At 73.1% G+C, this 111,024-nt stretch carries 107 protein-coding genes (2 of these 107 running past the window's edge); 52 read left to right on the top strand and 55 right to left on the bottom strand.

Annotation, left to right across the window (positions count from 1 at the left end; all coding sequences use genetic code 11):
* On the top strand, positions 1-7 hold the final stretch of the coding sequence (locus QSJ60_RS03495) for a CoA-acylating methylmalonate-semialdehyde dehydrogenase (RefSeq protein ID WP_285462586.1). It extends 1,508 nt beyond the left edge of the window; only the last 7 of its 1,515 coding nucleotides appear in the window; the start codon falls outside the window, past its left edge; it ends in the stop codon at positions 5-7.
* Between the two features lie 268 nt (positions 8-275).
* On the opposite strand, the gene QSJ60_RS03500 is transcribed toward QSJ60_RS03495, so the two are convergent.
* Positions 276-1,247, bottom strand: coding sequence for a helix-turn-helix transcriptional regulator (locus QSJ60_RS03500; RefSeq protein WP_285462587.1), 972 nt, complete (start codon positions 1,245-1,247; stop codon positions 276-278).
* 61 nt (positions 1,248-1,308) lie between these two features.
* Between QSJ60_RS03500 and QSJ60_RS03505 the strand changes: the two genes are divergently transcribed.
* On the top strand, positions 1,309-1,800 hold the full coding sequence (locus QSJ60_RS03505; RefSeq protein ID WP_285462589.1) for a VOC family protein: 492 nt from the start codon (positions 1,309-1,311) through the stop codon (positions 1,798-1,800).
* Complete coding sequence (locus tag QSJ60_RS03510) at positions 1,797-2,393, top strand: YdeI/OmpD-associated family protein (RefSeq protein ID WP_285462590.1); 597 nt, start codon at positions 1,797-1,799, stop codon at positions 2,391-2,393. The genes QSJ60_RS03505 and QSJ60_RS03510 overlap by 4 nt, the downstream gene beginning before the upstream one ends.
* A 217-nt stretch (positions 2,394-2,610) precedes the next feature.
* Here the strand turns inward: QSJ60_RS03510 and QSJ60_RS03515 are convergent, their stop codons facing one another.
* Entirely contained in the window at positions 2,611-4,182 is a 1,572-nt protein-coding gene (locus tag QSJ60_RS03515; protein WP_285462591.1) for an HNH endonuclease signature motif containing protein, read from the bottom strand.
* 187 nt (positions 4,183-4,369) lie between these two features.
* Positions 4,370-5,293 (bottom strand): LysR family transcriptional regulator, encoded by a 924-nt coding sequence (locus tag QSJ60_RS03520; protein ID WP_285462592.1) that lies wholly within the window; start codon positions 5,291-5,293, stop codon positions 4,370-4,372.
* Between the two features lie 121 nt (positions 5,294-5,414).
* On the opposite strand from QSJ60_RS03520, the gene QSJ60_RS03525 reads away from it, so the two are divergent.
* From QSJ60_RS03525 to QSJ60_RS03550, 6 genes are all read left to right on the top strand, one after another.
* Complete coding sequence (locus QSJ60_RS03525) at positions 5,415-5,552, top strand: hypothetical protein (protein ID WP_285462593.1); 138 nt, start codon at positions 5,415-5,417, stop codon at positions 5,550-5,552.
* Positions 5,553-5,825: 273 nt separating this feature from the next.
* Positions 5,826-6,581: a Type 1 glutamine amidotransferase-like domain-containing protein gene (locus tag QSJ60_RS03530; RefSeq protein WP_285462594.1), complete on the top strand. Its 756-nt coding sequence runs from the start codon at positions 5,826-5,828 to the stop codon at positions 6,579-6,581.
* Positions 6,578-7,933, top strand: coding sequence for an anaerobic C4-dicarboxylate transporter family protein (locus QSJ60_RS03535; RefSeq protein WP_189084304.1), 1,356 nt, complete (start codon positions 6,578-6,580; stop codon positions 7,931-7,933). Before QSJ60_RS03530 ends, QSJ60_RS03535 begins: the two co-directional genes overlap by 4 nt.
* Positions 7,933-9,318, top strand: coding sequence for a threonine/serine exporter family protein (locus tag QSJ60_RS03540; RefSeq protein WP_285462596.1), 1,386 nt, complete (start codon positions 7,933-7,935; stop codon positions 9,316-9,318). The genes QSJ60_RS03535 and QSJ60_RS03540 overlap by 1 nt, the downstream gene beginning before the upstream one ends.
* A 35-nt stretch (positions 9,319-9,353) precedes the next feature.
* Positions 9,354-9,914, top strand: a complete 561-nt coding sequence (gene pyrE / locus QSJ60_RS03545) for an orotate phosphoribosyltransferase (RefSeq protein WP_189084306.1) — start codon at positions 9,354-9,356, stop codon at positions 9,912-9,914.
* Positions 9,914-12,511 (top strand): septum formation family protein, encoded by a 2,598-nt coding sequence (locus tag QSJ60_RS03550; RefSeq protein ID WP_285462598.1) that lies wholly within the window; start codon positions 9,914-9,916, stop codon positions 12,509-12,511. The genes pyrE and QSJ60_RS03550 overlap by 1 nt, the downstream gene beginning before the upstream one ends.
* An 89-nt stretch (positions 12,512-12,600) precedes the next feature.
* On the opposite strand, the gene QSJ60_RS03555 is transcribed toward QSJ60_RS03550, so the two are convergent.
* The 5 genes from QSJ60_RS03555 to QSJ60_RS03575 form a co-directional block, all read right to left on the bottom strand.
* Positions 12,601-13,395, bottom strand: coding sequence for an HAD-IIA family hydrolase (locus QSJ60_RS03555; protein ID WP_230768314.1), 795 nt, complete (start codon positions 13,393-13,395; stop codon positions 12,601-12,603).
* A 100-nt stretch (positions 13,396-13,495) separates the two neighbouring features.
* Positions 13,496-14,839, bottom strand: a complete 1,344-nt coding sequence (locus tag QSJ60_RS03560; RefSeq protein WP_285462601.1) for a serine hydrolase domain-containing protein — start codon at positions 14,837-14,839, stop codon at positions 13,496-13,498.
* 12 nt (positions 14,840-14,851) lie between these two features.
* Complete coding sequence (locus tag QSJ60_RS03565; protein ID WP_285462603.1) at positions 14,852-15,523, bottom strand: metal-dependent transcriptional regulator; 672 nt, start codon at positions 15,521-15,523, stop codon at positions 14,852-14,854.
* Positions 15,524-15,629: 106 nt separating this feature from the next.
* Positions 15,630-16,964 carry an ATP-binding protein gene (locus tag QSJ60_RS03570; RefSeq protein ID WP_285462605.1) on the bottom strand — a complete coding sequence of 445 codons (1,335 nt, stop codon included), beginning with the start codon at positions 16,962-16,964 and terminating at the stop codon, positions 15,630-15,632.
* Positions 16,965-17,086: 122 nt separating this feature from the next.
* Positions 17,087-18,451, bottom strand: coding sequence for an Nramp family divalent metal transporter (locus QSJ60_RS03575; protein ID WP_285462606.1), 1,365 nt, complete (start codon positions 18,449-18,451; stop codon positions 17,087-17,089).
* Positions 18,452-18,520: 69 nt separating this feature from the next.
* Here QSJ60_RS03575 and QSJ60_RS03580 point away from each other — a divergent pair, with 69 nt between their 5' ends.
* Positions 18,521-19,273: a TrmH family RNA methyltransferase gene (locus QSJ60_RS03580; RefSeq protein WP_285462608.1), complete on the top strand. Its 753-nt coding sequence runs from the start codon at positions 18,521-18,523 to the stop codon at positions 19,271-19,273.
* 234 nt (positions 19,274-19,507) lie between these two features.
* A complete protein-coding gene (locus QSJ60_RS03585; RefSeq protein ID WP_285462610.1) occupies positions 19,508-20,536 on the top strand; it encodes a magnesium and cobalt transport protein CorA in 1,029 nt (342 codons plus the stop codon).
* A gap of 48 nt (positions 20,537-20,584) precedes the next feature.
* Here QSJ60_RS03585 and QSJ60_RS03590 read toward each other — a convergent pair whose 3' ends face one another.
* Both QSJ60_RS03590 and QSJ60_RS03595 read right to left on the bottom strand, forming a co-directional pair.
* A complete protein-coding gene (locus QSJ60_RS03590; RefSeq protein ID WP_285462611.1) occupies positions 20,585-22,444 on the bottom strand; it encodes a YhgE/Pip domain-containing protein in 1,860 nt (619 codons plus the stop codon).
* On the bottom strand, positions 22,441-23,103 hold the full coding sequence (locus QSJ60_RS03595) for a hypothetical protein (protein WP_285462613.1): 663 nt from the start codon (positions 23,101-23,103) through the stop codon (positions 22,441-22,443). Before QSJ60_RS03595 ends, QSJ60_RS03590 begins: the two co-directional genes overlap by 4 nt.
* A gap of 182 nt (positions 23,104-23,285) precedes the next feature.
* On the opposite strand from QSJ60_RS03595, the gene QSJ60_RS03600 reads away from it, so the two are divergent.
* Positions 23,286-23,621 carry a hypothetical protein gene (locus QSJ60_RS03600; protein WP_285462615.1) on the top strand — a complete coding sequence of 112 codons (336 nt, stop codon included), beginning with the start codon at positions 23,286-23,288 and terminating at the stop codon, positions 23,619-23,621.
* Positions 23,622-23,748: 127 nt separating this feature from the next.
* Here the strand turns inward: QSJ60_RS03600 and argG are convergent, their stop codons facing one another.
* Complete coding sequence (gene argG, locus QSJ60_RS03605) at positions 23,749-25,173, bottom strand: argininosuccinate synthase (protein ID WP_230768330.1); 1,425 nt, start codon at positions 25,171-25,173, stop codon at positions 23,749-23,751.
* A gap of 208 nt (positions 25,174-25,381) precedes the next feature.
* Here argG and QSJ60_RS03610 point away from each other — a divergent pair, with 208 nt between their 5' ends.
* From QSJ60_RS03610 to QSJ60_RS03620, 3 genes are all read left to right on the top strand, one after another.
* On the top strand, positions 25,382-26,836 hold the full coding sequence (locus tag QSJ60_RS03610; RefSeq protein ID WP_230768332.1) for a S8 family peptidase: 1,455 nt from the start codon (positions 25,382-25,384) through the stop codon (positions 26,834-26,836).
* A gap of 114 nt (positions 26,837-26,950) precedes the next feature.
* Positions 26,951-27,427, top strand: coding sequence for a DUF3151 family protein (locus QSJ60_RS03615; RefSeq protein ID WP_230768334.1), 477 nt, complete (start codon positions 26,951-26,953; stop codon positions 27,425-27,427).
* Between the two features lies 1 nt (position 27,428).
* Complete coding sequence (locus QSJ60_RS03620) at positions 27,429-28,715, top strand: adenylosuccinate synthase (RefSeq protein WP_189084320.1); 1,287 nt, start codon at positions 27,429-27,431, stop codon at positions 28,713-28,715.
* A 115-nt stretch (positions 28,716-28,830) separates the two neighbouring features.
* Here QSJ60_RS03620 and QSJ60_RS03625 read toward each other — a convergent pair whose 3' ends face one another.
* On the bottom strand, positions 28,831-29,049 hold the full coding sequence (locus QSJ60_RS03625; RefSeq protein ID WP_189084321.1) for an antitoxin: 219 nt from the start codon (positions 29,047-29,049) through the stop codon (positions 28,831-28,833).
* A 199-nt stretch (positions 29,050-29,248) separates the two neighbouring features.
* Between QSJ60_RS03625 and QSJ60_RS03630 the strand changes: the two genes are divergently transcribed.
* Positions 29,249-29,893: a GNAT family N-acetyltransferase gene (locus QSJ60_RS03630; protein WP_285462616.1), complete on the top strand. Its 645-nt coding sequence runs from the start codon at positions 29,249-29,251 to the stop codon at positions 29,891-29,893.
* Between the two features lie 14 nt (positions 29,894-29,907).
* On the opposite strand, the gene QSJ60_RS03635 is transcribed toward QSJ60_RS03630, so the two are convergent.
* The 5 genes from QSJ60_RS03635 to QSJ60_RS03655 all read right to left on the bottom strand — a co-directional run bounded on the left by QSJ60_RS03635 (position 29,908) and on the right by QSJ60_RS03655 (position 34,766).
* Positions 29,908-30,648: a sulfite exporter TauE/SafE family protein gene (locus QSJ60_RS03635; protein ID WP_285462618.1), complete on the bottom strand. Its 741-nt coding sequence runs from the start codon at positions 30,646-30,648 to the stop codon at positions 29,908-29,910.
* Between the two features lie 65 nt (positions 30,649-30,713).
* The gene (locus tag QSJ60_RS03640; protein WP_285462620.1) at positions 30,714-32,201 is read right to left on the bottom strand and encodes a sodium/solute symporter; all 1,488 of its coding nucleotides are present in this window, start codon (positions 32,199-32,201) and stop codon (positions 30,714-30,716) included.
* Positions 32,198-32,455, bottom strand: coding sequence for a DUF485 domain-containing protein (locus QSJ60_RS03645; protein WP_230768341.1), 258 nt, complete (start codon positions 32,453-32,455; stop codon positions 32,198-32,200). Before QSJ60_RS03645 ends, QSJ60_RS03640 begins: the two co-directional genes overlap by 4 nt.
* Before the next feature lie 359 nt (positions 32,456-32,814).
* Positions 32,815-33,546: a LytR/AlgR family response regulator transcription factor gene (locus QSJ60_RS03650; RefSeq protein WP_285462622.1), complete on the bottom strand. Its 732-nt coding sequence runs from the start codon at positions 33,544-33,546 to the stop codon at positions 32,815-32,817.
* On the bottom strand, positions 33,543-34,766 hold the full coding sequence (locus QSJ60_RS03655) for a sensor histidine kinase (protein ID WP_285462623.1): 1,224 nt from the start codon (positions 34,764-34,766) through the stop codon (positions 33,543-33,545). The genes QSJ60_RS03650 and QSJ60_RS03655 overlap by 4 nt, the downstream gene beginning before the upstream one ends.
* Before the next feature lie 195 nt (positions 34,767-34,961).
* On the opposite strand from QSJ60_RS03655, the gene QSJ60_RS03660 reads away from it, so the two are divergent.
* The 12 genes from QSJ60_RS03660 to QSJ60_RS03715 all read left to right on the top strand — a co-directional run bounded on the left by QSJ60_RS03660 (position 34,962) and on the right by QSJ60_RS03715 (position 45,060).
* Positions 34,962-35,339, top strand: a complete 378-nt coding sequence (locus tag QSJ60_RS03660; RefSeq protein WP_189084328.1) for a DUF485 domain-containing protein — start codon at positions 34,962-34,964, stop codon at positions 35,337-35,339.
* Complete coding sequence (locus tag QSJ60_RS03665; protein WP_285462625.1) at positions 35,336-36,973, top strand: monocarboxylic acid transporter; 1,638 nt, start codon at positions 35,336-35,338, stop codon at positions 36,971-36,973. The genes QSJ60_RS03660 and QSJ60_RS03665 overlap by 4 nt, the downstream gene beginning before the upstream one ends.
* Before the next feature lie 382 nt (positions 36,974-37,355).
* Positions 37,356-38,267 (top strand): DMT family transporter, encoded by a 912-nt coding sequence (locus tag QSJ60_RS03670; RefSeq protein WP_285465249.1) that lies wholly within the window; start codon positions 37,356-37,358, stop codon positions 38,265-38,267.
* 143 nt (positions 38,268-38,410) lie between these two features.
* Positions 38,411-38,770, top strand: coding sequence for a GntR family transcriptional regulator (locus tag QSJ60_RS03675; protein ID WP_230768352.1), 360 nt, complete (start codon positions 38,411-38,413; stop codon positions 38,768-38,770).
* Complete coding sequence (locus tag QSJ60_RS03680) at positions 38,767-39,672, top strand: ABC transporter ATP-binding protein (protein ID WP_189084331.1); 906 nt, start codon at positions 38,767-38,769, stop codon at positions 39,670-39,672. Before QSJ60_RS03675 ends, QSJ60_RS03680 begins: the two co-directional genes overlap by 4 nt.
* Complete coding sequence (locus tag QSJ60_RS03685) at positions 39,669-40,442, top strand: hypothetical protein (RefSeq protein ID WP_230768353.1); 774 nt, start codon at positions 39,669-39,671, stop codon at positions 40,440-40,442. The genes QSJ60_RS03680 and QSJ60_RS03685 overlap by 4 nt, the downstream gene beginning before the upstream one ends.
* 247 nt (positions 40,443-40,689) lie before the next feature.
* Entirely contained in the window at positions 40,690-41,487 is a 798-nt protein-coding gene (locus tag QSJ60_RS03690) for an ABC transporter ATP-binding protein (RefSeq protein WP_285462626.1), read from the top strand.
* The gene (locus QSJ60_RS03695) at positions 41,484-42,809 is read left to right on the top strand and encodes an FtsX-like permease family protein (RefSeq protein ID WP_285462627.1); all 1,326 of its coding nucleotides are present in this window, start codon (positions 41,484-41,486) and stop codon (positions 42,807-42,809) included. Before QSJ60_RS03690 ends, QSJ60_RS03695 begins: the two co-directional genes overlap by 4 nt.
* Positions 42,810-42,976: 167 nt before the next feature.
* Positions 42,977-43,300, top strand: coding sequence for a chorismate mutase (locus QSJ60_RS03700; protein ID WP_189084335.1), 324 nt, complete (start codon positions 42,977-42,979; stop codon positions 43,298-43,300).
* Positions 43,301-43,310: 10 nt separating this feature from the next.
* Positions 43,311-44,294 (top strand): SDR family NAD(P)-dependent oxidoreductase, encoded by a 984-nt coding sequence (locus tag QSJ60_RS03705; protein WP_285462630.1) that lies wholly within the window; start codon positions 43,311-43,313, stop codon positions 44,292-44,294.
* Complete coding sequence (locus QSJ60_RS03710; RefSeq protein ID WP_230768361.1) at positions 44,294-44,482, top strand: hypothetical protein; 189 nt, start codon at positions 44,294-44,296, stop codon at positions 44,480-44,482. Before QSJ60_RS03705 ends, QSJ60_RS03710 begins: the two co-directional genes overlap by 1 nt.
* A gap of 20 nt (positions 44,483-44,502) precedes the next feature.
* Positions 44,503-45,060: a hypothetical protein gene (locus QSJ60_RS03715; protein WP_285462632.1), complete on the top strand. Its 558-nt coding sequence runs from the start codon at positions 44,503-44,505 to the stop codon at positions 45,058-45,060.
* Positions 45,061-45,128: 68 nt separating this feature from the next.
* On the opposite strand, the gene QSJ60_RS03720 is transcribed toward QSJ60_RS03715, so the two are convergent.
* Positions 45,129-45,695 carry an OsmC family protein gene (locus tag QSJ60_RS03720; RefSeq protein ID WP_230768365.1) on the bottom strand — a complete coding sequence of 189 codons (567 nt, stop codon included), beginning with the start codon at positions 45,693-45,695 and terminating at the stop codon, positions 45,129-45,131.
* A gap of 307 nt (positions 45,696-46,002) precedes the next feature.
* Between QSJ60_RS03720 and erm the strand changes: the two genes are divergently transcribed.
* Positions 46,003-46,863 (top strand): 23S ribosomal RNA methyltransferase Erm, encoded by an 861-nt coding sequence (erm, locus tag QSJ60_RS03725; RefSeq protein WP_230768367.1) that lies wholly within the window; start codon positions 46,003-46,005, stop codon positions 46,861-46,863.
* A 74-nt stretch (positions 46,864-46,937) separates the two neighbouring features.
* Here the strand turns inward: erm and QSJ60_RS03730 are convergent, their stop codons facing one another.
* From QSJ60_RS03730 to QSJ60_RS03745, 4 genes are all read right to left on the bottom strand, one after another.
* Entirely contained in the window at positions 46,938-47,198 is a 261-nt protein-coding gene (locus QSJ60_RS03730; RefSeq protein WP_285462633.1) for a hypothetical protein, read from the bottom strand.
* 2 nt (positions 47,199-47,200) lie between these two features.
* Complete coding sequence (locus QSJ60_RS03735) at positions 47,201-47,689, bottom strand: NUDIX hydrolase (protein WP_285462634.1); 489 nt, start codon at positions 47,687-47,689, stop codon at positions 47,201-47,203.
* Between the two features lie 72 nt (positions 47,690-47,761).
* A complete protein-coding gene (gene purL / locus QSJ60_RS03740) occupies positions 47,762-50,080 on the bottom strand; it encodes a phosphoribosylformylglycinamidine synthase subunit PurL (RefSeq protein WP_285462635.1) in 2,319 nt (772 codons plus the stop codon).
* A gap of 221 nt (positions 50,081-50,301) precedes the next feature.
* Entirely contained in the window at positions 50,302-51,117 is an 816-nt protein-coding gene (locus QSJ60_RS03745) for a shikimate 5-dehydrogenase (RefSeq protein WP_285462637.1), read from the bottom strand.
* A 158-nt stretch (positions 51,118-51,275) separates the two neighbouring features.
* Between QSJ60_RS03745 and QSJ60_RS03750 the strand changes: the two genes are divergently transcribed.
* Complete coding sequence (locus tag QSJ60_RS03750; protein WP_230768376.1) at positions 51,276-52,478, top strand: MFS transporter; 1,203 nt, start codon at positions 51,276-51,278, stop codon at positions 52,476-52,478.
* A 49-nt stretch (positions 52,479-52,527) separates the two neighbouring features.
* Here QSJ60_RS03750 and QSJ60_RS03755 read toward each other — a convergent pair whose 3' ends face one another.
* Complete coding sequence (locus QSJ60_RS03755) at positions 52,528-52,998, bottom strand: DUF3817 domain-containing protein (protein WP_189084345.1); 471 nt, start codon at positions 52,996-52,998, stop codon at positions 52,528-52,530.
* 125 nt (positions 52,999-53,123) lie between these two features.
* Between QSJ60_RS03755 and QSJ60_RS03760 the strand changes: the two genes are divergently transcribed.
* Positions 53,124-53,657, top strand: coding sequence for an adenine phosphoribosyltransferase (locus QSJ60_RS03760; RefSeq protein ID WP_285462640.1), 534 nt, complete (start codon positions 53,124-53,126; stop codon positions 53,655-53,657).
* A gap of 25 nt (positions 53,658-53,682) precedes the next feature.
* Here QSJ60_RS03760 and QSJ60_RS03765 read toward each other — a convergent pair whose 3' ends face one another.
* Positions 53,683-54,399 carry a DUF1345 domain-containing protein gene (locus QSJ60_RS03765; protein WP_285462641.1) on the bottom strand — a complete coding sequence of 239 codons (717 nt, stop codon included), beginning with the start codon at positions 54,397-54,399 and terminating at the stop codon, positions 53,683-53,685.
* A gap of 187 nt (positions 54,400-54,586) precedes the next feature.
* On the opposite strand from QSJ60_RS03765, the gene QSJ60_RS03770 reads away from it, so the two are divergent.
* A complete protein-coding gene (locus QSJ60_RS03770; RefSeq protein ID WP_285462643.1) occupies positions 54,587-55,321 on the top strand; it encodes a flavodoxin family protein in 735 nt (244 codons plus the stop codon).
* A gap of 13 nt (positions 55,322-55,334) precedes the next feature.
* Here QSJ60_RS03770 and QSJ60_RS03775 read toward each other — a convergent pair whose 3' ends face one another.
* The 6 genes from QSJ60_RS03775 to QSJ60_RS03800 are packed head-to-tail and all read right to left on the bottom strand — an operon-like array spanning position 55,335 to position 61,988.
* Complete coding sequence (locus QSJ60_RS03775) at positions 55,335-56,462, bottom strand: zinc-binding dehydrogenase (RefSeq protein WP_285462645.1); 1,128 nt, start codon at positions 56,460-56,462, stop codon at positions 55,335-55,337.
* Positions 56,459-57,262: a phosphonatase-like hydrolase gene (locus QSJ60_RS03780; protein ID WP_285462646.1), complete on the bottom strand. Its 804-nt coding sequence runs from the start codon at positions 57,260-57,262 to the stop codon at positions 56,459-56,461. Before QSJ60_RS03780 ends, QSJ60_RS03775 begins: the two co-directional genes overlap by 4 nt.
* A complete protein-coding gene (locus tag QSJ60_RS03785; protein ID WP_285462647.1) occupies positions 57,259-58,500 on the bottom strand; it encodes a TIGR03364 family FAD-dependent oxidoreductase in 1,242 nt (413 codons plus the stop codon). The genes QSJ60_RS03780 and QSJ60_RS03785 overlap by 4 nt, the downstream gene beginning before the upstream one ends.
* The gene (locus QSJ60_RS03790) at positions 58,497-60,164 is read right to left on the bottom strand and encodes a PhnE/PtxC family ABC transporter permease (protein WP_285462648.1); all 1,668 of its coding nucleotides are present in this window, start codon (positions 60,162-60,164) and stop codon (positions 58,497-58,499) included. The genes QSJ60_RS03785 and QSJ60_RS03790 overlap by 4 nt, the downstream gene beginning before the upstream one ends.
* A complete protein-coding gene (phnC, locus tag QSJ60_RS03795) occupies positions 60,161-61,012 on the bottom strand; it encodes a phosphonate ABC transporter ATP-binding protein (protein ID WP_230768392.1) in 852 nt (283 codons plus the stop codon). The genes QSJ60_RS03790 and phnC overlap by 4 nt, the downstream gene beginning before the upstream one ends.
* Before the next feature lie 52 nt (positions 61,013-61,064).
* On the bottom strand, positions 61,065-61,988 hold the full coding sequence (locus tag QSJ60_RS03800) for a phosphate/phosphite/phosphonate ABC transporter substrate-binding protein (RefSeq protein ID WP_285462651.1): 924 nt from the start codon (positions 61,986-61,988) through the stop codon (positions 61,065-61,067).
* Positions 61,989-62,181: 193 nt separating this feature from the next.
* On the opposite strand from QSJ60_RS03800, the gene QSJ60_RS03805 reads away from it, so the two are divergent.
* Positions 62,182-62,925: a GntR family transcriptional regulator gene (locus QSJ60_RS03805; RefSeq protein ID WP_285465250.1), complete on the top strand. Its 744-nt coding sequence runs from the start codon at positions 62,182-62,184 to the stop codon at positions 62,923-62,925.
* Positions 62,926-62,943: 18 nt separating this feature from the next.
* Here QSJ60_RS03805 and QSJ60_RS03810 read toward each other — a convergent pair whose 3' ends face one another.
* The 4 genes from QSJ60_RS03810 to purS form a co-directional block, all read right to left on the bottom strand.
* Complete coding sequence (locus tag QSJ60_RS03810; RefSeq protein WP_285462653.1) at positions 62,944-63,861, bottom strand: EamA family transporter; 918 nt, start codon at positions 63,859-63,861, stop codon at positions 62,944-62,946.
* A 291-nt stretch (positions 63,862-64,152) separates the two neighbouring features.
* On the bottom strand, positions 64,153-64,500 hold the full coding sequence (locus QSJ60_RS03815; protein ID WP_285462654.1) for a hypothetical protein: 348 nt from the start codon (positions 64,498-64,500) through the stop codon (positions 64,153-64,155).
* Between the two features lie 118 nt (positions 64,501-64,618).
* Entirely contained in the window at positions 64,619-65,317 is a 699-nt protein-coding gene (gene purQ, locus QSJ60_RS03820) for a phosphoribosylformylglycinamidine synthase subunit PurQ (protein WP_230768406.1), read from the bottom strand.
* Positions 65,318-65,320: 3 nt separating this feature from the next.
* Positions 65,321-65,602, bottom strand: coding sequence for a phosphoribosylformylglycinamidine synthase subunit PurS (purS, locus tag QSJ60_RS03825; protein WP_189084357.1), 282 nt, complete (start codon positions 65,600-65,602; stop codon positions 65,321-65,323).
* Positions 65,603-65,775: 173 nt separating this feature from the next.
* On the opposite strand from purS, the gene QSJ60_RS03830 reads away from it, so the two are divergent.
* Positions 65,776-66,345, top strand: a complete 570-nt coding sequence (locus QSJ60_RS03830; protein ID WP_285462656.1) for a PadR family transcriptional regulator — start codon at positions 65,776-65,778, stop codon at positions 66,343-66,345.
* A gap of 17 nt (positions 66,346-66,362) precedes the next feature.
* A complete protein-coding gene (locus tag QSJ60_RS03835; RefSeq protein WP_285462658.1) occupies positions 66,363-67,901 on the top strand; it encodes a DHA2 family efflux MFS transporter permease subunit in 1,539 nt (512 codons plus the stop codon).
* A 22-nt stretch (positions 67,902-67,923) separates the two neighbouring features.
* On the opposite strand, the gene QSJ60_RS03840 is transcribed toward QSJ60_RS03835, so the two are convergent.
* From QSJ60_RS03840 to kynA, 3 genes are read right to left on the bottom strand one after another with little or no spacing between them, the layout of a single operon-like run.
* A complete protein-coding gene (locus QSJ60_RS03840) occupies positions 67,924-69,183 on the bottom strand; it encodes a kynureninase (protein WP_285462659.1) in 1,260 nt (419 codons plus the stop codon).
* Positions 69,180-70,199 (bottom strand): amidohydrolase family protein, encoded by a 1,020-nt coding sequence (locus QSJ60_RS03845; protein ID WP_285462661.1) that lies wholly within the window; start codon positions 70,197-70,199, stop codon positions 69,180-69,182. The genes QSJ60_RS03840 and QSJ60_RS03845 overlap by 4 nt, the downstream gene beginning before the upstream one ends.
* A complete protein-coding gene (kynA, locus tag QSJ60_RS03850) occupies positions 70,196-71,089 on the bottom strand; it encodes a tryptophan 2,3-dioxygenase (RefSeq protein ID WP_285462662.1) in 894 nt (297 codons plus the stop codon). Before kynA ends, QSJ60_RS03845 begins: the two co-directional genes overlap by 4 nt.
* 111 nt (positions 71,090-71,200) lie before the next feature.
* On the opposite strand from kynA, the gene QSJ60_RS03855 reads away from it, so the two are divergent.
* A complete protein-coding gene (locus QSJ60_RS03855; protein ID WP_230768417.1) occupies positions 71,201-71,842 on the top strand; it encodes a TetR/AcrR family transcriptional regulator in 642 nt (213 codons plus the stop codon).
* Positions 71,843-71,903: 61 nt separating this feature from the next.
* Here QSJ60_RS03855 and QSJ60_RS03860 read toward each other — a convergent pair whose 3' ends face one another.
* Both QSJ60_RS03860 and QSJ60_RS03865 read right to left on the bottom strand, forming a co-directional pair.
* The gene (locus tag QSJ60_RS03860) at positions 71,904-72,746 is read right to left on the bottom strand and encodes a VOC family protein (RefSeq protein ID WP_285465252.1); all 843 of its coding nucleotides are present in this window, start codon (positions 72,744-72,746) and stop codon (positions 71,904-71,906) included.
* A 154-nt stretch (positions 72,747-72,900) separates the two neighbouring features.
* On the bottom strand, positions 72,901-73,494 hold the full coding sequence (locus tag QSJ60_RS03865) for a TetR/AcrR family transcriptional regulator (protein ID WP_189084363.1): 594 nt from the start codon (positions 73,492-73,494) through the stop codon (positions 72,901-72,903).
* A gap of 149 nt (positions 73,495-73,643) precedes the next feature.
* Between QSJ60_RS03865 and QSJ60_RS03870 the strand changes: the two genes are divergently transcribed.
* Positions 73,644-75,968, top strand: a complete 2,325-nt coding sequence (locus QSJ60_RS03870) for an arylsulfatase (RefSeq protein WP_285462664.1) — start codon at positions 73,644-73,646, stop codon at positions 75,966-75,968.
* 63 nt (positions 75,969-76,031) lie between these two features.
* Positions 76,032-77,555: an ABC transporter substrate-binding protein gene (locus QSJ60_RS03875; RefSeq protein ID WP_285462666.1), complete on the top strand. Its 1,524-nt coding sequence runs from the start codon at positions 76,032-76,034 to the stop codon at positions 77,553-77,555.
* 108 nt (positions 77,556-77,663) lie between these two features.
* Here QSJ60_RS03875 and QSJ60_RS03880 read toward each other — a convergent pair whose 3' ends face one another.
* Genes QSJ60_RS03880 through QSJ60_RS03890 form a run of 3 tightly spaced genes read right to left on the bottom strand, consistent with a single transcriptional unit; the run spans position 77,664 to position 80,964 of the window.
* Entirely contained in the window at positions 77,664-78,536 is an 873-nt protein-coding gene (locus QSJ60_RS03880; protein ID WP_285462667.1) for a sugar phosphate isomerase/epimerase family protein, read from the bottom strand.
* A complete protein-coding gene (locus QSJ60_RS03885; protein ID WP_285462668.1) occupies positions 78,533-79,789 on the bottom strand; it encodes a dihydrodipicolinate synthase family protein in 1,257 nt (418 codons plus the stop codon). The genes QSJ60_RS03880 and QSJ60_RS03885 overlap by 4 nt, the downstream gene beginning before the upstream one ends.
* On the bottom strand, positions 79,786-80,964 hold the full coding sequence (locus QSJ60_RS03890; RefSeq protein ID WP_285465254.1) for a Gfo/Idh/MocA family protein: 1,179 nt from the start codon (positions 80,962-80,964) through the stop codon (positions 79,786-79,788). Before QSJ60_RS03890 ends, QSJ60_RS03885 begins: the two co-directional genes overlap by 4 nt.
* A gap of 182 nt (positions 80,965-81,146) precedes the next feature.
* Here QSJ60_RS03890 and QSJ60_RS03895 point away from each other — a divergent pair, with 182 nt between their 5' ends.
* The gene (locus QSJ60_RS03895) at positions 81,147-82,283 is read left to right on the top strand and encodes a glycerate kinase (protein WP_285462669.1); all 1,137 of its coding nucleotides are present in this window, start codon (positions 81,147-81,149) and stop codon (positions 82,281-82,283) included.
* A 90-nt stretch (positions 82,284-82,373) separates the two neighbouring features.
* Here QSJ60_RS03895 and QSJ60_RS03900 read toward each other — a convergent pair whose 3' ends face one another.
* The 4 genes from QSJ60_RS03900 to QSJ60_RS03915 form a co-directional block, all read right to left on the bottom strand.
* Positions 82,374-84,134: a glycoside hydrolase family 9 protein gene (locus tag QSJ60_RS03900; protein WP_285462671.1), complete on the bottom strand. Its 1,761-nt coding sequence runs from the start codon at positions 84,132-84,134 to the stop codon at positions 82,374-82,376.
* Between the two features lie 2 nt (positions 84,135-84,136).
* A complete protein-coding gene (locus QSJ60_RS03905; RefSeq protein WP_285462673.1) occupies positions 84,137-85,069 on the bottom strand; it encodes a carbohydrate ABC transporter permease in 933 nt (310 codons plus the stop codon).
* A 24-nt stretch (positions 85,070-85,093) separates the two neighbouring features.
* The gene (locus QSJ60_RS03910) at positions 85,094-86,044 is read right to left on the bottom strand and encodes a carbohydrate ABC transporter permease (protein ID WP_230768290.1); all 951 of its coding nucleotides are present in this window, start codon (positions 86,042-86,044) and stop codon (positions 85,094-85,096) included.
* 87 nt (positions 86,045-86,131) lie between these two features.
* The gene (locus QSJ60_RS03915) at positions 86,132-87,418 is read right to left on the bottom strand and encodes an ABC transporter substrate-binding protein (protein ID WP_285462675.1); all 1,287 of its coding nucleotides are present in this window, start codon (positions 87,416-87,418) and stop codon (positions 86,132-86,134) included.
* 225 nt (positions 87,419-87,643) lie between these two features.
* Here QSJ60_RS03915 and QSJ60_RS03920 point away from each other — a divergent pair, with 225 nt between their 5' ends.
* Positions 87,644-88,405 (top strand): GntR family transcriptional regulator, encoded by a 762-nt coding sequence (locus tag QSJ60_RS03920; protein ID WP_285462677.1) that lies wholly within the window; start codon positions 87,644-87,646, stop codon positions 88,403-88,405.
* An 18-nt stretch (positions 88,406-88,423) separates the two neighbouring features.
* Here the strand turns inward: QSJ60_RS03920 and QSJ60_RS03925 are convergent, their stop codons facing one another.
* From QSJ60_RS03925 to QSJ60_RS03945, 5 genes are read right to left on the bottom strand one after another with little or no spacing between them, the layout of a single operon-like run.
* A complete protein-coding gene (locus QSJ60_RS03925) occupies positions 88,424-89,320 on the bottom strand; it encodes an N-acetylglucosamine kinase (RefSeq protein WP_285462678.1) in 897 nt (298 codons plus the stop codon).
* Positions 89,317-90,336: an SIS domain-containing protein gene (locus QSJ60_RS03930; protein WP_285462679.1), complete on the bottom strand. Its 1,020-nt coding sequence runs from the start codon at positions 90,334-90,336 to the stop codon at positions 89,317-89,319. The genes QSJ60_RS03925 and QSJ60_RS03930 overlap by 4 nt, the downstream gene beginning before the upstream one ends.
* Positions 90,337-90,355: 19 nt before the next feature.
* Positions 90,356-92,314, bottom strand: coding sequence for a primary-amine oxidase (locus QSJ60_RS03935; protein ID WP_285462680.1), 1,959 nt, complete (start codon positions 92,312-92,314; stop codon positions 90,356-90,358).
* A gap of 51 nt (positions 92,315-92,365) precedes the next feature.
* The gene (locus QSJ60_RS03940; RefSeq protein WP_285462681.1) at positions 92,366-93,118 is read right to left on the bottom strand and encodes a GntR family transcriptional regulator; all 753 of its coding nucleotides are present in this window, start codon (positions 93,116-93,118) and stop codon (positions 92,366-92,368) included.
* Positions 93,115-94,152, bottom strand: a complete 1,038-nt coding sequence (locus QSJ60_RS03945) for a Gfo/Idh/MocA family protein (protein WP_285462682.1) — start codon at positions 94,150-94,152, stop codon at positions 93,115-93,117. Before QSJ60_RS03945 ends, QSJ60_RS03940 begins: the two co-directional genes overlap by 4 nt.
* A gap of 219 nt (positions 94,153-94,371) precedes the next feature.
* Between QSJ60_RS03945 and QSJ60_RS03950 the strand changes: the two genes are divergently transcribed.
* The 5 genes from QSJ60_RS03950 to QSJ60_RS03970 all read left to right on the top strand — a co-directional run bounded on the left by QSJ60_RS03950 (position 94,372) and on the right by QSJ60_RS03970 (position 99,168).
* The gene (locus QSJ60_RS03950; protein WP_230768277.1) at positions 94,372-95,646 is read left to right on the top strand and encodes an ABC transporter substrate-binding protein; all 1,275 of its coding nucleotides are present in this window, start codon (positions 94,372-94,374) and stop codon (positions 95,644-95,646) included.
* A 139-nt stretch (positions 95,647-95,785) separates the two neighbouring features.
* Positions 95,786-96,670: a carbohydrate ABC transporter permease gene (locus QSJ60_RS03955; RefSeq protein ID WP_285462683.1), complete on the top strand. Its 885-nt coding sequence runs from the start codon at positions 95,786-95,788 to the stop codon at positions 96,668-96,670.
* An 8-nt stretch (positions 96,671-96,678) separates the two neighbouring features.
* Positions 96,679-97,545 (top strand): carbohydrate ABC transporter permease, encoded by an 867-nt coding sequence (locus QSJ60_RS03960; protein WP_285462684.1) that lies wholly within the window; start codon positions 96,679-96,681, stop codon positions 97,543-97,545.
* Positions 97,542-98,072: a hypothetical protein gene (locus QSJ60_RS03965; protein WP_285462685.1), complete on the top strand. Its 531-nt coding sequence runs from the start codon at positions 97,542-97,544 to the stop codon at positions 98,070-98,072. Before QSJ60_RS03960 ends, QSJ60_RS03965 begins: the two co-directional genes overlap by 4 nt.
* 67 nt (positions 98,073-98,139) lie before the next feature.
* Entirely contained in the window at positions 98,140-99,168 is a 1,029-nt protein-coding gene (locus tag QSJ60_RS03970) for a LacI family DNA-binding transcriptional regulator (protein ID WP_285462686.1), read from the top strand.
* Positions 99,169-99,234: 66 nt separating this feature from the next.
* Here QSJ60_RS03970 and QSJ60_RS03975 read toward each other — a convergent pair whose 3' ends face one another.
* On the bottom strand, positions 99,235-99,915 hold the full coding sequence (locus QSJ60_RS03975; protein ID WP_285462687.1) for a GntR family transcriptional regulator: 681 nt from the start codon (positions 99,913-99,915) through the stop codon (positions 99,235-99,237).
* Positions 99,916-100,095: 180 nt separating this feature from the next.
* Between QSJ60_RS03975 and QSJ60_RS03980 the strand changes: the two genes are divergently transcribed.
* The 7 genes from QSJ60_RS03980 to aldh all read left to right on the top strand — a co-directional run bounded on the left by QSJ60_RS03980 (position 100,096) and on the right by aldh (position 108,538).
* Positions 100,096-101,577, top strand: coding sequence for a sugar ABC transporter ATP-binding protein (locus QSJ60_RS03980; RefSeq protein ID WP_285462688.1), 1,482 nt, complete (start codon positions 100,096-100,098; stop codon positions 101,575-101,577).
* Positions 101,574-102,641 carry an ABC transporter permease gene (locus QSJ60_RS03985; RefSeq protein WP_285462689.1) on the top strand — a complete coding sequence of 356 codons (1,068 nt, stop codon included), beginning with the start codon at positions 101,574-101,576 and terminating at the stop codon, positions 102,639-102,641. Before QSJ60_RS03980 ends, QSJ60_RS03985 begins: the two co-directional genes overlap by 4 nt.
* Positions 102,638-103,750, top strand: a complete 1,113-nt coding sequence (locus tag QSJ60_RS03990; protein ID WP_285462690.1) for an ABC transporter permease — start codon at positions 102,638-102,640, stop codon at positions 103,748-103,750. The genes QSJ60_RS03985 and QSJ60_RS03990 overlap by 4 nt, the downstream gene beginning before the upstream one ends.
* Entirely contained in the window at positions 103,750-104,952 is a 1,203-nt protein-coding gene (locus QSJ60_RS03995; RefSeq protein WP_230768265.1) for a substrate-binding domain-containing protein, read from the top strand. The genes QSJ60_RS03990 and QSJ60_RS03995 overlap by 1 nt, the downstream gene beginning before the upstream one ends.
* A gap of 106 nt (positions 104,953-105,058) precedes the next feature.
* Entirely contained in the window at positions 105,059-105,565 is a 507-nt protein-coding gene (locus QSJ60_RS04000; protein WP_285462691.1) for a hypothetical protein, read from the top strand.
* Positions 105,562-107,130: a GMC family oxidoreductase gene (locus QSJ60_RS04005; RefSeq protein WP_285462692.1), complete on the top strand. Its 1,569-nt coding sequence runs from the start codon at positions 105,562-105,564 to the stop codon at positions 107,128-107,130. The genes QSJ60_RS04000 and QSJ60_RS04005 overlap by 4 nt, the downstream gene beginning before the upstream one ends.
* Positions 107,131-107,161: 31 nt before the next feature.
* On the top strand, positions 107,162-108,538 hold the full coding sequence (aldh, locus tag QSJ60_RS04010; RefSeq protein ID WP_285462693.1) for an aldehyde dehydrogenase AldH: 1,377 nt from the start codon (positions 107,162-107,164) through the stop codon (positions 108,536-108,538).
* Positions 108,539-108,648: 110 nt separating this feature from the next.
* On the opposite strand, the gene QSJ60_RS04015 is transcribed toward aldh, so the two are convergent.
* The 3 genes in view from QSJ60_RS04015 to QSJ60_RS04025 are tightly spaced (each overlapping or abutting the next) and all read right to left on the bottom strand, a layout consistent with a single transcriptional unit that may run on beyond the window.
* A complete protein-coding gene (locus QSJ60_RS04015) occupies positions 108,649-109,545 on the bottom strand; it encodes a Gfo/Idh/MocA family protein (protein WP_285462694.1) in 897 nt (298 codons plus the stop codon).
* On the bottom strand, positions 109,542-110,432 hold the full coding sequence (locus QSJ60_RS04020; RefSeq protein ID WP_285462695.1) for a carbohydrate ABC transporter permease: 891 nt from the start codon (positions 110,430-110,432) through the stop codon (positions 109,542-109,544). The genes QSJ60_RS04015 and QSJ60_RS04020 overlap by 4 nt, the downstream gene beginning before the upstream one ends.
* Positions 110,429-111,024, bottom strand: partial view of a carbohydrate ABC transporter permease gene (locus tag QSJ60_RS04025; RefSeq protein ID WP_285462696.1) — the 3' portion only. It continues 316 nt past the right edge of the window; the window shows 596 of its 912 coding nt (coding positions 317-912); its start codon lies beyond the right edge, outside the window; its stop codon occupies positions 110,429-110,431. The genes QSJ60_RS04020 and QSJ60_RS04025 overlap by 4 nt, the downstream gene beginning before the upstream one ends.

Raw genomic sequence — 111,024 nt, forward strand, 5'->3', positions numbered from 1 at the left:
CGACTGATCGGGCTCCGCCCGCCCCTGTCCTGTCCCCGCCCCTCCCCCGGCGCCCCGGGCCCCCGGCCTGCCCCCTGCCCCCGGCCTGCCCCCTGCCCCCGGCCCGCCCCCTGCCCGCCGCCGTCCTGGCAAGACGTCAGTATTTGCGGGTCGCGGGGCGGGCGCACCCGCAAATACTGACGTCTTGCCAGGGGCAGGGGCAGGGGCACCAGGGGGATGAGGAGGGGAACACGCGCGCGGGGCGCGCCGCGCGAGGTGGGGGCGGGCGGGGAGTCTCAGGCGGGGGCGGGGACGGCCGTGCTCGCCGCGGCGAAGCGGCGGGCGAGGCCGGCGATCACGTCGCGGAGCTCGGGCGGCTCGACGACCGCGAAGGGCAGTTCGAGCCGACCGAGGTAGACGGCGAGGTCGTGGAGGGTGTTCGATCCGGTCTCGACGAGACAGTGCTGCGCGTCGAGCGGCGTGACGAGGCCGGCGGGCGGTTCGAGCCGTTGCAGCAGCTCGGCCTGCGAGACGTCGAAGCGGATGCGGGCGCGCACCGGCCAGCTCGCGGAGCCGATGCCGCGGAGCACGTGCGCCGCGGCGCCGCCCTCCGGCGGCTCCCGGGGAACGAAGCGCCGCGCCGTGGGGGCACCCGATTCCACGCGGTCGGCGCGGAAGCTGCGCCAGTCCTCGCGGTCGAGATCCCAGGCGAGCAAATACCAGCGGCGGCCGGTGAAGACGAGTCCGTGCGGCTCGACGAGGCGGTCCGTCGTGGTGCCGTCGGCGGCGCGATAGCCGAAGCGGAGGCGTTCGTGGTCGCGGGCGGCGGCGGCGATCGTCTCGAGCACGCTCGCGTCGACGGTCGGGCCGCCGCCCGCGGCGGAGACGGTCGCGTCGCGGAGGGCGTCGACGCGGTGGCGCAGCCGCGGCGGCAGGGTCTGCTCGAGCTTGGTGAGGGCCCGCAGCGAGGCTTCTTCGATGCCGGTGACGGAGCCCGCGGCGGCGGCCCGGAGTCCGACGGCGACGGCGACCGCCTCCTCGTCGTCGAGGAGCAGCGGCGGCAGGGCGCTGCCGGCTGCGAGCCGGTAGCCGCCGGCGACGCCGGGCGAGGAGTCGACCCGGTAGCCGAGGATGCGGAGCCGTTCGATGTCGTTGCGGATCGTGCGTGTGGTGACGTCGAGGCGGTCGGCCAGTTCGGCACCGGCCCACTCGCGCCGGCTCTGCAGCAGGGCGAGCAGGCGGAGCATCCGGACCGAGCTTTCGAGCATTTCGCCAGTCTGCCAGGAATTGCGGAAAGAAAGGTTCCGCAATGGCGTTTAGCGTGCTGCTATGAGCATCAACGAGCAGTCCGAATCCGTCCGTCCGACCACCGCCGCGCCGCTGCGCGGGCTCAGCACCGTCAACCTCTACGCCGACGACGTCGCCGCCGCCCAGCGCTGGTACACGGAGTTCCTCGGCGTCGAGCCGTACTTCTTCAACCCGCCGCAGCCGGCGCCCCCGATGTACGTCGAGTTCCGCCTGGGCGAGCTCCAGCACGAGCTCGGCATCGTCGACCGTCGCTTCGCGCCGAGCGCGGGGGAGGGCGGCGCAGTCACGGGGGACAGCAGCACCGCGGCCGCTCAGCCGATCACGTACTGGCACGTGGACGACGTCGAGGCAGTGCTCGCCCGGCTGCTCGAGCTCGGCGCGGCGCCGCATCAGCCGGTCATCGAACGCGGGCCAGGCTTCGTGACGGCGTCGGTCGTCGATCCGTTCGGGAACGTGCTCGGCATCATGTTCAACCGGCACTTCCTCGACATGGTCGGCGGGGGCGTCGCATGACCACGGCAACGACGGCCGGCGCCTCCTCGGCCCGACCCGAGCTGCTGCTCTTCGAGGACGCTGCCGAGTGGGAGGCCTGGCTCGATCGGAACGGCGACGCAGGGGAGGCCTGGTTGCGCATCGCGAAGCGGGGCCGGGCCGGGTTGGCGATCTCCGACGCGCTCGACGTCGCGCTCTGCTTCGGCTGGATCGACAGCATCCGCCGGGGCAACGACGCGGCCTCGTTCGCGCAGCGCTACTCGCCGCGGCGGGCCGGCAGTCCGTGGTCGGCGATCAACGTCGAGCGGGCGGAGGCGCTCGAGGCGGCGGGGCGCATGCGTCCGGGCGGACTCGCGCAGCTCGCCTCGGCGCGGGCCGACGGCCGGTGGGATGCCGCGTACGTCCGTCAGCGTGACGCGACCGTGCCCGAGGATCTCGCGGCGGCGCTCGCCGCGGTGCCGCTCGCCGAGCGTCGATTCGAGGCGCTCGGCAAGACGCGGCAGTACGCCCTGGTGCTGCCGCTGCTGAAGGCGCGCACCGCCGAGGGTCGGGCGGCTCGGATCACGAAGCTGGTGGCGGAGCTCGGTGACCTGCGCGGTGCGTCGGCGGGCTGAGCGGGGAGTGTGCGGATGGCCCGGGGGTGAGGGGCCGTGGCGAGGGTGAGGGGCCGGGGCCTGGGTGAGGGGAATCGGGGCCGTGGCCGGGGTGGGGCGTCGGGTCGGGCCCGGGGTGAGAACGGTCGGAGCCGGAGCCGGAGCCGGAGCCGGAGTCGGAGCCGGAGCCGGAGCCTGCGCCTGGGTTCCGGGCGTTCAGCGGCCAGGGCCGGGTGCGCTACGCCGCCGGCAGGCGCAACGCGCCCGGTGCCGGCGAGGCATCCGTCATCTCGTGCGATGCGGCGAGCTGCCGGTCGGTGCGCAGCTCGAAGCGGGCCCTCCCGCCGAGCCTCGGTCGCTGCTCTGGATCGAGGTGCGGGGGCGGCACGAACCAGACCTCGCGCCGGTCGGCTCTGATGCGCCAGCCCTCGCGATGCACTTGATGGTGGCAATGGCTGCAGAGGAGCACCCCATTGTCGAGGTCGCTGGGCCCTCGATGCCGGTGCCACCAGTCGATGTGATGCGCCTCGACATAGGCGATGTTGCGCCCGCAGGAGGCGCATCCGCCGTCGCGCTCGCCGAGGGCGAGGCGCTGCGCGCGGGAGAACAGCCGCCGGGAGCGGCCGAGGTCGAGCGGCAGCGCCTCGCCGCCGAGCACCGCGGGAACGAACTCCGCGTCGACCGCGAGGCGCCGCGCTGCGGCAGCCGAGATCGGCCGGTCGAGGCCGTCGATCGTCGCCTCGCCGACGCCGCTCAGCAGCGCGTCGAGGTCGAGGCGGACGACGACCGTCGCCTTCGCACGCGTCGCAGCGGCCTCGCAGCCGAGGACGTGGCGGGCGAGCTCGCTGAGTGCATCGGCCTGGAGCTGCGGGATCGTGCGCCGGTCCTCGAGCACCGGGCCATCCGGCGCCGGGCCATCCGGTACCGGGCCACCCGGCACCGGGCTTTCGTTGTCGACCGTCGGGGAGGCGCCGGCGAGCTGCGCGTCGGCCGCGTCGACTTCGCAGTCGGGGAAGGCCACGGGCGTCGGTTGCCGATCGCGGCGCCGGTGCAGCGTCTCGGAGACGATCGCCTCGATCGCCGCCTTGACCGGTGCCGCCGTGACCGGGTCGAGCCGTGCCGTGATGCGGACCATGCCCGATGCCTCTTCGACGATCGAGAGCGTGCGCTGCTGATGCATCGCCTCGTCGCGTGGTTCGACGCCATCGGGATCGAGCCGCCCTTCGGCGTGCCTGACCGCGCGCAGCACGAGCCCGTGCGGCGCGGCGCTCGCGAAGCGGACGAGCTCGGCCTCGTAGGCCTCAGCGCGCCGCAGGCTCGTGCGCGGAGCGATGCGCTCGAGCATGGTGCAGATGGCGTCGGCCGCATCGACGGAGAGCGCGCCCTGCTCGAGGGCGTCGGCCACCGCGGGGTGGCGCGCCGGTCGGAGCTGACCGGTGAGCGTCTGGCGTGGGCGCGTGGCCGCTCCGACGCGGAGCAGCTTGGCGGCACCGGCGACCGCGTCGCCCGTGGCGGCGGCGACGAGGCTGGCCGCGTTGCGGTGACCGTGCCGCTTGGCGAGGCCCTCGGCCCCGAATCCCGCATCGGAGCGCGCCGCGACTTCGGCGGCCACGGCCGAGAGCGCGACCTCGGTCGCCCGTCGCAGTCGCGCGGCGGACTGCAGAACGCGCAGGAGGCCCGCATCGCTCATCGCCGTGGGGGCGGTGTCGGCGCCAGTCTCGGAGCCGAGCCCGAACGCCGGGCCCGCTTCGCCCCACGCAGCACGAAGCGACGCCAGGTCGGCTTCGAGTGCGTCGAGCGGGTTCGTCATGCTTCCAGCCTGTCAGCGATCGCTCGCCAACGGTGCTGGAAGTGGCGCTTCATCAGGGGGAACGGCGCTCTGGAAGTGGCGCTATCGCTCGGGGCATCGTGATGGATGCAGGCCACCCGGCTCCGGATCCGCCCGGCCCAACGCCCAGCCCCCGCCTACGCCAGCACCCGCCTACATCAGCCCCCGCCTACGCCCCGGTCCCCGCGCCGCCGGCGCCGAGCTCCGCCGCCTTCGCCACGAGTACGTCGAGCACCGTGCGCACCGCCAGCCGCTCGGCGACGTCGGGCCGCACGAGCGCCACGATCTGCCGGGCCGACGGCACGCCGCGCAGCGGCTTCAGCACGAGCTCGGGCGGGAGGGAGCCCGAGGTGTAGCGAGGGACGAATGCGACGCCGAAGCCGGCCTGGATGAACGCCTCCACGATGCGCATGTCGCTGAAGCGCTGGGCGATCTCGACCCGGCGGCCGCCCTGCTGCTCGATGGCGTGCAGGATGCGCTCGAACGGGAACCCGGGCGGGACGCCGAGCCAGGTCTCCTCGACGAGGTCGCTCGCCGTGAGGTGCGAGCGGCCCGCGAGCCGGTGCGTCGCGGGCAGCCCGATGTCGAGCGGCTCGGTGAGCAGCGGCACGACGCGGAGCCCCCGCCCGCCCCAGGGCAGCACCCCGGGCATGGTGTGGGCGAGCACGATGTCGTAGTCGGCCGTCAGCTCGGCGAACTCGGCGAGCTCCGGGTCGAAGTCGGTCGCGCGCACGACGAGGCCGGGCACCTGCTGGAGCTCGGTCAGCACGGCGGGCAGCATGGTCGCCCCGATGGTCGGGAAGGTCAGCAGGGTCACCTCGCCGCTCGGGTCGTTGCGGAACTTGTCCCAGACGGCGTCCGCCCGGGCGAGTGCGATCGCGACATCCGCCGCGCTCCTCGCCAGCGCCTGTCCCGCGCTGGTGAGCACGATGCCGCGGCCGCTGCGTTCGGTGAGCGGGGCGCCGGCCTCGCGCTCGAGCACCTTCAGCTGCTGCGAGACCGCCGAGGGCGTGCGCCCGGTCGCCTCGGCGACGGCGGTGACGCTGCCCCGTTCCGCGAGTTCTCTGAGCAGGTCGAGACGGCGCACATCCATGTAGCGATGCTACATCGTCAGTGAAGGTGCATCAGATTGTGCTGAACGGTTTTCCGCGCTTCAATTGAACTGTCGAACACGTGCAACGGCGCCTCCGTCGCTCGACGATCCACTGGTCTTCGTGAAAGGAACCACCGTGTTCGCCATCCTGCTCCTCCTCGGCGGCGTCTCGCTCGCCGGCCTCGTCGGCTCCGTCGTCGTCGCCTCGCGCGACGGCTACCGTCGCCTGCCGAAGGAGACCTTCGCGCGCATTGTGTAGCGCGAAGCGGGGCATCGCCCCGGAGTCGAGGGCCGCTGCGCGGGGGAGGGACACCCCGCGGGGCGGCTCTCCTCGTTTCTGCGGACGGATGCCCCAGGGCGGGATGGCTCGGACGGATGCCCCAGGGCGGATGGCTCGGGCGGATGCCTCGGAGGCGGATGCCCCGGGCGGATGCCCCGGCCCGCTGAGCGATCGCGCCAGCAAATGCTCGACTCGGAGCCGCCTCCAGCGCTAGCGTGTGCCGCAACGGGTACATCGAGGTCTGGGGGGACGATGGCGCACGTGGTGGCGACCGGCGCGGGCAAGGCGATGATGGAGCGCCGCAACGACCCGACGCACGAATACATCCTGCAGCTCACCGGCACGGAGCGCCCGCGGGTGCTCTTCGTCGGCACGGCGACGGGCGACGAGCAGGCGTACACGCTGAGCTTCTACAAGACCTACGACTCCGACCGGTGCGCGCCGCACCACCTGACGCTCTTCCACCGCGACCTCGACGACCTCGCGGGCTTCGTGAAGGGCTTCGACGTGATCCACGTGGGCGGTGGCAACACCGCGAACATGCTCGACGTCTGGCGGCGCCAGGGGCTCGACGAGATCATGCGCGAGATGTGGGACGACCCCGCGTCGAACACCGTGTTCACGGGCGGCTCCGCCGGCGGCATCTGCTGGTTCGAGGGCGGCACGACCGACAGCTACGGCCCGACCCTCCAGGTGCTGCCCGAGGGGCTCGGCTTCCTGCACGGCAGCTTCTGCCCGCACTACGACGCGGAGGACCAGCGCCAGCCGCTCTTCCACGACGCGCTGCTGAAGGGCGAGCTCGCCACCGGCTACGCCGTGGGCAACCTGCAGTCGCTGCACTTCGAGCGCGCGGGCGGCGGCGCCCCCGAGTTCGTCACCGCGATCAGCCCCGTCGACCCGCCGCTCGCCCTCCGTGTCGAGGCCGTCGACGGCGAGATCGTCGAGACGCCGCTGCCGGTGCGGGTGCTCGAGGGCACCGGGCCGATCGTGAAGGGGCCGAGCGCATGAACGACAACGTCTGGATCCTGCTCGCCGAGCTCCTGGTCGTCATCCTGGCGATCTTCATGGGCACGCGCACGAGCGGCATCGGCCTCGGCGTGTGGGGCCTCGTCGGCGTCGCGGTGCTCATCTTCGTCTTCGGCGAGGCGCCGGGCAACGCCCCGGTCGACGCGGTCTTCATCGTCATCACGGTGATCACGGCGGCCTCGGTGATGCAGGCGGCGGGCGGCATCGACTGGATGGTCTCGGTCGCGGCGAAGGCGATCAGGAAGCGACCGCGCTCGGTGGTCTTCCTGGCCCCCGCCATGTCGTTCCTCTTCACCGTCGGCGCCGGCACGGGCAACATCTTCTACCCGCTGCTGCCCGTCATCTACGACGTCTCCTACCAGCAGCGGATCCGCCCGGAGCGGGCGCTCTCGGTCTCCGCGGTCGCCTCGCAGGTCGGCATCCTCTGCTCCCCGGTCTCGGCGGCGACCGCCTCGATGGTGGTGCTGCTCGCCCCGCAGGGCTTCGACCTCGGCAAGCTGCTGCTCATCATGTGGCCCGCCTCGATCGTGGGCCTCTTCCTCGCCGCGCTCGTCATGCTCAAGCACGGCAAGGAGCTCGAGGACGACCCCGAGTTCCAGAAGCGGCTCGCCGCCCACCAGGTCGACGCGCCGCAGGAGGACGCCCACGAGCAGAAGCTGCCGAAGACGGCGGTGCTCTCGGCATCCCTCTTCCTCGCCGGCGTCGCCGTCATCGTCTTCTGCGGCCTCTTCTCGAACCTGCTGCCGGTGATCGGCACGAACGACGCGGGCGACCCGATCCATCTCTCGGTGACCACCGTCATCGAGGTCACGATGGGCGTCATCGCGGCCCTCATCTTCGTCTTCTGCAAGGTGAAGGCGGCCGACGTGCCGAAGCAGTCCACCTTCCCCGCCGGCATCGTCGGCGCCATCGCCCTGTTCGGCATCGCGTGGCTCGCGAACACCTTCGTCGCGGCCAACACGCAGCTCATCGTGGACGGGCTCGGCTCGATGGTCTCGGGCTCCTCGGCCTTCGTCGGCGCGCTGTTGTTCGCGCTGGCGCTCTTCGTCGTCGCCATGCTGACGACGAGCCAGTCGAGCGCGACGAACGCGATCGTGCCGATCGGCCTCACCATCGGCCTGCCCGCGCACCTGATCGCCGGACTCTGGCCGAGCGCGATGGGCATGTACACGCTGCCGGCCAACGGCAGCCAGGTCGCGACGGTCGCCTTCGACCGCACGGGCACCACGAAGATGGGCAAGTTCGTCTTCGACCACTCCTTCCAGCTGCCGAACCTCGTCTACGTGTTCAGCGCGATCATCGTGGGCGTGGCGATCTCCTTCCTCCTCGGCTGATGGCGGCCGAGCGAGCCGGGTCCGAGCACGCCACGGCCGACCGCGCGGCGCAGCGCATGAACGACCCCCTGCTCGGCCGCTTCCTGCTGGGGCTCGCGGAGGGCATGAACGCGGCGGCCGAGTCGGTCGATCAGATCCGCACGGACATGACCCGCGTCGCCCGCGCCTACGGTCGCGACGACATCGACTTCGTCGTGCTGCCGACGGTGATCCTCGTCGAGACGGGCACCGGCGAGGCCGGGCGGGTCGCCATCCGCTCGGTGAGCGCGAGCTTCCGCTTCGACCAGATCGCCGCGCTCTACCGGCTCCTCGGCGAGGCCAAGGAAGCGGCGGTCGACCCGGCCGACGGCATCGACCGGCTGAACGAGATCGGCCGGATGCGGCCGAAGCGCGGATGGCTCGTCCGCACCGTCGGCCACGCGGTGCTCACCGCCGGGCTCGCGCTGCTCCTCACCCCGACGTGGGAGGGCGCGCTCGTCGCGTTCGTGCTCGGCGCGCTCATCGGCGTGGCGAAGCTCGTGCCCTCGCCGACCCTGCAGCTCGTGTTCCCGGTGTTCGCGGCGTTCGTCTGCGGCGTCGCGGTGTTCCTGCTGGCGCCGCACTTCCCGCTCGGCGATCCGCTGCGCCTGCTCATCGCCCCGCTCGCGACCTTCCTCCCCGGCGGGGTGCTCACGACCGCCGTGATGGAGCTCGCCGCCGGGCAGATGATCGCCGGTGCGTCGCGCCTCGTGATGGGGATGGTGCAGTTGGGCCTGCTCGCGTTCGGCATCCTCGCCGCCGGCACCGTCGTGGGCGTCGCGGACTCGAGCTATGCGCCGCTCGCCTCTGCGGAGTCGTTGCCGTGGTGGGTGGGCTGGCTCGCGCTGCTGCTCTTCGCGATCGGCAACTACCTGCACTTCTCCGCGCCGGGATCGACGTTCGCCTGGGTGCTGCTCGCGCTCGTCGTGGCGTACCTCGGGCAACTGATCGGCACCGCGCTGCTCGGCGCGACGGTGTCGGGCTTCATCGGGGCGCTCGCGATGACGCCGGTCGTGCTGTGGATCGCCTCGCTGCCGAAGGGCGCGCCCGCGCAGCTCACCTTCCTGCCGGCGTACTGGCTGCTCGTGCCGGGTGCCGCGGGGCTCGTCGCACTCACGGAGGCGGTGGGCGCGAACGAGGGCTTCGACGACTTCGCCCTCGCCCTCGTCTCGATCATGTCGATCGCCCTGGGCGTGCTGATCGGCACGGCCCTCTACCGAGCGGTGCACCACGGGGCCGAGGAGCTCGCCGCCTTCCACATCGAGAAGCCGATCGCGGCGGTCACGGGCGGGGCCGGCAGCATCTGGAGCCGCCTCCGCTCCCGCCTCGGATCCCGATTCCGCTCTCCGCTCCGCCGACGAGGCTGAGGGTCTTCCAGGGAGGCGGGCCGTAGAGTATTCGCGTGACTCAGCACGACTCGGACGCCCGCCGCCAGCTCATCGACCACATCTCGCGTGAGGCGGTCTTCCACGGCGACTTCACCCTGACCAGCGGCAAGAAGGCGAGCTACTACGTCGACCTCCGCAAGGTCAGCCTCGACCACCGGGTCGCACCGCTCATCGGCCAGGTCATGCTCGATCTCATCGCGGACGTGCCCGATGTGGCCGCCGTGGGCGGCATGACGATGGGCGCCGACCCGATCGCGAGCGCCATCCTGCACCAGGGTGCCGCCCGCGGGCTCGCCTACGACGCGTTCGTCGTGCGCAAGGAGCCGAAGGACCACGGCCGCGGCCGCCAGATCGAGGGCCCCGAGCTCGAGGGCAAGCGCGTCATCGTGCTCGAGGACACCTCGACCACCGGCGGGTCGCCGCTGAAGGCCGTCGAGGCGCTGCGCAAGGTCGGCGCCGAGGTCGTCGCCGTCGCCGTCGTCGTCGACCGCAACACCGGTGCACGCGAGGTGATCGAGGCCGAGGGCGTGCCGTACCGCTACGCCATCGGGCTGGACGATCTGGGGCTGGCCTGATGGTCCAGCGAGGCGGCGAGCCCGGAGGCGAGGAGTTCGGCGACGCGGATTGGCTGCTCGGTCAGCTCGGCGACGGCGAGGCGGATGCCGCGGATGCCGCTGACGAGTCGCGCCGGCAGGGCCGCCGTGCGGCGGCCCCCGCGCCGTCCGAGCCCGCCGCCGAACCGGAGTTCGGTGCCCCCGCCGAGCCGCCGGTGACGCCGCCAGCGGCCGGGGCGACCCCCTCGCCGGGATCGCCGGCTGAGCCGGTCGGCTCGGATGCCTCCGCGCCGCGCACCCCGTGGTGGACCAGCCGTTCGCGCGGCCGCCGCGCGGCCGAGCCCGCGACGGACGGGGGCGCGGGCTCGGGAGCGGTCCCGTCGACGCCGGCGTCGCCGCTGCCGACCGCCGACTCCGAGGCCCCGCGCGATGAGCCGAGCGGCCGCCGCCGGGCGGGTTCGCCCGGCGAGGAGTCGCTCGACTGGTTCTCCCTCGCCGCCCAGGCGCCGCAGGCACCCCAGCAGGCGGAGCCGCCCCAGCCGGCGGAGCCGCCGCAGGCTCCGGAGGCCGAAGGCGCCGCCGCTCCGATGACCACGCCCGCCGTGCCCATCAGCGACGAGCCACGCAGCGAGCGCGGCGACACGGGCGTGCTCGACGAGCCCCTGCTCCGCCGCCGCGACCGCGGTCCGGCGGTCCCTCCGGCGGATCCCATTCTCACGGCCGTGGAGCCGCCCGTCGCGCCGCAGCGCGCACCGCAGCCTCCTGCCGCTGCTGGTGCACCGGCGCCCGAGCCGCCCCGCAGCGAGACCCGAGCGGAGCCGTGGGCGCCCGCGACGCCCGCCGTGCCGGCGGAGCCGCAGACGCCGGTCGTGCCCGGACCGGCGACCCCGACGGCGCCGTTCGCCCTCACCTGGGGCGACCCGGCCGCTGCAGCCGGAGCCGTGCCGAACGAGCCGAGCACGCCCGTGCCGGGCGCCGCCGAGCACGAGACCGGGGCGTTCGGTGAGCCGCTCGTCCCGCCGCCGGTCTCCGCGGCCGCAGCCTCCGCCTCGGCCGCCGCGACGACCGACTTCGACGCCGCGCTGTGGTCCGCTCTGCAGGAGGGCGACACGGGCGAAGCTCCGACCCTGTCGCCGGACGCGCACGTCGCGGACGCGCACGTCGCGGACGCGCACGTCACGGATGCACGCGTCACCGACGCCGACACTGCTGCCGCCGCCGGCGCGGTGCCCCCGGCGCGGACCCCGTTCCCCGCCTTCGCCTCGGGCAGCACCGCCCCCGTCGAGCCCGCCGTCGAAGCGCCGGTCGACGATCTGCTCGCCGGCGTCGCCTCCGGCGCCGCGGTGGGCGCCGCAGCCACCCCCTCGGAGACCGCGCAGACGCCGGACATCGAGGCACCGACCGAGCCCGAGCCGTCCACCGACGCGGAGCGCGACCCGCTGGGGCTGGGCTTCGGCGCAGGAGCGGCTTCGGCGTTCGATGCGGCGGCCGCGCAGCGTGAGCCCGACGACCTCGACGACGACGAGGCGGACGCTCCCGAGGAAGCCGCCTTCGTGTGGGGCATCGTGCCCGACCCCGAGGCGGCCGACCCGCGCGCCGAGGACGGCCCGCTCGGCACCGTCGCGCTCGCGGCGGTCGCCGCGGAGGGCGAGACCCCCGCCACCGGGGCGCTCACCGACGAGCAGCCGGAGTCGGCACCGCCCACGGCGGCCGACCCGGCCGAGACGCTCGACCCGGCCGACACGCTCGACCCGGCCGACACGCTCGACCCGTTCGGATTCGGCCCCGAGGCATCCGCGGTCGCCGAGCCCCGCGCCGGCGATGCCGAGCCCTCCGCCGCGACCGCCCTGTTGCCGGTCGCCGGAACCGCGGCTGCGGCCGGCGCAGCGGGCCACGCCGGGGGCGCCGGCCGCACGCCCGCGGGCGATGCGGGCCGGTTCGCGTCCGAGTCGCGCGCGCAGCGCGCCGACGCGCCCGGCCCCGGGTCGCGCGGCGGGTCCGGCGCCGGCTCCGGCGCAGGTGCCGGCGGCGCAGGCGGCGGTTCACGCCGGCGCATCCTGCTCTGGATCGCGGGCGGCCTCGTGGCCGTGCTCGTCCTCGGCGGCCTGTTCCTGCTCGGCACGAAGCTCCCGTTCGGCGCCCAGCCCGCGGCATCCGGTCCGGCGACGAGCGAGTCGGCCGCACCGAGCGACACGCCCGCCCCCGCCCCGACCGCGGCGCAGCCCGCCGGGGTGCATGCCTGGAACACCCTCTTCGGCGGCGAGTGCATCGACCCGTTCACCGACGCGTGGGCCCAGGACTACACGGTCGTCGACTGCGCGGCGCCGCACGCGGCGCAGCTCGTGCTCCGCGGAACGCTGCCCGGCGAGGCCGGGGCGGCGTTCCCGGGCGACGCCGAGCTCGCGGCGCAGCTGGGCACCGCCTGCCAGGCCGACGGCGTGCTCGACGGGAACGCGATCGCGGGCCTCAGCGATCTGCAGCTCGTCTTCTCGTACCCGCTCGCCGAGCAGTGGGACGCCGGCGAGCGCACCTTCTACTGCTTCGCGAACCGCTCGAGCGGGGAACCGCTCACGGGCAGCATCGCCGGGGCGACGCCCTCGCAGGTCGCCGCCGGCTGAGCCGCGCGGCGCTCCCCGCGCCCAGCACACCGAGTTGCCCGACTTCCATGAAAGTCGGGCAACTCGGGATTAAGGCTCGGGGGTCGGGGTCAGAGCTCGGTCTCGGCGGGCTCGCCGACGAGCTCGAAGACGCCCTTCAGCACCTCGTCGGGACGGAACGGGTACTTCTCGATCTCGGCCTGGTCGCTGATGCCGGTGAGCACGAGCACGGTGTGCAGGCCCGCCTCGATACCCGCGACGATGTCGGTGTCCATGCGGTCGCCGATCATCGCCGTGTTCTCGGAGTGCGCCCCGATCTTGTTCAGCGCCGAGCGGAACATCATCGGGTTCGGCTTGCCGACGACGTACGGGTCCTTGCCGGTGGCCTTCGTGATGAGCGCGGCGATCGCGCCCGTCGCGGGCAGCGGGCCCTCGGCGCTCGGGCCGGTCGCGTCGGGGTTCGTGACGATGAAGCGCGCACCGCGGTCGATCAGCCGGATCGCCTTCGTGATCGCCTCGAAGGAGTAGTTGCGGGTCTCGCCGACGACGACGAAGTCGGGATCGGTCTCGGTCATGATGTAGCCGGCGTCGTGCAGCGCGGTCAGGATGCCCGCCTCGCCCACGACGAACGCCGAGCCGCCGGGCACCTGCTGCTTCAGGAAGTCGGCGGTCGCGAGCGCGGAGGTCCAGATGCGCTCCTCGGGCACGTTCAGGCCGGAGGCGCGAAGCCTCGCCGAGAGGTCGCGCGCCGTGAAGATGGAGTTGTTCGTGAGCACCAGGTAGGGGGTGCCCTGGTCCTCCCACTGCTGCAGCAGCTCGGCGGCGCCGGGCAGGGCGTGGTTCTCGTGCACGAGCACGCCGTCCATGTCGGTCAGCCAGCACTCGACTTCGTCGCGTCGTCCCATGCGTCCAGCGTAGGGCTCCGATGTTGCGAACGGATGACGACGGCGGGATGCCCCGGCCGGCCGCGAGCGGCGCGCCGAGGCATCCGCTGGCCTGTGCGGCTCAGCCGAGCGCGGCGATCAGCTCCTCGACGAGCTGCACCTCGCTCGGCTCGTCGTCGGCTTCGGGGGTGAAGCCCATCCGCACGACGACGAGGCCCTCCGACGGCACGACGATGACCTTCTGCCCGTCGTGGCCCGAGGCGTAGTAGGTGTCGGCGGGCAGCCCGGGCCAGCGCGGCGAACCGTCGGTAAGGGTGTTCACCCGCCAGCCCATGCCGTAGCCGGGGTCGTCGGTCTGCTCGACGGGCAGCACCTCGAGGCTCTTGGCCATCCAGTCGGCGGGGAGCAGCTGCTCGCCGTTCCACTCGCCGTTCTGCAGGGCGAACTGGCCGAGCACGGCCCAGTCCCGCGGGGTCATCCACAGGTATGAGGAGCAGACCGGGGTGCCGGCGGCGTCCGGCTCGAAGACCGCGGAGGAGAGTCCGAGCGGGCCGAGCAGCGTCTGCCGCGGCAGGTCGGCGCCGAGGCCGGTGCGCTCGGCGAGCACCGAGCAGAGCAGCGTCGTGGAGCCGCTCGAGTACTCCTGCACGGTGCCCGGGGCGTGCTCGAGCGGGAGCCCCGCGACGTAGCCGCCCATGTCGGCCTCGCCGTAGAGCATCTGCGTGATGGGGGTGCCGAGGTCGTAGGTCTCGTCCCACTCGATGCCGCTCGTCATGCGCAGCAGCTGCTCGATCGTGATGCTCGCGCGCTCGTCCGTCCACTCGGGGCGGAGCTCGGCGTCGTCCAGGGTGACGACGCCCTGCTGCACGAGCACGCCCGTGATGAGGTCGGTCGCGCTCTTTGACATCGACCAGCCGAGCTGCGGCGTCGCGGCGTCGAAGCCGTCGGCGTAGCGCTCGCCGACGAGCTCGCCGTCCTTCAGAACGACGACCGCGCGGGTGCCGAGCGCCGCCGCCTCCTCCGGCGGGGTTCCGTCGCCGAATGCGGCGGCGATGGCCGCGTCGACCGCGGGGTCGGCGGTCGGAGCCGGGGCGCCGGCGAGCGGGTTGCCGGCGTCGTCGATCGGGGTCGCGGTGCCGAGCTCGGGGCGCTCGCCCGCGAGGGTGCAGCCGAAGCCCTCCGTGTACCAGGCACGCTGCTTCGCGAGGACGCCGAGCAGGGAACCGGTGGTCTCGCCGGGCTCGTCGGCGCCGAAGCGCAGGTACGGCACGAGCGGATTCGGCGGCAGGTCGTGCTCGGGGTCGTCGCGCCCGGCGAGCTCGGTGACGGCGCACGCGTTGTGCGCGGCGTAGCCGGTGCCGGTGAGCAGCATGGGACGTTGCCACCAGTACCCCGCGACGCCCGCGGCGATGACGACGGCCACGACGACGGCGAGGGCGATGAGCGTTCGACGGAGAATGCGCACCGCCGGATGCTATCAGGCGCTGAGCCAGATCTCGGCGGCCGCCGTGCCCGGCAGCTCGAGCGCCGGCGCCGGGGCATCCGCCGTTCCCGCCGAGAGTCGCACGCGCTCGCCGTCGCCGAGGCTCACGACCACCTCGACGCCGGGGGCGAGGCCCGCGGCCTCGAGCTCGCGGAGCACGGCGGGGTCGCGGTCGCTGATCCGGAGGATGCAGCCGCGGTGCCCCTGCGGCGCCTCGTCGAGGCGCAGGAACGGCTCGGCCGGGATCGTGCCGTCGGCCGCCGGGATCGCGTCGCCGTGCGGGTCGCGGCTCGGCCGCCCGAGCCGCTCGTCGATCACGTCGAGGAGGCGGTCGGAGACGGCGTGCTCGAGCACCTCGGCCTCGTCGTGCACCTCATCCCAGCCGTAGCCCATCTCCTGCACGAGCCAGGTCTCGATGAGCCGGTGCCGGCGCACGACGGCGAGGGCGCGCTCGCGTCCGGCGTGGGTGAGCCGGAGCGGGCCGTACGGGACGTGCGCGATGAGGCCGGCGGCGGCCATCTTCTTCACCATCTCGGTGACGCTCGACGGGGCGACGCCGAGCTTGCCCGCGAGCACGGACGGCGTGATGGGGTCGGGCTGCCACTCGGTGTGCGCGTACACCGTTTTCAGGTAGTCCTCGATCGCGGGATTCTTGCTGGCCGGCATCGGCCCCAGACTACCGGGCCCGGCGGGCGGGGAGGCTTCGGTCGCCGGCGCACGGCGGGGCGCTGGATGCCTCGTGGGCTCGCCCCCGCGCCACCGCATCGACCGGTTACACGCGAGCCAGGGCCTCGATGTCCTCGAGGAAGGCCTCGGCGGTCTCGGGCGACACCGTGGTGCGGGTCGCGCCGATCGCGTCGAGGTAGTCCTCGGTGCTCGGGCCGGCGGGTCGGCCGGAGGCATCCGCCCGGACCGAGGCATCCGCGCGCGCCGCCGCGTCCGCATCCGCCGCCCCGTTCCGCACCGCCGCCTCGAAGGCGCGCTGCGAGGCGCTGCGCGCGGCGAACTCGATGTCGGCCGGCGAGAAGCCGGCCGTCCGCTCGACGAGGAGCGCCAGATCGACCTCGCGCGCGACCTGCTCCGGCACGTAGCGCTGCCAGATCGCGAGCCGCGCGGCGTCGTCGGGCAGGCCGATCGGGATGACGTAGTCGAACCGTCCGTGCCGGAGGAACGCGCTGTCGAGGGCGCGGATGAAGTTCGTCGCGCACACGAGGAGCCGCCCCGGCTGCTCGCGGAACGCCGGGATGATCTTCAGCAGCTCGTTCGTCACGCCCTGCAGCGGCGACGGCGGCTCGCCCGAGCGCTGCGCCGCGATCTCCTCGACCTCGTCGATGAAGACCACGGCGTGCTCGAGCTCGGCGATCTTCGTGAACGTCTCGCGCAGGGCGCCGGCGAGGCCGCGCGGGTCCGCCGCCAGCCGCGAGGGGAACACCTCGACGAAGGACCACTCCAGCCGCGATGCGATGGCCTTCGCGAAGGTCGTCTTGCCCGTGCCGGGCGGGCCGAACAGCACGACCGCGCGCGGCGGCACCACCCCGTAGCGCTCGGCCAGGTCCGGCTCGGCGAGGGGCAGCACGAGCCGCTGCTCGAGGATCTCCTTCTCCCGCCGCATGCCCGCGACCGACTCCCAGAGCGTGCGCGGCAGCAGCCGGCCGCCGAGCTCGGCGAGCGAGGTCAGCTCCTGCCGCTGCACCGGGATGCGCCGCTCGAAGTAGCGCAGCTGGTGCTTCGGCTCGAAGCCCTGGTTGGCGAAGGCGTCGACCCGGCTCTCGTGCTCGGGGATCAGCGCCGAGAGCTTCGTGAGCCCGTGCGGGGCCATCCGCTTCTCGAGGGCCGCGAGCATCGCCGAGCCGATGCCGCGACCGCGCCAGTCCTCGGCGATGCCGAAGAAGACGATCCAGCCCTGGTCGTGCGCCGCCCGCCCGACGACCGCGCCGACGAGCTCCTCGCCGTGCACCGCGACGACGGCGTGGTCCTTCTGACAGGAGGCGACGACCTCGCTGAGGTCGTAGACGGGCTCGTGCGCCGAGCGCCGCTGGGCCTCCCACAGGTGCAGGATGCCGTCGAGATCGTCGTTGTGGAACTCGCGCACGCGCCAGCCGGTCATGGGGTCCTCCTCCGTGGGTTCCCGCAGCGTAGGCGACGAGCGGGCCGGGCGCGGGCTCTGTGACGGACCGCGCGGATGAAACTCTGCCCACTGTTGCCGTGGCCGAAACTTCTGCGGCAGTTCTACGCCCCGGTGAACACCAGCCAGAGCAGCAGCGCGTTGAGCGCGATGAGGAAGACGGATGCCGCGACGCCCGCCGTCGTCGTCGCCCAGTGGTTGCGCCAGCGGCCGAGCACGCCCGCCTTCGCCGTGAGCGACACGAGCGGCACGAGTGCGAAGGGGATGCCGAACCACAGCACGACCTGGCTGATCACGAGCGACAGCGTCGGGTCGAGCCCGAGCCCGAGGATCACGAGCGCGGGCAGCAGCGACACCAGCCGGCGCACGAGGAGCGGCACGCGCACGTGCAGCAGTCCGTGCATGATCTCGGCCCCGGCGTACGCGCCGACTGAGGTCGAGGCGAGGCCGGAGGCGAGCAGCCCGATCGCGAAGAGCGTCGCGATGACGGGGCCGAGCGCTGCCCCGAGCGCGGCGTACGCGCCCTCGAGGCTGTCGGTTCCCTCGACGCCGGCGAGGTTCACGGCGGCGAGCAGCAGGATGCAGAGGTTCACGGTTCCGGCGATCGCCATCGCGACGGTGACGTCGATGCGCGTGGCGCGCAGCAGCACGCCGGCCGGCAGCTCGGTCGCCTCGCCGGGCGCGGCGGTGCGGCTCGACCCGGGCGTCGCGAAGCGGTCGCGGCTGAGCGCCGAGTGCGCGTAGATCGCGTGCGGCATGATCGTCGCGCCGAGGATCGAGGCGGCGAGCAGCACCGATCCGGTGTCCGCGAAGCGGGGCACGAGGCCGGCGAAGAGGCCGCCGGGGTCGGGCGGGGCGATCAGCACGCCGACGCTGAAGCCGATCGTGATGATGAGCAGCAGCCCGATGATGACGAACTCGAAGGTGCGCGGGCCGCGGCGCGACTGGATCATCAGCAGCCCGATCGACACCGCCCCCGTGATCACGCCGCCCCAGATCAGCGGGATGCCGAACAGCAGGTTCAGCGCGACCGCGCCGCCGATGATCTCGGCGAGGTCGGTCGCCATCGCGACGAGCTCCGCCTGCAGCCAGTAGGCGCGCCGGCCCCAGCGGCTGCGGATGCGCTCGCCGAGCACCTCGGGAAGGCTCCGCCCGGTGACGATGCCGAGCTTCGCCGACAGGTACTGGATGAGCCACGCCGTGAGGTTGCCGAGCACGACGACCCAGACCAGCAGGTAGCCGTACTGTGCGCCCGCGGTCATGTTGCTCGCGACGTTGCCCGGGTCGAGGTAGGCGACGCCGGCGACGAGCGCCGGTCCGATGAGCCAGGCGGCGCGCGGGACCGAGCCGCGCCGCTTCGGGCGGCGGCCGTGCGGCCCGGCGGCGGATGCCTCGGTGGATGCCTCGACGGATGCCTCGACGGGGCGGTCTGCGGTGGGCGCGAGCGGATCGGCGGGAGATTTCGGCATACCGAAAAGTTAGCAGAATTTAGGCGCACCGAAAAGTGCCTGGAGGGCGGGGCGAGTACCGTGGCACAGATGAACGACGCCGCCCCCGCAGCGCCCCGAGACGGCGCAGCGTCCCGAGACGGCGCAGCGCGCCGAGGCGCAGCGCCGGTCCTACCCGCCGACGGTGCAGCGTCTGCGGACGGTGCAGCACCGGAGGTCGAGCTCCCGAGCGGTGTCGGCCCCTGGCCCGGCGGACGCGACGCCTGGCCGAGCGAGCCGCACTACGACCCCGAGCTGCTCGAGCACGGCGACCGGCGCAACGTCGTCGACCGCTACCGCTACTGGCGGCTCGAGGCGATCGTGGCCGATCTCGACGAGCGGCGGCACGGCTTCCACGTCGCGATCGAGAACTGGCAGCACGACCTGAACATCGGTTCGATCGTGCGCACCGCCAACGCCTTCGCCGCCGACACGGTGCACATCATCGGCCGCCGCCGCTGGAACAAGCGCGGCGCCATGGTCACCGACCGCTACCAGCACCTCGATTACCACGAGGACCTCGCCGGCTTCGCGGCGTGGGCGCACGAGGCATCCCTGCCGATCATCGCCGTCGACAACATCCCCGGCGCCGCGCCGATCGAGGCCTTCGAGTGGCCCGAGCGCTGCGTGCTGCTCTTCGGGCAGGAGGGCCCGGGCCTCTCGCCGGAGGCGCGGGCGATCGCCGGCGCCGTCGTCGAGATCACCCAGTACGGCTCGACCCGCTCGCTGAACGCGGCCGCGGCAGCCGCGATCACGATGCACTCCTGGGTGCTCGCCCACGCGACCCCCGCCCCCCGCGTCTGACGCCCCACCCCTCCTTCCCTCGTCGCCCCCTCCCCCCACCCCACCCGCTCGGCAAGACGTCAGTAATCGTGGGTGGCGTCGCCCGAGCACCCGCAGAAAGTGCCGTCTTGCCGGGCGGGTGAAGGGGCGTGGGAGCGGGTCAGGAGGCTGGGGGCGTGGAGATGGGCGGCGTGGCGCGAGGCCGGGCGCGCGAGGCATCCCGGCCCGGCCCCGCCCGCGTGCCAGACTGACGCCGTGACCGTCATCGACAACGCCGTGTACGTCGACGGGCGACGCGTGGCGACGCCCGTGAGCCTCGACGACACCTTCGAGGCGCTGCAGGCCGCGCCGGGCGGCTTCGCCTGGATCGGCCTGTACCGCCCCGACGCGGCCGAGCTCGAGGTCGTCGCGAAAGAGTTCGGGCTGCACGAGCTCGCCGTCGAGGACGCGCTGGCCGGCCATCAGCGGGCCAAACTCGACCGCTACGGCGACACCCGCTTCGTCGTGCTGCGCCCCGCCCGCTACCTCGACGCCGAGGAGCGGGTGGAGTTCGGCGAGGTGCACCTGTTCGTCGGGCAGGACTTCGTCGTCGGCGTGCGGCACGCGGAGTCGCCGGACCTCGGCCGGGTCCGCGCCCGACTCGAGTCCGACGGGCTGCTCGCCCGCGGCCCGATGGGGGTGCTGTACGCGGTGCTCGACCAGGTCGTCGACGAGTACGCGCCCGTGGTCGCCGGTCTCGAGAACGACATCGACGAGATCGAGGACGAGCTGTTCTCCGGCGAGGCGGCGGTCGCGAAGCGCATCTACGACCTCTCGGGCGAGGTGATGGAGTTCCAGCGGGCGACGAAGCCGCTCGTCGGGGTCATCGAGACGCTCCGCGCCGAGCTCGACGCGGGAAGCTCCGACGACGACTCCGGCCTCGAGCTGCGCCGCTCGTTCCGAGACGTGCTCGACCACGTCATCCGCATCACGGAGAAGGCGGACGAGTTCCGGCAGACCCTGCAGAACGCGCTCAGCGTGCACGCCACCCTCGTCGCGCAGCGGCAGAACGAGGTCATGCAGTCCCTCACCGAGACGAGCCTCGCGCAGAGCGAGCAGACGAAGAAGATCTCCAGCTGGGCGGCGATCTTCTTCGCGCCGTCGCTCGTCGCGGGCATCTACGGCATGAACTTCCACAACATGCCCGAGCTCGGCTGGGAGGCGGGCTATCCCTTCGCGATCGTGCTCATGATCGCCTCGGCCTCGGTGCTCTACCTCATCTTCAAGTCGCGCCACTGGCTCTAGCCGCCCGGCCGGGGCCGGGCAGCGCCCGGCCCCGGGTGCTCGCCCCGCTCAGCCGATGAGGCTCGGCTGCAGGTCGCGCAGAGTGCGGAAGTGGGTCATCCGAGTCACGCCGATCGCGGCGAGCACGAGCCCGCCGGCGAGCCAGATCGCGAGCACCCCGGCATCCGTCCAGGCGCGCGACAGATCGCCGCCGTACATGAACTGGCGCATCATGTCGACGACGTAGCCCATCGGCAGCACGTGGTGCAACGCCGCGAGCGGCGCGGGCAGCGTCTGCCACGGGAAGGTGCCGCCCGCGGTCACGAGCTGCAGCACCATGAGCACGAGGCCGAGGAACTGCCCGACCGAGCCGAGCCACACGTTCAGCGCGAGGATGATCGCCGCGTACGTCGCCGAGGCGAACACCATGGTGCCGACGACGCCGAGCGGATGGTGCATCTGGAAGCCGAGCGTCACCGCGAGCACGACGTAGAGCGCCATCATCTGCACCGCCCCGAGGAGCCCCGGCGTCAGCCAGCCGGCCAGCGTGATCCGGATGGGGGAGTGCAGCGCCGTCACCGCGCGCCGGGAGATCGGCTTCACGATGAGGAAGAGCGCGTAGATGCCGATCCAGCCGGCGAGGGCCGCGAAGAACGGTGCGAGCCCGGCGCCGTAGTTGCCGGCCTGCGTCACCTGGCTCGTCTCGAGCGTGATCGGGTCGGCGATCGTCGCCGCCTGCGCGTCGCGCGTGGCCTGGGAGGAGTCCGGGATCTCGGCGACGCCGGCCTGCAGCCCGTCGCGGAGGGTGCCGGCCCCGGTCTCGAGTTCGCCGAGGCCGGCCTGCAGCGTGCCGAGGCCGTCGCGCAGCTGGGCCGCGCCGCCCGCCGCCTGCGCGGCGCCGTCGGCGGCGGTGCGGGCGCCCGCGGCGAGCTCCGCCGAGCCGTTCGCCACCTGGCGGCTGCCGTCGGCGAGCCGGTCGACCTGGCCGACGACCTGCTGCACCCGCTCGTTGCCGTCGACGATCGCGGTGCCGACGACGTCGAGCCGGGCGAGCACGGCGTCGATGGTGGCCTGATCGAGTCCCTGGGCGCGCAGCAGCGCCTCGATCTCGGCGCGGGCCTGCGGCACGTCGGCGGCGGCCTGCGCGACGACGGAGCCGACCCGGTCGGCGGATGCCGCGAGCTCGGCGTTGCCGTCGGCGACCTGCCCGGCGCCGTCGGCGAGGGTCGCCGAGCCGTCCGCGAGCTGCGCGGTGCCGTCGCGCAGCTGCGCCGTGCCGTCGGCGAGCTGCCCGGCCCCGGCGCCGAGCTGCCCGGCGCCGTCGCGCGCGGTGCCGGCGCCGTCGGTGAGCTGCGCCGCGCCGTCGGCCGCCTCGCCGAGCTTGCCGCGGATCGTCGAGATCGAGTCGAGCAGCGTGGACGCCGCCTCCTGCCCCACCTTCTCGGCGATCGTCGTGCGGATCTTCTCGACGGCCTGCTTGCCGATCGTGCCCGCGAGGTAGCTGTTGGCGTCGTTCGTGGCGAGCACGATCTCGGCCTGCCGCGGGGCATCCGTCTGCACCGAGGCGAGCGCCTCGGAGAAGTCGCGCGGGAAGGTGATGGCGAAGTCGTAGCGCGACTCGTCGAGCCCCTGCTCGGCCTCCTCTGCCGAGACCCGGTGCCAGTCGAAGGCGCCGTCGGCGACGACCTCGGCGGCGATCTCGTCGCCGACGTTCCGAGCGGCGGCGTCGGCGGTGGCCGGCGTGCCCTCGTCCTCGACGACGAGCGCGACGGGCACCTCGGCGAACTTCGCGTACGGGTCCTGGTTGGCCCAGAGGTAGAGGCCGCCGTAGAGCACGGGCACGGCGACGAGCGCGAGCAGCGCCAGCACCGACATCTTCGTGGACGTGAGCCGCCGGAACTCGGCCGCGATCATCTGCGGGATCTTCACGCGATGCCTCCCTCGGCGAGCGGCAGCTCGTCATCCGGCTCGTCGGGTCCGTGCATCCTCGCGATCATCGCGGCCGCGCCGATGGCCGCCGCCGAGGCGTCGCCGGCGATGACGAGCAGCGCGAAGCCGCGATCGGCGAGTCCCTTCGCGAGCTCCCACCACTCCATCGGGTCGCCGCCGTGCCGGTCGGGCGAGACGATCACGAGGCCCTCGACGCCCTCGCGGAGCAGCGCGAGCTCGGTGAGCAGGCGCAGCCTGGCGTGCGGCGCGACGTTCGCGATCGGCACGCGCGCGATGTGGTCGAGGCCGAGCTGGCCGAGCCAGCGGCCGACCGAGACCGGGTTGGACGGGATGCCGGCGAACATGAGCTCCTCGGCGGCGACGCCGCCGAGGGTGATGTCGGGCGCGGGGTCGCTGACCTCCGGCGCGTCGACGAGGGCGATGCGGCGGCGGATGGCCGAGGCATCCGCCTTGCCGTCGATGACGACCTCGCCGGAGTCGGGGCGCATGCGCCCGGACGCGATGAGTCCGAGCACGGTGGGCCGCTGCTCGGTCTCGGCTCTCGCGAGGGTCGCGCGACCGGACTCGAATCCGACGGTGGTCGGGGGCAGCGCCTGCCCGTCCCGACCCTTGGCGACTCCGCGGAGCTCGATCCTCACGCGCCCTCCTCCTCGTCTGCCTCGTGGGCAGACCCCCATTGTCCTCCCCTCGGGCGGGCTTCGCTGCGCGCCCCCGAACGGGGGTGAGGATTCCTCTTGTTGGCGGGGCTGCGCAGTGCTTTGCTGACCCTGACCGCATACCCGCATGACGCGGTCGTCCGAACCCGAGAATGGAGCCCATCATGGCCGAGCGCAGCATCCGGCGCGCCGTCGCCGTCCTCGCCGCCGTGCCCTTCGCCGCGGCAGCACTGCTGGCGACCGCGTCGCCGGCGTTCGCCTCGAGTCCCGTGGACGGGGACCACAAGGTCCCCTACTGCCACGCGACGCACAGCGAGAAGAACCCCTACGTGTACATCGAGACCGACAAGCTCGCGGTCGTCAAGGCGCACGCCAAGCACCAGGACGAGGAAGACGTCTACCCGGGCTTCTGGTACGACGACCAGGGCACCGCCGTCTGGATGGAGGGCCGGGGCGACCCGCTCTTCGCCCTGAGCGGCTGCACCCAGGTCCCGCGCTAGCCAGCAGCGCGATCCGAGCGGCGCCCGAACCGCCGCCCCGACCGCCGGCGTCCGAACGCCGCGCGAGACGACGCAGCCCGGCACCATCGAGGTGCCGGGCTGCGTGGTGCTCGGGTCGTGGCTCCGCTCAGTCGGTGCCGAGGTCGAATGCGGCGGCCTCGATCGCGGCATCCGTCGCGGCGGAGGCGGCGTCGTCGGCCGGCGCGGCGATCTCGGCGGCCTCGCCCTCGGCCAGGTCGCCGACCAGGGCCGCGGTCGAGCCGCCGACGATGCCGAGGTGCGCGTACTGCTCGAGGCGGCTGCGCGAGTCGGCGATGTCGAGGTTGCGCATGGTCAGCTGGCCGATGCGGTCCTCGGGGCCGAAGGCGGCGTCGCCGACGCGCTCCATCGAGAGCTTCTCGGGCTGGTAGCTGAACGCCGGGCCCTCCGTGTTCAGGATCGTGTAGTCGTCGCCGCGGCGCAGGCGCACGGTGACCTCGCCGGTGACCGCCGAGGCGACCCAGCGCACGATCGACTCGCGCAGCATGAGCGACTGCGGGTCGAGCCAGCGGCCCTCGTACATGAGCCGGCCGAGGCGGCGGCCCTCGTTGTGGTAGTTCGCGATCGTGTCCTCGTTGTGGATCGCGTTCAGCAGGCGCTCGTACGTGAGGTGCAGCAGGGCCATGCCCGGCGCCTCGTAGATGCCGCGCGACTTCGCCTCGATGATGCGGTTCTCGATCTGGTCGCTCATGCCGAGGCCGTGGCGGCCGCCGATGCGGTTCGCCTCGAGCACGAGCTCGACCGCGTCGTCGAACTCGATGCCGTTGATCGCGACCGGGCGGCCCTGCTCGAAGCGCACGGTGACGTCCTCGGCGGGGATCTCGACCGACTCGTCCCAGAACTTCACGCCCATGATCGGCTCGACCGTGGTGATACCGGCCGAGAGCTCCTCGAGCACCTTCGCCTCGTGCGTCGCGCCCCAGATGTTCGCGTCGGTCGAGTAGGCCTTCTCAGCGCTCGCGCGGTAGGGCAGCTCGCGCTCGAGCAGCCACTCGCTCATCTCCTGGCGGCCCCCGAGCTCGGTGACGAAGGCCGAGTCGAGCCACGGCTTGTAGATGCGCAGGCGCGGGTTGGCCATCAGGCCGTAGCGGTAGAACCGCTCGATGTCGTTGCCCTTGTAGGTGGAGCCGTCGCCCCAGATGTCGACGCCGTCCTCCATCATGGCGCGCACGAGCAGGGTGCCCGTCACCGCGCGGCCGAGCGGCGTCGTGTTGAAGTACGTCTTGCCGCCGGAGCGGATGTGGAACGCGCCGCACTGGAGTGCCACGAGGCCCTCCTCGACGAGCGCCGCCCTGCAGTCGACCAGGCGGCTGAGCTCGGCGCCGTACTCGAGCGCGCGGCCGGGCACGGCCTCGACGTCGGGCTCGTCGGGCTGGCCGAGATCGGCGGTGTAGGTGCAGGGCACTGCGCCCTTCTCGCGCATCCAGGCGACGGCGACGGAGGTGTCGAGCCCCCCGGAGAAGGCGATGCCGACGCGCTCGCCGGCGGGCAGGGAGGTGAGGACCTTCGACATGGCCTCCAGCCTAGTTGCGCGGGCGGGGTCGTGACGCCGCCGATCCGGAGACGCGACCCCGCTGTGTCCCCCGTGCGGGGGTGGCTAGACTCGCGAGCATCGGCCAGCCCGGCGACGACGCCGGGGCGCCCGCGATCCGCGGGACGGCCGGTCCCGGTCGACGACGTGGTCGACCGTGCATCCATATCCCCTCGAACGGAGACAGGGAATGAATCGCAAGGTGATCGGCACGGCGTGCGCCGCCGTCCTCGCCATCGGCCTCCTGGGCGCAGCCGGTACCCCGGCCGCGGCCGACGACGGCCAGGAGCACAGCTATCTGGTGCTCGGGCCGCAGGGCCAGGGCACGAAGAACGCCCAGAAGCGGGTGACCGCCGCAGGCGGCACCGTGGTCGCGGCGTACGACCAGATCGGCGTGCTCGTCGTGCGGTCGTCGTCCGGCGACTTCGCCTCGCGCGTCGGCGGCGGCCTCGAGGTCGCCGCGACCGACGGGCTCGGCACCACGCTCATCGACGACGAGGCCGCGGCCCCGGTCGACCCCGCGGCCCTCGGCGCGCCGGGCGACCCCACCGCCGAGCCGCTGTGGGGCCTGCAGTGGGACATGCAGCAGATCGACGTCGCGGAGGCGCACGGCGTGACGACGGGCGATCCCTCGGTCGTCGTGGGCGTGCTCGACTCGGGCATCGACTCGAGCCATCCCGACCTCACCACGCAGATCGCGTACGAGCAGAGCGCGTCCTGCATCGGCGGCGTCGTCGACACGGACGAGGCCGCCTGGAACCCGACGACCTCGGACCACGGCACCCATGTCGCCGGCACGATCGCCGCGGCGATCAACGGCGTCGGCATCGCGGGCGTCGCGCCGGGCGTGAAGGTCGCCGCGGTGAAGGTCGTGAACGACGACGGCTACATCTACCCCGAAGCGGCCATCTGCGGCTACCTCTGGGCGGCCGATCACGGCATGCCGGTGACGAACAACAGCTATTACATCGACCCGTGGGAGTTCAACTGCGTGAACGACCCGAGCCAGCGGCCCGTGTGGCAGGCCGTGCAGCGGGCGCTGCGCTACTCCTCGGCGAAGGGCACGCTGACGGTGGCGTCGGCGGGCAACAGCAATGTCGACCTGCAGCACAAGTTCGTCGACTCGACGAGCCCGAACGACGGCAGCGCCCCGGTCGAGGACCGCACCATCACGGGCGCCTGCCGCGACCTGCCCGCCGAGGCGCCCGGCGTGGTGACCGTGTCGGCGGTCGGCCCGACCGAGCAGAAGAGCTACTACTCCTCGTACGGCCAGGGCGTGGTCGACGTGACCGCCCCCGGCGGTGACACCCGCTTCCGCACGCAGGGCGCGAGCCGCACCGTCGCGGACGGGGTGCTGTCGACCGTCCCCGGCGGCTGGGGCTACAAGCAGGGCACCTCGATGGCCGGGCCGCACGCCGCCGGCGTCGCGGCGCTCGCCGTCTCGGCGCACCCGGGCATGAAGCCGGGGCAGCTCGCGTCCTTCCTCGAGCGCACGGCGACGCCGCTCTCCTGCCCGGCCGGGGTCTACAACCCGGTGCCCCTGTGGGCGGGCAGCGAGACGGCCTACGAGGCCAGCTGCACCGGCGGCGCGCGCAACGGCTTCTACGGCGCGGGCAACGTCAACGCCTTCAACGTCGTGCAGTAGCGCGGAGCCCACGGGGGTCGGGTCGCACGGCCCGGCCCCCGTGGCGTGCGCGCGCCCGGCCGCGCTCCCGGGCCGCCTCCCGGGCCGCCGGGCGGCCTCGCGATATGGTGGAGTGTGACTCCTGACGAAGCATCGGCGGAGACCGAGATCACCCTGGCCGACGAGCCGGAGGTGCGCGAGGCCCTCGCCACGAGCGACCGCAGCGCCGTGCAGGCCGTCGTCGCCGAACATCCCTCGTCGCCCCTCGCCTGGGCCGAGCTCGCCGACCTCGCCGACTCCGAGGGGCGGGCCATCGAGGCCTACGCCTTCGCCGCGGCATCCGTCGAGTTCGCCCGGGCCCAGCTGGCCGCGGCCGGCTGGACCGAGGGCGACCCCGTGCGCTGGGCCGAGGAGCCCAACCGCGCCTACCTGCGCGCCCTCGACGCCCAGCGTCGCGCCGCGCTGTCCCTCGGGCTCGGCGATCGCGCCGACGCGCTCGCCGCGCAGCTCGAGGCCGCCGATTCCGAGGCGCCCGCTCGCATCGCGAGCGAGTTCACCCCGACCCAGCTCATCACCGTGATCCCGGCGACCCCGCCGGCAGGAGAGGACTGATATGCCCGCGGTCGTACTCGTCGGAGCCCAGTGGGGCGATGAAGGCAAGGGAAAGGCCACCGACCTCCTCGGTTCCCGTCTCGACTATGTCGTGAAGTTCAACGGCGGCAACAACGCCGGGCACACCGTCGTCGTCGGCGACGAGAAGTACGCCCTGCACCTGCTGCCCTCGGGCATCCTGACGCCGGGCGTCACGCCCGTCATCGCGAACGGCGTCGTCGTCGACATCGAGGTGCTGTTCGAGGAGCTCGAAGGCCTCGCGAGCCGCGGAGTGGATGTCTCGAAGCTCCGCATCTCGGCGAACGCCCACGTCATCACCCAGTACCACCGCACGCTCGACAAGGTGACCGAGCGCTTCCTCGGCAAGCGCCAGATCGGCACCACCGGTCGCGGCATCGGGCCGAGCTACGCCGACAAGATCAACCGCGTCGGCATCCGCATGCAGGACCTCTTCGACGAGAACATCCTGCGGCAGAAGGTCGAGGGCGCCCTCGACCAGAAGAACCACCTGCTCGTGAAGGTCTACAACCGCCGCGCGATCGCCGTCGACGAGATCGTCGACGAGCTGCTCGGCTACGTCGAGCGGCTGCGCCCCATGGTCACCGACACGGCGCTCGAGCTGCACCAGGCGCTCGGCCGCGGCGAGACCGTGCTCTTCGAGGGCGGCCAGGCCACGATGCTCGACGTCGACCACGGCACGTACCCCTTCGTGACGTCCTCGAACGCGACCTCGGGCGGCGCGATCACCGGCTCCGGCATCGCGCCGAACCAGATCGACCGGGTCATCGCCGTCATCAAGGCGTACACGACGCGCGTCGGGGCGGGCCCCTTCCCGACCGAGCTGTTCGACGAGTGGGGCGACTTCCTCACCGAGAACGGCCACGAGTTCGGCACGACGACCGGTCGCCGCCGCCGCACCGGCTGGTACGACGCCCCGATCGCCCGCTACGCGGCGCGCATCAACGGCGTCACCGACTTCGTGCTCACGAAGCTCGACGTGCTCACCGGCATCGAGCGCATTCCGGTCTGCGTCGCCTATGACGTCGACGGCGAGCGCGTCGACGAGGTGCCCGTGTCGCAGTCCGACTTCCACCACGCGAAGCCGATCTACGAGGAGTTCCCCGGCTGGACCGAGGACCTCTCCGGCGCGCGCGAGTTCGCCGACCTCCCCGCGAACGCCCAGGCGTACGTGCGCGAGCTCGAGGCGATGAGCGGCTCGCGGATCTCGGCGATCGGGGTCGGCCCCGAGCGCGACGCCATCGTGCAGCTGCACGACCTGCTCGACTAGCGCGAGCCGGCCGGCCCGCCGGCCCGCCCCCGCACCGGGGCGCGCGGTGGCCCGAACACGCCACGAGGGGCGGATGCCGATGCATCCGCCCCTCGTGGCGTGGCCGCCGGTGGCGCTACTCGTTGCCGATGGCGCCGTCGACCGAGTCGCGCGCGCCGTCGATCTGCTCGTCGAACTTGCCGCCCGTGACCTTCTTCGCGAAGCCGGCGACGCCGTCGAGCACCGAGTCGCTGATGCCCTCGGCCTGCTCGCTCTTCAGCGCCTCGTTGATCTTGTCCTTGTTCTCGTTGATGAAGTCGCCGGCCTGCTTGGCCGCGTCGTCCAGTGCACCCATGCTCGGTCCTCTCAGTACTCGCTCGGAATGGCGGTTTCGCCGTCATCGTCGCACACGCCGAGCCGCACCGGAAGGGGGCATTCCGGCCGGCCCGACGCGCGGCGACATCTCCGAAGAATGGCCGATCGAACGAGCATTTCCGGCTCGACCGGGCGCTGGGCGCCCGTCGGCGTTCGTCCGCGCGTGCCAGACTCGATCTGTGACCGCGACCCTTCCCGCCCGCGCCGAGCTCCGAGGCAGCCGCATCCGGCTCTCGCCGTGGCAGTCCGACGACCTCGCCGGCCTCTTCGAGGCGCTCGCCCGTCCCGAGGTCTTCGCCGGCGGGTATGGCGGCGGTCCGGCCGGGCTCCCCGCCGACCGCGTCGCGTTCGAGCGATGGGCGACCGGCTACTACGGCAGCACGGCCGGCGCCGAGCAGCGGCCCTTCACCGTGCGCCTCATCGGCGGCCCCGACGACGGCCGCATCGTCGGCGCGACGAAGCTCGCCGACTTCGATCTGCCGAACGAGTCGACGCACATCGGCTGGACGGGCTACGACCCGCGCGTCTGGGGCACCGCCGTGAACCCCGAGGCGAAGCTGCTGCTGCTCGGGCTCGCTTTCGCGAACGGCTTCGGCCGGGTGAAGATCCAGGCGGATGCCGCGAACGCCCGGTCCCGCGGCGCGATCGAGAAGCTCGGGGCGAAGCTCGACGGCGTCATGCGGCGCGACAAGCGCCGGGCCGACGGCAGCTGGCGCGACAGCGCGGTGTACTCGGTCATCGTGGACGAGTGGCCCGAGGTGCGCGCCGGACTCGAGGCGCGGCTCGCGGCCTTCGGCGACGGGCCGGTGCTGCTGCGCGGGTGAGTTCGGCGGCGCCCTCAGCCGAGCAGTTCGAGCGCGCCGTCGACGAGGGCGGCGGCGCCGCCGAGGTAGGCGATCGCGATGACCGCGATGCGGGCGGCGCGGTGGCTGATCCGCGTGTGCAGCAGCTCGCCGAGCACGAGGCCGACGAGCAGCGCGGCGATCACCCAGGGCCAGGCCCCCGGCTCCAGCTCGGGCAGCTGCCAGCCGGTCGTGGCGAGCTTGCTCCCGAGCGCCGCGGAGCCGATCACGATGAAGTACGCCTGCGCGGTCGCCGCGAAGCCCGTCTGCGACCAGCGGCTCGCGACCGCGTAGACGCTGAGCGCGGGCCCGCCGACCCCGGCCGCGGAGTTCATGAACCCCGAGGCCGCGCCCGTGAGGATCGCCGGCGGCGCCCCGTGCACGACGTGCTCCGTGCGGGTCACGACGAGGGTGACGGTGAGGGCCACGATCACGAGTGCGCCGATGCCGAGCTGCAGCCAGGGCCCCGGGATGGCCGTCGCGGCGAGCGTGCCGAACAGGGTGCCGACGAGCGCGGGGACGACGAGCCAGGCGAAGCGGCGCCACTCCACCTGCTTCCACACCCGCGGCAGGATGAGCAGCGACGACAGCACGGCGCAGACGTTCACGATGATGACGCCGTCGAAGGGGCCGAGCAGGATGACGAGGGCCGGCGAGGCGATGAGGGCGAACCCCATGCCGGTGATGCGCTGTGCGAACGCGCCCACGAGGACGGAGATCGCGACGGGCAGCAGCACCGATCCAGCCTAGCCGGGGCGGTCGTGCGGTGTCGGTTGACGGCCGGGCGGGAGGCCCGCTCCGCTCAGCGCAGCCGTTCAGGCACGTGCAGGCGGGCGAGGAACGCGTCGGCGCTGCGCGGCATCCGCCGCCGGTCGGCGAGCGAGACGAGCACGATGACCGCGACCGCGAGCGGCACCGTCCACGCCGCGGGCTGCTCGACGAGCGGGCGGAGCCACGCGGGCGCGGCCGCCGTCGCCCCCGCGGCGCTCGCGAGGATCGCGCCGCCCGACAGCAGCGCCCCCGTCACCATGCCCGCGATCGCGCCGCGCGCCGTGAGCCCGCGCCACCAGATGCCGAGCAGCAGCACCGGGCAGAGCGTCGATGCGGTGAACGCGAAGACAAGGCCGACGCTGCCGGCGAGCCCGGCCGACTCCGTCACGAGCGCGACGGCGAGCGGCACGAGCGTCGAGAGCACGGCCGCGATGCGGAAGCCGCGCACGCTGCCGCCGAGCAGGTCCTGGCTGACGACCCCCGCGAGGGACACCACGAGGCCCGAGCTCGTCGAGAGGAAGGCGGCGAAGGCCCCGCCGACGACGAGGGCGGTGAGCAGCTCGCCCCACGGGCCCGGCACGAGCAGCCCCGGCAGGAGCAGCACGAGCGCGTCGGCCTGCCCCCGCTCGGCGAGCTCCGGGGCGAACGCCCGGCCCAGCAGCCCGAACACCGTCGGGAAGACGTAGAACGCCGAGAGCAGGGCGAGCACGATCACCGTCGTGCGGCGGGCGGCCGCGCCATCCGGGTTCGTGTAGAAGCGCACGAGCACGTGCGGCAGGCCGAGCGTGCCGAAGAGCAGCGCCACCATCAGGGACACCGTGCGGTATGCGTCGAGCCCGTGCGGCCCGGCCTCGACCGGGAACGCCAGTTCGGGCGCCAGCGCCGCCCGCGCCTCGAGGCCGGGCACGCCGCCCGCGACGACGATCAGCAGCGCCACCACCGGCACCGCGAGCGCCGTGAGCTTCAGCCAGAACTGGAACGCCTGCACGAAGGTGATCGAGCGCATGCCGCCCGCGACGACGACCACCGCGACGATCACGGCGACCGCGAGCGAGCCGGCCCACGGCGGCAGCCCGGTCGTGATCCGCACGGTCAGCGCGGCGCCCTGCAGCTGCGGCACGATGTAGAACCAGCCGACGAGGATGACGAGGGTGCTCGTCACCCGGCGCACCCAGCGCGACTCGAGTCGCGCGGCGGTGAAGTCGGGGATCGTGTACGCCCCGCTGCGGCGGAGCGGCGCGGCGACGAAGAGCAGCAGCATGAGGTAGCCGGCCGTGTAGCCGATCGGGAACCAGAAGCCCGTCGAGCCGCTCAGCAGCACGAGCCCCGCGACGCCGAGGAACGAGGCCGCGGACAGGTACTCGCCGCCGATCGCGGAGGCGTTCCACCACGGTCGCACCGTGCGGCTCGCGACGTAGAAGTCGCCCGTCGTGCGGGAGACGCGAAGGCCGTAGAAACCGATCAGCGCCGAGGCCAGCGAGACGACCGCGATCGCCGTGTAGCCGGTGACGGGGTTCACGCGTCGTCCTCGGCGAGCTGGCGGAAGCGCGCTTCGTTGCGGGCGGCCGCTCGCGCGTAGAGCACGCCCACGGTGATGGCGAGCGGGTACAGGCCGAAGGCGAGCAGCAGCCAGGAGACGGGGACTCCGGCGACGAACTGCGCGTCGAGCCCGGGCACCAGCACGATCGCGGCGACGAAGAGCGCGGTCGCGACGCAGAAGCCGCCCGCGAAGACGAGGCCCAGCCGCAGCTGCGAGCGGATGAGGGAGCGCACGTAGACGCCGCGGATGTCGCTCGTCGGCGCCTCCGGCGGCCGGTCGAGCCGGAGGGCGGCGCGCGGCGGCGCCGGGCGGGGCGTGCCGGCCGCGGTGACGCGGACGCGGGCGGGCCGGGTCCCTGAGCTCGACTGGTTCCCTGAGCTTGTCGAAGGGTGTTGGTTCCCTGAGCTTGTCGAAGGGTGTTGGTTCCCTGAGCTTGTCGAAGGGCGCGGCTCCCCTGAGCTTTTCGAAGGGTGTTGGTTCCCTGAGCTTGACTGGTTCCCTGAGCTTGTCGAAGGCCGCGGCTCCCCTTCGACAAGCTCAGGGGACCAGGGCGGCTCCCCTTCGACGGGCTCGGGGGACCAGGTCGGCTCGCTCACGGGCGGGGCCGCACGCTCGACTGCGCGAGCCGGTCGCGCAGGCCCGGCAGCATGCGGCGGCTCACGGGCAGTTCGACGTCGCCCACGACGACGGCCGGATGGTCGGAGCCGAGCCGGATGCGCGAGACGTGCGCGAGCGCGACGAGGTACGAGCGGTGCACCCGCACGAAGCCGGCCTCCGCCCACTGCTTCTCGAGGTCGGAGATCGGCACCCGCACGAGGTGCGTGCCGCCCTCGGTGTGCAACCGGGCGTAGTCGCCCTGCGCCTGCACGTAGCGCACCTCGTCGCGCCGGATCATCCGGGTCGTCCCGCCGAGCGGCACCGCGATCATCTCGCCGGCCGGCGAGGCATCCGGCGCCGGCGGCCGCAGCGCGTCGACGATGCGACCGACCGAGCGCTGCAGCCGCTCGGCGCGCACGGGCTTCAGCAGGTAGTCGACCGCGGCGAGGTCGAAGGCCTCGAGCGCGCCCTCTTCGTCGGCGGTGACGAAGACGAGTGCCGGCCGGTGCTCGAAGCGCTGCAGCGCGCGGGCCAGGTCGAAGCCGGAGAGGCCGGGCATATGGATGTCGAGGAAGGCCGCGTCGACCGGCTCGCGGGTGAGCAGGCGCACCGCCTCGGCCCCCGAAGAGGCCTGGTGGATGACGCCGACGCGCGGATCCTGGCCGAGCAGGTACACCAGCTCGTCGATCGCGGGCTGCTCATCGTCGGCGACGAGGACGGAGATCACGCTTCGAGTCTCCCATCCCGCTCGGGTCGCGGCACCGGGGGCGGCGCCGCCTTCGGCACCCGCATCCGCACGAGGGTGCCCGCGCCCACGGCCGTCTCGACGACGAGGCCGTGCTCGTCGCCGTACACCTGGCGGAGCCGGGCGTCGACGTTCCGCAGGCCGACGTGCGCGCCGCCCTGCCCGCCGGCGAGGACCTCGCGGATGAGCTCGGGGTCGAAGCCGACGCCGTCGTCCTCGACGCTGATCTCGGCGTACGCGCCCGAGTCCTCGGCGGTGATCGTGATGCGGCCGCCGCCCTCCTTCGCCTCGAGGCCGTGCCGCACCGCGTTCTCCACGAGCGGCTGGATCGACAGGAACGGCACCACCGCGCCGAGCACCTCCGGCGCGATCTGCAGGGTCACCCGCAGCCGCTCGCCGAAGCGCGCCCGCTCGAGGCGCAGGTAGCTGTCGATCGAGCCGAGCTCGTCGGCGACGGTCGTGAACTCCCCGTGCCGCCGGAACGAGTACCGCGTGAAGTCCGCGAACTCCAGCACGAGCTCGCGCGCCTGCGCCGGGTCGGTGTTGATGAACGAGGCGATCGCGTTCAGCGAGTTGTAGATGAAGTGCGGGCTGATCTGCGCCCGCAGCGCCCGCACCTCGGCCTCGGCGAGGGCCGTGCGGGAGGCGTCCAGCTCGCCGAGCTCGACCTGCGCGGCGACCCAGTCGGCGACCTCCGCGGTCGCGCGCACGAGCCCGGCCCGCACCGGGGCGGCGAACGCGACGATCGCCCCGACCGGGCGGCGGCCGACGAGGATGGGGGCCGCGACGGCATCCGTCTCCCGCGCGCCGTGGCGCGCCCGCCCCGAGCGCGGCACGCGGCGCTGCACCTGCGGCCGTCCCGAATCGTGCGCGGCGGCGGCGAGCTCCGCGGCCGTCTCGCGCAGGCCGTCGTCGCCCTCGAGCGCGACGACGCCGCCCGGGTCGACGATCGCGAGGGTGTCGCAGCCGAGCAGTGCCTTCAGGTGCCGGCCCGCGCGCTTCGCGTCCTCGACGCCGACGCCGCCGCGGAGGTGCGCGGCCGCCCGGGAGGCGAGGTGCAGCGTCTGGTAGGTGGCGCGCTCCGCCTCGGTGCCGAGCTCCTTCGAGGAGACCACGAGGCGGCGCAGCAGCACGACGAGTCCCACGGCGAGCGCGCCGGCGACGACGCCGGCCGCCGCGGCCACCACCAGGGACTCGGGCATGCAGGCCAGCGTAGCGATCGTTCATCGCGAGCGGCCGCCGTTCGTCGCACGATCGGGACCGCTCGGCGACGACGAGCGGCGTCGGCCCCCGGCGGCCCGCGAGCGACGGCAGCATGGTCGCACCGCGGCCCGCAGCCTCTGGCATCGAGGGGCCGCACGGTGCGATGTCGCACCGACGACCTCGAAGGAGACGCCATGGGCAACGACGCCCTGAGCGCGGAGGAGACGAACCGTCCCATCGTCGACTACCGCGCGGTCCAGCAGTCGGAGCGGTTCCAGCGGTTGAGGAGGCGCCAGCGCGGGTTCGTGTTCCCCGTGCTGGCCGCCTGCCTGGTCTGGTACCTCGCCTACGTGCTGCTCGCCAGCTACGCGCACGACTTCATGTCCACGCCGGTCTTCGGCAGCGTGAACGTCGCGATGCTGCTCGGGCTCGCGCAGGTGGTCACCACCTTCGCGGTGACGACCTGGTACGTGAGCTTCGCCAATCGTCGGCTCGACCCGATCGCGAGCGAGATCCGCGAGGAGATCGAGGCGGAGATCGCGGATGCCTCGAACGCGGAGGTGTCGCGATGAGCGCCGCGGTCCTCGGCCTGCGTCACGCCGCCGAGCCGGCCGCGAGCGCGCCCGGTGAGCCGTGGCTCAACATCGCGATCTTCGGCGCCTTCGTCGCGATCACGATGATCATCGTGTTCCGCGCCAGCCGGAACAACAAGACCGCCGCCGACTACTACGCCGCCGGCCGCTCCTTCACGGGCGGCCAGAACGGCTCGGCGATCGCGGGCGACTACCTCTCGGCGGCGTCGTTCCTCGGCATCGTGGGCGCCATCGCGATGACCGGGTACGACGGCTTCCTCTACTCCATCGGCTTCCTCGTCGCCTGGCTCGTCGCGCTCCTGCTGGTCGCGGAGCTGCTGCGCAACACCGGGCGCTTCACCATGGCCGATGTGCTGTCGTTCCGGCTGAAGCAGAAGCCCGTGCGGATCGCCGCCGCCATCACCACCCTCGTCGTCTGCTTCTTCTACCTGCTCGCGCAGATGGCGGGCGCGGGCGGCCTGGTGTCGCTCCTGCTCGGCATCAGCGACACGCTCGGCCAGTCGCTCGTGATCACCGTGGTCGGCGCGCTGATGATCCTCTACGTGCTCGTCGGCGGCATGAAGGGCACGACGTGGGTGCAGATCATCAAGGCGGTGCTGCTCATCGCCGGCGCCGGCGTGATGACGGTGTGGGTGCTCGCGATCAACGGCTTCGACTTCTCGGCGCTGCTCGACCAGGCCGTCGCCGTCGCCGAGAACCCCGCCATCCTCGACCCGGGCCTGAAGTACGGGGTCTCCGACCTCTCGAAGGTCGACTTCCTCTCGCTCGGGCTCGCGCTCGTGCTCGGCACCGCGGCCCTGCCGCACGTGCTGATGCGCTTCTACACGGTGCCGACGGCGAAGGAGGCCCGCAAGTCGGTCGTCTGGGCGATCTGGCTGATCGGCATCTTCTACGTGTTCACCCTCGTCCTCGGCTACGGCGCCGCGGCGCTCGTCGGGCCGTCCGTCATCGCCGCAGCGCCCGGCGGGCCGAACTCCGCCGCGCCGCTGCTCGCGTTCTCGCTCGGCGGCCCGCTGCTGCTCGGCCTGATCTCCGCGATCGCGTTCGCGACGATCCTCGCGGTCGTGGCCGGGCTCACGATCACGGCGGCCGCCTCCTTCGCGCACGACATCTACGCCTCGGTCGTGAAGAAGGGCAAGCCGGCGGCCGGCGCCGAGGTGAAGGTGGCCCGGCGCACGGTGGTGATCATCGGCATCGTCGCGATCATCGGCGGCATCGGGGCGAACGGGCAGAACGTCGCGTTCCTCGTGGCGCTCGCGTTCGCGGTGGCCGCCTCGGCGAACCTGCCGACGATCGTCTACTCGCTGTACTGGAAGCGCTTCTCCACGAAGGGCGCGCTGTGGAGCATGTACGGCGGCCTCGCCTCCGCCATCCTGCTCATCGCCTTCTCGCCGGTGGTGTCGGGCTCGGAGACCTCGATGCTGAAGACCGACGCGATCGACTTCGCGTTCTTCCCGCTGTCGAACCCGGGGATCGTCTCGATCCCGCTGGCGTTCTTCCTCGGCTGGCTCGGCACCGTGCTCGATCGCGGCACCGAGGACCCGGCGAAGCAGTCGGAGATGGAGGTGCGCTCGCTCACGGGCATCGGCGCCGAGAAGGCGAGCGAGCACTGATCCGCCCGGCGGCGCGTGGGGGCGCGCCGCCGGGCCACCCGTTCGGCGCGTCGGGAACGCCTGCCCGCGTCGCGCCGGCACCCGTGACCGAGCCGCCCGCGTTCCATCGGACGCGGGCGGCTCGGTGGCGTTCGCGGCAGGTCCGCCGGGGAACGGGCGACGGGCGCGGCTGCCGATCCTCGGCGGATTCCGGACAGGGATGCCTCGGGCCGTTCCGGCCGTCGGCGGCCGGCCGTAGCCTCGACGGGTGAGCAGCATCGACCCCCGCGACGCCCCGGCGGACGCCACCCCCGCGGCATCGGCCGCGACGGCCACGGCCGGAGGCGCGGCCGTGCCCGCTCCCGGGCCGAAGCGGTGGTCGACGTGGGCGCAGTTCCTCGTCATGGGCGTCGTCTGGGGCGCGAGCTTCCTGTTCATGAAGCTCGCGCTCGCCGGGGTGAGCTTCGGGCAGATCGCCTGGTCGCGGGTGCTGCTCGGCGCCCTCACCCTCGGCGTGATCGTGGCCGTGACGCGCCCGCGCGTGCCGGGAGCCGACGGCCGCCCCGGTCCGGTGCTGCCGCGGGAGCCGATCGTCTGGCTGCACTTCCTCGTCGTCTCGTTCGCGACCTGCGTCGTCCCGTACCTGTGCTTCGCGTGGGCCGAGCAGTACGTCTCCTCGAGCCTCGCGTCGATCTACAACGCGACGACGCCGATCATGACGGCGCTCATGGCGACCCTCGTGTTCCGGGTCGAGCGGCTCGGCCTCAGCCGTTGGGTCGGGGTCGGCATCGGCATCGTCGGGGTCGTCGTCGTGATCGGGCCGTGGCAGTACCACGCCCTCACCGGCAGTCTCGCGGGGCAGCTCGCCTGCCTCGTCGCGACGGCCTGCTACGGCTTCAGCTTCGGGTACCAGCGCAAGTTCCTGAGCCAGCGGCCGATCGCGCCCGCGACGTTCGCCTTCCTCTCGATCGGGGTCGCCGCGCTGGTCATGCTCGCGCTCACCCCGTGGCTCGCGCTCGGGCCGGTGCGGCTCGACGGGACGGTCGTCGCCTCGCTGCTCGCGCTCGGCATCCTCGGCACGGGCTTCGCCTACATCTGGAACATCAACGTGCTGCGCGCCTGGGGTCCGACGGGCACCTCGACGGTGACGTACGTCACCCCGGTCGTCGGCGTCGCCCTCGGCGTGGCGCTGCTCGGCGAGCGGTTCGGCTGGCACGAGCCGATCGGCGCCCTGCTCGTGCTGCTCGGCATCCTGCTCGCCCAGGGCCGGCTGCGCCTGCCGCGGCGCGCTGCGGCGGAGGCCCCCGCGGCGTAGCGGCGCGAAGCACGGCGGCGGGCGCCGGTCGCGAGGGATTCCTGCGCGGCGCTTGACACGGGGGCGCCGACGTGGTTGGTTAGTTACACAAGTAATGAACCAACCAAGGTTCGTTCCCGGGGACGACGCACAGGAAGGCCGGAATGGACGAATCCCGCCCGATCTTCCTCCAGATCGCGGAGCAGATCGAGAACGACATCATCGACGGGGTCATCGCGGAAGGCTCGCAGATCCCCTCGACGAACGAGTTCGCCGCGTTCTACCGGATCAATCCGGCGACCGCACTGAAAGGGGTGACCCGCCTTGTCGACGACGGCATCGTGGTCAAACGAAGGGGCATCGGCATGTTCGTGACCGAGGGCGCCCGTGACCGGCTCGTCGAGCGCCGGCGGGCCGACTTCTCGGCGGAGTACCTCCGCCCGCTCATCATCGAGGCCGAGAAGCTCGGCATCACCATCGACGACCTCGCGGCACTCATCCGCGCGGAAAGGATCGCATCATGACCAGCACCGTGGTCCGCGCCAGCGGTCTCACCAAGCGCTACGGCTCCTTCGCAGCCGTCGACCGCGTCGACTTCGCGCTCGAGGAGCACCGCATCTACGGCCTCCTCGGCCGCAACGGCGCCGGCAAGACGACGCTCATGCAGCTGCTCACCGGCCAGCTCTTCCCGAACGAGGGCGAGCTCGAGGTGTTCGGCCGCACGCCCGCCGAGCACGCCGACGTGCTGCGCCGGCTCTGCTTCATCGCCGAGTCGCAGCGCTACCCCGAGGACTTCACGCCGAAGCACGTCTTCACCTCGGCGCCGTGGTTCTTCGAGAACTGGGACGCCGAGTTCGCGGAGCGCCTGATCGCCGACTTCCGCCTCCCGCTGAAGCGGCCCATCAAGAAGCTCTCCCGCGGGCAGCTCTCCGCCGTCGGCGTCATCGTCGGCCTCGCGAGCCGCGCCCCGCTCACCTTCTTCGACGAGCCCTACCTCGGCCTCGACGCGGTCGCGCGGCACATCTTCTACGACCGGCTGCTCGAGGACTACGCGGAGCGCCCCCGCACCATCGTGCTCTCGACGCACCTGATCGACGAGGTCGCGAACCTCCTCGAGCATGTCATCCTGATCGACCAGGGCCGCATCCTGCTCGACCGCGACGCCGAGGAGGTGCGCGGACAGGCGACCACGATCGCCGGCGCCCGCTCGGTCGTCGAGGAGTTCGTGCAGGGCCGGCCCATCATCGGCCGCGAGGGCCTCGGCGGGCTCGCCTCGGTCACCATCGACGGCCGTCTCGACCGCGAGGAGCGCGTCCGGGCCGCCGAGCTCGGTCTCGAGCTCGCGCCGGTCTCGCTCCAGCAGCTCATCGTCCACCTCACCGGCGCCGACCTCGCCGGTGCGACCGAGAAGGAGGTCGCCGCATGACCGTCGTCGCCACCGCCACCGCCGAGCGCGAGCTCGGGGCACCCCGGCTCCGCGTCGGAGAGGTCTGGCGCATCGTGCGCCTGCTCGCCGTGAACCCCACGATCTTCTTCGGGGTGCCCTGGATGATCCTCGGCGGCGCCTGGGCCGTCACCATGGTGATCGCGCTCATCATGAGCGGCGCCGGGGCGCCGATGGACGAGGCCCGCGAGGGCTTCCGCTACAGCTGGGCCGTGCTCTCGCCGCAGTGGTACCTCGTCGTCGTCGGCGTGCAGGCCGTCGCCTACACCTTCTCGTTCGCCCTCGGCTTCGGCTCGACCAGGCGCGACTTCTGGCTCGGCATGAGCGTGATATTCGTGCTCGTCTCGGCCGAGATGGCTGTCGCGATCGCGACGCTCGTACAGCTCGAGCAGCTCACGAACGGCTGGTGGATCGGCGCGGGCATGTTCGACGCCCTCTGGTACGGGCAGCTCGGCTGGGGGTTCGACTTCTTCTCGACCTTCGTGCTGCAGCTCCTCGTGCTCTTCATCGGCGCGAGTGCGACGACGATCTACATGCGCTGGCGGGTGCGCGGCATGATGGTGCTGCTGTTCAGCACCGTCGCGCTCGTGCTGATCCTGATCGCCACGCTGACCTTCACCGAGTCGTGGCCGGCCGTGTGGACGTGGCTCGTCGGGCTGACCCCGATCGGGCTGACCCTGCTCGGGCTCGCCGCCGCAGCGGTGGCGGCGGTCGCCGGCTTCCTCGTGATCCGCCGGGCCACCCCGCGCTGATCGCCGGGCGCCGGATTGGGGCCGGCGCCCGCCCGCGCGGCGAGCGATGGGGATCGCTCGCCGCGCGGCATCCCACCACGATCCCACTCCCCGAGTTGCCCGACTTTCATGGAAGTCGGGCAACTCGGTCGTTCAAGGGGTCATCCCAGCGGCGGCGGGGCGGGTCATCCGGGCGGATGACGCCTCGCGCCCCGGATCATGCCCGCGCCCGACGCGCCGTCCGCCGTTCGCCGGGCAGGCTCGAAGCATGAGTTCCTTCGTCATCGAGGCATCCGGCCTCGAGAAGTCCTTCGGCCCGACGCGCGCCCTCGCCGGGGTGTCGCTCGCCGTGCGCACCGGGGAGTCGCTCGCGATCATGGGCGCCTCGGGCTCCGGCAAGACGACGCTCCTGCACTGCCTCGCGGGCATCACCCTGCCGGATGCCGGCACCGTCTCCTTCCTCGGCGGCACCGGCCGCGTGCAGGTGAACGCGCTCGGCGAGCGCGACCGCTCCCGGCTGCGCCGCGAGGCGTTCGGCTTCGTCTTCCAGCAGGGGTTCCTGATCCCCGAGCTCACCGCGATCGAGAACGTCGCCCTCGCGCTCATGCTGAACGGGATGCCGCGCGCCCGCGCCGAGGAGCACTCCCGGGGCTGGCTCGCCGCGCTCGGCCTCGCCGGCCTCGAGGACCGCCGTATCGGTCAGCTCTCCGGCGGTCAGGCGCAGCGCGTCGCGATCGCCCGCGCCCAGGTCACCGGCGCGAGCGTCGTGTTCGCCGACGAGCCGACGGGCGCCCTCGACTCGGCGACCTCGGCCGAGGTGATGGGCGCCCTGCTGCACTCGACCGTCGGCCAGGGCCGCACCCTCGTGCTCGTCACGCACGACCCGGAGGTCGCGGCGCGCTGCTCGCGCATCGTCGACGTCCGCGACGGCCTGATCGTCGGCGAGCGGATGCCGCAGCCGAACGGTGCGGCGGCCGACCCGGCGCCCGTCGCGCCGCCGGCCCCGGCTCCGCCCGCCCCCGGCGCCACCGCGGTGCCGCTGCCCGCACCGGGAGGCCGGGCGTGATCGGCCGCGTCGCCTGGCTGCTCGCCCGCCCCGGCTCCTCCGGCGCGGCGACCCTCCTACTGCCGATCACCGCGTTCGCGATCGTCACGGCGCTGCTGCTCACCGTCATCGGCGGTGCGCAGTCGTTCTGGCGCTGGACGGACGACACCGCCGTCGGCTACCAGCTGCTCGCCGTCATCGCACTCGTGCTCCTCGTGGTGCCGCTCGCCTCGCTCGGCGGCGCGGCCGCCCGGCTGTCCGCCAGGCGCCGCGACGACCGCCTCGCGACGCTGCGACTGCTCGGCGCCACCCCGGCGACGGTCTCCGCGCTCGCGGTGATCGAGTCGGCGATGCTCGCGCTCGTGGGATCGGCGATCGGCATCGTCGGCTACTTCGCGATCATGCCCGGCATCGCGCTCGTCCCGTTCCGCGGCGAGCCGCTCGGCATCGACGGGGTGCTGCTGCCGGCGGCGGTGCTCCTCGTGGTGCCGCTCGGCATCGTGCTGCTCGCCGTCGTGAGCGCCGTCCTCGGCCTCCGCCAGGTCGTGATCTCGCCGCTCGGCGTGCGCACGCGACAGGACGCCCCGAAGCTCTCCTGGCTGCGCATCGTGATCGGCGCCGCCGTGATCGTCCTCGCCTTCGGGCTGATGAGCGGGCTGCAGCTGGCCGGCGAGGCATCCGTGCTGTTCCTGTTCCTCAGCGCCGCGTTCGGCGGCACCCTGGCCGTGCTGAACCTCATCGGGCCGTGGGTGATCCGGCTCGTCGCGCAGGGGCAGGCGAAGCGCGCGACGAAGCCGGCGAAGCTCCTCGCCGCGCGCAGCGTGCTCGAATCGCCGAAGGCCGCCTGGCGGCAGGTCTCCGGGGTCGCGATGACGAGCTTCATGGCCGTGTTCGCGGGCGTCGGCATCGCGCTCATCGATGCCATGGGCGGCTCGGGCGAGATGGACCGCGAGGGGCTCGAGCTCATCGCCGACATCCGCACCGGCATCCTCATCACCGTCATCGGCTCGTTCCTGATGGTCGCCTGCTCCGTCGGCGTCAACCAGGCCGCCGGGATCCTCGACCGCCGCGAGCTCTACCGCTCCCTCGACATGCTCGGCATGCCCGAGCCGACGATGGACGCCGCCCGCCGTCGCGCCGTGATGTCGCCGCTGCGGATCACCGCGATCGGCTCCGCCGTGGTCGCCGCGGTCGTCATGCTGCCGCTCACGGGCATCACGCTCATCGTGCAGCCGCTCGCGCTGCTCGTGATCGCCGGGGTCCTCGCCGCCGGGATCGGCGTCGTCGCCCTCGGGCTCGTCTCGACGCGGCCGATGCTGCGTCGCGCGGCGGAGTCCGCCTAGACCCCCGGCGTCGGCCCGCACCGGGGATCGCGGGCCGACGCCGGGACGAGGGCCGGCCGCGCGTGGTCTCGTTCGCGCGGTCGGCCCGCCAACGGCTCCGGTGCCCCGCCGGCGCGGAATGCGCGAGCTCGCGCGAGAAGCCGGCCCGCGCGAAGTAGGGTCGAAGCATGACCGCGATCGACGACCGGGACGCCGCGATGTCCGAGCTCCTCGGCATCCGAGCGAGCATCGACAACATCGACGCCGCCCTCATCCACCTGCTGGCCGAGCGCTTCAAGTTCACCCAGCACGTGGGCCGGCTGAAGGCGACGCACGGCCTCCCGCCGAGCGATCCCGACCGCGAGAAGCGCCAGATCCAGCGGCTCCGCGCGCTCGCCGAAGACGCCCACCTCGACCCCGCGTTCGCCGAGAAGTGGTTCAACTTCGTCGTCGCCGAGGTCATCCAGCACCACGAGGAGCTCGCCGGCAACGGCGCCTCCGGCGAGCTGTGAGCCCCGCCCGATGAGCTGGTACCCCGTGCCGCTGCCCGATCTCACGGGCCGCCGCTACCTCGTGACCGGCGCGAACGCCGGGCTCGGCTTCTTCACGAGCGCCCGACTCGTCGGCGCGGGCGCCCACGTCGTGCTGTCCGGGCGCAGCCCTGAACGGCTCGAGACGGCCGCCGCGGTCATCCGCGAGCGGGTGGTTGCCGGAGCCGACCGCGGCGAGCTCGGCGGCCGGGTCTCGACGCTCGTCATCGACACGGCCTCGCTCGACTCCGTGCGCGCCGGCGTCGCCGCGCTCCGCGGCGAGCCGCAGCTCGACGGCGCCGTGCTGAACGCCGGCATGGTGCACACGCCCGGACGACGACTCGAGAGCCCCGACGGCAACGAGCTCGTGCTCGCCACGAACGTGCTCGGGCACTTCGCGCTCCTCGCCGGGCTGTTCGGCGCGGCGGGCTCCGGCGACGAGCTCGTCCCCGGCTCGCGCCGCTTCGCGGACGGCGCACGGGTGATCACGCTCGGCTCCCTGTCGACGAAGCTCTCGACGTTCCGGGTCGAGCAGCTGCAGCTCGAGCGGGGGTACGACTTCTGGCGCGCCTACGCGCAGTCGAAGATCGCGGGGCAGTCGATCGGCTTCGAGCTCGACCGCCGGCTGCGCCGCGCCGGCGTGCCGGTGGCGAGCGTCGTCGCGCACCCCGGCTACGCGATCTCCGGTCGCACCCCCACCGTTCCCGGCGTGAACGAGCCGAGCCGGGGCGATCGCTTCGCCGACGCACTGCAGGCCGCCTGGGCGCAGGGCAAGCACCGCGGCGCGGAGCCCGTGCTGCACGCGCTCACCGCCGCGGAGGTCGCGGGCGGGGAGTTCTGGGGCCCGCGCGGGCTCGTGAAGGGCGAACCCGCCAAGCAGCAGCCGACGCGAGTGTCGAGCGACCCCGTCATCGGCGCGAAGACCTGGGCCTTCGCCGAGCTCGCCACGGCGACCCCGTTCACCCTCGTCGGCTGATGCGCGGGCTCCTCGCGAGCTGGTGGACGCGGCCCGCCGTGCGGCGACGCGCCGCCTCGATCGTGGCCGTCGTCGGCACGGTGCTGGCCGTGCTCGGCGTGTTCACCGGGCGATGGGGACTCGTGGTCGTCGCCATCGTGCTGCTCGGCCTCGCGGCGGCCCTCGGCCCCGCACGGATCCGACGGTGAAGGCGGGTACGCTGCACTCCATGAGCGACGGGCCTGGCGAGGCATCCGCGCACGCCGCGGGCGATGCGGCGTTCGCCGAGGCGCGCGCCGCCGTCGTCGCCGCGACCGGGCGTCTCGCGGCGGCCGGAGCCCGCCGGGAGGTGCTCGCCGCCTACGAGCCCCCGCGCCGTCGGCTCGGCCTGCCGCGGGCGGCGCGGATGCGCCGGCTCGGCGAGGTCTGGCGACTCGGCTCGCTGCTGCTCGACGGCGACGGGCGGCTGTACGCGGCCGGCCGGGTCGTGCGCGCGGAGGCCCCGGCCCGGCGCTCCGTCACCGCGAACGCGGTCGCCGAGCAGCGCGCCTACCGCGCGGCGGCGGTGAAGGGCGGCATCCCGGCCGGCGAGACGGTGGACTTCGACGCCGTGCCGATCCCGCTCGACGGGGGTGCAGAGGCGCTGCCTGCCGGTGGGCCGGTGGCGCTCCGCGAGGGCCGGGTCATGGTGCGCTGGAACCCGAGCGACCCCGGTGCCTGGACGCCGCTCGCCGGCTACCTCGCCGAACGGGCGGAGCTGCTCGCGCAGCCGGCGCCTGGGACGTGACGCCGGCCGGGCGCTGAGCCGCTCGCCCGTGCTCGCTGCGGCGTCGCGCGGCTGCGGCGTCGCGCGGCTCAGCCGAGCGTGACCTGCACCGGCACCGGGTTCTGGAACAGGTCCAGCACCGGGCAGTGCGCGTCGACCGCGGCCTGCAGCTCCGCGTAGCGCTCCTTCGGCTCGGGACCGCTCAGGCGCACGTCGAGGCGCACCGCCGAGAACCCGGCGCGGCCGGACTCGTCGATCCCGAAGAGCTTGCGCACGTCGAGGTCGCCCTCCGCGTTGATCTCGACGTCGTCGAGCACGATGCCGAGCGCCTGCGCGTACAGCCGGTACACGACGACCTGGCAGGAGATCAGGGCGCCGAGCGCGTACTCGACCGGACTCGCCGCGGCGTCGTCCCCGGCGAGGGCGGCGGGCTCGTCCACGGTGAAGCGGTGCTTCCCGGCGATGATGCGGGTCGCGACGGCGCCGGTGCCGCGGCCGGAGACGCGGTAGGTGAGCTCGGCGTTCGACGGCGCGGCGGCGATGCGCTCGTGCCAGGCGGTGCCGGCGGCGGTGAGGCGGGCGGCGCGGTCCGCCGCGTCCGCGGCGGTCTCGGCCGACGAGGCGGGAGTGGCGGTGGGGTCGTCGATGAGCGTCATGGCGGGAGCGTACGCGCGGGACGGATGCCTCGGCGAGCCCCGGCGTCATCCTCCGTCGCCGTGCGTCACGCGGCGTCGCACGAGCCTCCGACGCCCGGCGTCACGCGGCGTCGCACGAGCGATTCGCGGCGCTCGCCGGCGCTTGCTAGGGTGGCGGACCATGTCGTGCATGTGCTCGCAGATGATCATTCGGCCCCGCACCGCCTGAGGCGGAGCGACCGGATCCCTCTCCCGCTCCGCCGCCAGCCGAGTCCTCGGCCGCGGCGCGCTTCGGCGTCCCCGGCGTTCATTCGTCAGCGGAGCATCCATGCCTTCATCGAACCCACGTCCCTCACGCGCGCGCGGGCGCGCGCAGCCGCACAGCGCGCGCAGCCAGAGCCACGGCGGCCGCCATGAGCTCGGGCAGAACTTCCTCGTCGACCGCCGCGTCGTCGCCGAGATCGTCGAGCTCGCCCGCACGAGCCGTGACCCCATCGTCGAGCTCGGCCCCGGCGGCGGGGCGCTCACCCGGCCGCTCGCCGAGCTCGGCCGGCCGCTCACGGCGGTCGAACTCGACCCCGCACGGGTCGCGCGCCTGCGGCGCGAGCTCGGGTCGCACGTCGAGGTCGTGCACGCCGACCTGCTGCACTGGAGGCTGCCGAGGCATCCGCATCTCGTCGTCGCCAACCTGCCGTTCCACGTGACCACCGCCGCGCTCCGGCACCTGCTGGAGTCGCCCGGCTGGGACCGGGCGGTGCTCCTCACCCAGTGGGAGGTGGCGCGGCGGCGCTGCGGCGTCGGCGGGGCGAGCATGCTGACCGTGCAGTGGGCGCCGTGGTATCGCTTCCGGCTGCGTCGGCGGGTGCCGGCGTCGGCGTTCCGGCCGGTGCCCGCCGTCGACGGCGGCCTGTTCACGATCGAGCGGCGCGAGCGACCGCTCGTCGACCCCCGCGAGCGGCGGAGCTACCAGCGCTTCGTCGGAGAGGTCTTCCAGGGGCGCGGGGCCGGGCTCGCGCAGCGGCTCACCGCGGCCGCCGCGGCGACGGGCGGGACGGGCTGGGCGGACGCCGGTTCGGGGTCCCCGAAGGCGTGGCTGCGTCGCCGGGGCATCCCCTCCTCGACCCCGCCCGGCCGCCTCGCGGCGGACGACTGGGCCGCCCTCTGGGACGCCTCCCGCGGTCGCGGCTGAGCGGGCCGCCGACCTCCGCTCCCATCTCGACTTGCCCGACTTTCATGAAAGTCGGGCAAGTCGAGGTGGGGCGCTCAGAGCGGGGCGTCGGCGTCGCGCTCGGCACCGCCGCCCTGCTCCTGCTCCTGCACCGCCTCGATGATGGAGGCCTGCAGGCCGCGCTGGCCGGTGTGCAGCTCCTGGTAGCTCTCGCCGGCGCCGGCGATCGGGCCGAGGGCGTGCCGCAGCCGGGACCGGACGCCGCGCGGGGCCCGGATCCAGCGCACGATCACCCCGATGAGGATGACGGCTCCGAAGCCGAGCATCGCGACGGTGCCGATGATCGACGGATCCACGATCAGAAGCCGAACGTCGTGATGCCGGGAACCGGAGCGGCGCGCAGGGCCTCGAGCACCCGCAGCTCGTGCGGCACGACCGGGGCGGGCAGCGCGTCGAGCGGGAACCAGTCGAGCCCCGCGGCCTTGCCCTGCTCCATCAACCGGGGCTCGCCCGCCCACTCGCGGGCCTGGAAGAAGACGTCGAAGCGCTGCTCGATCGGACGGCCAGAGCCGTCGGTGCGGTGCATCAGCGTGACGAACTCCAGTGCGCCGGGCGCCAGCCCGACCCCGAGCTCCTCGCGGGCCTCGCGGGCGGCGCCGGCCGGCAGCGATTCGCCGGCCTCGACGTGCCCGGCCGCCCCGAAGGCCCAGTGCTCGTCGTAGTACCCCGTGCCGCGCCGCAGCTGCAGCAGCACCTCGTCGCCGCGGCGCAGCAGCACGTAGGCGGCGGGCACGACGGTGAAGCGGCCGTGCGTCGCGGCGTAGGCGTCGGAGTACTCCTCGATCACGCCACAAGTCTCACACGGGGCCGGGCGCTGAGCGCGCGGGTGAACCGGCGCTCAGTGCCTGACGATCGGCGCTCAGTACCCGACGATCGGCCCGAAGGCCTCGGCGAGGGGTGCGCGGTTCACGCCGCGGAGCTCGTCGACGGAGACCGTGAAGGCGTCCTGCACCTCGAGCGCGTCGGAGGCGGCGTCGGTCACGCCGATGCGGCGCACCGGGTAGCCGCGTCCCTCGCAGAGCCCGCGGAACTTCACGTCGTCCTCGCGCGGCACCGTGACGATGACCCGGCCGGTCGACTCGCTGAACAGGGCCGTCGCGAGATCGATGCCGGCGTCTTCCACCACCTCGCCGAGGAACACCCGGGCGCCGACGCCGAAGCGGGAGACGCCCTCGGCGAGGGCGACCGCGAGTCCGCCGTCGCTGAGGTCGTGCGCCGAGTCGATGAGCCCCTCGAGCGCCGCGGCGCTCAGCAGTTCGCCCAGCGTCTTCTCGCGCCCGAGGTCGACCGCCGGAGGGCGACCGCCGAGGTGGTCGTGCACCGTGCCGGCCCAGGCCGAGCCGTCGAGCTCGAGCGCGGTGTCGCCGAGCAGGTAGATGTTGTGGCCGTCGTCCTGCCAGCCGCTCGGCACACGGCGGGCGACGTCGTCGATCACGCCGAGCACGGCGATGACCGGGGTCGGGTGGATCGGCACGTCGCCGGTCTGGTTGTAGAAGGAGACGTTGCCGCCGGTGACGGGGATGCCGAGCTCGAGGCAGCCGTCGGAGAGGCCCTCGACCGTCTGCGAGAACTGCCACATGACCTCGGGGTTCTCGGGCGAGCCGAAGTTCAGGCAGTCGCTGACGCCCATCGGCGTGGCGCCGGTGACGGCGACGTTGCGGTACGCCTCGGCGAGGGCGAGCTTGGCGCCCTGCTTCGGGTCGAGCTGCGAGTACCGGCCGTTCGCGTCGGTCGCGACGGAGACGCCGAGGCCGGACTCCTCGTCGACGCGGATCATGCCGGCGTCGTCGGGCGCGCCGAGCGCGGTGTTGCCGAGCACGTAGGAGTCGTACTGGCTCGTGACCCACGCGGCATCCGCCTGGTTCGCCGAGCCGACGAGCTGCAGGAACTGCTCGCGCAGCTGCTCGGGCGTCTCGGGGCGGGCGAGGCCCGCGGCCGAGTCGGCCTGGAGCGCGTCGATCCAGCCGGGGTAGGCGACCGGGCGCTCGTAGACCGGGCCGTCGACGGCCACGGTGCGCGGGTCGACGTTGACGATCTCCTCGCCGCGCCAGGTGATCGAGAGGCGGCCGGTGTCGGTGACCTCGCCGAGCACGCTCGTCTCGACATCCCACTTCTGCACGACCTCGAGGAAGCCGGCGAGCTTCTCGGGGCGCACGATGGCCATCATGCGCTCCTGGCTCTCGCTCATGAGGATCTCCTCGGGCGTGAGCGTGGGGTCGCGCAGCAGCACCTCGTCGAGCACGATCGACATGCCGCCGTCGCCGTTCGAGGCGAGCTCGCTCGTCGCGCAGGAGATGCCGGCGGCGCCGAGATCCTGGATGCCCTCGACGAGGTCGCCGGCGAAGAGCTCGAGGCAGCACTCGATGAGCACCTTCTCGGCGAAGGGGTCGCCGACCTGCACCGCGGGGCGCTTGGTCGGGCCGCCCTCGGCGAAGGTGTCCGAGGCGAGGATGGAGGCCCCGCCGATGCCGTCGCCGCCCGTGCGGGCGCCGAACAGCACGACCTTGTTGCCCGCGCCCTTGGCGTTGGCGAGGTGCAGGTCTTCGTGGCGCAGCACGCCGACCGCGAGGGCGTTGACGAGGGGGTTGGCCTGGTAGGTGGGGTCGAACCAGGTCTCGCCGCCGATGTTCGGCAGGCCGAGGCAGTTGCCGTAGAAGCTGATGCCCGAGACGACGCCGTGCACGACGCGGGCGGTGTCGGGGTGGTCGATGGCGCCGAAGCGCAGCGCGTCCATGACGGCGACGGGGCGGGCGCCCATCGAGATGATGTCGCGCACGATGCCGCCCACGCCGGTCGCGGCGCCCTGGAACGGCTCGATGTACGAGGGGTGGTTGTGCGACTCGATCTTGAAGGTGACGGCCCAGCCCTCGCCGATGTCGAGCACGCCGGCGTTCTCGCCCATGCCCACCATGAGGTGCTGCTTCATCTCGGGCGTTACCTTCTTGCCGAACTGGCGCAGGTAGATTTTCGAGGACTTGTAGGAGCAGTGCTCGCTCCACATCACGGAGTACATCGCGAGCTCGGCGCTCGTCGGACGGCGGCCGAGGATGTTGCGGATGCGCTCGTACTCGTCGGGCTTCAGGCCGAGGGCCGCGTAGGGCTGCTCCTTCTCGGGCGTGGAGGCCGCGACGTCGACGGTGTCGAGCACGGAAGCAGGGGTGGTGGCCGGCTGAGTCACAGGGGAGTCTCCAGGGCTGAGCGACGGATGCCGCGGACGGAAGCCTGACCGGATCAGTCTACCGGCGGCGCGCGGGCCCGCCTGCCTGCCCGCCCGTCGCTCCGCCCTCGCCCGCCCGGCCCCCTGCTGCCTGTCGGCCTCATCTGCCTGGGGTCGTGTGGTCAGTATTTGCGGGTCACGTCGCTCGCGGACCCGCAAATACTGACTTCATGGGGAGCGGGCTACTCCCGGGCGAAGGCGGCCGCGCGCGCGACCTGCTCCGGCGTGAGCGCGACCCCGGTGTAGCGCTCGAACTGCCGGGCGGCCTGCAGCGCGTGCACCTCCGCCCCCGAGATCACGAGCTTGCCGGCGTCTCGTCCGGCCCGGATGAGCGGCGTCTCGGCCGGGAACGCGACGACGTCGAAGACGACCGCCGCCGCGGCGATGTGCTCGGGGGAGAAGGCGAGCGTCTCGGCATCCGCCCCGGCCATCCCCATCGGCGTGACGTTCACGATGACCTCCGCCGCGCCCGGCTCGGGGTCCGTCGCGATCCAGCCGTAGCCGTACTTCTCGGCGAGCGCCGGCCCGAGCTCGGCGTTCCTGGCGAGCACCGTCAGCCGGGCGAAGCCCGCGTCGCGGAACGCGGCGACCACGGCCTTCGCCATGCCGCCGGAGCCGCGCACCAGCACGCGCGCCTCGGGATCGAGCCCGTTCGCGCGGATCAGCTCGGCGATCGCCTCGTAGTCGGTGTTGGCCGCCACGAGCCGGCCCGCGTCGTTCACGATCGTGTTCACGGACTCGATCGCGAGCGCCGAGGGCTCGAGCTCGTCGACGAGCGGGATGACCGCCTCCTTGAACGGCATCGAGACGCTCGCGCCGCGGATGCCGAGCGCCCGGATGCCTCGCACCGCGCCCTCGATGTCGTCGGTCGAGAAGGCCTTGTACACGAAGTTCAGCCCGAGCTCGTCGTACAGGAAGTTGTGGAACCGGGTGCCCAGGTTCGACGGCCGCGCCGAGAGCGAGATGCACAGGGTCATGTCCTTGTTGAGGATGGGCATGCTCCCAGTGTGCACCCGCGCGCGCCGGTACACTGGACGCGGTCGTCGGTTCCCGGCGGCCCTGGGCGCGCACATCGGCGCGCAGTCCTCGTCGCGGCGCACGCGCGGAGCCCCGCCCCGGTGCCGACGAGCGACACGCTCCCTCTTGGGTATCCGCAATGACCACGTCCTCGTCGGCGCGCGCCACCCCGGCGCCGCCGTTCCCCTGGCTCGGGCTCCTCACCCTGGCCACCGCCGTCTTCCTGTCCATCACGATCGAGATGATCCCGACCGGGCTCCTGCCCGACATGAGCCGCGAGCTCGGGGTCGGCGAGCCCGCGATCGGCGTGCTCGTCACCGTGTTCGCCGGCACCGTCGTGATCGCCGCCGTGCCGCTCTCGGCGCTCACCCGTCGCGTCCCGCGCCGCACGCTCATCGTGATCACCCTCGGCATCCTCGCGCTGAGCTGCGTGCTCACCGCGCTCGCACCGAACTACCCGACCGTCGTCGCGACGCGCGTGCTCGGCGGCGCCGCGCACGCCGTGTTCTGGTCGGTCGTCGGCGCCTACGCCGGCCACCTCGTGCCGAAGGAGCAGCTCGCCCGAGCCGTCTCCATCAGCGTCGCCGGCGGCTCGCTCGCCTTCGTGCTCGGCGTGCCGCTCAGCACCGCGCTCGGCCAGGCGTTCGGCTGGCGCCTCGCCTTCGCAGTCGTGGGCGGCGCCGCGCTCGTCGGCGCGCTGCTCGTGCTGCGGTTCCTGCCGCCGGTGGCGCACCACGCCGCAGCCGCCGACGCGGAGCCGCTCAGCCTGCGCCGCGACCCCACCTTCGTGCCGGTGCTCGTCGTCTGCCTCATCACGATGGTGACGATGGTGGGGGCGTACACCTTCTACACCTTCGTGGCGCCGTTCATCACCGAGGTCATGGGCCTGCCGGCGAGCGCCATCAGCCCGATGCTGCTGGCCTACGGCATCGCCGGAGCGGTCGGCCTGCTGCTGGCCGGCACGGTGCTCGGGCGGCGACCGACCGTCGGCCTCGTCATCGCCCTCGTCGCGACCGGCATCGGCGTCGCTGGCCTCGCCGCCTTCGCCCAATCGCCCATCGTCGGGATCGCGTCGTTCCTGCTCTGGGGCACGGCCTTCGGGGCCCTGCCGCCGATGCTGAACACCCGGCTGCTGCACTCGGCGTCCGCGCGCATCCGCGACGCTGCGGCCTCGTTCTACACGACCGCGTTCAACCTCGGCATCGGCGGCGGCGCGCTGCTCGGCTCGGTGCTCTACGGCGCGATCGGGCTCGCGGGGCTGCCGTGGGTCTTCGTCGGGCTGCTCGTCTGCTCGACGGCCGCCCTCGTCTGGACGGCGCTCGTCAACCGGCTGCGCCGGTAGCGCGAGCAGCGCGGCTCGCGCAGGCCGGTGGAGGCCGCGTCCGCGCCGCTCAGCTCTGCCAGCCCCCGGGCGGGCCGAGCACGAGCAGGCCGCCGAAGATCGCGGCGATCGCGACGACCGCGACCGAGACGAGCAGCACCGGGCGGGCGAGGAACCAGCGCAGCACGCGGTTCCACCAAGCGCCGTCGGCCGGGTGCTCGGTGGCCTCGCGCCGCCACTCGCCCTCGAGGCGTCCGCTGCGCACGAGGTGCAGTTCGAAGGGGATCGTCGCGTACGGCACGATCGCGGTGAGCACGGCGAACGCGATGCGGCCGACGCTCCAGCGCTGGTTCACGCCGACGAGGATCGAGCTCGCCGCGTACGCGAGGAAGACGAAGCCGTGGATCGAGCCGCCGACGAGGACGGCCCATTCGACGCCGGCGGCGTACTTCAGGATCATGGCGACGATGAGGATCGTCCAGGTGACGGCCTCGGCGAAGGCGAGGCCGCGGAAGAGCCGCTTCGGGCTGAGCGTGGTCATATGCGGGGGGACTCCAGCGATCGGGATGCTTCCATCGTCGCCGATCCGGCGCGCCGAGGCATCCGTCGAAGGTTGGAAAGGCCGAGCCGTGCTGGCGGCCCCTCGCGGCGGGCTAGCCTGTCACGGTGAACGAGTCCGAAACCCGTGCCCTCGTCGAGTCGCGCCTTGCGCTCATCCGCGACTTCCCCGAGCCGGGCGTGCTGTTCCGCGACCTGACGCCCGTCTTCGCCGACGGGGAGGCGTTCCACGCGCTCGCCGAGGCGCTGACGGCGCCGTTCGCCGGGCGCTTCGACGTGCTCGCCGGGGTCGAGGCGCGGGGCTTCCTGCTCGCGGCGGCCGCCTCGGTGGCGGCGGGCGTCGGCGTGCTGCCCATCCGCAAGGCGGGCAAGCTGCCGCGGGCGGTGCTCCGCGAGGAGTACTCGCTCGAGTACGGCACGGCCGCGCTCGAGGTGCACGAGGGCGAGCTGCCGCCGGGCACGCGCGTGCTGATCGTCGACGACGTGCTCGCGACGGGCGGCACGGTCGCGGCCGCCGCGCGCCTCGTCGAGCGGGCCGGATGGCACGTGGCGGGCGTCTCCGTCGCGATCGAGCTCGCCGAGCTGCACGGCCGAGACGCACTGCCGGCCGGGCTCGAGGCCTACAGCCTGCTCAGCTACTGAGCGGCCGCGGCGCGGCGAGGGCGCGCTACTTCAGCAGGTCCGGGTCGATCTGGATGCCGGTGATCGTGTTGATCGCGAGCACGAGGATCAGCGCGTTGAAGAAGAAGCTGAGCGAGGTGTGCCAGATCACGGTCCAGCGCATCCGCGTCGTGGTGACCAGCACGTCGGACACCGAGAAGTTCGTCGCGTTCGTGAAGGCGAAGTAGACGAAGTCGATGAGCTCCGGCTCCGGTGTCTTCGGGAACTCGAGCGGTCGGATGCCGGTCGCCCGGTGGTACCGGGAGTAGTAGATCCGCGCCCAGCCCCAGTGGAACAGCCCCCAGGCCACGAGCATCGCCCAGACCGCGAAGAGCTCGATGAAGCCGCTCCACTCGGGGTCGTTGCGCAGCACGATGAGCTGGACCGCCGCCATGACGCCGACCGTGCTCGACGAGAAGGTGAGCAGGCTCGCGGCGATGCGCATCGCCGGGTGCGCGAGGAGCCGGCGGGTGCCGGCCCGACCCGTCATGCCCGGCAGCCGCACCGCGAGATTCAGCGCGACGATCGTGACCACGAGATAGAAGGTGCCGAGGAGGCACCAGCCGACGAGCTCCTCGATGTCGTCGCCGACGATGAAGGCGATCCCGAGCCAGACGAGCGGGATCTGGATCGCGAGCCCGAGCGCCTCCGCCACCATCGCCCACACGTCGGCGCGGTGCAGCTTCGCCGTGCTCGCCGACCGCTTCGCCGTGCTCGTCGACACCATGCGCTCCTTCCCGGGCGGGCGGCGGGTCGCCGCGGCATCCCGCCGTCTGCTCGTAGCCTGCCGCAGCGCGGGCGCGAGCGCCAGCATCCGCAGCCCGGATGCCTCTCGCCGAGCCATCGCCCGGGACCGCGCGCGTGCCGTCAACCCCCTCGCCGCGTCCCGCCCGCGGGCCTAGCCTCGCCGCATGAGCGAGCTCCCCGACTTCTCCGACCTGCGCGCGCTGTACGTGAACTGCACGCTGAAGCGCAGCCCCGAGCGCAGCAACACACAAGGGCTCATGGACGCGAGCATCGCGCTCATGCGCGAGCACGGCGTGCACGTCGACGTCCTGCGCTTCGTCGACCTGGATGTCGCGACGGGCGTGTACCCGGACATGCGGGAGCACGGTTGGGCGACGGACGCCTGGCCCGAGGAGGTGTGGCCGCTCGTCCAGGCGGCCGATGTCCTCGTGATCGGCGGGCCCATCTGGCTCGGCGACAACTCCTCGGTCACGAAGCGGCTGATCGAGCGGCTGTACGCCATGAGCGGCGAGCGGAACCAGCGCGGCCAGTACGTGTACTACGGCAAGGTCGGCGGGGCCATCATCACCGGCAACGAGGACGGCATCAAGCACTGCGCCATGGACGTGCTGTTCAGTCTGCAGCACGTCGGCTTCGCCATCCCGCCCGGCGCCGACGCCGGCTGGGTCGGCGAAGCGGGTCCCGGGCCGAGCTATCTCGACCCGGGATCGGGCGGACCCGAGAACGACTTCACCAACCGGAACACGACGTTCCTCACGTACAACCTGCTCCACCTCGCACGCCTGCTGAAGGACGCGGGCGGCTTCCCGCTCGGCGGCAACTCGATCGCCGAGTGGGAGGAGGGGCGGCACTCCGGCTTCGAGCCGAACCCGTACGGCGCGAACCCCGAGTACCGCTGAGCCGCGCGTCCGATCAGCGGGCGTGCGGGTCCACGGCGACGCGCACGTGCGTGCCGGCCGCAGCGGCGACGAGCGCCTCGTCGAGCGCGTCGAGCGGGAAGCTCGCGCCGACCAGCCGTTCGGCGGCGAACGGTCCGGGCGTGGCCGCGAGGAAGTCGATCGCCCCCTGCAGGTGGGCGGGCGCGTAGTTGTGCACCCCGCGGACGGTGAGGAGGCGCCGCACCATCCGCTCGGGGTCGAGCTCCACGGATGGCCCGGGCGAGACGCTGCCGACGAGCACGACCGTGCCGCCCACCTCGCTCGTCTCGAGCAGTGCGCGCACCGAGCCGGCGGCGCCCGATGCCTCGACGGAGAGCACCGGCGCCGAACGGCCGTGCGCGGCGAGCTGTCCGGCGAGCGCGCCGTCGCTCGGATCGAGCACCGTGCGTGCGCCGAAGCGCCGCGCGGTATCGCGGCGCACGTCGTCGGGGTCGACGACCGTGACGGTCGCGCCCGCCGCGCTCGCGATCGCGGTGACCGCGAGGCCGATCATGCCGGCGCCGGCCACGAGCACCTCCGCGCCGTCGAGCGGGGCGCCGCCACCGGCATCCAACGCGGCGACCGCTGTCGCGGTCGAGCAGGAGGCGGGCGCCGCGAGCTCGGCGGGCATCGTCTCGGGCACCCGCACGATGCCCGTGCCGCGGAGCAGATGCACGTGCGTCGCGAAGCCCCCCGAGAGCTCCCAGCCGCGCTCGAGGCGCTCGTGCCCGTACTTGCGCAGCTCGTGGCACTTCTGCGGGAGCCCGCGCAGGCAGCGCTCGCACGCCCCGCAGCTCGCCGTGACGGTCCACACCACCCGGTCGCCGAGCGCGAGCACCGCGCCGTCGACGGAGGAGGCCCCGCCCGGGCCGAGGGCGACGATGCGGCCGACCTGCTCGTGACCGAGCACACCGGGGGCGGGTTGCCGGCGGTGGCCGAGCACCGTGTGCACGTCGGAGCCGCACACCGTCGCCAGCTCGATCTCGACGAGCGCCTCGCCGGGGCGCAGCTCGACGCCGGGCACCGCGATCGACTCGTGGGCGCGGCCGGGCTCGTGCCACACCATCGCCGCCGGCGACGGGGTCACGAGCACCGCGCCGGCCGAGCTGCGCGCGGGGCTCACGCCGACGTACCCGGGGCGGTGTCGAGGCGCTCCGCGTCGAGCCCGAGCAGCGCGGGCAGCTCGGCGACGGAGGCGAGCACCTCGTCGGCGCCGGACTCCTCGAGCGCGTCGCGGTCGTGCGCGCCGGTCAGGACGCCGACGACGAGCCCGGCACCCGCGTTCACCCCCGAGAGCATGTCGCTGCGGGTGTCGCCGACGACGGCCATCGCGTCCACCGAGCTCGTGCCGGTGCGCAGCAGCGCGGTGAGCGGCAGGTCGGGGTGCGGGCGCCCGCGGCCGGCGTCGGCGGGGGCGAGCACGAGGTCGGCGAGCTCGGTCCAGCCGAGCGCGGCGAGCAGCGCGTCGCGCGTCGCGGGGGAGAAGCCGGTGGTGAGGACGACGGATGCCCCGGCCGCGCGCAGCGCGCGGACCGCAGCCTCGGCCCCGGGGATCGCCTCGACGCCCACCTCGTCGATGAGCTCTGCGTAGGCGCGTTCGAACTCCTCGTTGGCGCGCTGCGCGACCGCCTCGTCGCCGGTGAGAACTCGGAACACCTCGATCTTCGACTGCCCCATCGTGTCGCGCACGTACTGCAGCGCGGCCTCCCGCTGCTCGCCCTCCGGGGCGAAGCCCGCGCGCTCGGCCGCGAGGGCGAAGGCGCGCTCGACGAGGCCGTCGTCGCGGACCGTCGTGCCGGCGAGGTCGAGGACGACGAGCTCGATCTCCTGGGAGTCCGCGAGCTCGGCGAGGTCCTCGTCCTCGCGGTCCTCGGGGGAGGCGAGCTCGGGCTCGGCGAGTCCGGTGGCGGGGTCGATGGTCATCTCGTGCCTTCCTGCTGGTGCCGCGTGCGCGGCGTCTGGGTCTGGGGCCGCACCCGCGGCCCGGGTGCGGCGTCGGCGAAGCCGGCGACGACGTGCTCGGCGAGACCGAGGCCGGTCGTCATGCCGATGCCGGTCGTCGCGGCGGCGAGGTGCACGCCGGGGCGGGCCTCGAGGTCGAGGAACTCGTCGCGGGCGCTCGCGTACACGCCCTGCCAGCGCTCGAGCACCCGGGGCGCCGCGCCGAACAGCGTCTCGAACTCCTCGAGCAGCGCCTCGGCGGCGGCCTCCGGCTGGAACGGCGTCACGGCCGCGCCCCGGTAGTGCGTGTCGCCCACGATGAGGCTGCCGTCCGGCAGCTGCGTGTACATCTGGTTGAGGTCGAGCGCGGCCAGGTCGGGCCGTTCGCCGTGCAGCCGCTCGCGGAGGGCGGTGACCGCGGGCGTCGCCGCGAAACCCGAGTAGCGCAGCAGCGACCAGCCGGTGAGCAGCGGCGCGTCGAGCGGGCGGGCGAGCTCGGCCGAGACGCGCAGCATGTCGAGGCCGCAGCGGACGATGCCGAGCTCCTCGGCGACCTCGGGGAAGAGCTGGTCGACGTCGTGGTTCGTCGCGACGACGATCCGCTCCGCCGCCACCTCGCCGCGACTCGTCACGACCCGGCCTGGTTCGACGGCGCCCACGGCGGTGCGGAAGCGGAACGCGACGCCCCGCTCTCGCAGGTGCGCCGTGATCGCGGTGAGCGCCTGGCGCGGGTTCGCCTGCAGATCGAGGGGCAGCAGCGCGCCGCCGAGCGCGGAGCCCGCGGGGATCGGCAGCCGGGCGGCGATCGCGGCGGCGTCGAGCAGCTCGACCTCGGCGCGCCCGCGCGGCAGTTCGGGGGCGTCGCCCGCACCGGCCCTGGCGGCAGCGAGCTCCTCGAGCACGGCGAGCTCGTCGGCGGCGCGCGCGACGACGAGGGTGCCCGACTCGCGCAGCCACACCCCGGCGTCGCGGGCGAGCCGCAGCCAGAGCTCGCGCGCGGCCAGGCCGTGGCGGCGGGCGACGCCGGTCTGCGGGGTCACGCAGAGATGGCCGAAGTTGCGGACCGAGGCGCCGTTCGCCTCGGCCCCGCGCTCGATGACGAGCACCCGGAGGCCCCGGCGAAGGCCCGCGTACGCCGCACCGAGCCCGATGACGCCGCCGCCGACGACGACGAGGTCGTATCGCCCGGCGTTCGGCCCGGTGCGGAGCCCCGCGCTCAACGGAACACCCGCCGCATCCACATCGCGAGGCCCTCGACGGCGAGCACCGTCACGAGGATCATCAGCACGATCGCGGTCACGACCCCGTAGTTCGAGCCCTGGCCGGCGTTCAGCAGGTAGTAGCCGATGCCGCCGCCGCCGACGATGCCGAGGATCGTCGCCGCCCGGATGTTGGTGTCGAGGAGGTAGAAGCTGTGCCCGATGATCGCGGGCGCGCCCTGCGGCAGCGTCGCGGCGGCGTAGCGCTGGAAGCGGCTCGCCCCGGTCGCGGTGATGGCCCGTTCGGGCCCGCCCTTCACCTCCTCGAGCGAGTCGGCGATGAGCTTGCCGGCGAGCCCGATGCCGCCGAAGGCGAGCGCGAGGGTGCCGGCCTGGGCACCGAGTCCGGTGATGACGATGAGCACGATCGCGAGGATCACCTCGGGCACCCCGCGGATGCCGACGAGGAGGAAGCGCGCGCCCGCCCGGGTGCCGGGGTTCGGCGCGACGTTCCGAGCGGCGAAGGAGCCGATCACGATCGAGGCGAGCAGCGTCAGCACGGCCGCCGCGAGCGCGATGGCGATCGTCTCGAGCATCGCGCCCGACATCCGCGTCCAGTCGTAGGCGCCGAAGCTCGGCGGCCAGAACTGGGCCGCGACCGGTGGGATCTTGGCCCACACCGTGACCAGGTCGCCCCACTGGATGTTGCAGACCGCGACCGCACCGATGAGGAGCGCCGCGGTCACCCAGCCCCAGACCGTCGTGCGCACGCGCGAGCCCGTCCAGGGGCGGCGGGCCGCAGCCTCGACCGTGGTCGCCGCGAGCGGGCCGCCGCTCGTCCGGCCGCCGTGCAGCATGGCGCGCCGCACCGCGCTCGAGATGAGCTCCATCAGCACGCAGAGCGCGAACATGACGATCGCGACCCCGAGTCCGAGGGAGTAGTTCAGCGATTTGAAGGCGTGCGACATCTCGAGACCGAGGCCGGCGACGCCGACGTAGCCGAGCACGACCGATCCGCGCAGGTTGATGTCGTTGCGGTGCAGCACGGTCGCCACCCAACTCGGCAGCACCTGCGGCAGGATGCCGCTCGTGAACTCCTGCAGCCTCGAGCCGCCGGCGGCGCGGACGGCCCGGCGCGGGCCCTCGTCGATCTGCTCGATGGCGTCGGCGAAGAGCTTCGAGATCATCCCGATCGAGTGGATGCCGATCGCGAGGATGCCCGGCAGCGAGCCGAGCGAGAACAGCAGCACGAACACCATCGCGAGCACGACGTCGGGCAGCGCGCGGGTGAAGACCGTGATGAAGCGGGCGGCGGCGCGCCACCCAGGCCCCGGCGTCGTGTTCGACGCGGCGAGGTAGGCGATCGGCACCGAGCAGATCGCCGCGAACAGGGTGCCCGTCACGACGATGCCGAGCGTGAGCGCGGTGAGCTGGACGAGCTCGAGCGGCTCGGGGAAGCTGATCGAGCCGACCCGGGTGAAGAAGCGCTCGGCGTTGGACCAGCTCTCGAGCATCGAAGGCAGCGAGATGCCGAGCGAGTTCAGGGCGAAGAGCGAGGCCACGACGAGGGCGGCGAGGGTGAAGCCGGCGGCGATCCGCTCCGGCGAGAGGCGGTGCTTCGGGGCGCGCTCGGCGACGGAGGCGGTGGTCGCGGCGGCGCGGGGGGCGGGCGCGAGCGCGGTCATCGGGCTGCTCCCTCGGCGAGCGGCTCCGCGCGCTCCGGGGATGCCTCGGAAGAGGCATCCGCGAGCTCCGTCTCGATCGCCTCGAGCTCGGCCGTGGCCGTCGCGACCCGGCCGTAGATCTCCATGACCTCGGCCTTGCCGAGGCCCTCGGTGGGGGTGTCGAGCACGAGGCGGCCGCCGCGGAGGCCCACGATGCGGTCGCCCCAGGCGAGCGCGAGGTCGACCTGGTGCAGGCTGCACACGACGGTGAGCCCCGCGTCCATCGCGATCTCGCGGATGAGGGCCATGACCTGCTCGCTCGACTCGGGGTCGAGGGAGGCGACGGGCTCGTCCGCGAGGAGGATCTCGGGCTCCTGCATGAGCGCGCGGGCGATGGCCACGCGCTGCTGCTGCCCGCCGGAGAGGGTGTCGGCGCGCTGGTAGGCGCGGTCGAGGAGGCCGACCCGGTCGAGGTGGCCGAGCGCCGCGAGCTTCAGGCGGCGCGGGTAGCTCCACAGGCCGAGGCGCGGGCCGCGGAGCCGGGCGAGGGAGCCGGTGAGCACGTTCTCCAGCACCGTGAGCGAGGGGACGAGCTCGAACTGCTGGAACACGAAGCCCACCCGGCCGCGCAGGGCGCGGAGGCGCCGGCCGCGCAGGCGCGGCACCTCCTCGCCCAGCACGCGCACCGAACCGGAGGTCGGCGTCTCGAGCCCGTCGAGGTGACGGAGCAGCGTCGACTTGCCCGAGCCCGAGAGCCCGAGGAGCACGACGATCTCGCCGCGGTCGATCGTGAGCTCGACGCCCTGGAGGGCGAGCGTGCGGTCGAATCGCTTGTCGAGGTCGCGCACCTCGATGACGGGGCTGGGCATGTCGGCTCGTTCCGGTTCGGTGGCGTGCATTCGGGTGGTCAGGCCGCGGGGATCAGCCCTGGCACTGCTCCGCGTCGGTCTTCTTGCAGATGTCGCGGATGGTGTCGTAGTACGCGTCGTCGACGGGCTTGGTCTCGAAGAAGACCGAGCGGAAGCCGTCGGAGTCGGCGCTCGTCACGCCCGAGGCGATGATGTCGTCGATGGTCACCTCGCCGAGCAGCTCGGTGATCTGCGTCTTCAGCTCGGCCGGGAGCGAGTTCGAGACGACGATCGGGGCGCCGGGGACCATGGTCTCCGCGACGACCTTGACCTGGTCGCTCTTCGCGACCTCGCTGTCCTCGGCGAAGCCCGCCTCGCACTCGACGCCCTCGCCGACCTTGGTGACGCTGACGTCGTGCTTGCCGGCGAACACCGGGGTGAGGTCTTGCTCGGGGTCGATGCCGGCCTCGAGGAGGTTGTACGTCGGGAAGAGGTAACCCGAGGTCGACGACGGGTCGACGAAGCAGACCTTCTTGCCGGCGAAGCCCGCGAGGTCGGTGATGTCGCTGCCCGCGGGGACGATCGCCTGCGAGTAGTAGCCGGGCTCCTGGCCCTCGGCCGTCACGATCGAGGAGATCGGGGTGATCTCGGCGCCGTTGTTCGTCGCGGTCACGTAGGTGAAGCCGGAGAAGGAGGCGACGTCGATCTTGCCGGCGACGGCGGCCTCGATGAGTGCCGCGTAGTCGGTCGACTCGTGGTACTCGACGGTCTTGCCGGTCTCCTGGGCGAGGTAGTCCATGAGCGGCTGGTAGTTGGTCTCGGTGTCGACCGAGTCGGGCACGACGCCGAACACGAGGGTGTTCGCGTCGACGGCGAAGCCGGCGGCGTCGTCGCCGGACTCGCCCGCGGAGGCCGTGCCCGAACAGGCCGAGAGGCCGATGGCGAGGGCGGCGGCGCCGAGGAGCGCGAACGCGGAGGTCGTGGTGCGGGTGATCATGGCGGCCTTTCAGGCAGGGGTGCGGATGCTGGCGACGGCAACGCTGCCAGACCCGCAGCAAGGTGTATACCGATCTCGCCGCGCATTCACGAGGTGTTCACTCTTCTGCCGCCGAAGGTGAACACTCGGTGTCCGGAACACCGCCGCCGTTTCGGAGGGCCGCGTCGCGAACTAGTATTCCTACGTGACGTCCATGGTGTACAAGGAGATCGCCGAGGAGCTGCGGCAGCGCATCGCGAGCGGGCAGCTCTCGCCCGGCGACGAGGTGCCGACCGAGGCCGAGCTCGCCGAGCGGTGGAGCACCTCGCGCGGACCCATCCGCAACGCCCTCGCCGAACTTCGGCAGGAGGGGCTCATCGAGACGAGCCGCGGTCGGCCGGCGCGGGTCATCGAGCGCAAGGCGCATCAGGCGGTCGACGTCTCGATCCCGTTCACGCGCTGGGCGCGAGAGCTCGGCGCGGAGCCCGGTGCGGTCACCCAGGAGGTCTCGCTCCGCCGCGCCGACGAAGAGCAGGCGTTCCTGCTCGGCGTGGAACCGGGCGAGCTCGTCGTGCACGTGCTCCGGCTGCGCCGGCTTGACGGTCGACCGGCCATGCTCGAGCGGCTCAGCTACATCGAGCCCGCCGGGCGCATCCTGTTCGGCATCGACCTCGACGCCGTGTCGATCACGGAGGTGCTCGCCGAGCATGGCTTCGGCTCGAGCGACGTCGACCACGAGATCGACGCCGTCGCCGCCGACGAGCTCGACGCGGCGCTGCTCGAGCTGCCGCTCGGCTCGCCGGTGCTGCGGCTGCGGCGCATCTCCCGGGATGCCGAGGGGCGGGTGTTCGAGGCATCCGACGACCGCTACCGTAGCGACCTCGTGCGCTTCACCGTGGCGGCCTCCGGGCGCGCACCGCGGGGCGAGCACTACCTGCGGCCGATCGCCGGCTCCTGATCGGAACGGCGGCGGGCTTCACATCGCGAGCAGGGCGATGCCGCCGACGACGAGCGCCGAGGCCGCGAGCCGCCAGCCCGGCCGGCTCTCCCGCAGCACGATCGCGCCGAACAGGCTCACGAGTACCACGCTGACCTCGCGCATCGGGGCGACGAGCGCGACGGGCGCCATCGTGACGGCGACGAGCACGAGGATGTACGAGAGCGGGGAGAGCGCGCCGAACAGCAGGATGCGCGGCCAGTGCCGACGCGCGACGGGCAGCAGCTCGCGCCGCCGGCGGCCGAGCATCGCCGCGTAGAGCACGATCTCGCCGAGCGTGCAGCCCACCATGTACGCGACGGGCGGGATGGCCCACTCGCGCACCGCGTGCGCGTCCCAGACCGTGTAGATCGCGATGGCGACTCCGGTTGCGAGGCCCCAGGCGATGCCCGGGTCGACGCGGAGGCGGCCGCGAGGTCTGGGTGCAACGGCTCCCGCGCGTGCCGCAGCGAGGTGCGGCGAGGCGGCGCCGTGCCCGCGGTCGAGCAGCCCGATGGCCACGATGCCGGCGAGGATCACCGCGATGCCACCGAACGCGGCGGGCGAGGGACGTTCGCCGAGCACGGTCACCGCGACGATCACGGTCAGCGTCGGTCCGGTGCCGCGGGCGGTCGCGTACACGGTCGACAGTCGCCCGCCCGCGTAGCCGCGCTGCAGCACGAGCATGTAGCCGCAGTGCAGCAGCGCCGAGACGGCGACGCCGAGGGCGAACTCCTCGGGTCGCGCTCGACCGAGCCCGCCGGTCGCGGGCACGAGGGGGAGCCAGACGAGGGAGGCGGCGACCGCGCCCCACCAGAGGAAGGGGATGCCGATGCGGCTCACGCCGTGGGCGAGGATGTTCCACGCCGCGTGGCAGACGGCGGCGGCGAGGACGAGGGCGAGCGCGGTGGGCGACATGGGGACCTTCTGCCCGTCGCGGGGCGCGACGAACCGGTCCTCCGGGCTTTTGTCCTGTCAGATGACGGTCGTCGCTGGCGGCGGCCGTGGCGCCGCTCGGACCAGGCGGGCGGACCTCGCGGTCGGCCCCGGAACCCTAGGCGCTATCGCCCTCGACGCTAGCAGCGGGCAGTCGCCGCGCGGGGGCGAAGCGGCGGCGCATGTCGACGGTTCATCTGGAATTCGTCTCGGCGGGCCGCTCCGACGGGGCGCGCGGGTGAACGGACGGTGCTCAGCCGAATGCCGGGCCGCTCAGTCGACCCCGAAGGTGCGCTGCACGAGCATCTGCACGTCGCGGTCGATCCCGTCGATGCGGTGCCCGACCGCGTCGAAGCGGGCGTCGACGGCCTCGAAGCGGGCCCGCATCTCTTCGCGCACACCGCTGAGTTCGGCGCGGAGCGTGCCGATCTCGCCGTGGAGTTCGCTGCGGAGGCTGTTGATCTCGCCGCCGAGTTCGCTGCGCACGCCGCCGATCTCGCTGCGGAGTCCGCCGATCTCGGCGCGCAGCACGCGGACGAACCCGACCGACACGATCGTGAGCATGCCGAACATGAGGGTGGTGAACACCCCCAGCATGGTCCACACCTGCGCCTCGGTCATCTGCACCCCTTCATCGTCGCCGTTCCAGGGCCACGCTTCCAGGGCCGGGCGCGCTGAAGTGGCGCGATCGCTACTCGGTGGAGCAGCGGGCGTGGGGTGCGGCTGGGGAGGAGGGGCGTCAGGCCGCGGCGAGGGTGCGCTGGATGACGCTCGTGAAGAAGCGCAACCCGTCGACGCCGGAGCGCATCGCGGCGGCGGTGTCGGGGCCGAAGCCGGGCTCGACCGCGTGCTCGGGGTGCGGCATGAGGCCGACCACGTTGCCGCGCGCGTTCGTGATGCCGGCGATGTCGCGGAGCGAGCCGTTCGGGTTCACGTCGACGTAGCGGAACGCCACGCGCCCCTCGCCCTCGAGTCGGTCGAGCGTCTCGTCGTCGGCGATGAAGCCGCCCTCGCCGTTCTTCAGCGGGATGATGATCTGCTCGCCGGCCTCGAACTCGGCGGTCCAGTCGGTCGAGGCGTTCTCGACCCGGAGCACCTGGTCGCGGCAGATGAAGGAGCCGTGGTCGTTGCGGATCAGGCCGCCCTCGAGCAGGTGCGCCTCGGCCAGCATCTGGAAGCCGTTGCAGATGCCGAGCACGGGCATGCCGCGGTTCGCGGCATCCACGACCTCCGTCATGATCGGCGAGAGCGAGGCGATCGCGCCGCAGCGCAGGTAGTCGCCGTAGCTGAAGCCGCCGGGCAGGATGAGGGCGTCGACGCCCTCGAGGTCGTGCGAGCCGTGCCAGAGCGCGACGGGCTCGGCCCCCGCGAGCCGGACCGCGCGCTGCGCGTCGCGGTCGTCGAGCGAGCCGGGGAAGGTGATGACGCCGACGCGCATGGCTCAGGCCTCGGCGGTCTCGTCGGCACCGAGCTCGGCGTCGCCGAAGTCGATGGCCACGACGTCCTCGATGACCGAGTTCGAGAGGATCTCCTCGGCGATGGTGCGGATCTCGGCGCGCACCGCTTCGTCGACCGGTCCGTCGACCGTGATCTCGAATCGCTTGCCCTGGCGGACTCCGGTGACGAGCGAGTGACCCGTGCGGTTCAGGGCGCCGGCGACGGCCTTCCCCTGCGGGTCGAGCAGCTCGGGCTTCGGCATCACGTCGACGACGATGGTGGGCACCTGGGACTCCGTCCGGTGTCGAGGGTGGGGATGCCTCGATTCTAGCCGGTGCCGCGGCGCGCTCGCGCCCGCGGCGGACCGGCTTGCGGAGCATCCATTCCGAGCGTACTATTCCGGGCGGAATAGCTTGCAGGATCGCGCTCGCGCCGCGCGGACGAAGACGGGAGGACCGGATGCCGCAGCTCACGCCGCTCGGGGTGACGGCCCTCGCCGTGCTCGCGGAGGGTGACATGCATCCCTACGAGATGTACCAGCTGATGCTGACCCGGAAAGAGGACCGCGTCGTGCGGCTCTCGCCCGGATCGCTTTACCGGGCCGTCGAGCGCTTCGCCGCCGACGGGCTCATCGCCGAGGTCGGCGTCGAACGCGAGGGCAACCGGCCCGAGCGCACGGTGTACTCGATCACGCCCGCCGGGCGCGCGGCGCTCCGCGAGTCGATCGCCGAGATGCTCGGCCGCCACGTGAACGAGTTCCCCGAGTTCCCGGTCGCGATCGGCGAGGCGCACAATCTGCCCGCCTGCGAGGTGATCCGGCTGCTCGGCGAGCGGGTGACCAGCATCCGCGAGACCATCGGCTTCATCGACGCCTCCCTCGAAGGCATCGCCGCGCGCGGCGTCGCGACCGCGCACGTGCTGAACGTGCACTACACGCGGGCCATGCTCGCCGCTGAGGCGGGCTGGCTCGACTCCACGATCTCCGAGCTCCGGACGGGCGCACTCGCCTGGCCCGGGCCATCCAACTGACTCCGAAAGGTTCCGGCATGGAACGCAAGCCCTGGCCCGCTCTCTGGGCCCTCGTCATCGGGTTCTTCATGATCCTCGTCGACTCGACGATCGTCTCGATCGCGAACCCGGCGATCCTGAGGGACCTGAACACCGACATCACCGCCGTGCTCTGGGTGACGAGCGCCTACCTGCTCGCCTACGCGGTGCCGCTGCTCATCACGGGCCGCCTCGGCGACCGCTTCGGCCCGAAGCGGATCTACCTGATCGGCCTCGTGATCTTCACCCTCGCCTCGCTCTGGTGCGGATTCGCGGGCGACATCTCGATGCTCATCGCGGCGCGCGCCGTGCAGGGACTCGGCGCCGCACTGATGACCCCGCAGACGATGGCGGTCATCACCCGCATCTTCCCGCCGAACCAGCGCGGGGCGGCCATGGGGCTCTGGGGAGCGGTCGCGGGCATCGCGACGCTCGTCGGCCCGATCCTCGGCGGCGTGCTCGTCGACAGCCTCGGCTGGGAGTGGATCTTCTTCGTCAACGTGCCCGTCGGCGTCGTCGCCTTCGCGATGGCCGCCTGGCTCGTGCCGAACCTCGAGACCCACCAGCACCGCTTCGACTGGCTCGGCGTGGTGCTGAGCGGGGTGGGCATGTTCCTCCTCGTGTTCGGCATCCAGGAGGGCGAGAGCTACGACTGGGGCACCATCGTCGGCCCGATCACCGTGTGGGGGCTGATCATCGCCGGCCTCGTGGTGCTCGCCGGCTTCCTCGTCTGGCAGCGGTTCAACCGTGCCGAGCCGCTGCTGCCGCTCGGGCTGTTCCGCGACCGCAACTTCGCCCTGTCGAACGTCGCGATCTCCCTCGTCGGCCTCGCGATCACCTCGATGCCGTTGCCGCTCGCCTTCTACTTCCAGGTCGCCCGCGGGCTCGACCCGACCCAGGCCGCGCTCATGCTCGCGCCGATGGCGGTCGCCTCGGGCATCATGGCGCCGATGATCGGCAAGCTCACCGACCGGGTCGACCCGAAGTGGGTCGCGTTCGCGGGCTTCTCGATCGTCGCGGTCGCCCTCGCCTGGATGGCGCTCTGGCTCTCGCCGGACGCCGAGCTCTGGACGCTGCTGTTCCCGGTCGCGCTGCTCGGTCTCGGCCTGTCGGGCATCTGGGCGCCGCTCGCGTCGTCCGCGACCCGCAACCTGCCGCCGCAGCAGGCCGGCGCCGGCTCCGGCGTCTACAACATGACCCGCCAAGTGGGCTCGGTGCTCGGCAGCGCGGCGATCACGGCGCTGCTGAACGCCCGGCTCGCGGCCGAGCTGCCCGGGTTCACGGGCGGCTTCGGCGGCGAGGCCGGGGCCGGCTCGGCCGGGCTGCCGCCGCAGCTCGCCGAGGGCTTCGCGACGGCGATGGGCCAGTCGCTCTGGCTGCCGGTCATCGGCTTCGGGCTCGGCGCGGTCGTGGTGCTCTTCTTCGCGAAGCCGAAGGTCACCGTGGCATGGGGCGGGCAGCGGCCGGCGGATGCCTCGGGTGAGGCGGATGCCGCGGGCGGCGCGCCCGCGGAAGCATCCGCGTCCCGCTCGGAGTAGCGCGACTGCTCGGGCCGGCCGATCAGGCCAGCCCGGCCCGCTCGGTCAGCACCTGGCGGAGCACCTGCTCGGTCTGCTGCAGGCCGCGGTGCACCTCCTCGAAGCTCGTCGACAGCGGCGAGAGGCCGATGCGGAGGCCCCCGGGATCGCGGTAGTCGGGGATGACGTCGCGCTGCCAGAGCCTGGCGGTGACCTCGCGCATGGCGTCGTGGTGCAGGGTGACGTGCCCGCCGCGCTCCTCTGGGTCGGCGGGCGAGGCGAGCGTCACCCCGAGCGGGGCGAGCCACGCCTCGGACAGCTCGATCGCGAAGGCGGTGAGCGCCATCGACTTCGCCCGGATCGCGGGCATGCCCGCCTCCTCGATCATCGCCAGCGTCTCGGCCATCGGCAGCATGCCGAGGATCGGCGCGGTGCCCGAGAGGAAGCGGCGGATGCCGGGCACGGGCTCGTACTCCGGCCCCATCAGGAACATGTCCGTCGTGCCCCACCAACCCTGGATGGGCTGCGCGAGCACGCCCTGCAGGTCGTCGCGCACGTAGGCGAACGCGGGCGAGCCCGGGCCGCCGTTCAGGTACTTGTAGGTGCAGCCGACGGCCAGGTCGAAGCCCCAGGCATCCGCCTTGACCGGAACCGAGCCGGCCGAGTGGCAGAGGTCCCAGAGGATCAGCGCGCCCGCGTCGTGCGCGATGCGCGTGAGCTCGGGGGCGTCGGCGAGGTGCGCCGAGCGGTACGCGACGTGCGAGACGACGACGAGCGCGGTCTCGGGCCCGACCGCGCGCGCGAGCTGCGCGGGCGTGACGCCGGCCGCCGTGTCGACCTCGATCCAGCGGAGCCGCAGCCCGCGCTCCTTGGCGATGCCCTCGAGCACGTAGCGGTCGGTGGGGAAGTTGTCGGTGTCGACCACGATCTCCCGCCGCTGCGGGTCGCGGGCGATCTGCGCGTCGACCGCGGCGCGGGCGAGTTTGTAGAGCAGCACCGTCGTGGAGTCGGCGACGACGGTCTGCCCGGCCTTCGCCTCGATCACGGCGCGGCCGATGCGGTCGCCGAGCTCGGTGGGCTGGGCGAGCCAGGCCTCGTCCCAGCCGCGGATGAGCCGGCCGCCCCACTCCTCGGTCATGAACTGCTGCATGCGCTCGATCGCGGCGATCGGCGGGCGGCCGAGCGAATTGCCGTCGAAGTAGACGAGCGGGCCGTCGGCCCCCGCGAAGCGCTTGCGGAAGTGGGCGAGGCCGTCGGCCCGGTCCATGCGGCGGGCGTAGGCGAGGTGCTGGTCGAGGCTCATCCGAACTCCAGGTTCTCGATCGGGACGACGCGGGCGCCGGCGAGCCAGCCGGGCAGCCCGTCGGCGTCGCCCGGCGGCGGGCCGGGCACGAAGGTGGCAAGGGCGTCGCCGCCCCAGTCCGCGGCGTCGGCGAGCGGCCACGGGTCGGCGAGCGCCGCGACGAGCTCGGCGGCACCGAGCCCCGCGGCGAGCATCGCGGCGAGCTCGCCCGCGTTCACGCCGTCGGGCAGCTCGCCGTTGCCGAGGTCGGTGCCGTACAGCACCCGCCCGCCGGCCGCGAGGAACCGCGCGGTGTTGTCGATCGCCGTCTCGAGGGCGGATGCCTCGCCGGCGCGGGCGTGGATGTCGAAGGTCGCGATCCAGCGCTCCCCCGCCGCGGCCGCGCGCGTGAGGAGCTCGTCGTCGAGGCGCTCGGTGAACGGCGCGTGCACGAGGGCGTCGGCGCCGGCCTCGATCGCGAGCCGGGCCATGCCCTCGCCCTCGGCGTGCGCGGCCACGAGGAGGCCGTGCGCCCGTGCCGCGGCGATGACCGCGTCGAGCGTCTCGCGGTCGAAGACCGGCCCGGCGTCGGCGTTCAGCATGACCTTCACGAGCCGGGCGCCGAAGGCCGCCTGCTCGGCGACGGCGGTCTCGATCGGGTCCGGAAGCGCCCGGCGCTCGTGCGCGGCGAGCGGTGCGGGCAGCTCGCGCAGGCTGCCCGGGCGCAGCCACCAGCGGTCGCTCGGATAGCCGCCCGGCGCGGTCAGGAACTGGCCGGCGAACACCACGCGCGGCAGCGGTTCGCGGGCGGCGAGGGCCGAGATCGCGGTGAGCTCGGCGCCGAGGTCGACGACGCCCGCGATGCCCGCCCGGGGCGCGGCATCCGGGTCGACCATCTGCAGGTGCACGTGGTGGTCGACGAACGGCGGGAAGGCCGTGCCCTCGGGGCCCGGTGCGCCGTCGGCGAGGCGCAGCCGCGCCGGCCGCCCCGGCAGCGGACCGGAGTTCGGCAGCTCGTCGGCGGTGCGCACGCTCACCCCGGGATCTCGGTGCGGACGGCGAACAGCTCGGGGAAGAAGGTGAGCTCGAGCGCGCGACGCAGGAACGGCGCCCCCGAGGAGCCGCCCGTGCCGGTCTTCGAGCCGATGATGCGCTCGACCGTCTTCAGGTGCCGGAAGCGCCAGAGCTGGAAGTTGTCCTCGAGGTCGACGAGCTCTTCGCAGGTCTCGTACGCGGCCCAGTGCTCGTCGGGGTTCGCGTAGATCGAGGCGAAGAGCGGCACGAGCTCGGGCTGGAACGTCCAGGCGAGGGTCACGTCGCGGTCGAGCACGGCGGAGGGCACGGCGTAGCCGCGCCGGGCGAGCAGCCGCAGGAACTCGTCGTAGAGGCTCGGCTGCTCGAGGGCCTGCTTCACGACGGCGTGCGCCACCGGGTCGGCGTCGAAGACCTGCAGCATCTTGGCGTTCTTGTTGCCGAGCACGAACTCGACCGCGCGGTACTGGTACGACTGGAAGCCGCTCGCGTTGCCGAGCACGTTGCGGAACTGCGCGTACTCGGTGGGCGTCAGGGTCGCGAGGACCGACCACTGCTCGGTCAGGGTCTTCTGGATATGCTTCACGCGGGCGACGCACTTCAGCGCGGGGGCGAGCTCGTCGGCGCGCAGGTAGGCACAGGCCGCTTCGAGCTCGTGCAGCACGAGCTTCAGCCACAGCTCGGTCGTCTGGTGCTGGATGATGAACAGCAGCTCGTCGTGGTGCTCGGGCCGGGAGATCGGCCGCTGCGCGGCGAGGAGCGTGCCGAGGTCGAGGTAGCCCCCGTAGCTCATGCGGTCGCTGAAGTCGGTGACGACGGATGCCTCGATCTGCCGGGTGTTCGATTCGACGCCGTTCGATTCGACGCCGTCGGCCACGTCTTCGTGCTGAGTCACGGAGCCAGCCTACGCGCGCGGCTCGGCCGGCCGGGGCCCGGACCGCGCGGAGGTGGCGCTCGGCGAAAATCCGCATGAATGGGCGAGGGCATCCGTCGCTACAATTCCAGAATGAGCTCGTCGACTTCCACCCGTCGCGACGCCAGGCGCAACCACGAGCGGCTGCTCGTGGAAGCCCGTCGCCTGTTCGCCGAGCGCGGCATCGACGCGCCGCTCGACGAACTCGCCAATCGAGCGGGGGTGGGGGCCGGCACGGTGTACCGGCACTTCCCCAACCGCGAGGCGCTGCTGCTCGAGCTGTACGACTCGGCCCTCGTCATGTTCCGCGACATGCAGCCCGAGATCGTCGAGGCGGACACCGCCTGGCAGGCGATCGAGCGCTACATCGAGCGGCTCGCGGGCTGGATCGCCGAGACCCCGTACCTCGCGGCGCTGCTGCACCGCGTCGGCGAGATCTACCCCGACCACCAGCCGGCGCTCGCCATGGAGCCGCTGCTGAACGAGCTCGTCGAGCGCGCCAAGGCCGAGGGCTCGCTGCGCGCCGACGTCACGGGCGTCGACCTCTCCGTGCTCGCGAACATGCTCGGTTCGGTCGGGCAGTTCGGCGGCGGCTACCTGCCGTACTGGCACCGGCAGCTCACGGTCGTGCTCGACGGGCTGCGCGCCCGCCCCGAGCTCACGCCGCTGCCGGGCGAGGCGCCGAGCTTCGCCGAGTTCCACGAGCTGCAGCACGGGCGCGGCGCCGCCGAGTAGGCGCGTGAAGGCGGATGCCGCGACGAGGCATCCGCGCCGGAGGCATCCGCGCGCTGCCGGCCTACTCGGCCGCGCGCACCTCGACGAGGTTCGCCCACGGGTCGTCGAAGGCGAGCGTGCGGCCGTCGTCGCGCACGCCGACGCGGAAGTGCGCCATCCGCTCGCCGAGCGCCCCGAGCTCCTCGGCGTCGGGCACGACGATCTCGACCTTGCCGAGTCCGAGGGCGAGCCCGCGACGACCGGCGCCGCGACTGCCCCAGGTGTTCATCGCCATGTGGTGGTGGTAGCCGCCCGCCGAGACGAACAGGGCCTGATCGCCCATCTCGGCGGTCGTCTCGAAGCCGAGCCGCTCGACGTAGAACTCGCGCGCGCTCGCCACGTCGCCGACGGAGAGGTGCACGTGGCCGACGATCGCGCTGCCGAGCCCGGTGCCCGCGGCGGCCGCCTGCATGCCCGGCTCGCCGAGGTGCTCGCGCAGGTACGCGTTCGGGTCGAGGTGCAGGGTCGCCATCTCGACGGTGCCGTGCACCCAGCTCCAGGCGGAGCGGTCGCGGTCGAAGTAGAGCTCGACGCCGTTGCCCTCGGGGTCGGTGAAGTAGAAGGCCTCGCTGACGAGATGGTCGGCGCTGCCCGTGAAGGTGCCGGGGTAGCGCGAGGCGACCGAGTAGATCGCGGTCGCGAGCGCCTCGCGCGTGTCGAAGAGGATGGCCGTGTGGTAGAGCCCGGCGTCGCGCGGCGAGGCGTGCCGCAGCTCGGGCGCGTGCTCGAGCACGATGATCGGTGTCGTGCCGCGGCCGAGCACGGCGACTGGGCCGTCGTGGCGCAGCAGCTCGAGGGTGACACCGTCGCGGTAATAGCGGATCATGCCGTCGAGGTCGGCGACCCGCAGCGTCACGGCGCCCATGCCGGTGTCGGCGGCGAGGAGTCCGGCGCCCTGCGGCGCCCCATTGGTTGTAAGCACAACTAATACTACCGCGCGGGGCCCCGGAGTATTCCCGTCCGGTCCTCCGGGTTGCCCGACTTTCATGAAAGTCGGGCAAGTCTGGAAGGGGGCGGGGTCAGCGGCGGCGCAGGCTCTCGAGCAGGGCGTCGAGGGCGGCGCGCATCCGCTCGTCGGTCGAGAACTCGGGCATCAGCAGGCGGATGGTCTGCCAGCCCATGTTCGCGGAGGCGACCCGGTCGGAGGCGGTGACGAGGTCGACGTCGTCGGCGAGCTCGCCGTCGTCGCGCGCCTCCTCGAGGTAGCGCAGGATGCGCTCGCGCCACTGCCGGGCGTGCTCGCGCTGCGTCGCCCAGAAGGCCTCGTTCTGCGCCGCGTAGCTCCAGTAGGCGACGCCGACCCTGGCGTGCCGGGTGCCCTCCGGGCCGAAGGGGAGCGCGGCCACGCACATGCCGTGCAGCGCCGCGAGGCCGCGCTTGCCGGCTGTGAGCTCGTCGATGCGCGCGTCGGCGTCGCCCCGGGTGAGCAGGAACACCGCGTTCAGCAGGCTCTCCTTGTCGGGGAAGTACCGCGCGAAGGCGCTGTGCGAGTACCCCGCCTCGGCCGCGATGCTGCGCATGGTCGCCTGATCGAAGCCGTCGCGGGCGATGACCTGCCACGCGGCCGCCGCGATCTCGTCGCGGCGCGCGTCGTGGTCGACGACTCTCGGCATCCTCGGCTCCTCGTTCGGCCGGCTGACCGGCTAGTGCCTCACAGCATACGTTGTTCCACGCTTGGAGAAAGTTATGCGTTCGTGACCTCGCGTGGGCCGCCGGCGGTTATCGTTAGTGACCACTTGGTCTCCAACGATTGCGAGGACGCATGGGACGGGCAGCTGCACGCGGCTACGAGGGCTTCGGCGGACGGGTCGAGGAGTTCGCCTCCGCCTCGACGCCCTGGGACCGCCCGCGCCGCGGCGCCCCCGCTGGGGCGCCGAACATCGTCGTCGTGCTCGTCGACGATCTCGGCTTCAGCGACCTCGGCCCCTTCGGCAGCGAGATCCCCACTCCGAACATCGACCGTCTCGCGGACGGCGGCTGGGTCTTCACCGACTACCGCACCGCACCCGTCTGCTCGCCCGCCCGCGCCGCCCTGCTCACGGGCCTCAACCCGCACCGGGCCGGCTTCGGCACCGTCGCGCACGTCGACCCCGGCTATCCCGGCTTCACCTGCGAACTGCCCGAGGACGCCCCCACCCTCGCCGAGTCCCTGCGCGCCGGCGGCTACGCGACCTTCATGGTCGGCAAGTGGCATCTCACCGTCGAGTCGGAGCTGCACGACGGCGGCGATCGCTCCAGCTGGCCGCTGCAGCGCGGCTTCGACCGCTACTTCGGCAGCATGGACGGCTTCACCTCGCTGCACCACCCGCACCGGCTCGTGCGCGACAACTCCGTCGTCGACCGGCCGAGCCTGCCGGAGGGGTACTTCCTCACCGATGAACTGACCGAGGAGGCGCTCGGCATGATCGACGGGCTGCGCGCCAACGACGCGGCCAAGCCGTTCTTCCTCTACTTCGCGCACACCGCGGTGCACGGCCCCGTGCAGGCGAAGGCCGAGGACATCGCGCGCCAGCGCGGCCGCTACGCCGCCGGCTGGGACGCGCTGCGCGAGGCGCGCTTCGCCCGCCAGCGCGAGCTCGGCATCGTGCCGCCGGGGACGCGGCTCCCGGAGGGCGAGCAGGCGGATGCCTCGCTCGTCCCGTCGTGGGATTCGCTGACGGCGGCCGAGCGCGAGCTCTTCGCCCGGCACATGGAGGTCTACGCCGCGTCGGTCGCCGAGGTCGACGAGAGCGTCGGCCGGCTCGTGCAGCGGCTCGAGGAGCTCGGCGAGCTCGACCGCACGATCATCGTCGTCGCGAGCGACAACGGCGGCACCGCCGAGGGCGGCCCCGGCGGCACCCGCAGCTACTTCGCCCAGTTCGTCGCGGGCACGCCCGTGCCGGGCGACTGGGTGCGCGACGTCCCCCGCGAGCTCGAACTGCTCGGTGGGCCGCGCGTGCACGGCCACTACCCGGCCGGCTGGGCGCGGGTCTCGAACACGCCGTTCCGCTCCTTCAAGGGCGGCCTGTACGAGGGCGGCGTGCACGCCCCGCTGCTCCTCTCGTGGCCGGGCGCGCCCGTGCAGCGCGCCGAGCGCGGCCTCCGTGGCCAGTTCGTCTTCGTCGCCGACCTCGCCCCGACCCTGCTCGAGCTCGCCGGGGTCGCCCCGCTCGCCGAGCGGCACGGCCGGCCCGCCCAGGAACCCGACGGGCGGAGCTTCGCCGCCGCGCTCGGCGATGCCGCCGCGCCGGGCCGCTCAGCCCAGTACTTCGAGAGCTTCGGCCGCCGCGCGATGGTCTCGGCGGGCTGGAAGGCGGTGTCCCCGACCGCGCCGACTCCGGCGGAGGGGGCCGCGGGCGGCCGCTGGGAGCTCTACGACCTCGCGGGCGACCCGAGCGAGACGCGCGACGTCGCGGCGGAGCATCCGTCCCTCCTCGGCGAACTCGCCGAGAGCTGGCGACGCGAGGCCTGGCGGAACACCGTCTTCCCCCTCGACGACGACGGCTCGCTGTTCCGCAGCCGGCCGGAGCGCGAGTGCGCGCTCGCCGAGCCGGTGCGGCTGCCGCCGTTCCGGCCGCCGCTCGAGCGCTTCCGCGCATCCCGGCTCACCGTGCTGCGCTCCTTCGAGGTTCGCGCCGAGCTCGTGCTCGGGCCCGAGGCCTCCGGGGTGATCGTCGCGCACGGCGACCAGGGCGGCGGGTACCTGCTCGCGATCGAAGGCGGTCGGTCGCTCGTCTCGTACAACGCCTACGGCGTCATGCACCGGGCGCACGGCGCCCGGCTCGAGCCGGGGGAGCACCTGCTCTCGCTCCGGTTCGACGAATTGGACGGCCTGCGCTGGCGGGTCGTCGTCGAGGTCGACGGGATGCCGGACGCGGAACTCCCGGCGGTGCCGATGCTGCTCGGCATGGCGCCGTTCACGGGCATCAGCGTCGGCTACGACTTCGGCGGGCCGGTCGACTGGGAGCTGCACGAGCGGCACCCCGGCGGCTTCCGCTTCCTCGGCGGCGAACTCGGCGCCGCCACGTACCTTCCCGGGGCGAGGTCCCGGCACGACGCGACCGTCATCCGACGGCTCGACGAGGCGGTGCTCGCCGTCGCCGACTGACCGTGCCGGCATCCGCCGGCCGACCCAGCTGTTCCGCACTCCCCCGACCACGAAAGGAACACCATGAACCGCACCCCCATCGCGGCCGTCGCGCTCGTCGCGGCATCCGCCCTCGCTCTGACGGCCTGCTCGGCCGGCGGCGACGGCGGCGACGACGCCGCCGTCCCGAGCGAGCTGCGCATCGGCAACTTCGCCGACCTCACCTCCTGGGACCCGGCGAGCGCCGACATCGGCTTCAACGCCCCGTACCTCTCGGCGGTCTACGACCCGCTCGTCACGATCGACGGGGCGGGGGAGCCGCAGCCCGGGCTCGCGACGGACTGGGCCTTCTCCGACGACCGGCTCACCCTGACGATGAACCTCCGCAGCGACGCGGTCTTCGCCGACGGCGAGCCCTTCGACGCCGAGGCGGCGGTCGCGAACCTCGCGCACCTCAAGGACGGCACCGTCTCGCGCGAGTCCTACCTGAACGTCGAGAGCTTCCGCGCCGTCGACGAGGACACCGTGGAGATCCGGCTCTCCCGCCGCGACGACCGGCTGCTGTACTTCATGGGCCTCGGGCGGAGCTACATGGCCGCGCCCTCGGCGATCGAGGCGGGCACCCTCGAGCAGGCGCCCGTCGGCTCGGGGCCGTACACGCTCTCCGACGCCACGATCCCGGGCGCCGAGTACCGCTTCGAGCGGGTGGCCGAGCACTGGGCGGCCGAGGACTTCCCCTTCGACGAGGTCACCGTGCTGCCGATGCAGGACTCGAGCGCCCGCAACAACGCTCTCGAGGCGGGGCAGATCGACGTCAGCTACGGCGACGCGACAACCGTCGGGATGGCCGAGCAGCACGGCTGGAACGTCGCCTCGCAGGTCGCCTCCTGGGTCGGGCTCCGAATCAACGACCACACCGGCTCGAAGCTCGCCCCGCTCGGCGACGCCCGCGTGCGCCAGGCGCTCGCCTACGCCTTCGACGGCGAGGCGCTGCTCGCGAGCATCGGCGAGGGCGAGGGGGTCGCGACGCCGCAGCTCTTCGCCGCCGGCTTCGCGGGCTACGACGAGGAGCTCGACGGCCGCTACCCGCACGACCTCGATCGGGCGAAGGAGCTGCTCGCCGAGGCCGGCTACGCCGACGGCTTCGACGTGACGATGCCGATGGCGCCGCCGTTCCAGCCGTGGCAGGCCGCGGTCGACCAGACCTTCGGCGAGCTCGGCATCCGGGTCACCTGGGACGAGTTCCAGTACGTCGACTACCAGTCGAACGCGCCGAGCTACCCGATGTTCATCTCGGTGCTCGCCGTCGACTCGAACCCGACCGCGACGATCGCCCGGCAGCTCACGGTGCCGCAGTGGTACATGCCCGAGCCGGACATCGCGCTGTTCCCCGAGCTGCAGGCGCAGGTCGATCGGGCGCTCGACGCCGAGCCTGGCGAGGCCCAGCAGGCCGAGATTCAGGAGCTGAACGCCATGCTCGTCGAGGAGGCCTGGCAGGTGGTCTGGTACCAGGCGAACGACATCTACGTGACGGTCGCGGGCATCGAGCTCACCCCGGTCACCGGCATGAAGTTCCCGTCGCTGCGGCAGATCCAGCCGACGGCCTGACGGGAGACGGCCGCGGCCGGTCCGTCCTCGCGGGGAGGGCGGACCGGCCGCGGTGCGCGCGCTCCACCCAGAGTTGCCCGACTTTCATGAAAGTCGGGCAACTCGGGATCAGGCGGCCGCGGCGAGGTGCGGCGCGACGGCCGCGGCGAAGGTCGCCGCGGTGCGCGCGGCGACCTCGGCGTGCGGGCTCGCCCAGATGTCGGCGTTGAAGAGCTCGACCTCGACGTCGCCCGTGTAGCCCGCCGCCTCGACCGCGGCGGTCAGTCCGGCGAAGTCGACGACGCCCTCGCCCGGGTAGTGCCGGGAGAGCAGCACGTCGGCCGCGAGCGGGGTCTTCCAGTCGCACACCTGGTATGTCGCGATGCGGCCCTCGCGACCCGCGCGCGCGATCTGCGGCAGCACCTCCGGGTCCCACCAGAGGTGGAAGGTGTCGACGGCGACGCCGACGGTCTCCGGCGCGAAGGGCGCCGCGAGATCCAGCGCCTGGCGCAGGGTCGACACCACGGCGCGGTCCGAGGCGTACATGGGGTGCAGCGGCTCGATCGCGAGCGTCACGCCGGCGGCGGATGCCTCGGGCGCGAGTTCCCCGAGGGCGTCGGCCACCCGGTCGCGGGCGCCGATGAGGTCCGTCGACCCCTCGGGGAGTCCGCCCGCGACCAGGACCAGGACCGCGCGGGAGCCGACGGCGCCGGACTCGGCGAGCACCGCCGTCTCCTCGATCGCGCGGCGATTCTCGTCGATCGACGCCCGGCGGGCCGGGCCCTCCGCCATCGTGAAGAAGCCCTGCCGGCAGAGCGTCGACAGCCGCAGCCCCGAGTCGTGGAAGCGGCGGGCGGCGGCGGCGAGGCCGACCTCGGCGATCGGCTCGCGCCAGAGGCCGACCGAGCGGTAGCCGGCGTCGACGAGCACGCGCAGCGACTCGTCGAAGCCCGCGTGCTTGATCGTGCCGACGTTCATCGACAGCCGGGGGTGCGCGCTCATGAGCCGGCCCCGACCGGGACGGCGGCGCTGCGCGCCTCGATCCCATTCACGCCGAGCAGCGCGTGCCAGCGCGCCGCGGCGAGCTCGGGCCGCTCGAGCGCGCCCGCCTCGTTCGCGAGCTCGACGATGCGGGAGAGGTGCGGCAGGCTGCGGGCGGCGTGCAGGCCGCCGACCATCTGGAACGCGGGCTGGTGCCCGTTCAGCCAGGCGAGGAACGCGACGCCCGTCTTGTAGTAGTACGTGGGGGCGGCGAACACCTGCCGGGAGAGCTCCTCGGTGGGCCCGAGGATGGCGCGGTACGAGCCGACGTCGCCGGCGTCGAGCGCCTGGATCGCCGCGGAGGCGTTCGGGGCGACGGCGGCGAACGCCCCGAGCAGTGCGTCGGAGTACGGCCGGGCCGACCCGTCGCCGGCGGGACCGGCCCCGGCACCGGCGCCCTCGCCCTCGATCAGGCCGACGTAGTGGAAGTCGTCGCCGGTGAACATGCGCGCGGTCGCGGGCAGCCGGCGGCGCACCGCGATCTCGGCGTCCGCGTCGAGCAGGCTCATCTTCACGCCCGAGACCCGGTCCGGGTTCGCCGCGATGATGTCCAGCAGGGTGTCCGCCGCGGCATCCACGTCGTCCGAGCCGCTCGCACCGGGCTCCGCCGAAGTGAAGTACCCCGCGAGCACCGGGTCGAAGGCGGGGCCGAGCCAGTGCAGCACGACGGGCGCGCCGGCCGCGGCCAGCACCTCGCCGTAGACGCGCCGGTAGTCCTCGGCGCTCTGCGCCGCCCGGGCGAGGTGCCGGCTCGCCATGAGCACGGCGCCCGCGCCGGCGTCCTCGGCGTGGTGCAGCTGGGCCCGGTAGGCGTCGACGATCTCCGTGAGGGAGACGTGCTCGGCCTCGAGATGGTCGGTGTTGACGCCCACGACGAGCCGGCCGCCGACCGCGGTCGCCTCGGCGGCGCTGCGGCTGATGAGCTCGCGGGTCGCGGCGGGGTCGAGGCCCATGTTGCGCTGCGCGGTGTCCATCGCGTCGGCGACGCCGAGCCCCCAGCTCCAGACGTGGTGGCGGAACGCGAGCGTCGCGTCCCAGTCGATGTCGGCCGGGACGCCGGGGGTGTTGTCGGCCGAGGCGCGCGGCACGACGTGCGCCGCCGCGTAGGCGACGCGGCTCGCCGGCGGCCGGCCGGGCTTCGTGAACGCGGGGGCCTCGCGCAGGGCGACGGCGCGCACGGCGCCGTCGCCCGCGAGCAGGGTGAGCGCGGTCACGCGCCGACTCCGGCGAGCTCGTCGGATGCCGCGGTGTCGGCCGCGCCCGCGATCGTCACGTGCGGCAGCTCGACGCGGCGGCCCTCGGCGTTCGAGCGCAGGCCCGCCTCGGCGAGCAGCACGCCTCGGGCGCCGGCGAGGAAGTCGAAGCGGTTCGGGGCGTCCTCGATGACGTGGCGGAGGAACTCCTCCCACTGCGCCTTGAAGCCGTTCTGGAACTCCCGGTTGCCGGGCGACTCGATCCAGTCGCCGGCGTAGTCGTGCGCGTCGGCGAGGTCGGGGTTCCAGACGGGCTTCGGGGTGGCGTTGCGCGGCTGGATCTTGCAGCCGAAGAGACCGACCACGGCCGAGCCGTGCGTGCCGTCGACCTGGAACTCGACGAGCTCGTCGCGGTTCACCCGGGTGGTCCAGCTGGAGTTCAGCTGCGCGGTCACGCCGCCCTCGAGCTCGAAGATCGCGTAGGCGGCGTCGTCGGCCGTCGCGGCGTACGCCCGGCCCTGCTCGTCGATGCGCTCGGGGATCTCGGTGACGGCCTTCGCGTAGACCGACTCGACCCGGCCGAAGAGGTTCTCGAGCACGTAGTTCCAGTGCGGGAACATGTCGACGATGATGCCGCCGCCGTCCTCGGCGCGGTAGTTCCAGCTGGGGCGCTGGGCGGGCTGCCAGTCGCCCTCGAACACCCAGTAGCCGAACTCGCCGCGCACCGAGAGGATGCGCCCGAAGAAGCCCGAGTCGATCAGGCGGCGGAGCTTTTCGAGCCCCGGCAGGTAGAGCTTGTCGTGCACGACGCCGTTCTTGATGCCGGCCGCGTCGGCGAGGCGCGCGAGCTCGAGCGCCTCCTCGAAGCTCTCGGCGGTGGGCTTCTCGGTGTAGATCGCCTTGCCGGCGGCGATCGCCTTGCGGAGGGCCGCGGCCCGCGCCTTGGTGACGAGGAAGTCGGCGTAGATCTCCCAGCGCGGGTCGGCGAGCGCCTCGTCGAGGTTCGTCGTCCAGTGCTCGATGCCGTGCTTGGCGGCCAGTTCGGCGAGCTTCTTCTCGCTGCGGCCGACGAGGATCGGTTCGAGCTGGACGCGGGTCTCGCCGTCGCCGAGGAGCACGCCGCCCTCTTCGCGGATGGCCAGGATCGAGCGGACGAGGTGCTGACGGTACCCCATGCGCCCGGAGACGCCGTTCATGATGATGCCGATGGTGCGGGTGGGCTGCTCTGCCACGGTGGTTCCTCTTCAGGTCCGGGAGCGCGGGCGTGGTCGCCGCACTCGGGAAAGCGTTTACCGAGAGTGTGGCATGCGGCGGAGCGCCGCGCAAGAGCGGATGCCGCGGGGTTGCCGCCCTGCCGTGGGGCTGCCATGATCGCAGCATGGATAACGCTTTCCCGAACGGCGACGGAGCCGCTCGCCCGGCGGGTCCCCGCGTCGTCGTCGCACCCGACTCGTTCAAGGGCAGCGCCACCGCCGCCGACGCGGCCCGGGCCATCGCCGGCGGCTGGGCTTCCGTGCGACCCTTCGACGAGCTCGTGCTGCGGCCCATGGCCGACGGTGGCGAGGGAACCCTCGACGCCTTCGCGGCCGCCGTGCCCGGCGCCGAGCGCCGCCCCGTCGTCGTCGCCGGCCCGGCGGGCGCTGAGCACACCGCCGAGTGGCTGCTGCTGCCGGACGGCACCGCCGTCGTCGAGCTCGCCGCGACGAGCGGCCTCACCCTGCTCGACCGGCCGCGTCCGCTCGACGCCTCCACGCGCGGCTTCGGCGAAGCGATCGGGGCGGCCCTCGAAGCTGGCGCGGAGCGGCTGCTGCTGGCGCTCGGCGGCAGCGGGTCCACCGACGGCGGCACCGGGGCGCTCACGGCGCTCGGCGCGCGCTTCCTTCGGGCCGACGGCGAGCCGATCGCCCCGGGCGGCGGCGGGCTCGTCGAGCTCGATCGGGTCGAGCTCGACGGACTGCGCGCCCTGCCGCCCGGCGGGGCGACGATCCTCGGCGACGTGACGAACCCGCTACTCGGCGCCGACGGCGCGGCGGCCGTCTTCGGCCCGCAGAAGGGCGCCGACGCCGACTCCGTCGCGCGGCTCGAACTGGGCCTCACCCGCCTCGCCGAGGCCACCCCGGGCGGGGACGCCCTCGCCGCCGCGGCCGGGGCAGGAGCGGCCGGCGGCACCGGCTTCGCGCTGCTCGCTTGGGGTGCCCGGATGCGCGGCGGCGCCGCCGCGGTCGCGGAGGCGATCGGCCTCGACGCCGCGCTCGACGGAGCGCGCATCGTCATCACCGGCGAGGGGCGCTACGACCGGCAGTCCGCCGCGGGCAAGGCCCCGAGCGAGGTCGCCGCCCGCGCGGCGGCCACCGGCGTGCCCGTCGCGCTCGTCGCCGGACGGATCGACGCCGAGACGAGCGCGTTCCGCGCCGCGGCGTCGCTCAGCTCGCTCGCGGGTTCGGGCGCGCGGGCCATGGCCGATCCCCTCGCTTGGCTCCGGGCCGCAGGCGTCGAGCTCGCACGCGCGCGCTGAGGCGCCCGCGCCAGCCGAGGCATCCGCCAGCGTGCGCGGTGAGGCATCCCCGCGGCGCCCGCGCCCGCGGAGCCCCGCCGTCCGGCACCGCTACTCCGCCGCGGTCGAGGGCAGCGCCGAGGCGGCGAGCAGGTACCACGCCGAGTGCGGGATCCACTGCTCGGCCCAGCGCCAGCTGTCCGGCCCGCCCGCGGTCTCCTCGGTGAGGAAGGCGATGCCGTGCTCGTCGTCGGGGGCGCTCGTGATGCCGTTCACGATGCCGCCCGGCACGTTCGGGTGGTCCCGCGAGTACTCGACCGTGTTGCGGCCGCGGCCGTGCAGCATGCTCGCGTCGAAGGGGTTCCGGCCGAGGATCCAGGCGAGCTGGTCGGCGGCGAACGCCTCCAGCCGGGCGGCGAGCCCGGGCTCCGTCTCGTCCAGCTCCGCGACGAGGAGGGCCGCGAAGGCGAGCGAGCCGAGCGCGGCGTTCTCGCCCTGCCACCAGTAGCCGGAGTCGTTGTCGTGCGGGAAGAAGAAGGCGTCTCGCGGTGCGCCCCCGCGGGGCTGCACCCGCTGCCGCGGGTAGCCGAAGGGGTTCGCCACGGCCTCGGTGCGGGCGAGCAGCTCCTCCGCGAGCCGGATCGCGAGCGCGGTCGCCGCGGGCGCCTCCGGGGCATCGGGCAGCACCGCCGCGTAGCGGAGGAGCGCGACGATCGGCAGGCCGGCCTCGACGGGGCTGAAGTAGGGGCGCCCGTCGTCCCAGGCCTCGAGCCATCCGGGCGCCTCGGGGTGATCCGGGTCGACGCGGTGCCGGGCGATGAGCCCGGCGGCGCGGCGCTCGGCCCCCTCGCGGTACGCCGGGCGGCCGGGGTCCGCGGCGGCGAGCTCGGCCGCGGCGAGCAGGGCGCACACGTCGTCGACGATCGACTCGCTGCTCGGCGTCAGCTCGCCCGTCGCGAGGTCGAGGCCGAAGAGGTAGTCGCGGTTGCGGAGTTCGAGATCGTCGAATGCTCCGGCCGCCGCGGCGAGGTACGTCGCCGCGTCGTACTCGCCGAGCGGCTCGTCGCGGGCGACGGTCGCGGCACGCGCGAGGGCCGCGATCGCGAGCCCGCCGCCGCCGCGGTACGAGGCCTGATAGCGGTCGGTGCGGACGCACTCCGGCAGTGGCGCGTTCACGATCCGCTCCTCGAGCCGCTTCGTGAGCCCGTCGAAGATCCCCGTGTAGAAGTAGCCCTCGGGCGCGCGGAACCGCACTAGGAAGTCCGCGCCGAAGAGCGCCTCGTCACGCGCGCGCGCGCCGAGCGCCCGGTGGAACCGCGGATGCCTCGCGGCGAGCCGGTCCCGCGCCTCGAACAGCGCCCACACGCACATCGGGATCTGCTGCGGGCTCATCGTCGGCGAGTACGTGAGATGGCTGAGGAACTTGCTCGGGTCGCCGCTCGCGTCGAGCCAGCCGCCGCGCGCGTCGACCGTCGGCCCCTCGGGGTCGCCCCAGCGCGCCGCCGTACGATCCTTGCGGTCGATCTCGCCGCTCGAGCGCACGGCCTTGAAGGCGTACAGCACGTCGGAGAGCGTGCCGGCGGCGAACTGCTCCACGCCGATCGGGAACGGTTCGGAGACCACGGTCGTCCCGCCGGCCGTGGCCTCGAGCCGGTAGCGGCCGGCCTCCTCCACCTGGCTCAGCTCGACCCGGGCGTAGGCGCCGCCCGCCCAGGCGTCGACGTGCGCGGCGGGCTCCGCGCCGACGGCGATGCGCACGCCGTCGTCCCGGACGAGGGTGCAGGCGGGCGTCTCGCCCTCGGCGAGCCCGGCCACGACGGCGCGCTTGGCCGCGCCGAGGTCGTAGCCGAGGTGGCTGGTGAGCACGCGCACGGTCATCCCTTCAGCGCTCCGGCGAGCACGGCGCTCTCCATCTTGTCGGCGAACACCGCGTAGACGAGGTAGGCGGGCACGAGCGTGATGATGATGCCGGCCGCGAGGACGCCGTACTGGGCGGCGTTCGCGATGGACAGCGTCGGCAGGGCGACCTGCGCGGTGCGCAGCGCCGCGTCGGGCCCGATGATGACGAGCGAGAAGAAGTACTCGTTCCAGAACGACAGGAAGTTCAGGATCGCGACGACCGTCAGCGTCGGCACCGAGAGCGGGACGTACACCGACCACAGCACGCGCAGCGGGCCGGCGCCGTCGAGCAGCGCCGACTCCTCGAGCTCGGCCGGCACGGCCCGCATCGCCTGGGTGAGCAGGATGACGGTGAGCGGCAGCGCGGAGGCCGGCAGGAACAGGATGAGGAACTCGCGGGTGTGGAACAGTCCGAGCGAGATCGACAGCAGCACCGTGGGCACCAGCGCGGCGAACCCGGGGATCAGGAAGCCGAGCGCGAACACCCGCTCGACCATCCGCCCGACCGCGCCCTTCGAGCGGGCCAGCGCGTAGGCGGCGGGGATGGCCAGGAGGAGCGTGACGAGCTCCGCGCCGAGGGTCACGTAGACGGAGTTCAGCATCGCCGTGCCGAGCGAGGCCTGGCTGAACGCGAGCCCGAAGTTGTCGAACGTCAACGGCGTGAAGGGGGAGAACGGCTGGTTGAAGATGTCCGTGTTGCGCTTGAACGCCGAGATGACGAGGTAGTAGAGCGGGGCGGCGAGCAGCAGCACGTACAGCCAGACGCCCGCGTGGGCGAGGTACTTCGACGGGCCGGTGCGGCCGAGCGCGTCGCCGCGGCGGCGACGGCGGCGACGGACGGCCGTCGGGGCGGCGGGGGCGGTGCGGCGCTCGGCGGGGCGGGCTTCCGGGGCGGCGGTGGTGGTCATGGCGATGGCTCCTGAAGCTCGGCTCTAGTACTTCTGCCGGAAGGCGCGGCGGATGAGGAGGATGCCGGCGACGCCGACGACGAACAGCACGACCGCGACGGCCTGGCTGTAGCCGACCTTCGACTGGTTGAACGCGAAGTCGTACACGAGGAAGGAGAGGGTGACGGTCGCGTTGCCGGGGCCGCCGCGAGTGAGCAGCAGCACGACCGCGGCGGAGGCGAAGAGCGTCCAGAGGAACTGCAGCATCGTCACCACGCCGATGAACTCGCGGCAGATGGGCCAGGCGATCTGCCACATCCGGCGCCAGTGGCCGGCGCCGTCGATCTCGGCGGCCTCGAAGATCGACTCGTCGACCGAGTTCAGGCGGGCGGCGAGCATGATCGCCGACACCGACAGGCTGCACCAGATGGTGACGATGATGATCGCCCACAGCGCGCTCGTGCCGTCGGCGAGCCACGGGCGGGCCAGCTCGTCGAGGCCGACGGCGTCGAGGAGGCCGTTGATCATGCCCTTCGGCGCGAAGACGCCGACGAAGACCATCGCGAGCGCCGAGGCGGAGAGCAGCACGGGGGTGAACATGAGCGCCCGCATGATGCGGTGCCCGCGGGGCTTGAGGCTCAGGTAGTAGGCCAGCATGAACGCGCCGAGCACGACGATCGGCAGCGAGACGACGAGCTGGAGCAGCGTGTTCCAGGCGGCGAGGCCCACCACCGGGTCGGTGAAGAGCCGCTCGAAGTTTCCGAGCCCGGCCGGGGTGCGCGGCGCGATGAGGCCGCGCCAGTTCACCGTGGAGAAGTAGAAGAGGCTCACCAGCGGCCCGACGGTGAAGACGAGGAACCAGATGAGCGCGGGGAGCGTGGCCGAGAGCTGCGCCGCCTCGCGGACGCGCGCCGAGCGGCGGCGGCGCGGGGCGGGGGAGCCGGCGCGGTCGGGGGAGTCGGGGGAAGGGCGGTGCGGGGTGGTGAGCGTGGTCACGTCGGTCCTCGGCGGTGCGGCGGTGCGGGGTGCTGCGGTGGGAAGCGGATGCGCGGGCCGGCGCGTGTGCGCCGGCCCGCGCCGGGATCACTGCGCGGCGGCGTAGATCTCGTCGACCGTCGAGCAGATGGTCTGCGCGTCGGTGCCGGGCGTGAACGCGATCGAGGTCGCGCGGTACATCGGGTTCGAGACGTCGGCCGGCACGTAGATGTCGGGCATGACGGGGAACTCGACGCGCTCGGGGAACTCGGTGAGCGACTGCGCGAGCAGCGGCGCCGAGACGCCGGAGGTGTCGCCGCCGAAGTCGGCGACCGGGATCACGCCGCCCTCGTCGAGGATGCCCTTGATGACCTCGTTGCCGTACATGTGCTCGATGAGCTGGCGCACCTGGTCGATCTTCTGCTCGCCGTTGGGGCTGATCCACCAGCCCGCGGAGGTGGAGCCGCGGTAGGCGATGGGCTGCTCGTAGGCGGCGTCGTCGGGCAGCGGCAGGCCGCCGAGCTCGGTCGCGGAGGCGAGCTCCTCGGAGGCGCCCGGGTAGGCCCACGAGCCGAGCGGGGCGATGGCGGCCTGGCCGTCGAGGTAGGCGGCCTGCGCCTGGTCGGCGGTGTAGCCCTCGATGCCGTCGACGAAGACGCCCGCGTCGCGCAGCTCGATCAGCAGCTCGATGCCCTGCATCGCCTTGGGGTTCTCGCAGACGCCGCCCTCGGCGTAGACCTGCTTGGCCTCGTCCTCGCTGAGGTAGGCCTCGAGCAGCTGCAGGAAGATCTTCTGGCCGGACCAGTCGATGCCGCCGAAGACGACGGGCGCGATGCCGGCGGCGCGCAGCTTGCCCGCGGCGGCGATGAGCTCGTCGGTGGTCTGCGGCACGCCCTCGACGCCGGCCTGGGCCAGCAGCTCGGTGTTGTACCACCACGGCCAGGTGAAGCCCGAGTAAGGGAAGGCACGCAGGTTGCCCTCGGTGTCGGTCCAGTCGACGAGCGCGTCGGCGGGGATGCGGTCGGCGATGCCCCACTCCTCGATGTAGTCGTTCACGGGCACGACGGCGCCGTTGACCGCCCAGTCCAGCTGCTTCTCGAGCAGGCCCACGAGGAGCACGTCGGCCTCTTCGCCGGCGAGCAGGGAGGTCTCGTAGACCTGGTTCAGGTTGTCGCCGGACTCGAGCACCTTGACCTCGATGCCGGTCTCCTCGGTGAACGTCTCGAAGGCGTCGAAGAGCGGCTTGTTCTGGGCCTGGCTCGAGGTCCAGTTGGTCTGCACGACGATGACGTTCTCGTCGCCGGCGGCGTCGTCGCCGCTCGCGCACGCACCGAGTGCGAGCATCAGGGCGATCGCGCCGGCACCGGCGCCGGCCGTGGACAGGGTCTTCCTCACGGGGTTGCCTCCTGGGGGGTTCGGCCGGCGTCCGCACCGGCGCGTTGAGGCGATGGTACATTTCGGACTACATGTGGTCAATACTGGTATTAAACTTGATGCCCGAATGGTGTGCTCGGCGACGAGGCATCCGCGGCCCGACGCGCAGCGCGAACCCGCGCTCGCCAGGATGGAGTGGTCGTGTACGGTACTGACTGGTATCGATCCCGAGCGGAGGGGGACCGCGTGGCAGAGCAGGGGACGACGGCGTCGCCGATCCGGGCGGACTATCCCGAGCCGCTCTGGGTGCAGGCCGTGCAGCTCATCACGGACGAGATCGCGCAGGGCCGCCTCGCCGAGGGCTCCCGCCTCCCCCCGGAGCGCGAGCTCTGCCAGCAGCTCGGCATCAGCCGCGTCACGCTGCGCAAGGCCCTTCTGCAGCTCGTCGACGACGGCGTGCTCGCCTCCTCGCACGGGCGCGGCTGGTACGTCGCCTCGGCGAAGGTCGCGAAGGAATGGCCGAACAACCTCGAGTCGTTCACCGAGACGGCGCGCAAGATGGGCCTCGAGGCCTCCTCGCGCGTGCTGCGGGCCGAGGTGGCCCCCGCCGACCTCGACGAGGCGGAGTCCCTCTCGATCGCCCCGGGCACGCCGGTCTTCCACCTCGACCGCATCCGCCTGCTCGAGGGCGTGCCGACCGCGCTCGACACGACGATCGTGCCCGCCGCCCTCATCAGCGAGGCCGAGGCCGTCGATTTCGCCCACGGCTCGCTCTACGAGGAGCTCGAGCGCGCGGGCGCCTCGCCCGAGCGCGCGGACAGCACGATCGAGGCGCGCGAGTCCGACGCCGAGACCGCCGAGGCGCTCGGCATCGCGCCGGGCAAGCCGCTGCTCGTGATGCGCCAGCTCGTGCACGGCGCCGACGGCCGCGCGGTCGCGCTGTCGACGCTCCGCTACGTGGGAGAGCGCTACCGCCTCCGCACGGTCTTCGCGCGCGGGGCTCGCTGAGTCCGAGCCGGGGCCGCGTCAGACGTCGCCGGCGAGCCGGCGGGCGATCGCGAGCGCGCCGGCGACCGGCGGCTCCCGCAGGATGACGAGCTCCAGCTCGGGATGCCGCGCCGACAGCCGCTCTCGCAGCCCCTCCGCGAGGCGGGGCTGCCCTGCGATGACGCTGCCGCCCGCGACGACGTGCCGACCGGCCGCCCCGCGGGCGAGCAGCTGGTCGACGAGGCGGGCCAGGTGCTCGGCGCCGGCCGCGACGACTCCGGCCGCGAGCGCGGAGCCGGCATCGGCCGCGCGGAACACGGCGGGCGCGTGCGGCGCCCAGTTCGCCATCGTCGGCTCGTCGTTCACCGCACGGGCGAGGCGCTCGGCATCCGCGACGCCGTAGGCGCGGAGCAACGCGCCGAGCAGGCCGTCGTCCGGATCCCCGTCGTCGTGCGCGAGCAGGGCCGCCCTGGTGGCCTCCCGGACGAGGCCCGCGGCGCCCGCCTCGTCGCCGATGACCCAGCCCCAGCCGCCCGTCACGAAGTCGCGGCCGTCGGCCGTGCGCCCCACCCCGATCGCGCCCGTGCCGGCGATCAGCCCGAGCCCCTCCGTGAAGCCCGCGGCCGGCACGAGCAGGGCGGCGTCGTTGACGCACGCGACGCGCGGAATCCCGCTCCTCTCGAGCTCTGCCTCGAGGTCCCGGGCCACCGCCTCGGCGTCGAGCCCCTGGGCGCCGACCGCGAGCGCGTCGACGCGCAGGCCGGGCAGGGCCGCGGCCACCACGGCGAGGATCAGCCGTGCGGCCCGGTCCGCGGGCTCGGCGTCCCACTCGCCCGACGGCACGACGACGTCCGCGACGACGGCGCCCGAGGCATCCGCCGCCCGGAGCGCCGTCTTCGTGCCGCCGACGTCGAGGCCGACCCGCAGTCCGCTCATGCCGGCACGTCGCTGACGTCGAGCTTGGTGTCGTCGTTGTGGAACACGAACTCCTCGATGTCCACGCCGCGGAGCTCGGCGACGCGGCGGACGAGCCCCTGCAGCGCGAGGGCCTCGAACACCGGCCGCTGCGCCTCGCTCGATGCGGGCAGCACGACGACGGCCGCGTCGCGGACCTCGAGCCCCGGGTCGCTCGTGACGAGCAGCACCCGGTGCCCGGCGTCGGCGAGCGTGCGCGCCAGCTGCGCCTCGCGCGCCTCGCCGAAGAGCACGTGCACCCCATCGCCCGCCGACTCCATCGAGCCGTGCAGGTACTGTCGGGTGCTCATCGCGCTCGCCGGGATGCGTGCGGCCTCCCGGAAGAGCAGCGCCCCCGCCTCCGCGGAGCCGAGCGAGCCGCCGCCCCCGACGAAGTCCGCGCTCGGCGCGGCGGCGAAGAGCCCCGCCGCCGCGTCGAGCCCGGGTGCGAGGTTCGTCTCGGCCCGCCGGAAGCGCTCGCCGAGACTCGCCCACGAGGCATCCGCCCGTCCGTCGGCCCAGGCCTCGGCGAGCATCGCGAGCGCCGTCACGGTCGCCGTGTAGCCGATCGTCGAGGCGTAGCTGTCGGCGATGTTGCCGAGCTCGAGGCGGCGGCTCGCCAATTCGGAGAGCGGGGACGGCGCCGTGTTCACCACCGCGTAGCGGAGCTCGGGCGCGACCGACTCGAGCGCCGCCACGGTCTCCGAGCTGCGGCCGCTCTGCGAGATCGCGACGACCGGGTGATCGCCGGTCGCGAGCGGCAGCGGCGTGTCGCCGGCGCCGAGGCGCCAGGCGGGCACACCGCCAGCGCGGAGCCGCCAGACGGCCGGCGCGGCGGCCGAGAGGCTCGCGCCGATGCCGAGCAGCACCGGGCCGGGCGCCGAGAACGCGCCCGCCGCGCCGAGGGCGGCGAGCTGCGCCTCGAGCCGCGGCACGAGCTGGGTGAGCTCCCCGGCCTGCGACGCGGTCGCCTCGGTGAATGCGATGTATCCGTCCACGTTTCCTCGTGCTCCAGTCTCAGTGGTGCGCGTCGTGCGGGTGCGCATGCCCCGCCGATGCGTGATGGTCCGGTGCGCAGTGGTCGGCGGCGGCCGGGATGTCGAGCGAGGGGTTGCGCCCGAAGAAGCCGTGCGGCTTCAGCACGAAACCGGTGGAGTCGACCGGCATGATCGGCCAGTCCTCGACCCGCGGGAAGTGGGTGAGGCCGAAGGTGTGCCAGAGCACGAGGTCGCTCGCCTCGACCGGGCGGTCGCCCGCGGTCCACTCGGGCAGTCCGGCGCCGCCCCGGTGCAGGTTCACGAAGTCGCCGGCGGGGTAGCGCTCGTCCGGCGCGTAGGGCGTCACCCAGAGGTGCTTCGTCGTGTACGCGGCGCGCGCGGCGATGTCCGACTCGGCGTCCGCGAGCAGCAGCGGGCCGCCCTCGGGGAAGAGCACCCAGCCGGTCGGGCGGCCGAGCCGATTCCGCCGCTCCTCGCTCGTGACGAGCCAGACGCGGCCGCGGCGGTTGTCCGCCTCGCGCTGCGCCTGCAGCTCGCTGCTGAGCCGGGTGAACGACTGGGTGAAGCCCGTGCCGCTGGGGTTGTCGGCGCCGCGGGGCACGGCGACGGCCTCGACCTCGTCGACGGAGTTGCGGTGCCCGTCGACCATCATGTCGAGGCGGGCGCTGAAGAGGTGCTGATGGTTCGGGGCGCCGAGGCCCGGCGCCACCTCGGTCGCCCAGGGGTAGCCCTCGCCGGGGTACGAGGAGGTGAACACGATGCCGGTCGCCTTGATCTCGAACTCGATCGTGCCGTCGAGGCCGAAGTACCAGTAGAAGCCGTAGTCGTAGTTGCCGACGGTCATGAAGAAGCTCACGACGAGGCGGCGGTTGCGCCGGGTCTCGCTCGAGCCGTTCCAGTTGTCGGAGTGCTTCCAGAGGATGCCGGCGTCCTCCTCGTGGATGCAGATCGCCTGGCGGATGACGTGCGGGGCGCCGTCATTGCCGGCCACGACCGCGTCGAGGTAGGTGATGTCGCCGACGCAGTCGCAGCCGAGCTCGAGGGAGTTCGCGAAGCCGCCGAAGAGGTACTCGCCGCCGTCGAAGAAGTTCTGGAACCAGCGCTGCGGGCTCGGATCGCCGTAGGGCACGACCATCTCGGCGATCGAGGCGCGGTAGATCACCGGCCGGGTCTCGCCGTCGTCGTCGATGCCGATGTTGTGCAGCACGAGGCCCTCGCGCTGGTCGAAGCCCACCTGGAGTTGCCAGCCCGCCCAGGAGAGCACGCCGTGCTCGTCGATGGTGAAGCTCGGGCCCTCGGGCTGGGTGATCTCGATCGGCTTCAGGCCCTCGCGGTCGGGGCCCCGCCACTCGGGGAGGTGGTAGTTGCCCTCCTCGGCGGGAACGGGGAGCTCGGCGTAGTCCACGACGTCGAGCACCTCGCCGGTGACGACGTCGACCATGACGGTCACGCCGTCGACGGGGTGCGCCCAGCCGAGGTCCTCCGGGGTGTGCTGCACGAAGGTGAAGCAGCGCTGGATGCGCCGACCGCGCTCGGCGTCGGCGAGCACGCCGGCGGACAGCGGGTTCACCCGCAGCTGCGAGACGTCGGTCAGCCCGCGCTTGGCCATCGCCGCGAGCCAGCGCTCGTCCTGGTGCACGACCTCTTCGACCAGGGAGAACTCGCGGAGCACGACGGGGACGGCGCCGTCGACGTCGAGCTCGAGCTCGCGGGCGGAGACGAGCACGCCGGTCGCGGGCTCGACGACCGTGTCGTGCGATCGGCCCGTCTTCATGTCGATGAGGAAGGAGCGCACCCGGCGGGGCGGCTGCCCGCCGGCGAACAGCTCCCGCTTGTCGGCCTCGTCGAGCCCGACGTAGGAGAAGTGCGTGTCGGCGCTGACCAGGCCCTCCCGTTCGAGCACGGCGCGGTTCCCGGCGATCTCGTCGGCCTGCAGGGTGCGCAGCGCCTCGGGCAGGTGGTCGGGGAATCGGGTCATGGTGGAGCTCCTTCCAGGCCGGCGGACCGGCGGATCGGTGGGCGAGCGGCGTCAGCCGCCCTTGGTGAAGGTGGTGCGGAGGCGGTAGCGGTCCCCCGCGTACTCGACGAGGGAGAGGAGCACGGCGCGGCCGCGCTCGTCGTGGACGAGCTGGCGGATCACGAGCATCGGCGCGCCGCGCCCGAGCTGGAGCGCCTCGCTCGCTGCGGCGTCGGCGGGCCGGGACTCGAGCACGGACTCGGCGCGGTGCACGGTGGCGCCGCGGGCCTGCATCGCCCGGTAGAGGCTCTCGCTCGTGAAGTCGTGGTCGAGCAGGCCCGGTGCCGCGGCCTCGGGCACGACGGCCGTGTCGAGCGCGGTCGGGACGCCGTCGAGATGGCGGATGCGGCGGATGCGGTAGACCGGCGTGCCCGGGGCGATGCCGAGCGCTTCGGCGTCGTCGAGGCTGGATGCCTCGCGCGCCGCCTCGACGACGGTGGAGGAGACGGCGAGGCCGAGGCGCTCGGCGGTCTCGCTGAACGACTCCAGGCTCGACGGCCAGTCGCCGCGCGGGGGCCGGGAGACGAACCAGCCGCGGCCCTGGTGGGAGGTGAGCGCGCCGGCTTCGACGAGGTGGGCGAGCGCGCGCCGCAGCGTGACCCGGGAGACGTCGAGCTGCTCGCAAAGCTCGCGCTCCGGTGGGAGCCGGGTGCCGAGCGGGTACTGGCCGGCCTCGACGGCCGCCAGGATCGAGCCCGCGACGCGCGACCAGAGCGGGTCGGGTCGTCCGCTCGCGAGCAGCGCGTCGGAGGGCGGGCGGGTCATCGGGCGACCAGCACCTTCTCCCACGTGCCCGAGCGCATCGAGCGGTAGCAGGCGTCGAGGATGCAGTTGACGGTCCAACCGTCCTCGAAGGTCTCGATCGGGGTCTCGCCGGCGGCGAAGCGCTGCACGAAGTGCCGCATCTGCTGGGAGAAGCCGTAGGCGCGGGTCTCCTCAGGCACGGGGTGCACCCAGCCGGTGTCGACGTCGGCCTTCTCGACGAGGTAGCCGACGGGCTTCGTGATGAAGCCCCACACGGGGCTCACCGAGGTATCGGTGACGAGTCGGCCGGCGCTGCCGGAGAACTCGTGGCGCAGCTGCATCCCGCCCTGCTCGGCCCAGGACGCCTCGATGATGGCGAGCTGTCCGCGCTCGAACTTCAGGAGCGCGACGGCGGTGTCCTCGCCGGTGGTCTTGTCGCCGTGGCGGAGCGTCGCACCCCAGGCGAACGCCTCGACGACGCGGTTGTCCTTGCCGAAGAAGTGGCGGGCGGACTCCACGGTGTGGCAGCCCATGTCGAGCAGAGCGCCGCCGCCGGCGGTCTCCGCGTCCCAGAAGTGCGCGGCGTGCGGGCCGGAATGTGCCTCCCGCGCGCGCATGGTGAGCAGATCGCCGATGCCGCCGGCTGCGGCCATGCGGTGGGCCTGCTCGATGTTCGGCGAGAAGACCGAGCTCTCGGCGTAGCCGTGCCAGACGCCGGCTTCCTCGACGATCCGCAGGATCTCCGCGGCCTCGGCGCCCGTGCGGGCGAGGGGCTTGGTGCAGACGATCGCCTTGCCTGCGGCTGCGGCGATGCGCACAGCCTCGAGGTGGGCCTCGTTCGGCAGCGCGATCACGACGAGGTCGATCGAGGGATCCGCGCAGAGCTCGGCGGGATCGGTGGTCCACAGCGGGCTGTTCCAGCGCTCGGCGAAGGCCCGCGCCTTCTCGGCGTCGCGCGAGGTGTTGCCGGCGAGCACGGCCTCGCGGACGTCGAGCAGCGAGTCCGCGTAGCAGTCGGCGATGAAGCCGGAGCCAAGGATGCCGACACGAATCACAGGTCCTCCAACGGTCGATGCGCCCGCCCTACCGGACGGTGTACCAATCTGTATCAGACAATACAACTACGCACAATCAATCGATCCAGAAAATACCTCTTGCTACCTCATTGGTACAACAGTATGCTGACGGCACCGCGCGGCGAGGCGCATCCCGCTTCTCCCCGCGACGGCTTCATCCCCTGACCGAGCGACACCACAGCAAGAGAGAAGGAACCGATGCGTTCGAGACTCGCTCCGCTCGCCACCCTCGCCGTCGCCGCCCTGGGCCTCGGACTCGCCGGCTGCGCCGCCGGCGGAACGGGCGACGGCGACACCACCAAGATCGTGCTGGGCACCTGGCGCACCGAAGACGCGGCGATGTGGGAGAACGACATCATCCCCGCGTTCGAGCAGAGCCACCCCGGCATCACGGTCGAGTACGCCCCCGTCGACACCAACGACTACAACGCGGCGATCCAGTCGCAGATCGAGGGCGGGACCGGCCCGGACGTCATCATGTGCCGTCCGTTCGACGTCAACCGCTCGTGGATCGAGCAGGGCTACTTCGACTCGCTCGCCGAGCTCGACGCCATCTCGACCTTCCCCGAGTCCGCGCTGACCGCCTGGGAGGGCGACGACGGCACGCCCTACTGCGTCCCCGTCGCCTCGGTGCTCGCGGGCTTCTACTACAACACCGCGATCTTCGACGAGCTCGGCCTCGAGGTGCCGACGACCCAGGCCGAGTTCATCGAGGTGCTCGACGCGATCAAGGCCGACGGCACCTACACCCCGCTCGCCCTCGGCTCCGCCGACGGCTGGCAGCTCGCGTACAACATGCTCTACCAGGTGGGGCCGAACGCCTGGCGCGGCGAGGAGGGCCGGCTCGGCCTCATCGACGGCACGAAGAAGCTCACCGACCCCGACTTCGTCGAGGGCTTCCGGGTGTTCGACTCCTTCAAGGACTACCTGCCCAAGGGCTACGAGTCGATCTCCTACGAAGACATGACGCAGCTGTTCACCCTCGGCCAGGCCGCGATCCTGCCCGACGGCTCGTGGCAGATCAGCCAGGTCACCTCGACCGGGCTCGACGTCGGCGTCTTCGGCGCCCCGCCCGCCGCGGCCGGAGATCAGCGCTACCAGCAGGAGATGGCCGACATGGCCTTCGGCCTGAACGCCGCGGGCAAGCAGAAGGAGGCCGCGACCGAGTTCCTCGAGTGGCTCGGCACGCCGGAGTTCCAGCAGCTGTACGTGAACAAGCTGCCCGGCTTCTTCTCGATGGGCTCCGAGCCGGTGAGCTACGACGACCCGCTCGCCCAGGAGTTCGCCGACCTGAAGGAGGGCGCCGAGCTCACCTCGCGCCTCGCCCTCGACCGGTTGAGCGCCGGCCAGCCGCCGCTCGACGACGAGATCTGGCGCGTCGCCCAGCTCATGTACAACTCCGGGCTCTCGCCCGAGGAGGCGACCGCCGAGCTCCAGAAGGGCCTCGACTCCTGGTACACGCCGGCCGGGTAGCGGCACGGGCGACCGGGGCGGGCCTCATCCGCCCCGGTCGTCCCCACCCCGGCCGCCCCGCCGGCGCCGAGCCGCCGCGGCATCCGCGCCATCCGCCCGTCCGTCCCCCGGACCGCCCCCGCCCCCGAGGAGTCCACGCATGATCCGAACCGGCACCCGATACCGGATGCTCGCCCTGTTCGTCGCGCCCGCGCTCGTCGTGTACGTCGCGTTCGCGGTGTACCCGCTGCTCAGTTCCGTGGGGATGAGCTTCTTCGACTCCGGCGGCGGCGGGAGCACCTTCGTCGGCTTCGGCAACTACGTGGAGCTGTTCACGAACCCCACCACGAGCGAGCGGTTCTGGAACGCCCTCGTGAACAACGTCGAGTTCTTCCTCATCCACCTCCTCGTGGAGCTGCCGATCGGCCTGCTCATCGCGGCCCTGCTCACCTCGGGCCGGCTGCGCCGCTCGGTCGGCGTCTACCGCACGCTGCTCTTCATCCCCGCCACGCTCTCCGTCGTCATCGTCGGGTTCCTCTGGCGGCTCATCATCAACCCGCTCTGGGGCATCGTCGAGTTCCCGCTGCTGGGGAACGAGGCGACCGCCCTGCCGACGATCTCGCTGATGTCGGTCTGGCAGTACCTCGGCATCCCGATGGTGTTCCTCTACACCGCGCTGCTCGCCATCCCCGACGACGTCGTCGAGGCCTCGCGCATCGACGGCGCCGGCGCCTGGACGATCTTCTGGCGGATCAAGTTCCCGCTCATCGCGCCGCAGTTCGGACTGATCACGATCCTCACCTACATCTGGACGTTCAACGGCTTCGACATCGTCTACGCGCTGAACGGCTCGGCCCCGGGCCCGAACTACTCGACCGACATCCTCGGCACCTTCTTCTACCGCTCCTTCTTCGGCTCGAGCGGACAGGTCGCCGACCTCGACCTCGGAGCGACGGTCGCGAGCGTCATCTTCGCGATCATCCTCGTCACGACCGCCGCCTACTTCTGGGTGCTCCAGCGGCGCCTGAAGACCTACGAGCTCTGAGAGACGCCATGACCACCGTGACCCCGCCCCGCCAGCGTCGCCGCGTCCGCCCGGCCGACCGCGCCGCGAACGCCGGCCTGCACGCCGCGCTCATCGCGCTCTCGCTCGGCGCCGTCGTGCCCGTGCTCATCGTCGTGATGAACTCCTTCAAGACGACGCAGGGCATCTTCGGCTCCTTCCTCGCGCCGCCCGACGCCGAGACGTTCAGCGTGCAGGGCTACCTGAACGTCTTCAGCCGCGGCAACTTCCTGCTGAACTACCAGAACAGCCTCATCGTGACGGTCTCGACGATCGTGCTCACGATCGTGCTCGGGACCCTCGCCGCGTGGGCGCTCGTCGAATATCGTGTGCCGATCGCGCCGGCGCTCGCCGGGTTCTTCGTCATCGGCATCATGCTGCCGATCCGGCTCGGCACCGTGCCGCTGCTGAAGACGATGACCGCGTGGGGCATCGTCGACACGCTCGGCGCCCTCGTGCTCGTCTACACGGCGATGCAGCTGCCGCTCGCGATCGCGCTCATGACGACGTACTTCCGCGCGGTGCCCGCCGAGCTGAAGGAGGCCGCGCGCATCGACGGGGCCGGCGAGTGGCGCACGCTCTGGATCACGCTGCCGATCGTGCGCGTCGGGATCGCGGCGGTCGCGTCGATCACGATGCTGCCGGTGTGGAACGACCTCTGGTTCCCGCTCATCCTCGCCCCCGGCAAGGGCAACCAGACCGTGACCCTCGGGGTGCAGCAGTTCGTGGGGCAGTTCCAGAGCGACTACCCGGCGCTGCTCGCCGCGCTGACGCTCGGCGCGATCCCGCTCGTGGTGCTCTTCGCGGTGTTCTCGAAGCAGTACATCGCGGGCCTCAGCAAGGGCTACGGCAAGTGAGCCGGGGCGCCCCCGGTGCCGCGCCCGCGGCGCGCGCCGGAGGCGCCGGGGGTGCGGCGAGCGGCGCGGCGCCGTGGCTCGCCTTCGGGGCGTGGCAGCTCGCGATGCTCGCGGTGATGGTCTTCGCGATGACGACGGGCCCGCACCCGCTCGCCCAGTTCGGCGCGGCGCTGCTGCTCGTGGCACTCGCCGGCGTCGACGCGGTGCGGGCCAGGCGCGGCCGGCACGACCCCCGGATGGTGCTCGACGGGCTCGCGATGGCCGGCCTCGTCGCCCTGCCCTTCCTGCTGCCGGCGAGCGGGCACCACCCCGGCGGGACGGCGGGCGGCGCGGCCGACGGCGGAGCGCTGCCCGCGGCGCTCGCCGCAGCGATCGCGGTCGGCTGGTGGCTCGGCCGCGCGGCACCGCTCATCCGGGCTGGGCGCCGTGCGCTCCGGCCCGAGCCGATCGCCGTCGCCGGCGTTGCGGTCTCCGGCGCGATGGTGCTCGTGATGGCCGCGATGCACGTCGTCGGCGCCCATCCCTGAGCGGCCGCTGTGCGAGGATGACTGGCGGACGGCCGCGCGGCGGCCGACCGCCACCGGAGGGGGAGCGATGGACCGCGAGCCGAACGCCCGCACCGCGACCCTGCACGACGTCGCCCGCGAGGCCGGGGTGTCGCTCGCGACCGCCTCGCGGGTGCTCAACGGCAGCACCCGGAAGGTCAACGAGGAGTACCGGCAGCGCGTCGTCGACGCGGCCGCGCGGCTCGACTACACGACGAACCTCTCCGCCCAGGCGATCGTGCGCGGCTCGACGACGACGGTCGCGCTGCTCGTCGCCGACATCGCCGACCCCTACTTCGCCCAGATCGCCGCCGGCGTCGTGCGCGAGGCCGACGAGGACGGCCTGATCGTCACGATGGCCGCCACCGAGCGCGACCCCGAGCGGGAGCTCGCGCTCGTGCGCACCCTCCGGGGTCAGCGGCCGCGCGCGATGCTGCTCGCGGCGTCCCGTCGCAGCGACGAGCCGGAGACGGCGGCGCTCGTCGCCGAACTGGCCTCGTACGAACGGGCCGGCGGCCGGGTCGCCTACCTCGGCTCGGGCGAGCTGGACTTCCGCGCCGTCCGCATCGGCAACGTGGCGGGCGCCGAGGCCCTGGCCCGCGCGCTCGCCGGGCTCGGCTATCGGCGCTTCGCGGTGCTCGCCGGGCCCGAGGGCCTGCACACGGGCGACGACCGGCTTCGCGGCTTCACGGCGGGCGTCGAGGCGGCCGGCGGCACGATCGCGCGCGTCGAACGCGCCGGCTTCACCCGTGACGACGGTCGCGACGGGATGCAGCGGCTGCTGGAGCGCGGCCTCGAGGGCATCGAGCTCGTCTTCGCCGTGAACGACGTGATGGCCATGGGGGCGATGACCGCGCTGCGCGAGGCGGGGCTCGAACCGGGACGCGAGCTCGCGGTGGCGGGCTTCGACGACATCCCCACCGTGCAGGACGTGTCGCCGCCGCTCACGAGCGTGCGGATCCCGCTGCAGGAGACCGGGCGCCGGCTGCTGCGGGTCGCCCTCGGCGAGGAGGCCGCGGCCGACGGCGGCGAGGCGCCCGCCGAGGTCGTGCTGCGCGCGAGCACCCCCGCTCGCTGACCCGCCCACCTTCCGAGTTGCCCGACTTTCATGAAAGTCGGGCAACTCGGTGGGGAGAGGTCGGCGTCAGGCCGTGACGTGCACGGGCGGTTCGGTCGCGCCGGGGATGTACGCGGCGACGTGCGCGTTCACGATCGCCACGGACCGCTCGGCGTCGCCGGAGGCGAGCGCCTCGACGATGCCGCGGTGGCCCTCGGCGGCGACGTCGAGCGGCTCCTCGTTCGTGAGCATGGTCATGATGGTCATGATCTCGATGCCGAGCGCGTTCCAGGCGCGCAGCAGGGAGTCGTTCTGCGCCGAGCGCACGACCTCGCGGTGGAACTGGGTGCAGGCGTTCGCGTAAGCGAGCCGGTCGTCGAGGGTGGCGACGCGCACGAGCTCGTCGAGGGCGGCCTCGAGCCGTGACGGGTCGGCGGCGACGTGCGGTGCCGCGAGGCGGGCCGCGACGGCCTCGAGCGCCGCGCGCACCGGCACGGCCTCGGCCAGTTCGCGCTCGCCGACCTCGCGCACGCGGGTGCCGACGTGGCTGCGCGCCTCGAGCAGACCGAAGGCGGCGAGCTCGCGGAACGCCTCGCGCACGGGCGTCTGGCTCGTGCCGAGCCGTTTGGCGATGTCGAGCTCGCGCACGGGGGAGCCCGGGGCGAGCCGACCGTTGGCGATCTCGACGAGCAGGTAGTCGCGCACCCGGCTGCCGAGCGTGGCCCGGTCGAGCAGGCCCGGGCTCGTCCCGCCGTCGGCTGCGCCCATGCCGCCCCCTTCGCTGACCGCGGGCACCCCAGTTCGGGGCCCCGCTCTGGGTCGATCATACGCGGCGGGGGTGGCGTGCTGCAGGATTATCGATAATCCTTGACGCAGTATCGATCGCCCGGTACTGTCGCTGAGCAGGCGTTGGAAAACGTTTCCCCAACACGATGAAGTGGAGTGCGCATGAGCCATGCGTTGGAGGTGCGAGGCCTCGCGAAGTCCTTCTTCGGCTACCCGGCCCTCGCCGGCGTCGACCTCGTGGTCGAGCCGGGGGAGGTGCACGCCCTCGTCGGCGAGAACGGCGCGGGCAAGTCCACGCTGATGAAGATCCTCGCCGGCGTACAGCAGGCCGACGCGGGCACCGTGCGCATCGACGGCGAGCTCCGCACGTTCCACCACCCGCAGGCCGCCTACGCCGCGGGCGTGTCGACCGTCTACCAGGAGTTCAACCTCCTGCCCGACCGCACGGTCGCCGAGAACATCCTGCTCGGCCGCGAGCCGCGCCGCTTCGGCCTCGTCGACCGCCGCGCGATGCGCCGCCGCGCCGCCGAGCTGCTCGCCGAGATCGGCGTCGACGGCATCTCGCCGAACGCCCTCGTGCGCACCCTCTCCGTCGCCGAGCAGCAGATCGTCGAGATCGCCAAGGCGCTCAGCTACGAGCCGCGCATCATCTCGATGGACGAGCCGACGGCGGCCCTCGCCGAGCACGAGGTCGAACTGCTCTACGCCATCGTCCGGCGACTCTCCGCGCGCGGCGTCGCCGTGCTCTACGTCTCGCACCGCATGCGCGAGATCTTCGAGCTGTGCTCGAAGATCACCGTGCTGAAGGACGGCGCGCTCGTCGCCACCCTCGAGACCGCCGAGACCGACGAGTCCGAGGTCGTGCGACTCATGGTCGGCCGCGCGCTCTCCGCCTTCTTCCCCGAGCCGGCCCCCGGCGAGGACCGCCGCGAGCTGCTCGCGATCACCGGCGCAGGCAATGCGCAGCTCGACGGCATCACGCTCGGCATCCACCGGGGCGAGATCCTCGGCATCGCCGGGCTGCAGGGCTCCGGGCGCACCGAGCTGCTCGAGGCCATCGCCGGCGTCGCCCCCTTCACCCGCGGCTCGATGCGGCTCGAGGGGCGCGACTACCGGCCGCGCAGACCCGCGCACGGCATCGACGCCGGCATCGCGTACCTCACCGAGGACCGCAAGGGCTCGGGCCTCGCCCTCGAGCAGTCCATCGAGGACAACGCGCTCGCCGTCGTGCGCTCGAGCGCCCCGCGCCGGGCCCGCACGGCCGCGCGCGGGCTGACCCCGCTGCTCTCCGAGCTCGACGTCTCGGCCCGCGGGCCCGAGCAGATCGTGCGCTATCTCTCCGGCGGCAACCAGCAGAAGGTCGTGCTCGCGAAGTGGCTGCTGCTCGACCCGGGACTCATCCTGCTCGACGAGCCGACCCGTGGCATCGACGTGGGCGCGAAGCGCGCCGTCTACGAGGTGATGCGCCGGCTCACCGCCGCGGGCCACGCGATCGTCATGGTCTCCTCCGAGTTGCCCGAGGTGATCGGCATGAGCGACCGGATCGTCGTCATGCGCGACGGCCGCGTCGCCGGATCCCTCGATCGCGGACCGAGCGAGGAGCAGGTGGCCGCGCTGGCCGCCGGAACGGCGGTGGCGGCATGAGCGCGCTTGCACGACTGCGCGGCGGGCTCGGCTCGACCGCCGGCGTCTACCTCGTGCTGCTCGGCGTGATCGTCGTCGCGGCCGTCGTCGTCGCCGCGGCCGGACGCAACCTCTTCACCCCGGGCAACCTCACGGTGCTCATGACGAGCATCGCCGTGCTCGGCTTCGTCGCGATCGGCCAGACGCTCGTCATCCTGGTCGGCAGTCTCGACCTCTCCGTCGCGTACCTCGTGAGCCTGTCGAGCGTGCTCGCCGCCGGCACCATGGCCGGCGCCTCGGGCGGCACCGTGCCCGGGATCGTCACGGCGCTCCTCGCGACCGTCGTCATCGGGGCGCTGACCGGATGCCTCGTCGCCTACCTGCAGCTCAGCGGCTTCATCGCCTCGCTCGGCGTCGGGCTGCTCGTGGCCGGCTATCTCGCCACCTACTACCGGGGCACCACGGGCAAGGCGAGCCCCGAGCTCGCCGCCTTCGGCTCGGCGAGCATCGGCCCGCTGCCGGTGCCGACCCTGCTGATGCTCGCGTGCCTCGTGCTCGCGATCGTGCTCGTCGGGCGCACCCGGATGGGCATGCACCTGCTCGCCGTCGGCGGCGACGCCCACGTCGCCCGCATGTCCGGCGTCCGCGCGGGCACCCCGGTGGTCGTCGCGCACGCCCTCTCCGGGCTCTGCGCGGGCATCGCCGGCGTCGTGATCGTCGCCCGGCTCGGCGTGGGCAGCCCGACCGTGGGCGAGCAGGGCGGCTACGACCTGCTCTCGATCGCCGCCGTCGTGCTCGGCGGCGCCTCGCTCGCGGGCGGGCGCGGTTCGCTCTGGGGCACGCTCGGCGGCATCCTCATCTTCGCCGTCGTCGACAGCGCGATGGGCATCCTCCAGGTGAACCCCTTCCTCAAGGAGGTCGTGCGCGGCGTCGTCATCATCGCCGCCGTCGCCCTCTACGCCCGCCGGGCCGCCCCGCTGGTGCGCCGCCGCTTCGCGGCCGGCGCCGGGTCCGACCCGGCCGAGGCATCCGCGGCGACCGCCGCCGGCCCGACCGCCCCCGTCACGGAAGGAGCCGAGCGATGACCGGCACCGTCGTCGAGCCCGCCGTCACCAGGTACGACCCGAGCCGGCCCCCGCTCGCGAAGCGGATCGCCGCCGGCCTCACCACGCCGGGCGGCATCGTCTGGGTGCTGCTCGTCGCACTGCTCGTCGCGGTCGTCGTCTACAACCCGCAGCTCGCGGCGCCGGATCAGTTCCTCCGGCTCATCGCCAGGATGGCGCCGGTCGCCATCGTCGCGGTCGGGCAGTACTTCGTGCTCGTCTCCGGCGAGTTCGACCTGTCGATGGGCGCCGTGATCGGCGTGCAGGTGGTGCTCGCCGGCACGCTCATCGGCGACGACCCCTCGCGGATCCTGCCCGTCGTGCTGCTCATGTTCGCCGTCGCGATCGTCGTCGGCCTCGTGAACGGGCTCGTGACGACGCTGCTGCGGGTGCCGGGCTTCATCACCACGCTCGGCACGATGCTCATCCTCTCCGGCCTCACCTTCTACGCGACCGGCGGCTCCGCCGGCCAGAACCCGGCCGAGGAGTTCCGGGTGCTCGGCCGCAGCGGGCTCGAGCTGCCGGTGCTCGGGTACCTGCCGTGGGCGATCGTCGTGCTCGTCGCCGTGGTCGCGGTCGCGGCCTGGCTGGTGCGTCGCCCGTTCGGCCGGCTCCTTCTGCTGTCCGGCGACAACCCGCGGGTCGCGCACCTGGCTGGGTCGCCCGTGTGGTGGCTGCAGACCCGGGCGTACCTGCTCTCCGCGCTGGCGGCGACCGTCGCCGCGATCCTGCTCGTCGGCTACGCGGGTGTGCACCCCTCCGTCGGCTCCGGCTACGAGTTCACGGCGATCACGGCGTGCGTCATCGGCGGCGTCGTGCTCGGCGGCGGCCGCGGCTGGCTGCTCTCCGCGGTGGCCGGGGCGCTCGTGCTGGAGAGCCTGTTCACGCTGCTGAACTTCGTCGGCGTCGCCGCCACCTGGCGACCCACCGTGCAGGGCGCGATCATCCTCGTCGCGATGGCCGTCACCGTGCTCCGAACCATCCGGCGGCGTCGCCCGCCGGCCGCAGAGGTCCCGCCGCGCTCCGAGCCCGGCGCGGGCGAGGGGGCCCCCGCCCCCACCACCGCACCACAGCAACCGAGAGGAACATGATGCAACGACGCACCTCCCGCCTCGCCCTCGTCGGCGCCGGCGTCTTCGCGCTCGCGCTCACGGCGTGCGCGCCCGGCGCGAACGCCGGCGGCGGCTCCGAGAGCGAGCCGAGCGCCGAAGCCAACCCCTGGTTCGACCAGGCCCAGTTCGACCTGGAGAACGAGCGGCGCGCCGCGCAGTTCGAGGGCGACCCGGCGAAGCCCTACCTGCAGTACCTCGCCGGCGACATGGTCGCCGCGGCGGACTACGCGCTCGACCGGCCCGGCAAGGTGTGCTTCGCCAACGCCTCGCTCTCGAACACCTGGCGGCAGACCGGTTGGATCACGATGAACCAGCAGTTGCAGGTGCTGCAGGAGCAGGGCGTCGTGGCCTCGATGGAGACGCGCGACGCGCAGGACTCCGACGACACCCAGGTCGCCGACATCGACTACTTCGTGAACGAGGGCGACTGCGACGGCTTCATCATCTCGCCGTACTCGCCCGACGCGACGACCGCCGCCGTCGAGCGCGCGTGCGAGACCGGCAAGCCGGTCATCGTCTTCGACCGCGCCGTCAGCACCGACTGCGTGACCTCGTTCGTGCACTCGATCGGCGGCATGGCCTGGGGCATCGACGTCGGCGAGTTCATCGCCGACCAGCTCGAGCCGGGCGACAAGGTCGTCGCGCTCCGCACCGCCGCTGGCGTCGACGTCTTCGAGTCCCGCTGGGCGGCCTCGCAGAAGATCTTCGACGACGCGGGCATCGAATACGTCGACTACCTCACGGGCGCCGACCCGGCCGAGATCAAGAAGGCCGTCACCGACGAGATCGCCAAGGGCGAGATCGACGCCGTCTGGGTCGACCTCGGCGACCAGTCCGTCCCCGCGATCGAGGCGTTCGAGGACGCCGGCGTGGACGTGCCGATCGTGAACGGCGAGGACAACATGGCGTACCTGCGGGCCTGGAAGGAGCGGGACCTCAACGGCTTCGGCGGCGTCTACTCCAACTTCCAGTGGCGCACCGCGCTGCTCGCGCTGACGCAGCTCTGGCAGGGCCAGGACATCCCGAAGGACTGGGTGGTGCCGCAGACGCCCATCACGAGCGCCGAGCTCGACGCCGTGCTGCGCGTGAACGACGCGATGCCCGACGTGCATTCGACTTCGTTCGGCGGCGAGGACCTGCCCGGGTTCCCCGACGCCTGGCGCGACCGCGTCATCCCCTGATCGGGCGGCGGGGCGCCTCGAGGCATCCGGGGCGCCCCGCCCTCCGCAGGACACTCGCACGACTCCCGCACGACTCCCGCTCCACCGCACCATCGAGAAGGCCAGCATGACCGAAGACCAGCCGGCGCCCGCCGCTCCGGACGCCACCGCCAGCACCCTGCTCGCGCTCGCGCGGGCGCTCTACCCGCATCCCGGCGTCCCCGACGGCCCGTACGAGCGCGCGGTCGCGCTCCTCGCGGCCGACGCCGCGGCCTCCTCCGAGCTCTCCGCCCTCGTCGCCGCGGGCGCGGCCGAGGCGGCCGCCGCCCTCGGCGACCCGGGCACCGCGACGCTCGAGGCCCGCACCGCCTGGCTCGCCGTGCACGAGGGCGAGGCGTTCTTCGCCTTCGTCCGCGAGCGCATCTGCTTCCACCTCTACGACGACCGCGAGGTGTGGCAGCTGCTCGGCTACCCCGGGCCGTCGTACGCGCTCGGCGGGTACCTGCACCGCGGCTTCGACGAGCTTCCCTGGCTGCCGGACCCCCGGGTCGAGGAGCTCGACGAGCCGCTCGTCGAGATCGGCCCGCTCGGCGCGTCCGCCGCGGCATCGACCGGCGTGGAGGTGACCGCATGAGGCACTACGAACTGGATGACGCGGACGTCGCCGTCGTCGTCGGCTCCGGTCCGGGCGGCGCGAGCCTCGCCCTGCGGCTGGCCCGCGCCGGGCTCGACGTCGTCATGCTCGAGTCCGGCCGCTGGATCGACCCCGAGGACTTCGTCGACGACGAGCGCATCGCCTTCGCGCAGCTGTCCTGGCTGGAGGCGAGGCGCGCGACGGGCGGCTGGACGCTCGCCCGCGACTTCCCGGCGCTTCCCGCCTGGAACGGGCACGCCGTCGGCGGCACCGCGCTGCTCTGGACCGGCCTCACGCCACGCTTCAAGGACCACGAGTTCCGCACCCGCTCGAGCTACGGCGAGATCGCGGGCGCGTCACTCGCGGACTGGCCCATCGACCCCGCCGAGCTCGCCCCCTACTACGAGGAGTCGGAGCGGGCGATGGGCGTCTCGCACCGCCAGGGCCGCCCGCCCATGCCGGCCAACACCTCGTACCGGGTCTTCGCGAACGGGGCGGAGCGGGTCGGCTACCGCCACTACGCGACCGGCCCGTACGCGACGAACGTCGAACCCTACGACGGCCGCCCCGGCACGATCCAGGACGGCTTCAACTCGCAGGGCGACCGCCACCGCTCGAAGTGGACCCCGCTCGTCAGCGAGATCCCGAAGGCCATCGCCACCGAGCGCTTCGAGCTGCGCCCCGAGTCGCACGCGGTGCGGATCACCCTCGACGCCGCGGGACGGGCCGACGGCGTCGAGTACCTCGACCGCGACGGCGTGCTCCGTCGGCAGCGCGCCGCGCTCGTCGCCGTGGCGGGCAACGCCATCGAGACGCCGCGGCTGCTGCTGCTCTCGGCGACCGCCGGGCACGAGCACGGCCTCGGCAACGCCTCCGACCACCTCGGACGGCACTACATGCGGCACACGACCGGCGTCGTCTACGGGCAGTTCCCCGAGGAGGTGCACATGTACCGCGGCGAGAACATGGCGGGCATCGTCGCTGACGAGTCCCGGCACGACCCCGAGCGCGGCTTCGCGGGCGGGTACTACCTCGAGACGATCTCGCAGGGACTGCCCTCGTTCACCACCTTCATGGAGCCCGGTGGCTGGGGCGCCGACTTCACCGACCGGGTCGAGGGCTACCCGCGCACCGCCGCGAGCTGGATCTGCGGCGAGGACCTGCCGCAGCCCGGCAACCGGGTCACGCTCTCGGACGAGCTCGTCGACCGCTGGGGGCTGCCCGCCCCCGAGGTGCACTACGACGATCACCCGAACGACGTCGCGATGCGCGAGCACGCCTACGGCCGGGTCGAGGCGATGTTCCGGGCGGTCGGCGCCGAGCGCGTCTGGCGCGCCCCCGCGATGCCCTCCGGCCACAACCTCGGCACCGCGCGCATGAGCGCGGACCCGGCCGACGGGGTCGTGGACCCCGAGGGCCGCGTGCACGGCGTGCCCAACCTCTTCGTCTCGGACGGCTCGGTGTTCACCACCGGCGCCGCGGCGAACCCGACCCTGACGATCATGGCGCTCTCCCTCAGGCAGGGCGACCGGATCGTCGACGCGCGACGCCGCGGCGAACTCTGATCGCGGCGCGGAGAACACGGAAGGAAACGAGATGGTGATCGCGACGATCAACCCGACGACCGGAGCGGTGGAGCGTGAGTTCGCGCCGCACACGCCCGAGCAGGTGGAGCAGATCCTGGCCCGCGCGGAGGCGGCGAACGCCGTGCTGCGCCGCACGACGTTCGCCGAGCGGGCCGAGTGGATGCGTCGGGCCGCCGACCTCCTCGACGCTGATCTCGAGCAGGCGGCCGCCCTCGCCTCGACCGAGATGGGCAAGACCCTCGGCACCGCGAAGTACGAGGTGACGAAGTCGGCGAACGGCATGCGCTGGTACGCCGACCACGCCGAGGAGTACCTCGCCGCGGAGGAGCCGGTGCCCGCCGCCTCCGTCGGGGCGAGCGCGGCGCGCGTCGTCTACCAGCCGATCGGCACGGTGCTCGCCGTGATGCCGTGGAACTACCCGTACTGGCAGGTGATCCGCTTCGCGGCGCCCGCGCTCATGGCGGGCAACACCGGGCTTCTGAAGCACGCCTCGAGCGTGCCGCAGACGGCGCTGTACCTCGGCGAGCTGTTCGAGCGGGCCGGCTTCCCGGCGGGCGCGTTCCAGACGCTGCTCATCGAGGGCGCCGCGGCATCCGCCCTGATCCAGGACCGGCGCATCCGCGCCGTCACCCTCACCGGCTCGGTCGGCGCGGGCGCGGCGGTCGCCGAGGCGGCCGGCCGGAACATCAAGAAGAGCGTGCTCGAGCTCGGCGGCACCGACGCCTTCGTCGTGCTGCCGAGCGCGGACGTCGCCAAGGCCGCCGAGGCCGGCGCGGCCTCGCGCACGCAGAACAGCGGACAGAGCTGCATCTGCGCGAAGCGCTTCTACGTGCACGACGACGTCTACGAGGAGTGGTTCGCGCTCTTCCTCGAGCGGATGCGGGCGACGACTGCGGGCGACCCCTTCGACCCGGCGACGGGCTTCGGGCCGATGGCGACCGAGCAGGTGCGGGCCGACGCCCACGAGCTCGTCGCCGACGCGATCGCGAAGGGCGCGACCGTGCACACGGGCGGCGAACTGCCCGACGGCCCCGGCTGGTTCTACCCGGCGACGGTGCTCACCGACGTCACGCCCGAGATGCGGATCTTCCGCGAGGAGTGCTTCGGTCCGGTCGCGTGCGTCTACCGGGTCGGCTCGCTCGAGGAGGCGGTCGAGCTGGCGAACGACTCCGAGTTCGGCCTCGCCGCGAGCGTCTGGACGACGGACGCCGCGGAGATCGCCCGGCTGCAGGACGAGCTCGAGTTCGGCGCGGTGTTCGCGAACGGCAACTCGGCGTCGTTCTTCGGCCTGCCCTTCGGCGGGGTCAAGGACTCCGGCTACGGCCGCGAGCTCGGCGCCTTCGGCATCCGCGAGTTCGTGAACATCAAGACCGCCTGGACGGCCTGAGCCGCGCCGGCCCCACCGCCAAAAACCGGAGTTGCCCGACTTTCATGAAAGTCGGGCAACTCGGGTTCTGGGTTGGAGCGGGCGAGCGGGCACGCGAGCGGACGGGCGAGTCAGCGGGGTCGCGGCAGCTCCACGACGGCGCGATCGGCGATCGCCGCCGTGCCCGCCTCGACGATCGCGACCACGTCGCGGATCTCGGCTTCCGGCACCGTGGGCACGCCGGAGCGGCACGCCGCGACGATCGCGTCGAGCAGGCCGACGAGCATCGCCTCCTCCGCGACGATCGTGAACTCGCGCGCCGTGCCGGCGCCGAGCAGCCGTCCCCGAGTGAGCGGCTGCCAGTCGGCCGGCCCGCCGAGCTCGGCGGTGCGGCCGTCGCCCCAGTCGAGCCGGAGCCGCTCCGCCCGCGCGTCGATGAATCGGCAGCCGGGGCCGAGCGCGGCGACGGCGAGGTCGACGAGGTGCACCCCGTACCAGTGCAGGCCGGGATGGCCGGGCTGGGTCGGCAGCGCGCCCGTCAGCTCGATGCGCTCGACCGGCCCGCCCGCCGCGGCCGCGCGGAACTCCGGGGTGAATCGCTTCGGCGACCCGGCCAGCACCAGGCATCCCGCCCGCTCGGCCGTCGCGAGCATCCGCGCCGCCTCCGCGCTCGTCGGGGCGAAGCGGGTGTCGACGTACACGGGTTTGCCGAAGGGGGCGACCCGCTCGAAGAGGGCCGGGTGGGTGCGGCTGTCGCTCGCGACCACGAGGAGGGCGTCGGATGCCTCGGCCACGGCTTCCGCGGAGTCGAGGAGCGGCACCCCGAGGCCGACGAGTTCGTCGGCGAAGGTATCGTTCCGATCCCGGCTGGGCGGGAAATCCGTCGCGGCGGGCGCCTTCCACGCCGCCGCGACGGTTCCCCCCTCGACCGCCCCGGCCGTCCCGTCGCCGAACAGGCGGGCGAACGACGGCGCGTGGGGCGAGTCGACCCCGATCAGCCCGAATCCGATCGGAGCTCCGCTCGTCATCCCTTCACCCCGCTCGAGGTGATGCTCGCCACGATGTGGCGCTGCAGGAAGACGAAGATCACGAGGCACGGGATGAAGCTGATGAGGGCCGCCGACATGATGTTCGCCGTCGACACCGTCTCGGTGTTCAGCCTGGCGAGGCCGACGGTCAGGGTGCGGGCCGAGTCGGACTGGCCGACCACGAGCGGCCAGAGCAGGTCGTTCCAGTGCCAGAGGAAGACGAAGATCGCGAGGGTCGCGAGGATCGGGCGGATGAGGGGCAGCACGATCGCGACGAAGGTGCGCCACTCCCCGGCGCCGTCGATGCGCGCCGCGTCGAACAGCTCGTCCGGCAGGTCGCGCACGAACTGGCGGATGAGGAAGACCGCCTGGGCGTTCGCGAGGGTCGGCAGGATGAGCCCCCAGAGCGTGTTCACGCCGCCCATGCCGGCGACGAGGATGAACGTGGGGATGAGGGTCGCCTGCATCGGCACCATCAGCGTCGCGACGATCGACCAGAGCATGAGGTTGCGACCCGGGAACCGCTTGCGGGCCAGGGCGTAGGCCGCCATCGAGGCGGTCAGCAGGATCACGACGACCGAGATGACGGAGTAGAGGAACGAGTTCCACAGCCAGGTGCCGAACTCGCCGACGTTGAAGATGCGCACGAGGTTGTCGAGGGTGAGGGAGCTCGGGATCGCGTACGGCAGCGTGGGCTCGTTCTCCGGCGAGAGCGCGAGCACGACGACCGCGACGAGCGGCGCGACCGTGAACAGTGAGATCACGATGAGCGCGACGAGCAGCCAGGTCTGGCGCGGCCCGCGGGCGCGGCGGCGCGCCGGCCGGCGCTCGGCGGGAGCGGGCGCCGCCGCGCCGCGCTGGGTCGAGGGCAGGGCGGTGGCGGTCACTGCTCCTCCTTTCCTTCGAAGAAGCGACGCTGCACGAGCGAGAGCACGAGCACGATCGCGAAGAGCACCAGGCCGATGGCCGCGGCGTAGCCGAAGTCGAGGAACTTGAAGCCCTCGTCGAACAGGAAGTAGATGAGGCTGTAGCTCGCCCGCGCGGGGCCGCCGCCGGTCATCACGTAGATGGTGTCGAACACCTGGAACCCGACGATGGTCTCGATCACGAGCACGAAGAAGAGCACCGGCTTCAGCAGCGGCAGCGTGACGTGCCGGAAGCCCTGCCAGGCGCTCGCGCCGTCCATGCGGGCCGCCTCGTGCACCTCGGCCGGCTGCGCCTTCAGCCCGGCGAGGAAGATCAGCATCGAGTAGCCGAAGCCCTTCCACACCGAGACGAGCGCGAGCGAGCCGAGCACGAGCCATTGCTCGCCCGAGAGGAACAGCACGGGCCCGAGGCCGACGCTGCCGAGCGCCGCGTTGATGGGACCGTCGACCGCGAAGATCCAGGTCCAGATGATGCCGGCGAGCACGAAGGAGCTGAGGTACGGCACGAACAGCAGCGCGCGGAAGGCGCCGCTGTAGCGGACGAGGCGGTTCA

The organism is Agromyces sp. NBRC 114283 (genome assembly GCF_030268405.1).
In the GTDB taxonomy this organism is placed as follows: Bacteria; Actinomycetota; Actinomycetes; order Actinomycetales; family Microbacteriaceae; genus Agromyces; species Agromyces mediolanus.

What these genes read in the sequence shown, in the direction of transcription:
- QSJ60_RS03500 (WP_285462587.1), bottom strand. Translation starts at nt 1,247, where the DNA reads ATGCTCGAAAGCTCGGTCCGGATGCTCCGCCTGCTCGCCCTGCTGCAG.
- QSJ60_RS03505 (WP_285462589.1), top strand. Translation starts at nt 1,309, where the DNA reads ATGAGCATCAACGAGCAGTCCGAATCCGTCCGTCCGACCACCGCCGCG.
- QSJ60_RS03510 (WP_285462590.1), top strand. Translation starts at nt 1,797, where the DNA reads ATGACCACGGCAACGACGGCCGGCGCCTCCTCGGCCCGACCCGAGCTG.
- QSJ60_RS03515 (WP_285462591.1), bottom strand. Translation starts at nt 4,182, where the DNA reads ATGACGAACCCGCTCGACGCACTCGAAGCCGACCTGGCGTCGCTTCGT.
- QSJ60_RS03520 (WP_285462592.1), bottom strand. Translation starts at nt 5,293, where the DNA reads ATGGATGTGCGCCGTCTCGACCTGCTCAGAGAACTCGCGGAACGGGGC.
- QSJ60_RS03530 (WP_285462594.1), top strand. Translation starts at nt 5,826, where the DNA reads ATGGCGCACGTGGTGGCGACCGGCGCGGGCAAGGCGATGATGGAGCGC.
- QSJ60_RS03535 (WP_189084304.1), top strand. Translation starts at nt 6,578, where the DNA reads ATGAACGACAACGTCTGGATCCTGCTCGCCGAGCTCCTGGTCGTCATC.
- QSJ60_RS03540 (WP_285462596.1), top strand. Translation starts at nt 7,933, where the DNA reads ATGGCGGCCGAGCGAGCCGGGTCCGAGCACGCCACGGCCGACCGCGCG.
- QSJ60_RS03550 (WP_285462598.1), top strand. Translation starts at nt 9,914, where the DNA reads ATGGTCCAGCGAGGCGGCGAGCCCGGAGGCGAGGAGTTCGGCGACGCG.
- QSJ60_RS03555 (WP_230768314.1), bottom strand. Translation starts at nt 13,395, where the DNA reads ATGGGACGACGCGACGAAGTCGAGTGCTGGCTGACCGACATGGACGGC.
- QSJ60_RS03565 (WP_285462603.1), bottom strand. Translation starts at nt 15,523, where the DNA reads ATGCCGGCCAGCAAGAATCCCGCGATCGAGGACTACCTGAAAACGGTG.
- QSJ60_RS03570 (WP_285462605.1), bottom strand. Translation starts at nt 16,964, where the DNA reads ATGACCGGCTGGCGCGTGCGCGAGTTCCACAACGACGATCTCGACGGC.
- QSJ60_RS03575 (WP_285462606.1), bottom strand. Translation starts at nt 18,451, where the DNA reads ATGCCGAAATCTCCCGCCGATCCGCTCGCGCCCACCGCAGACCGCCCC.
- QSJ60_RS03580 (WP_285462608.1), top strand. Translation starts at nt 18,521, where the DNA reads ATGAACGACGCCGCCCCCGCAGCGCCCCGAGACGGCGCAGCGTCCCGA.
- QSJ60_RS03600 (WP_285462615.1), top strand. Translation starts at nt 23,286, where the DNA reads ATGGCCGAGCGCAGCATCCGGCGCGCCGTCGCCGTCCTCGCCGCCGTG.
- argG (WP_230768330.1), bottom strand. Translation starts at nt 25,173, where the DNA reads ATGTCGAAGGTCCTCACCTCCCTGCCCGCCGGCGAGCGCGTCGGCATC.
- QSJ60_RS03610 (WP_230768332.1), top strand. Translation starts at nt 25,382, where the DNA reads ATGAATCGCAAGGTGATCGGCACGGCGTGCGCCGCCGTCCTCGCCATC.
- QSJ60_RS03620 (WP_189084320.1), top strand. Translation starts at nt 27,429, where the DNA reads ATGCCCGCGGTCGTACTCGTCGGAGCCCAGTGGGGCGATGAAGGCAAG.
- QSJ60_RS03625 (WP_189084321.1), bottom strand. Translation starts at nt 29,049, where the DNA reads ATGGGTGCACTGGACGACGCGGCCAAGCAGGCCGGCGACTTCATCAAC.
- QSJ60_RS03655 (WP_285462623.1), bottom strand. Translation starts at nt 34,766, where the DNA reads ATGCCCGAGTCCCTGGTGGTGGCCGCGGCGGCCGGCGTCGTCGCCGGC.
- QSJ60_RS03660 (WP_189084328.1), top strand. Translation starts at nt 34,962, where the DNA reads ATGGGCAACGACGCCCTGAGCGCGGAGGAGACGAACCGTCCCATCGTC.
- QSJ60_RS03665 (WP_285462625.1), top strand. Translation starts at nt 35,336, where the DNA reads ATGAGCGCCGCGGTCCTCGGCCTGCGTCACGCCGCCGAGCCGGCCGCG.
- QSJ60_RS03670 (WP_285465249.1), top strand. Translation starts at nt 37,356, where the DNA reads ATGGGCGTCGTCTGGGGCGCGAGCTTCCTGTTCATGAAGCTCGCGCTC.
- QSJ60_RS03675 (WP_230768352.1), top strand. Translation starts at nt 38,411, where the DNA reads ATGGACGAATCCCGCCCGATCTTCCTCCAGATCGCGGAGCAGATCGAG.
- QSJ60_RS03680 (WP_189084331.1), top strand. Translation starts at nt 38,767, where the DNA reads ATGACCAGCACCGTGGTCCGCGCCAGCGGTCTCACCAAGCGCTACGGC.
- QSJ60_RS03685 (WP_230768353.1), top strand. Translation starts at nt 39,669, where the DNA reads ATGACCGTCGTCGCCACCGCCACCGCCGAGCGCGAGCTCGGGGCACCC.
- QSJ60_RS03690 (WP_285462626.1), top strand. Translation starts at nt 40,690, where the DNA reads ATGAGTTCCTTCGTCATCGAGGCATCCGGCCTCGAGAAGTCCTTCGGC.
- QSJ60_RS03700 (WP_189084335.1), top strand. Translation starts at nt 42,977, where the DNA reads ATGACCGCGATCGACGACCGGGACGCCGCGATGTCCGAGCTCCTCGGC.
- QSJ60_RS03705 (WP_285462630.1), top strand. Translation starts at nt 43,311, where the DNA reads ATGAGCTGGTACCCCGTGCCGCTGCCCGATCTCACGGGCCGCCGCTAC.
- QSJ60_RS03710 (WP_230768361.1), top strand. Translation starts at nt 44,294, where the DNA reads ATGCGCGGGCTCCTCGCGAGCTGGTGGACGCGGCCCGCCGTGCGGCGA.
- QSJ60_RS03715 (WP_285462632.1), top strand. Translation starts at nt 44,503, where the DNA reads ATGAGCGACGGGCCTGGCGAGGCATCCGCGCACGCCGCGGGCGATGCG.
- QSJ60_RS03720 (WP_230768365.1), bottom strand. Translation starts at nt 45,695, where the DNA reads ATGACGCTCATCGACGACCCCACCGCCACTCCCGCCTCGTCGGCCGAG.
- erm (WP_230768367.1), top strand. Translation starts at nt 46,003, where the DNA reads ATGCCTTCATCGAACCCACGTCCCTCACGCGCGCGCGGGCGCGCGCAG.
- QSJ60_RS03745 (WP_285462637.1), bottom strand. Translation starts at nt 51,117, where the DNA reads ATGCCCATCCTCAACAAGGACATGACCCTGTGCATCTCGCTCTCGGCG.
- QSJ60_RS03750 (WP_230768376.1), top strand. Translation starts at nt 51,276, where the DNA reads ATGACCACGTCCTCGTCGGCGCGCGCCACCCCGGCGCCGCCGTTCCCC.
- QSJ60_RS03755 (WP_189084345.1), bottom strand. Translation starts at nt 52,998, where the DNA reads ATGACCACGCTCAGCCCGAAGCGGCTCTTCCGCGGCCTCGCCTTCGCC.
- QSJ60_RS03770 (WP_285462643.1), top strand. Translation starts at nt 54,587, where the DNA reads ATGAGCGAGCTCCCCGACTTCTCCGACCTGCGCGCGCTGTACGTGAAC.
- QSJ60_RS03780 (WP_285462646.1), bottom strand. Translation starts at nt 57,262, where the DNA reads ATGACCATCGACCCCGCCACCGGACTCGCCGAGCCCGAGCTCGCCTCC.
- QSJ60_RS03790 (WP_285462648.1), bottom strand. Translation starts at nt 60,164, where the DNA reads ATGACCGCGCTCGCGCCCGCCCCCCGCGCCGCCGCGACCACCGCCTCC.
- phnC (WP_230768392.1), bottom strand. Translation starts at nt 61,012, where the DNA reads ATGCCCAGCCCCGTCATCGAGGTGCGCGACCTCGACAAGCGATTCGAC.
- QSJ60_RS03800 (WP_285462651.1), bottom strand. Translation starts at nt 61,988, where the DNA reads ATGATCACCCGCACCACGACCTCCGCGTTCGCGCTCCTCGGCGCCGCC.
- QSJ60_RS03805 (WP_285465250.1), top strand. Translation starts at nt 62,182, where the DNA reads ATGGTGTACAAGGAGATCGCCGAGGAGCTGCGGCAGCGCATCGCGAGC.
- QSJ60_RS03810 (WP_285462653.1), bottom strand. Translation starts at nt 63,861, where the DNA reads ATGTCGCCCACCGCGCTCGCCCTCGTCCTCGCCGCCGCCGTCTGCCAC.
- QSJ60_RS03815 (WP_285462654.1), bottom strand. Translation starts at nt 64,500, where the DNA reads ATGACCGAGGCGCAGGTGTGGACCATGCTGGGGGTGTTCACCACCCTC.
- purQ (WP_230768406.1), bottom strand. Translation starts at nt 65,317, where the DNA reads ATGCGCGTCGGCGTCATCACCTTCCCCGGCTCGCTCGACGACCGCGAC.
- QSJ60_RS03830 (WP_285462656.1), top strand. Translation starts at nt 65,776, where the DNA reads ATGCCGCAGCTCACGCCGCTCGGGGTGACGGCCCTCGCCGTGCTCGCG.
- QSJ60_RS03835 (WP_285462658.1), top strand. Translation starts at nt 66,363, where the DNA reads ATGGAACGCAAGCCCTGGCCCGCTCTCTGGGCCCTCGTCATCGGGTTC.
- QSJ60_RS03840 (WP_285462659.1), bottom strand. Translation starts at nt 69,183, where the DNA reads ATGAGCCTCGACCAGCACCTCGCCTACGCCCGCCGCATGGACCGGGCC.
- QSJ60_RS03855 (WP_230768417.1), top strand. Translation starts at nt 71,201, where the DNA reads ATGAGCTCGTCGACTTCCACCCGTCGCGACGCCAGGCGCAACCACGAG.
- QSJ60_RS03860 (WP_285465252.1), bottom strand. Translation starts at nt 72,746, where the DNA reads ATGGGCGCCGTGACGCTGCGGGTCGCCGACCTCGACGGCATGATCCGC.
- QSJ60_RS03865 (WP_189084363.1), bottom strand. Translation starts at nt 73,494, where the DNA reads ATGCCGAGAGTCGTCGACCACGACGCGCGCCGCGACGAGATCGCGGCG.
- QSJ60_RS03870 (WP_285462664.1), top strand. Translation starts at nt 73,644, where the DNA reads ATGGGACGGGCAGCTGCACGCGGCTACGAGGGCTTCGGCGGACGGGTC.
- QSJ60_RS03875 (WP_285462666.1), top strand. Translation starts at nt 76,032, where the DNA reads ATGAACCGCACCCCCATCGCGGCCGTCGCGCTCGTCGCGGCATCCGCC.
- QSJ60_RS03880 (WP_285462667.1), bottom strand. Translation starts at nt 78,536, where the DNA reads ATGAGCGCGCACCCCCGGCTGTCGATGAACGTCGGCACGATCAAGCAC.
- QSJ60_RS03890 (WP_285465254.1), bottom strand. Translation starts at nt 80,964, where the DNA reads ATGAACGGCGTCTCCGGGCGCATGGGGTACCGTCAGCACCTCGTCCGC.
- QSJ60_RS03895 (WP_285462669.1), top strand. Translation starts at nt 81,147, where the DNA reads ATGGATAACGCTTTCCCGAACGGCGACGGAGCCGCTCGCCCGGCGGGT.
- QSJ60_RS03905 (WP_285462673.1), bottom strand. Translation starts at nt 85,069, where the DNA reads ATGACCACCACCGCCGCCCCGGAAGCCCGCCCCGCCGAGCGCCGCACC.
- QSJ60_RS03925 (WP_285462678.1), bottom strand. Translation starts at nt 89,320, where the DNA reads ATGAGCGGACTGCGGGTCGGCCTCGACGTCGGCGGCACGAAGACGGCG.
- QSJ60_RS03935 (WP_285462680.1), bottom strand. Translation starts at nt 92,314, where the DNA reads ATGACCCGATTCCCCGACCACCTGCCCGAGGCGCTGCGCACCCTGCAG.
- QSJ60_RS03940 (WP_285462681.1), bottom strand. Translation starts at nt 93,118, where the DNA reads ATGACCCGCCCGCCCTCCGACGCGCTGCTCGCGAGCGGACGACCCGAC.
- QSJ60_RS03950 (WP_230768277.1), top strand. Translation starts at nt 94,372, where the DNA reads ATGCGTTCGAGACTCGCTCCGCTCGCCACCCTCGCCGTCGCCGCCCTG.
- QSJ60_RS03955 (WP_285462683.1), top strand. Translation starts at nt 95,786, where the DNA reads ATGATCCGAACCGGCACCCGATACCGGATGCTCGCCCTGTTCGTCGCG.
- QSJ60_RS03960 (WP_285462684.1), top strand. Translation starts at nt 96,679, where the DNA reads ATGACCACCGTGACCCCGCCCCGCCAGCGTCGCCGCGTCCGCCCGGCC.
- QSJ60_RS03970 (WP_285462686.1), top strand. Translation starts at nt 98,140, where the DNA reads ATGGACCGCGAGCCGAACGCCCGCACCGCGACCCTGCACGACGTCGCC.
- QSJ60_RS03975 (WP_285462687.1), bottom strand. Translation starts at nt 99,915, where the DNA reads ATGGGCGCAGCCGACGGCGGGACGAGCCCGGGCCTGCTCGACCGGGCC.
- QSJ60_RS03980 (WP_285462688.1), top strand. Translation starts at nt 100,096, where the DNA reads ATGAGCCATGCGTTGGAGGTGCGAGGCCTCGCGAAGTCCTTCTTCGGC.
- QSJ60_RS03985 (WP_285462689.1), top strand. Translation starts at nt 101,574, where the DNA reads ATGAGCGCGCTTGCACGACTGCGCGGCGGGCTCGGCTCGACCGCCGGC.
- QSJ60_RS03990 (WP_285462690.1), top strand. Translation starts at nt 102,638, where the DNA reads ATGACCGGCACCGTCGTCGAGCCCGCCGTCACCAGGTACGACCCGAGC.
- QSJ60_RS03995 (WP_230768265.1), top strand. Translation starts at nt 103,750, where the DNA reads ATGCAACGACGCACCTCCCGCCTCGCCCTCGTCGGCGCCGGCGTCTTC.
- QSJ60_RS04000 (WP_285462691.1), top strand. Translation starts at nt 105,059, where the DNA reads ATGACCGAAGACCAGCCGGCGCCCGCCGCTCCGGACGCCACCGCCAGC.
- QSJ60_RS04005 (WP_285462692.1), top strand. Translation starts at nt 105,562, where the DNA reads ATGAGGCACTACGAACTGGATGACGCGGACGTCGCCGTCGTCGTCGGC.
- aldh (WP_285462693.1), top strand. Translation starts at nt 107,162, where the DNA reads ATGGTGATCGCGACGATCAACCCGACGACCGGAGCGGTGGAGCGTGAG.
- QSJ60_RS04015 (WP_285462694.1), bottom strand. Translation starts at nt 109,545, where the DNA reads ATGACGAGCGGAGCTCCGATCGGATTCGGGCTGATCGGGGTCGACTCG.